Source organism: Micromonospora sp. NPDC049101 (assembly GCF_040648675.1).
In the GTDB taxonomy this organism is placed as follows: Bacteria; Actinomycetota; Actinomycetes; order Mycobacteriales; family Micromonosporaceae; genus Micromonospora.
In genome coordinates, this window is record NZ_JBEZED010000019.1 from 1 (window position 1) to 113,681 (window position 113,681).

Here is a 113,681-nt window from a genome sequence, read left to right on the forward strand (position 1 = left end):
GCATCACCCTCGACGCCGGCCTCGCCGACACCGTCACCTGGTACCGCGACAACCGCACCTGGTGGGAACCCCTCAAGACCACACCCACCGCATGACCCGACTACTCGTCACCGGCGCCGGCGGGATGCTCGGCCGGGACCTGGTCTCCGTGCTGCACACCCGGTCCGACCTCAAGGTGACCGCGGCCGGCCGCGCCGACCTGGACATCACCGATCCCGCCGCCGTCCGCGAGGCGGTCGTCGAGCACGACATCGTGATCAACACGGCGGCGTGGACCAACGTTGACGGCGCCGAAGCCAACGAGGCGGCAGCCACCGCCGTCAACGGCAACGGCGTGGCGAATCTCGCGTCGGCGTGTGCCGCCAGCGGCGCGCGGCTGATCCAGGTTTCCACCGACTACGTCTTCTCCGGCGACGCGAAGACCCCCTACCCGGAGGACGCCCCCACCGCGCCGATCAACGCCTACGGCCGGGGCAAGCTGGTCGGCGAGCAGGCCGTCGCCCGGCTGCTGCCCGACACCGGGTACGTGGTCCGCACCGCCTGGCTGTACGGCGCGCACGGGCCGAACTTCGTGGCCACCATGCTCCGGCTCGCCGCCCAGCGGGAGCACATCACCGTCGTCGACGACCAGCACGGCCAGCCCACCTGGTCCTACCCGCTCGCCGAGCGGCTCGTCGCACTCGCCGACGCAGCCCTGGAGGGCCGGGCGGCTCCCGGTGTCTACCACAGCACCTGCGCCGGCCAGACAACCAAGTACGGTCTGGCCCGCGCCACGTTCACGTTGGCCGGTCTGGACCCGGACCGGATCCGACCCACCACCAGCGACCGGTATCCTCTTCCTGCTCTCCGTCCGGCGTACAGTGTGCTAGCGCACAGCCGCTGGGCGGCCGCAGGTCTGCCGTCGCTCCCCGACTGGCATGCCACCCTCGTCGACGCGTTCGACTCCCCCGCTCCGCCCGCTCCGTGGAAGGTCGCATGAAGCTCACCCTCGTCACCGGCTTGACCGGCCTGATACTGCTGGCCACGATCGTCGAGCTGCTGCGCCGCCGGCAGCTCCGCGAAAAATACGGCATGCTCTGGCTCGGCGTCCTGGTGATCGTCATCCCCCTGTCGCTCTTCCCCCGCCTGCTGGACAACGTCGCCGAGCTGCTCGGCGTCGCCTCCGGCGTGAGCCTCGTGCTCTTCCTCGGCATCGTCTTCCTGCTGCTGGTGTGCGTGCACCTCAGTTGGGAGGTCAGCGCCCTGGAAGAAGAGACCCGCACGTTGGCAGAAGACTTCGCTCTGCTCCGCACCGAGATCGACGCGGACCGGGCGGCCCGAGACGAACTGGTGCGCACCGATGGTTAACGGCAAGCGGGTTCTGATCATCATCCCGGCGCTCAACGAGTCCGGCTCGATCGCCGACGTGGTCGGCGAGGTCCGCGGTGAGCTGCCCGGCGTGGACGTGATCGTCATCGACGACGGCTCCACCGACCGCACCGCGGCGGTCGCCGCCGCCGCCGGCGCCCTCGTCGCGAAACTGCCCTACAACCTCGGCGTCGGCGGCGCCATGCGGGTGGGCTACCGGTACGCGCGCGACCACGACTACGACGTCGCCATCCAGATCGACGCGGACGGCCAGCACGACCCCCGGTACGTGCCGAAACTCGTCGACCTGCTCGACGAGACCGACCTGGTGATCGGCGCCCGGTTCGCCGGCGAGGGTGACTACAACGTCCGCGGCCCCCGCCGCTGGGCCATGGTCATGCTCTCCGGCGTGCTGTCCCGCGTCGCCCGCACGAAGCTCACCGACACCACCTCCGGGTTCCGGGCGGCCAACCGTCGGGTGATCGAGATGTTCGCCGCCTGGTACCCGGTGGAATACCTGGGTGACACCGTGGAGACGCTCGTGCACACCGCCCGACGCGGCTACACCATCCGCCAGGTGCCGGTGGCCATGCGCAAGCGGATGGCGGGCACCCCCAGCCACTCCCCCGCCAAGGCCATGATCTACCTCGGCCGCGCGTTCGCCGTCCTCACGTTGGCGCTCATTCGCCGGTGATCCGCCGGCTCCTGAGTCTGGTCCCACCGGGCACCGTCGCTGTTGGCGCCGGGCTGGCCCTGCTGGGGCTCGCCTCCTACGTCCACCTGGCGGTCGCCGGGCACAGCCTCAGCGGAGCGGACTACACCTCTCTCTCCGTACTCTGGTCGATCGTCTTCACCCTCGGCATCGGCCTGTTCATGCCGGTCGAGCAGGAGATCGCCCGACTCGTCGCCGCCCGGCACAGCCAGGGCCTTCCCCCCGGGCCGGTACTGGCCCGGGGGGCGGCCCTGGCCGCCGGCCTACTCGCCGCCGTCGTCGCCCTGATCATCGCCGCCCGGGAGACCCTCGCCGACCGGCTCTTCGCCGGCGACAGCGCCATGGTCACCGTCCTGATCGGCTCGCTGGCCGGGCTCGCCGTCGCGCACACCACCCGCGGCGTCCTCTCCGGCCTGCAACTGTTCCCCTGGTACGGCGCCCAACTCGGCATCGACGGCGGCCTGCGCATCGCACTCGTCGCCGTCCTCGGCCTCAACGGCGTCACCAACCCCGTCTGGTACGGCGCGGTGCTGGTCATCGCGCCCGTCGCCGGTGCCATCCTCACCGCGCCACCGGTCCTGCGGACCATCGGCGGCGGCGCCCCCGTGGCCTGGGCGGCCCTCCTGCGCGGCCTCGGCCTCCTCACCGCCTCCAGCCTGCTCGCCCAGGTCGTGGTCAACATCGGCGTGATCAACGTGAAGGTGCTCGACCCGTCCGACGTGGCAACCGCCGGCGCGCTGCTCTCCGCGCTGGTGCTGGTCCGGATCCCCCTGTTCGTCTTCGCCTCGCTGCAGGCATCGCTGCTACCCGGCCTCGCCACCTCGGCCAGCACCGGCGACCTCAGCGGCTTCCACAACCTGCTCCGCCGCGCCCTGGGCATCGTCAGCACCCTCGGCCTCAGCGGCGCCATCCTCGCCGTGCTCCTCGGCCCCTGGCTGGTGCAGACCCTCTTCGACGCGCCCGGCGTCCTCGGCCACGCCGACTTCGCCTGGCTCGCCGTCGCCACCCTCGCCTACCTCTGGGCGATGGTCCTCGGCCAGGCACTGCTCGCCCTCAACCGGCACCGGGCCCAGGCCCTCGCCTGGGCCATCGGCGTGGCCGCACTCGTCGTCGCGACGCTCGCCCCGGTCTCCACCGCGCTGCGCGTCGAGCTCGGCTACGCCATCGGCTCCGTCGTGGTCGCCGCCGTCATGGCCGTGCTGCTGCGCAGCCGCGCCACCACCCCGGCACCCACCCACACCCCGGCCTTCGAGGCCGCCACGCCTGGCGGGGTCTGATCGGTCTCACACTCCGAGCACCCAGGTCACGCTGACCTGCGGCGCTCGGGGTGCCGCGGCCGCAGCCCGGTGCTGGACATGCCGCGGCGGGCGGCCATGACACCCAGCCGCCCGCCGCGTCGACCGCTGCTACTTGCCGTCCGCCGGCTTGTCCTCCAGGTCGGCGGACGCCGCCGACGTCGTCGGCTTGTGCGACTCCGTGGTGGGCTGCGCCGGAGTGTCCGGCCCACCCGCCTCCGCCGGCTGCTCGCCGGCGGACACATCGCCGTCCAACAACGCGGTCAGCGCCGCACCGGTGATCCGGCGGAATGTACGCCCCACGCGGTGGCGGTCCAACACCGCCACCTCCAACTGGTTGGCGGCGATCGTCCGGGCGGCACCGCCCTCACCGCCAACCGTGCTCAACGCCTGCACCGCAACCCGGGCCGCCTCGCCGAGAGACATGTCCGCGCGGTGCTGCGACTTCAGCACCCCGGTGATCGCCTCGGCCTGGCCACCCATGGCCATCCGCCCCGGCTCGTCGTTGACCGAGCCGTCGTACGTCAGCCGGTACAACTCGTCGTCCTCCGCGGTCGCCCCGACCTCCGCCACGCAGATCTCCACCTCGAACGGCTTCGACTGCTCGGTGAAGATCGCACCCAGTGTCTGCGCGAACGCGTTGGCCAGGGCCCGCCCGGTGACGTCACGCCGGTCGTAGCTGAGCCCGTTCAGGTCGGCCATCCGCACACCGGCACGGCGCAGATTCTCGAACTCGTTGTACCGACCGACCGCGGCGAACCCGATCCGGTCGTAGATCTCGCTGACCTTGTGCAGGGCGCTGGAGAGGTTCTCCGCGACGAAGAGCACCCCGCCGGAATAGCTGAGGACCACCGCGCTGCGACCCCGAGCGATGCCCTTGCGGGCCAACTCGGAGCGGTCGCGCATGATCTGTTCGGGCGAGGCGTAGAACTGCATGGCCACGGCGGCGGTTCTCCTTACGGCGCGGTGCTGACGACAGCTGACTGGTGGGGGTGGACGGGGCTCACCCGCCCGGGTTCTCCATCCGACCGGCGACCACGCCCTCGGCGATCGCCGCCGTCTCGGCGTCGGTCAACCGGCGGGTGCCCTCGGCGGTAGCGGTCATCACCACCGGATAGATCCGACGGGTCAGGTCCGGGCCGCCGGTCGCGGTGTCATCGTCCGCCGCGTCGTAGAGCGCCTCGACCGCGAGGCGGGTGGCGTCGTCGACCGACACACCGCTGCGGAAACGCTTCTTCAGCGCCGACTTCGCGAAGAGCGAGCCGGAACCGATGGCGTCGTAGCCGGTCTCCTCGTACGGACCGCCGGTCACGTCGAAACTGAAGATCCGACCGGCCCTCGCCGGGTCGGCGGCCGCCAGGTCGAACCCGGCGAACAACGGCACCACGGCCAGGCCCTGCATGGCCGCACCCAGGTTGCCCCGGATCATCGACGCCAACCGGTTGGCCTTGCCGTCGAGCGAGAGCATCGCGCCCTCGATCTTCTCGTAGTGCTCCAGCTCCACCTGGAACAGTCGCATCAGCTCGATGCCGATGCCCGCCGTGCCCGCGATCCCCACCAGGGAGTACGCATCGGCCGGGTGCACCTTCTCGATGTCGCGCTGGGCGATCAGGTTGCCCATGGTGGCCCGCCGGTCGCCGGCCATCACCACGCCACCGGCGGCCGAGATGGCCACGATGGTGGTCGCGTGCGGCGCCAGGTCCGCTGCCATGCCCGGCGGCAGCGGCCGCCGACCGGGCAGCATCTCGGGGGCCGCCCGACTCAGGAACGTCGTGAAGGAGGACGTCCCCGCGTTGGTGAACACATCTGGTAGACGCCCGGATGGATCAAAGCCCGCTGCCACGTGGTTCCTCTCAGATACGTGATTGCCCTGGCCAGCCTCATGGGACTGTCACGGAACTGGCCAAGACCACCGTTGCAGTTGAAGCAGAGTATCCCGCGCACCCAACCGGTGCGATGATCGTGGTCCAGATGTTGCGGGTCCGTGCCGCCACAGATCGCACAGACCCCGCCCTGCTCGGCCAGGAGCTCCTGAAACTCCTTCTCCCCGACGCCGTACCGCCGCCGCAGGTGGTATTCGCGGTTACCTCCGTACAGCCGCTCTTTCGTCTCTCTGGTCCTGGTGTTGTGGCAGGGCTTGCAGTAGGTGCCATAACCGGAGGTGTCCGCCCGGTTACGGGGGAAGGCATCGAACGGCTTGACCGCATCGCAGGTCGGGCAGAACTTGTGACCCTCGGGCACGACGCGACCTTCGCGCACCTCGCGGTCGAACTTTGCCTTCACCCGACGCGCGTAACTTGCCTTGGACCGCTCGTTGAAGCAGGGCTTGCAGTAGCTGCCCCGCCCACCCGGCCGCTTGGAGCTCGCACAGAACTGATCGAGCGTCTTCCATTCGCTGCAATCTCGGCAGCGACGAAGTCCGTCTCGATCGTCGTTCGCTCTAGGCATGTCCGAATTGACCCTATATGCTCACTGACCTCCTTTTTGCACGTAGCCCCTCACGAACTCCTCTGCATTTTCTTCGAGAACGGAGTCGATCTCGTCGAGGAGGTCGTCGACGTCCTCGGTGATCTCGGCGTGCCGCTCGGCCACCTCGGGGTTGGCCTCGGTGGTGACGTCCTCGATTTCCTCGCCCTGACGGGACTTGCCGGACTGCGACTGGCCGCCGCTGTCATGAGTGGCCACTGCTGCCTCCTCCACGATCGTCTGCGATGAACTTACCTCGCGCGGGCGACGAAAAGCCCGCCGCGCGCCGGCTTACGGCACGCGACGGGCATAAGGACGTGCGTTCAGCCGCCGGTCAACGTCTCCAGCAGATCCTTGGCGCTGGCGCAACGGTCGAACAGCGCCCCCACATGCGCGCGCGTGCCGCGCTCCGGCTCCATCATCGGCACCCGGACCAGCGACTCGCGGCCCACGTCGAAGATCACCGAGTCCCAGCTCGCGGCGACGACCTCGGAGGCGTACTGGGCCAGACAGCGGCCCCGGAAGTAGGCCCGGGTGTCCTCCGGCGGCTCGGTCATCGCGGTGCGTGTCTCGTCGTCGGTGAGCAGCGTCTTCATCGCCTTCCGGGTGACCAGGCGGTGGTAGAGGCCCTTCTCCGGCCGGACGTCGGAATACTGTAGGTCGACGAGCTGGAGCTTGTGCGAGCCCCAGCCGAGCTTCTCCCGCTCGCGGTAACCCTCGAGCAGCCGCAGCTTGGCCACCCAGTCCAGCTCGTCGACGCAGAGCATCGGGTCGCGGCCGAGCCGGTCAAGGACGCTCTCCCAGCGGTCGAGCACGTCGACGGTCTGCTCGTCGGCGTCGGTGCCGTAGCGGTCGTCGACAAAGGACCGGGCCCGTTCCAGGTACGCCCATTGCAGGTCCAGTGCGGTGAGCCGGCGACCGTCGCGCAGTCGCATGAGGTGCGACAGGCCGGGGTCGTGGCTGACCGCGCGCAACTCGCTGACCGGGTCGGCGATGCCGAGGTCGGGACCGAGCGCCTTCTCCTCGATCATGTTGAGGATCAGCGCGGTGGTGCCGACCTTGAGGTAGGTGGAGATTTCGGAGAGGTTGGCGTCGCCGATGATGACGTGCAGCCGGCGGTATTTGTCGGCGTCGGCGTGTGGCTCGTCGCGGGTGTTGATGATCGGCCGCTTGAGTGTGGTCTCCAGTCCCACCTCGACCTCGAAGAAGTCGGCGCGCTGGGAGATCTGGAAGCCGCTCTGCCCACCGTCCTGGCCGATGCCGACCCGGCCGGCGCCGCAGACGATCTGGCGGGTGACGAAGAACGGCGTCAGGTACGCCACGATGTCGGCGAACGGGGTCTGCCGACGCATCAGGTAGTTTTCGTGGGCGCCGTAGCTGGCGCCCTTGTTGTCGGTGTTGTTCTTGTAGAGGTGGATCGGCTGGCTGCCCGGGATGGTGGCGGCGCGGCGGGACGCCTCGGCCATCACCCGCTCGCCGGCCTTGTCCCACCGCACGATGTCGCGTGGGGTGGTGACCTCCGGGGTGGAGTATTCGGGGTGGGCGTGGTCGACGTAGAGACGTGCACCGTTGGTGAGTATCACGTTGGCCAGGCCGAGATCCTCGTCGGCCAGTGCCTCGGCGGGGTCGTAGGCGGCCCCGGAGTAGGTGAAACCGCGGGCGTCGCGCAGCGGCGACTCTTCCTCGTAGTCCCAGCGGGCTCGACCGCCCCGGTTGAGCTCGGGGCGTGCCCCGTAGGCGTTGACCACCTGTGATGAGGTGACCATCGGGTTGGCTCCGGCCTGTCCGGGCACGGAGATACCGTACTCGACCTCGGTGCCCATGATCCGTCTTACGCTCATCGATCTACCCGCTTCGCTCGCCCGACCCGGTCCCCCGTCATGTCGAGCGTAGTCCGACTGTTCGGGGACGGGGGCACGCCGGTGCGAGCGGGTTACGGGTGTCGTCGCGGTGGCGGCGCGCTCAGTACTTGATGATCATCGGCACGGTGGTGACGCGTGACCGCAGTTCGGGGTATCTGGTGAGCAGACTGTCGACACGTCCCTGCGCGGCCGGGTCGCTGACCAGCAGTCGGATCGGACCGGACGTTTCGCGCATTATCTTGCGGGTGCGCTCGGGTTCCTCGAACACGGGCAGGTAGATGGCCTGTTCGGTCTGCGCGGTGCTGGCCTGCAGCGCGGACAGGCAGATCGATTCGGCGTAACCGCGGTAGGCGGTGCGGTCCAGCACGACGGTGACGGTGCCCTGCTGGACGGGGTGACGGCGGTATGCGGCCGCGCAGACCCGAGCCACCCTCGACGGCTTGTCGACGTTGTGCTGGACCAGGAGCCAGGTCCAGCTCTGCTTGTCGACCACGAGCAGGCTGCCGCGCCAACCGGTCAGCCCACAGAGCGTCACGACGGTGAGCACGGCCAGGGCGGCGGCGAGCACGGCTGGGGCGGCGGCGCGGATCCGGTCGCGGCGGTCGGCGCCGGACGGCACGGGCAGCAGCCGGACCAGGGCGGCGGTGCCGACGATGAGCAGGCCGGTGGCGAGGTGGGTGCCCTTCATGAAGTAGTAGGCGGGCTGGACGCCGGTGAGGACGTTGGCCAAGGCGATGGCGAGGGCGAACCCGACCGCCACCAGCACGGCGGCGAGGTGGCGGCGCCAGGCCCGGTCGGCGCGGCGGGCCTGGATCACGAGGGCGATCAGCACGATCGGGGTGAGGCCGAGCAGCGCGCGCCACGCCTCGGCGAGTTCGGGGCCGGCCTTGGCGTCGAGCGCTTCGGTCTGGCTGTCGCCGAGGACGCCGACCAGCAGGGGCAGCGGGGCGAGCAGTGCGGTGACCAGGCCGACGGCGAGCAGCGTCCGGCGGATCTGGGACAGCTCGCGGCGGTGGGCGATGAGCCAGCCGAGGACGAGCAGCCCGGCCGGTGGGAGGAAGAGGTAGTAGGTGAAGCCGATGCCGATGAGCAGGGCGGCCAGCAGCACGAGTTGTTCGCGGTTGCCGGCCAGGGGGCGGACGACCAGGGCGGCCAGCGCGACGGCCAGGGCGAGGCCGAGCACCTCGCTGGGGTAGCCGGCGATCAGCAGGCGGGGCATCTGACTGCCGAGGACGAGCGCCCCGACGACGATGGTCAGGACGCCGCGGTGCAACGGGTGCAGGGGGCCGGGCAGTCGCTGGGCGGCCCAGAAGAGGGTGAGCGTGAGCAGGCCGAAGGTGGCGAGGCACCACCACCCGTAGTGGGTGAGGCTGCTGACCCCACTGGGCGTGCCGGTGGCCGAGCGCAGCTGCGTGTCGAGGAGCGCGGTGGTGAGGTGCCATCCCTGCGGATAGCGGGCGAGCAACGAGACGATGTGGTCGCGGGAGCCGGCCGGGTCGAGGAAGGCGTACCCGCCGAGCCGGCCGATGGCGTCGACGAGGGCGACGTGGCGAAAGTTGTCCTCGCCGAGGGCGAGCAGGCTGAGACGCCCGGCGAGGGTGCCGGCGCGCAGCCAGGGCTGGGCGAGATAGCCGACGGTGGCGGCGGCGGCGATGATCGGCAGCAGGTCGGTCCAGCCCGGACGCGGCAGGGTGGGACGTCGGCCGGTGGCCGCCGCGATGAGGGTGAGCGCCGTCAGCGCGGCGCCGTTGACCGCGACCGGGTGCAGCCCCCATGGCCAGACCGTGAAGAGCAGGCCGGCGACGGTGGTGGTGCCGACGAGCAGCAGAGCGCCGAGCAGCAGGCGGTCGAGCAGGGTCCGGCCACCGCGCAGCAGGCTGGCCGTGGCCAGCAGCACGAGCGGGGGCAGCAGCCAGGTCAGGTGCAGGGGGTACGCCGCGGCGGGGATCAGCCAGGCTGCCGCGAGTGCGATGAGCAGCGAACGGTGGGTGCGGGCGGGCGGCGGGGTGCCCGGGTCGACCGCGGCGCGTGCCGGCGGGACGGTGACGGTGAGCTCGGACGGCACGCGGATCCTCGACGGGTCGATTGAGGGGGGCGCAACAGCGTATCCGGTGCGGTCGAGCGTGTGTGGGGGGCCGGTGTGATCGGCGGGCCCGGGACGCGTCGCGTCCCGGGCCCGCCGGTGTCACCGTTTACTCAGAGGTACTGGCCGGTGTTGCTGGCGGTCTCGATGGACCGCCCGGCCTCGGCGCCCTTGCCGCCGGAGACGAGCGTGCGAATGTAGACGATCCGCTCGCCCTTCTTGCCGGAGATGCGGGCCCAGTCGTCGGGGTTGGTGGTGTTGGGGAGGTCCTCGTTCTCGCGGAACTCGTCGACGCAGGAGTCGAGCAGGTGCTGCAGGCGCAGACCCTTGCGACCGGAGGTGAGGAACTCCTTGATGGCCATCTTCTTGGCCCGGTCGACGATGTTCTGGATCATCGCGCCGGAGTTGAAGTCCTTGAAGTAGAGGACTTCCTTGTCACCGTTGGCGTAGGTGACCTCGAGGAAGCGGTTCTCCTCGGTTTCGGAGTACATCCGCAGCACCACGGCGTCGATCATCGCCGCGACGGTGGCCTGGGGGTCGGCCGCGTGCTCGGCCAGGTCATCCGGGTGCAGGGGCAGCCCGGCGAGGATGTACTTGGAGAAGATGTCCTTGGCCGCTTCGGCGTCCGGTCGCTCGATCTTGATTTTCACGTCGAGCCGACCGGGGCGCAGGATGGCCGGGTCGATCATGTCTTCCCGGTTGGAGGCGCCGATGACGATGACGTTCTCCAGCCCCTCCACGCCGTCGATCTCGCTGAGCAGCTGCGGGACGATGGTGTTCTCCACGTCGGAGGAGACACCGGAGCCGCGGGTCCGGAAGATCGAGTCCATCTCGTCGAAGAACACGATCACCGGGGTGCCCTCGCCGGCCTTCTCCCGTGCACGCTGGAAGATCAGCCGGATGTGCCGCTCGGTCTCGCCGACGTACTTGTTGAGCAGCTCGGGGCCCTTGATGTTGAGGAAGAAGCTGGTGTGCTTCTCCTTGCCCTGCCGTTCGGCGATCTTCTTGGCCAGCGAGTTGGCCACCGCCTTGGCGATGAGCGTCTTGCCACAGCCGGGCGGGCCGTAGAGCAGGATGCCCTTGGGCGGGCGGAGCTGGTGCTCACGGAACAGGTCCGCGTGCAGGAACGGCAGCTCCACCGCGTCGCGGATCTGCTCGATCTGCGACTGGAGGCCACCGATGTCGCCGTAGTCGACGTCGGGCACCTCCTCCAGGACCAGCTCCTCGACCTCGCTCTTCGGGATCCGCTCGTACGCGTACGCCGAGCGGGGCTCGATCATGAGCGAGTCGCCGGCTCGGATCGCCGAGCCGATGAGGGTCTCGGCGAGGTGCACGATGCGTTCCTCGTCGGAGTGCGAGACCACGAGCGCCCGGTCACCCGGCCCGCCGCCTGGTCCCTCCAGGATCTCCTTGAGCATCACGACCTCACCGACCCGCTCGTAGCCGAACGCGTCGACGATGTTGAGCGCGTCGTTGAGCAGGACCTCCTGGCCACGGCGCAGGTCACCCACGTCGAGCGAGGGTGAGACCGCGACCCGTAGTTTGCGACCGCCGGTGAAGACGTCCACCGAGCCGTCGTCGTGCTTGGCCAGGAAGACACCGTAGCCACTCGGCGGTTGCGCGAGCCGGTCGATCTCTTCCTTGAGCGTCACGATCTGCGTGCGAGCCTCCTTGAGGGTGCTCACCAGCCGGTCGTTGTTCTCGGTCAGCCGCGCCAACTGTGCCTGGGTGGCCGCCAGCCGCTCTTCGAGCTGCCGGACGTGTCGGGGGCTCTCGGTCAACTTACGCCGCACCAGAGCGAGTTCCTCCTGCAGGAACGCGACCTGCGTGGAGAGATCGTGGGCTTCCTTCTCCCACCGTGCGGCGCGCGAGTCCGCGTCGTCGCTGCGTGCTGCCACGTCCCACCTCCCCGGGGGGCTTGAACGTTCTGCCCTAACACTAGCCGCTATGAGGCCGATTCGGTCCCACGCAACACCCTCGTCACCGAACCTTGATCGCCAAGGGTGGCCTGACGGGCCGTTACTGGCGTTCGGGTACCGTCGAAGCGTAGGACGGGAGAACATGGGGGGTGCGCCGGTGACCGAGGTCGCGACCGATCAGCTGCAGGTCTGGGTGGACCAGGATCTGTGCACGGGCGATGGGCTCTGCGTGCAGTACGCGCCGGAGGTTTTCGAGTTCGACATCGACGGCCTGGCGTATGTCAAGGGTGCCGACGGTGAGCTGCGGACGACGCCGGGCAGCCGCGTCGACGTGCCCGAGCACCTGCGGCTCGAGGTGATCGACTCCGCGAAGGAGTGCCCGGGCGACTGCATCCACGTGGTGCGCGGCGACGGTGTCGAGGTCGCCGGTCCGGACGCCGAGGACGGCTGAGCCACCCACCGGCCGGGCCGCGCGGCCCGGCCGGGTCCGGATGGGGTACGCCTCAGAGCATCGGTCGGCCGACCACCGAGGCGACCAGCCGCGCGAATTCCTCCAACCGGGCGATCTGCCCGGCCCCGCCGTCGTCGAGGGTTTTACCGAAGCGCAGCGCGTCGTGTCGTGGTGTGCCGACCATCTCCTCGCTCGGCGGCGCCTCGTCCAGTGAGGTGAGTAGCAGGTAGACGTCGATGCTGTCGACCCGGATCTCGCCGTTCTCGGAACGGTTGAGCCGCCGCCGGCAGCCGACCTCGGTGACGGTGGAGACCGGCACGACCCGCAGCGACGACGTCATCGAGCCCGGTGGGCCCTCCTCCGGCGGCACGTCCTCGCCGTGCCACAGGATCAGCCGGCTGCCGTCGCAGACGACGACCTCCTGCCACACGCCGTTGACCTCGTTGACGAAGCGTTCCAGGGTGAAGCCGAGCACCGATGCGCCGCGCAGCACGCCGCCCAGAGCCTCCAGTGCGACGTCGGGGTCGCGCAGGTAGGCCCGTGCCGCCGATTCCAGATCCTGGTAGGGCGACCAGTCGGGAAAGACCGCGGGGAGGTCACCGCCGCCGTAGCCCGGTCGGCTCATGCCAGCGCCTCCCCCTGCTCGACGGTGCCGGCAGCCAGCTCGATGGTCACGGCCTGCCCATCTCCCCCGTACCGTCGGACTGGGCGTCTGCCGCCACGGCGGCGGCCTGTCGGGCCGCCTCCGCCGCGCGCAGGTCCTGGCGGCGCTGCGCGTACGCCTCGGTGCCCTTGCTGGGCTTGCGGCGGCGCGGCGGCGCGGTGACCCCGGGGGCCAGTTTGCGCGCGGACACCAGGAACGCGGTGTGCGCGATCATCCGGTGGTCCGGCCGGACGGCGAGGCCCTCGGCGTGCCAGTCGCGCACCAGCGACTCCCAGGCGCGCGGCTCGGTCCAGCCGCCGCGCTCGCGCAGCGCCTCCACCAGCTCGGACAGCTGCGGTGTGGTGGCGACGTAGCCGATGAACACCCCGCCGGGGACCAGCGCCCGCTCGACCATGTCGAGAGTTTCCCAGGGGGTCAGCATGTCCAGGATGATCCGGTCGAAGCCGGTCTCCTGACACTGGGCGACGTCACCGACGTGCAGGTGCCACGACGGGTGCGGCCCGTTGAAGAACGCCTCGACGTTGCGCTTGGCGATCTGGGCGAAGTCGTCGCGCAGCTCGAAGGAGTGCAGCTCACCCTCGGTGCCGACGGCCCGCAGCAGGGAGCAGCTCAGCGCGCCGGAGCCGGCGCCGGCCTCGAGGACCTTCGCGCCGGGGAAGATGTCACCCATGGCGACGATCTGCGCCGAGTCCTTCGGGTAGATCACCTGGGCGCCGCGGGGCATGGACAGCACGTAGTCCGACAGGAGCGGCCGCAGGGCGAGGAACGCGGTGCCGCCACCGGCGGTGGTCACCACGCTGCCGTCGGGGAGCCCGATCAGCGTGTCGTGCGCCAGGATGCCGCGGTGGGTGTGGAACTCCTTGCCGGGCTCCAGCGTCACGGTGTGCATCCGCCCCTTGGGGTCGGTCAGCTGGACCCGGTCGCCGGGCCGGAACGGCCCACGGTGCACGGGTGTCAGCGCCGGGGTGGTGGGGTCGGCTCCGACGGTGGAGGGAGTTGCGGTCACGGTGTCATCTTCCGGTTGGGTTCGAGGAGCTGTGCCAGGTCCGCGATGTGCAGAATGCCGACGACATCTTCGCCTGACGTCACCACGTACTGCGCGCCCGGGTGGGCCTGTACGGCCTCCATCACCCGCTCGCCGTCCAGGCCGACCGGCAGCGCGGGAAGTGAGCCCAGCGCGTGGGCGACGGAGTCCACCGCCAACCACGGTCGGCGGTCGACGGGCACCGCGTCGGCGGCGGCCGGGTCGACGAGCGCCACCGGCCGGCCGGTGGAGTCGGTGACCAGCAGGGCCGAGGCGGGCTGCCCACCTTCGGCGCGTCGGCGCTGGGCCTCGGCCAGGGGCGTACCGGTGGCCACCGGCCAGACCGGGCGGGCCAGCCGGGACAGGTCGATCAGCGGGAACCGGCGGCTGACCCGGGCGGCCCGGATGGACTGCCCGGCGCCGCGCCAGAGAGTGATGGCGACCAGCAGCATCAGCGGCAGCGCGAGCGGCGCCAGGTAGTCGGTCACGGTGAGCAGCCCGACCAGGGCGGCGGTGCCGACCGCGACGACCCGGCCGGCCCACCCGGCGACCTCGGTGCCGAGGTGCCGGTCGTGGGTCAGCCCCCACACCGCGGCGCGCAGCGCCCGGCCGCCGTCGAGGGGCAGCCCGGGCAGGCTGTTGAACAGGGCGACGATGACGTTGCTGACGGCGAGTTGGAAGGCGAGTTGGTGCGCCACCGTCCGTTCGGGCAGGGCGAGGGTGGCGGCGACCGCGAGGACGCCGAGCACCGCGGAGACCGCCGGGCCGGCCAGCGAGACCAGCAGGTCGACGCGGGGCGACGGGGCGTCCCGGTCCATCTCGGTGTAGCCGCCGAGCAGTTCCAGGGTGATTCCGCGCACACCGATGCCGTAGCGCCGGGCGGTGAGGGCGTGGCCCAGCTCGTGCAGGAGCACCGAGCCGAGCAGCGACACGACGAACCCGAAGCCGATCAGGTAGCCGCTGATCTGCGGCAGGTCCAGCTGTCGGCGGGCGAACTCGGCGTACAGCACGGCGATGAACACCGCGAGCAGGACCATGGAGCCGTTGAGGTGCAGCGGCACCCCGAACACGCGGCCGACGTTCAGGCCGAGACGCCGATCGGGTCGGCGCGGCGGCCGGGGTGTCTGCTCCATCGCCCAGATGCTACGGACCGTCGCCGTGCGGGGCGGGCGGCGGTCGGTGTCACACCGGTGCCCTAACCTTTGCCGACATGACGGCGGAACCGGTCACCACCTCCCAGCCCTCCTCTCCGGCGCAGGCGCCGCCGACGGTGCGGGCCTCGCTGTCGCCGTCGCGGGCGGCGGATTTCAAGACCTGCCCACTGCTCTACCGGTTCCGTAGCATCGACCGGCTGCCCGAGCGCACCACGATCGAGCAGGCCCGGGGCACGCTTGTGCACGCGGTGCTGGAGCGCCTGTTCGACCTGCCCGCGCAGGGCCGCACACCAGCGGCGGCCGGCGATCTGGTGGCCCCCCAGTGGGACCGGCTGGTCACCGAGCAGCCGGAACTGGCCGCGATCTTCGACGGGGCGGAGCCGGCCGGTCCGGTGGAGTTCCTCCGCTCGGCCGCGGGGCTGTTGGAGGGCTACTTCGCGGTGGAGGACCCGACCCGGCTGGAGCCGGCCGAACGGGAGAGCCTGATCTCGGCGGTGGTCGACGAGGAGTTGCTGATCCGGGGCTATCTCGACCGGCTCGATGTCGCTCCGGACGGCGCGCTGCGGGTGGTCGACTACAAGACCGGGGGCGCGCCACGGGAGGCGTTCGAGGCGCGGGCGCTGTTCCAGCTGAAGTTCTACGCGCTGGTGTTGTGGCGCACCCGGGGGGTGGTGCCCCGGGTGCTGCGGCTGCTCTACCTGCGCGACGCGGAGGTGTTGGACTACACGCCGGACGCCGACGAGTTGCTCCGCTTCGAGCGCACGGTGGTGGCGTTGTGGCGGGCGATCGAGCAGGCCACCGCCCGGCAGGATTTCCGCCCCCGGCCGAGCCGGCTCTGCGACTGGTGCAGCCACCAGGCGCTGTGCCCGAGTTTCGGCGGCACCCCGCCGCCGTTTCCGGTCGCCGCGGCGACCGCCGATCCGCTGCGCGACGCCCGCTCCGCCCCGGTGGTGCCCGGCGCCGACGAGTGAGCGCCTCGCGGCGGGCCGCCCGTGCCCCCGCCGCAAGGTGGGCGGCCGGCCGCCGACCGCGCCCTCGCCGCGAGGCACCGCGGCCCGGCCGACGGGCCCGATCGAAGCGGTGCCGCGTCGGTGGGGACACCGCGGCGGGGTGGCCTCTACCGTGGTCCGCGACGCACCGTCCGGGGTACGCGAGGATGAGCGGTGCGGGCACGGCGTCGGCGGAACGGGAGACGAGATGACGGATCGGGGGGCCTCGGCGCGGCCGGTACGGATCCTGCTCGCCGACGACCAACCGCTGCTGCGCACCGGCTTCCGGATGGTCCTGGGGGCCGAGGGTGACCTGGACGTGGTCGCCGAGGCCGGCGACGGTGTGGAGGCGGTGGAGCTGTCCCGGCGGCTGCTGCCCGACGTCGTGCTGATGGACATCCGGATGCCCCGCATGGACGGGGTGGCCGCGACCCGGGCGATCGTCGACGCCCGGTTGCCGGTGCGGGTGCTGGTGCTCACCACGTTCGACCTGGACGAGTACGTGGTGGGGGCGCTGCGCGCGGGTGCCAGCGGGTTCCTGGCCAAGGACGTGCCCGCCGAGGAGTTGATCGCGGCGATCCGCACGGTGGCCGGCGGGGACGCGGTGGTCGCGCCGCGGATCCTGCGGCGGCTGCTGGAGCGCTTCGCCGACCTGCTGCCCGACCCGGCGGCGACACCCTCGCCGGTGCTCAGCGCGCTGACCGACCGGGAACGCGAGGTGCTGGTGCAGGTGGCGCGGGGGTTGTCCAACGCCGAGATCGCGGCGGTGCTGTCGGTCAGCGAGACCACCGTGAAGACCCACGTCGGGCGCCTGCTGACGAAGCTACGACTGCGGGACCGGGTGCAGGCCGTGGTGCTGGCGTACGAGTCGGGTCTGATCCGCCCACGGGCGTAGCCGGCGTTCGGCGACTACCCCACCGGGCGTACTCGGGAATCCCTCCGTGGGGGGACGGCCTCGTTGCCGTCGTCACCTACCGTGACCGGAGACGGCGCGGCGCTGTTGACCCTCCTGTGACGTGAGGGACCAGAGTCGGGTTCGGCGGCGGCGCCGGTCGTGGGAAAGAGGTCGACCGGCCGTCGGGTCAGGGGCAACCCTGAGCCGGCATCGGGGGCCACCCGCAGCGGGAAATCCGCGCCGGGTCCCCCCGTGGGCGGACGGAACGGGCGTGATCAGCGCCGATGATGGAACAGTCACGCCGGACCATCGGGGGGCGGCGTGAACATACGGACAGACGGAAGAGGTAGATGACGTGACCGCGACGGTAGGCCAGCAGGCGCAGGCCGCGGCCCGGGCGAACGACGTGTGGAAGGTGTACGGCAGCGGCGAGGCTCAGGTCATCGCGCTACGGGGGGTCAGCGCCGAGTTCGAACGTGGCCGGTTCACCGCGATCATGGGGCCGTCCGGTTCGGGTAAGTCGACGCTGATGCACTGCCTCGCCGGCCTGGACTCGGTGACCCGGGGGACGGTGGCGATCGGTGAGACGACAGTCACCGGGCTGGGTGACGCGGGGCTGACGAAGCTGCGCCGCGACAAGGTGGGCTTCATCTTCCAGCAGTTCAACCTGCTGCCCACGCTGACCGCCAAGGAGAACATCCTGCTGCCGCTCTCGATCGCCGGGCGCAAGCCGGACCCGACCTGGTACGACACGGTGATCACCACGGTCGGTCTGAAGGACCGGCTGGACCACCGGCCGGCTCAGCTCTCCGGCGGGCAGCAACAGCGTGTGGCCTGCGCGCGGGCGCTCGTCTCCCGCCCCGAGGTGATCTTCGCGGACGAGCCGACCGGTAACCTGGACTCGCGCTCCGGCGCGGAGGTGCTCAACTTCCTGCGCAACTCGGTCCGCGAGCACGGTCAGACGATCGTGATGGTCACCCACGACCCGACCGCCGCGGCGTACGCCGACCGGGTGGTCTTCCTCGCCGACGGGCAGATCGTCTCGGAGCTGATCGAGCCGACCGCCGAGACGGTGTTGGACACCATGAAGAAGCTGGACACTCCGGCCGAGGTGGGCAACTGATGTTCCGGGCGACAATGAAGAGTCTGCTGGCCCGCAAGGTCCGGCTGATCCTGTCCGGTCTGGCGGTGGTGCTCGGGGTGATGTTCGTCTCCGGTGCCTTCGTGTTGACCGACACGCTGGGTCGCTCGTTCGACTCGGTCTTCGCCGACGGCTACTCCGAGATCGACGTGAACGTCGCGGCGAAGCCGAAGGTGGAGCTCAGCGAGATGGAGGGCGAGCAGACCAACGCCCCGCTGCCCGCCGCCGTGGTGGAACGGGTCAAGCAGGCGCCGGGGGTGGCGTCGGCGACCGGCATCGTCAACGCCGACGGCGCCCGCGTGATCGGCAGCAACGGCAAGGTGGTCACCTCGTTCGGCCCGCCGCAGTTGGGCGAGAACTGGATCGGCGAGACCGAGCTGATGCAGTTGCGGGAGGGCCGCGCGCCGCAGGCCGAGGACGAGATCGTGCTCAACAAGGCGTTGGCCACGACGGCGAAGGTGCAGGTGGGCCAGAAGGTCGGCGTGCTCACCGCGTTCGAGTCGAAGAAGCGCGACTTCACCCTGGTCGGCATCATGGGTTACAGCGGCGACCGGGACTCGATCGGCGGGGTCAACGAGGTCTTCTTCACCACGCCGGTGGCGCAGCGGCTGATGCTCGGCCAGCCGGACACGTTCAGCAGCATCACCGTCAACGCCGCCAGTGGGGTCTCCGACAAGACGCTGCGCGACGACGTGGCCCGCACCCTGGGCCCGGACTTCGAGGTGAAGACCGGTGAGCAGCTGGCCGCGGACGCGGCGGCCAGCTTGAAGGAGGGGCTGTCCTTCTTCAACAAGATCCTGCTCGGCTTCGCCGCGGTGGCGTTGCTGGTCGGCACGTTCCTGATCCTCAACACCTTCTCGATCATCGTCGCGCAGCGCACCCGGGAGTTGGCGCTGATGCGCGCCATCGGGGCCAGCGGCCGGCAGATCATCGGCTCGGTGGTGTTGGAGGCCATCGCGGTGGGCCTGATCGCCTCGGTGCTCGGCCTCGCCGCCGGCATTGGGGTGGGGGCGCTGCTGGCGTTCCTGTTCGGCAAGCTGGCCGGTGGGCTCACCCTGGCCGGGATCGGTGTGCCAGCGGCCGCGGTGATCGGCTCGTTCGCGGTCGGTCTGGTCATCACCGTGGTGGCGGCCCTGCTGCCGGCGCTGCGGGCATCCCGGATCCCGCCGATCGCGGCCATGCAGGACGTGGCCACCCCGGACCGGCCGTTGACCAAGATCACCGTGGCCGGGTCGGTGGTCACCGCCATCGGCGCGGTGCTGCTCTTCCTGGGGCTCAGCGGCAACGCCCGCGGCAGCACGCTGCCCACCATCCTGGGTGGGGTGCTGTTCGCCTTCATCGGTGTGGCGCTGCTGACCCCGTTGATCAGCCGGCCGGTGGTGGGCCTGCTCGGTGCGATCTTCTCCTGGTCGGTGCCGGGCAAGCTGGGCCGGCTCAACTCCGGGCGCAACCCGCGCCGCACGGCGATCACCGCCGCCGCGCTGATGGTCGGCATCGCGCTGGTCACCGGCGTCACGGTGATCCTCGACTCGGCCAAGGGCAGCATCAGCGCCCTCGCCCAGGACACCATCAAGGCCGAGTTGGTGATCTCCGGTCAGCAGGGTGGTCCGCGTCCGCCGAGCTTCGACCCGGGTGTGCTGGACAAGGCCAAGACCCTGCCCGGTGTGCAGTTGGTCGACGGCGAGTACGGCGACATGGCGAAGCTCGACGGCAAGAGCACCTGGGTCGCGGCCAGCAGTGACATCACGTCGCTGCGGCAGATCTTCGGGGCGAAGGCCACCGCCGGTGACATCGACCGGCTCGGGCCGACGCAGATGCTGGCCAGTTCCGACACGGCCACCTCGCGTGGCTGGTCGGTGGGCTCGACGGTCAAGGTGCAGCTGACCCGCGGTGAGGCCCGCACGTACACCGTCAGCGGCATCTACGAGTCGTCCCAGTTGACCAACCCGGTGACGTTGCCGGTGCAGGCCGCGACGGACTTCACCATCCCGCAGCCGATCCAGGGCTTCATCCAGCTCGCCCCCGGTGCCCGGGTCGCCGACGTGCAGCCCCAGGTGGAGACGCTGCTGGCGGACAGCCCCGAGGTGTCGGTGGCCGACCGGGACGCGTTCATCAAGCAGCAGACCGGTCAGCTCGACGGGCTGCTCACGATGATCCAGATCCTGCTGGCCCTGGCCATCGTGATCGCCGTACTCGGCATCATCAACACCCTGGCGCTCTCGGTGCTGGAGCGGACCCGGGAGTTGGGTCTGTTGCGGGCGATCGGCCTGCGCCGGTCGCAGACCATGGGCATGATCACCGTGGAGGCGGTGGTGATCTCCGTGTTCGGCGCGCTGCTGGGCGTGGCGGTCGGCACCGGCCTCGGCGCCGCCGTGGTCGAGGCACTCAAGGACGAGGGGATCACCGACCTGATCCTGCCCTGGGGGCAGATGGGTGTCTTCCTCGGCCTGGCCGCGATCATCGGGGTGGTGGCCGCGGTGCTCCCGGCCATCCGGGCGGCTCGGATCAACGTCCTGGGCGCGATCGCCCACGACTGAGCAGGAAGGAAAAGGGGGCCTCGGCGGACGCCGGGGCCCCCTTTTCCTCGCTAGGCCGCGGCCCGGTCGGCCAGCAGCGCCGCGAGCAGCGCCAGGTCCACGCCGGTCAGGCTCTGCACCTGGTGTACGCCGGCAGTGGGCGCGAGCGCCACCTCCGCCGGTACGGCCAGCACCGCCGCACCCGAGGCGCGTGCGCTGGCCACCCCGGTCGGCGAGTCCTCGATCGCCACGCACCGCTCGATCGGCACACCCAGCAGGCGGGCCGCGGTCAGGTAGGGCTCGGGGTGCGGTTTGGCCGCCACGACCTCGTCGCCCGCGACCACCACGTCGAAGTTGTCCCGGCCCAGGGTGTCCAGGGCGATCTCGACGAGCGCCCGGGGGCTGGAGGTGACAAGCGCGGTGGGGATCCGCGCCGCGCGGACGGCACGCAGCAGCTCGAACGCGCCGGGCTGCCAGGGCAGGCCGCCGCGGAACAACTCCAGGATCCGGGCGTAGATCCACGCTCCGCTGATCTCCGGGTCCCGTTCGGGCTGCCCCAGGTCGTCGTGCAGGAGCCGCATCGACTCCGCCATGCTGGTGCCGATGATCGCCCGGCGGGCGTCCTCGGACAGCTCCCCGCCGTACTCCCGGGCGAGTTCCTCCAACGCGACGTCCCACAGCTTCTCGCTGTCGACAAGCGTGCCGTCCATGTCGAAGAGCACGGCGGCAAGGTGGTGGCTGCTCAGCGGATCCTCCAGGGTCGTGGGCGACACCGGCGATCCTGCCAGGCCCGGGCACCGCCGGTGACCGTGCTGGGCACCGACGTGATCCGGGCAACCCGCTCAGCCCAGGTCGCAGGCCTCCAGGGAACGCTCGTAGCCACGGAAGAACGAGTCGGTGCGCTGCTGCGCGGTGCCGTGCGAGCCCTCCGCGAACCACGGCTGGTCCGGGTCGTCGCCCACGGCCGCCAGCCCCTCTCGGAACTCGTCCAGGTCACCGTCGGCCAGGGTCAGGGCCTTGGCGCGCACCGAGTCGCCGAGGTACGCGCCGGCCATGCAGTCGGCCTGCAACTCCTGCTGGATGGTGAAGCTGTAGTTGATGCCGAGCCGCACCTGGATGCCGTGGGCGTACTCGTGGCCGAGCAGGTAGAACACGAACGCGTCACCGACCTGGCGGAACGCCGCCACCGACCAGGCGACGTCGTACGCGATGAAGTCGCCCCGCGAGCAGTAGACGGCGTTGTTGCGGGGCAGCGGCTCGCCCCCGCAGGACACCTCGCCCGCCCGCTGGTACGGGGTGATCCGCCGGATCGGTTGGAACCGCTGCCCGGACTCCTTGAACTGGGCCGCCCAGTACCGTTCGGCGATCGTCTGCGCGTCGGCGACGTCCTGCTTGAACTCGGCGACGCTCGTGGTGCCGTCGGCCCGGGTGGTGGTCGGCCCCGGGGAGCCCGGCGAACCGGCCGGTGCGGGGCGCTCGCCCTCCGGCTCGGCCAACCCGCCGCCCGCGCAGGCGAGCGACAGCAGGGCCGCGGTCAGCAGGGCCGCCACCGGGCCCCGGGCATCGCGTCCGGACCGTGTGCCCACTGTGCCTCCCCAGACATCCGTGCTCGCGTTGCGCAGTACCCCGACGATACGACCGCCACGCCCACGCACCGGATTCACGCGCGCCGGCTGCGGATGGTTCACCTTGCCGTACAACCATAAGGAGACGGGGCGGGTGAGGAGGATCGTCATGCACGAGCTGGGCAGCCGCCTTCGCCGTCAGCCGGCCCCTCCACACGTCGTGTGGCGTTCGCTGCGCGACCCGTACGAGGTCGCTAGCCGGCCCTGGCTGGAGCTACGTGACGACGAGGTGCCGCCGCGGGTGCTGGCCGGCTACGCCCCCGTACTGCTGATCTGGTCGTCGCTGTGGCCGCACCGGCCGCTGGACCGGGTCCGTTTCGACCTGGCCGCCCACCCGCCCGGCCCGGAGTGCGCGCTGCGGTGGACGCTCACCACCGACGGGGAGGTGCCGAGCGAGAGCACCCTCGGGTACCTGCGGCACCGGCTCAACTACCTGATCAATGACCGGCTCCGCCGTTCCTACGGCCAGTGACTCGTCAGCCGCCGGGCTCCCGGCCGCGCTGCCAGGTGTCGCCCTGGTCGCCGTGCCGCCCACCCCTCCCCCGTTGATCATGGAGTTATAGCCTTCGATGTCGGCGTGTCGGAGCTATAACCTCATGATCAACGCACCGAATCGGGGGTGGGTGGGGTGGGTGGGGTGGGTGGGTGGGTGGGTGGGTGGGGTGGGGGTGGGGTGGTGTCTGGGTGGGGGGTTGGGCTTCGACGTTTCTGGTGAGCGGTGCCGCGGCGGCACCAGAGACAGGAGGGAACACCCGTGAAGTACATGATTTTGCTGTACGGCTCCCAGCAGGACTACGACGTGTTGTCGGGGCGGGCTTCCGACCGGCCGGCGATGTCGGCCGAGCAGGTCGCGGCGATGCACAAGCACATGGAGACGTTCCACCAGGCGCTGGCCGAGTCCGGGGAGTTGGTGGACGCCCAGGGCTTGACCGAGCCCGTGCACGCGCGCCGGGTGCAGGTACGCGAGGGCGCACCCGTGGTCACCGACGGCCCGTACCCGGAGACGCAGGAGGTCCTGGCGGGTTACACGATCGTGGAGTGCGCCAGCTTCGACCGGGCCACCGAGATCGCCGCCGGACTTGTCGACCCCACCGCCCCCGACGGGTACGTGGACGTGCGGCCGGTACTGGAGGGCATCGAGGACCTGGCCGGCTGACCGATGCCGCAGACACGCGTCGAGGACCTGCTGCGCGAGCTGGCGCCGCAGGTCCTCGGCGCGCTGGTACGTCGCTACGGGCACTTCGACACCGCTGAGGACGCGGTGCAGGAGGCGCTGATCGCGGCGGTGCGCGGGTGGCCGCGCGACGGCGTACCGGACAACCCGCGCGGCTGGTTGATCACCGTCGCGTCCCGCCGGCTGACCGACCTGCTGCGCTCCGAACAGGCCCGGATGCGGCGGGAGGACACGGTGGCGCGGTGGGTGTTGCCGGAGCAGTGGCGCGCTCCGGCGGCTGACCATTCGCCGGCGGACGCGGACGACACGCTCATCCTGCTCTTCCTGTGCTGCCACCCGGCGCTGTCGCCGGCGTCGCAGATCGCGCTCACGCTGCGCGCCGTGGGCGGGCTGAGCACCGCCGAGGTGGCGCGTGCGTTCCTGGTGCCGGAGGCGACGATGACCCGGCGGATCAGCCGGGGCAAGCAACGGATCCGGGACAGTGGACTGCGGTTCGCGCCGCCGACCGGCCCGGAGCGCGCCGACCGGCTCGCCGCCGTGCTGCACGTGCTCTACCTGATCTTCACCGAGGGGTATGCCCGCACGGCCGGTCCCGGGTTGCTGCGCGCCGACCTGACCACCGAGGCGATCCGGCTGACCCGCCTGGTGCACCGGCTGCTGCCCGAGGATCCCGAGGTCACCGGGCTGCTCGCGTTGATGCTGCTCACCGATGCGCGGGCTCCGGCGCGGCTCGGCCCGCACGGCGAGTTGGTGCCGATGGCCGAGCAGGACCGGGGCAGGTGGCGGGCCGACCAGATCGCCGAGGGGGTCGAGCTGATCACCGGGGCGCTGCCGCGCGGGGTCGTCGGGGCGTACCAGGTGCAGGCGGCCATCGCGGCACTGCACGACGAGGCGCCCAGCGCGCGGGAGACCGACTGGGCGCAGATCACCGCCCTGTACGAGGTGCTGCTGGGCATCTCCGACAACCCGGTGGTGGCGCTCAACCACGCGGTGGCGGTGGCGATGAGTCGGGGCACGTCGGCAGGGTTGGCGCTGCTCGCCGACCTGGCCGACGACGCGCGGCTGGCCGACGACCCCCGACTGCCGGCCGCCCGCGCGCACCTGTGGGAGCTGGAAGGTGAGCGGGGCGCGGCGCGTGAGGCGTACCGGAGGGCGGCGGCGCGCTCGACGAACCTGGCGCAGCAGCGCTACCTGAACGCCCGCGCGGACCGCCTCGCGGGCGACCCGCCGCCTGCCGGCTGAGCCGGCGGCGGACGGTCAGGGACTCGCGGCCAGGAAGACGAACGCGGCCAGCAACACCAGGTGTACGCCACCCTGCAGCACGTTGGCCCGGCCCGGCACGACGGTCAGCACCGCGGTGACGGCGGTCAGCGCGAGCAGGGCGAGTTGGGTGCCGCCGAGGCCGAGCAGGAGGGGGCCGTCCAGCCAGATCGAGGCGATCGCGATGGCCGGGATGGTCAGGCCGATGCTGGCCATCGCGGAGCCAAGGGCGAGGTTCAGGCTGATCTGGACGCGGTCGCGGCGCGCGGCGCGGGCGGCGGCGAGGGTCTCCGGCAGCAGCACCAGCAGGGCGATGATCACACCGACGAACGCGTGCGGCAGGTTCGCGGCCGCGACACCCGCCTCGATGGTCGGTGAGACGGTCTTGGCGTCACCCACCACCGCGATCAACGCCACCAGCAGCAGCCCCAGGCTGATCAGCGCGGCGCGGGTCGTCGGCGGTTTGGCGTGCTCCTCGGCGTCGATCACCCGGCCCTGGCTGTCGACCGGCAGGAAGTAGTCGCGGTGCCGGCCGGTCTGCACCAGCACGAACAGCCCGTACAGGGCCAGCGAGGCGACGGCGGCGAAGGTGAGTTGGGCCGGGCTGAACTCCGGGCCGGGCCGGGCCGTGGTGAAGGTCGGGATGACCAGACTCAGCGTGGCCAGGGTGATCACGGTGGCCAGCGCGCCACCGGTGCCCTCCGGGTTGAACACGGCGACGCGTCGGCGGAGCGCCCCGAGCAGCAGGGACAGGCCGAGGATGCCATTGCAGGTGATCATGACGGCGGCGAAGACGGTGTCGCGGGCGAGCGACTGGGTCTTCTCCGGCCCGCTGATCATCAGCGTGACGATGAGGGCCACCTCGATCACGGTGACCGCGACGGCGAGCACCAGCGATCCGTACGGCTCCCCCACCCGGTGGGCGACCACCTCCGCGTGGTGCACGGCCGCCAGCACCGCACCTCCCAGCAGCACCGCGACCACCACGATGATCGGCCCGGGCAGGTCCCGCCCCCAGGTGGCGAGCAGCACCAGCACGGCGAGCACGGGTACGGCAACTGTCCAGTCGGTCATCCGGGAGCGAAGCAGGGTGGCCATGCCGTACAGCGTGCCAGGCCAGCTGATCATGTGCCCACCATCGACGCAGCCGCCTCCCCGAACCCGTAACCCATGGGTTACGCTTCCGGAGTGGACGAGGTGGCCACCGCAATCGCGGACCCGGTGCGACGGCACATCCTGACCATGCTGCGCGACGAACCCCTCTCCGCCGGCGACATCGCCCAACGCTTCGTGATCAGCCGACCCGCGATCAGCCGCCACCTGCGGGTGCTGCGCGAGAGTGGGCTGGTCCGCGACGAGCTGGTCGGCCGACAGCGGATCTACCGCCTCGACCCCGGCCCACTCGCCCCGCTTGCCGACTGGCTCGCCGGGCTCGCCGGCGCCGACCGGTGGGAGCGGCACCTCGACGCGCTGGAGACCGAGATCTATCGCACCCGCCGAGAGCGCCGCAGCAGCGGCCCGGCGGAGCATCGAAGGGAGCACACCGCATGACCCGTACGCCCGCCGGACGCCTGTTCCGCACCGCCACCGGCCACGATCTCGTCCTCACCCGGACCTTCCGCGCCCCGGCGGCGGACGTCTGGGCCAGCCTGACCGAGTCGGAACGCACAGCCCGCTGGTACGGGCCCTGGGAGGGCGACGCCGCGCCCGGACGGACCGTCCGGATCCAGATGGCGTACGAGGAGGAGCAGCCCTGGAGTGAGGTCCACATCGACGCGTGCGAGCCACAGCGACGCCTCGCCGTGTCGCTGATCGACAGCTACGGCACCTGGCGGCTGGAGCTGGCGCTGACCGAAACCGACGGCGTCACCGAGCTGCGGTTCGTCCAGCACCTGACGAGCCTGGAGGGCATCGCCGAGGTCGGCGCCGGCTGGGAGTACTACCTGGACCTGCTCGTCGCCTCCCGGGACGGCTCACCCCGGCCCGAGTTCGACGAGTACCACCCCGCCATGCAGCCCTACTACCAGGGGCTCGCCGGGCTGCTGGTGGACAAGGGGTGAACGCGACGCACACCGACCGTTGCGCCGAGTGCGGAGGGGCGTTGCCGGCCAGCGGCGACTGCTGGACGCGGCTGCACGAGCTGCTCGAGATCGAGACCCGCGTGCTGCCCACTCTCGAACCGCAGGTGGGAATGCGGGCGCACTTCTTCGCCGTGGCCACGTACCAGCTCCAGCATCCGTCCCGGCTCACCCGTGCGACGCTCGACCGCCTGCACGCCGCGGTCGACGAGATGACCGGTCCCGCAGCACCTCCGCTCGCGCGCCTGCGCCGCGACATGGGCCGTTTCGCGGCCGGCTCGCGCAAGGTCACCCGATCGGCGCCGCCAACCGATCGTTCACACATCGACAGGCGCTGGCCGGTGTCGTGGTCGGTCACGGCCCACGACGTGACGGAGGGACAGGAGTCGGAGTACCCGGACGCCGTCGGCCGCTGGGCGGTCGCGACGCTCGCCGACCTCCGTGCCGCGCTGGCCGCCACACCACGCTACGGGGGCTAGGGGTCGAGCTCGCGCCGCAGCTTGGCGAACTCGGCGGCCAGCGCCGGCAGCGGAAAGTGCGCGTTCAGGCCGCTGGGGTTGGGCAGCACCCAGACCCGGGCCGGGCCCAGCCGATCCGGCTGCGGCCCCAGCCCGGCCCGGGGCCGGACAAAGGCGATCCGGTACGCGGTCACCCCGAGGATGGCCACCCACCGCGGCCGGTACCGCTCGGCCTTCACCGCCAACCCCGTCACCCCGGCCACCAGCTCCTCCGACGTCAGCTCGGCGGCGCGGGCGGTGGCCCGGTTGCTCAGGCTGGTGATGCCCAGGCCCTGACGCAGCAACTCGTCAGATTCCCACGGGTGCAACTCCCGGTCGGTGAAACCGCCGCGGTGCAGGGCCGGCCAGAACCGGCTGCCCCTGCGGGCGAAGGGCAACCCCACGGCGGCGGAGTAGAGACCCGGGTTGAAGCCGCAGAACAGCACCCGCAGGCCGGGCCCGATCACGTCGGCCAGGCCCCGCCCGGCCGCCGCCGCCACCTCCTGCGGGGTCGGCCGCCGAAACGGCCCCGACCGCTGCGCGTCCACCAGACCGATCCTGCCGTACGCGCGGGCACCGGACACGGCGCACGCCGATGATCACGACGTGGCACCCTCAGCGGATGCAGTCAGCCGACCACCTCGCCGCCAGCCGTTACGCGCGGATGCGCTGGAACACGCCGCTCTCGCCGGAGCACGCCGCCCTGCTGCTGCAACGACTCGACGTCCGCCCCGGCGCGCGCGTCCTCGATCTCGGTTGCGGTTGGGGTGAGCTGCTGCTGCGCGCGGTCGCCGCCGGGGGCGTGTCCGGCCCGGTGGCGACGCGGGGCGTCGGCGTCGACACCGATGGCGACGCCCTGGATCGGGGACGGCGGCTGGCCGCGGACCGGTCGCTGCACCGACACGTCACCTTCGTCATGGGCGAGGTGGCGGCCTGGCAGGAGCCGGCCGACCGGGTCCTGTGCATCGGGTCGGCACACGCCTTCGGCGGCACCGGGGCCGCCCTCGACGCCCTCGCCGACCTGGTCCGCCCCGGCGGGCGGCTGCTGTTCGGTGACGCGTACTGGGAAGTGTCACCCACGGCGGAGATCGCCGAGGTCTTCGGCCCGGAGGTCGCACCCCTGCCCGGGTTGGTCGAGGCCGCCCGCGAGCGCGGTTGGCGGGTGCTGCACCTGAGCACCGCCGACCAACGGGAGTGGGACGACTTCGAGTCCACCTGGCTCGCGGGCCGCCAGGAGTGGCTACTGACGTACCCGGAGGATCCCCGCGCGGCCGACGTCCGCGCGGAACTCGACGAGCGGTTGCGCGAGTACGTCGGTGGCTACCGAGGCGTCCTCGGCCTCGCCTACCTCGTCCTCGGTCGCTGAGCGGCCCACGTTGACGCCGCTGGCTACGCTGCCGGCGGTGAGCGCCAGACGTCGCGTCGCCCTGCCCGCGCGGATCCTCGTGGTCTGCACGGGCGCCGTGCTGGTGTGGCTGGCGCTGGAGGCTCTTCTCGACCGCGACTACGACCGCCCGACCCATGCCGTCGGGGCAGTCCTCACGACGGCGCTCGTCGTACCCCTGGTCGTGGTTGCCCGCCGAGGGCTGGACCGACGTCCCTGGGCCGGTCTCGGCCTGCCCTCGCTGCGGGCCGGTTGGCGACGCCTGCTGCTCGGCATGGCCTGCTGGCTCCTCCCCGCCGCCCTCGGGTTCGCGCTCTGCCTCGGTCTCGACTGGGTCGAGATCAGTGTTCGGACGTCCGCCGGGGACGCCCTGCGGGTGGCGGCGTTGCTGGTCGTGCTCGTCGCGCTGAAGGAGGCGCTGCCGGAGGAGCTGGTCTTCCGTGGCTACCTGCAGCACAACCTCGCCACCCGGTTGCCGGCGTGGCAGGCCGTCATCGGGCAGGCGGTGGTGTTCACCCTGTTCGGGTTTCTCATCGGGGCCGCCCGGTCCGTCGACCGGCTCGCCCTGTTCTTCGTCTTCGCGCTTCTCCTGGGTGCCTTCCGTGCCGCCACCGGCGACATCTGGGCGGGCATCGGCTTCCACCTCGCCTTCCAGACGGTCGCCCAGCTGTTCGGTGACGTCGGAGCGGTCTTCGACGTGACCGGGTCCGCCGTCCTGGGAGTCGTGGCCATGGGCGCCGTCCCGTTCTCGGTCGGCTGGCTGGTCGTGCGCCGCCTCTATTGGGACCGCCTCGACTGGCGGGCGCGCGAACCGGACCCGTGCGCCGGGGCACCGCTCGACCGGCACGGGAGCGGTGCCCCGCCGAGCGGGTGAACGCGGCGAATCGTCGCATCTTGCCATGATCAACTGGCTGGTGCCGATCGCCGCCCTGATCCGCGTGACGGGCCGCGGCAGGCGCGGTCTCGCGACCGTCGCGCACCGGGCGTGGCGGGTCAGAACGGCAGCGCCACGAGGTGCCCGGCGAGAAGTTCCCCATCTTAGTCGGTGCACCCGCAGCCGGCCACACGTCGCGCGCGGCACCGGCGCCAGCCGCGCCAGCAGGGAGCCGGGCCGGTGAACGTGGGCTTGACGGGGCGCAGACATCGGAGGTTTACTGCGTCAGCGATGTCAGTCGATACAATTCGACCGTCCACAAGTGTCGGTCGGCGTGATCTGCTGGTCGCGCGCCCCATCCCCCCACCACCCCGCACCACCTCAGCCGAGCATCGGCGGCCCGGCTTCCGCACCACCGCCACTGTGGCCTCCGGCCTGCCCGCGTGCACAGCCTGAGGTCGCCGCTCAGCAGAGGAGCAAGACCATGCGTTCCCGTCCCCGCCTGTTGGCCCTCGTCACCGGCCTGGCCGTGTTGATGGCCGGCCTGGTAGCCCTGCCCACGCAGGCCTCGGCCGCACCGCTGACCAAGGTCCTGGTGTTCAGCAAGACCGCCGGCTTCCGCCACTCGGCCATCCCCAACGGCATCGCCGCGATCCAGCAGCTCGGCTCGGCCAACGGCTTCACCGTGACCGCGACCGAGGATGCCGGCCAGTTCACCACCTCCAACCTGGCCCAGTACCAGGCGGTGGTCTTCATGTCGACGACCGGCGACGTCCTCAACGCCAGCCAGCAGACGGCCTTCGAGTCGTACATCGCCGCCGGCGGCGGGTACGTCGGCGTGCACGCCGCCGCCGACACCGAGTACAGCTGGCCGTGGTACGGCGCGCTGGTCGGGGCGTACTTCGACTCGCACCCGGCGATCCAGACGGCGACCGTGAAGATCGAGGACCAGACCAACCCGTCGACGGCGCACCTGCCCGCCACCTGGTCCCGCTCCGACGAGTGGTACAACTACCGCACCAACCCCCGGTCCACCGCGCGGGTCCTGGCCAGCCTCGACGAGTCGTCGTACAGCGGCGGCAACATGAGCGGCGACCACCCGATCACCTGGTGCAAGGCGTACGGCGGCGGCCGGGCCTGGTACACGGGCCTCGGGCACACCGAGGCGTCGTACACCGACCCGAACTTCACCAAGATGCTGCTCGGCGGTCTCCAGGTCGCCGCGGGTTCGGTGAGCGCCGACTGCTCGCCGCGCACGACGACTCCGCCGACGACCCCGCCGCCCACCGCCGCCGGCTCGACCCTGAAGGCCCGTGCCAACGGCAAGTTCGTGAGCGCGCCGAACGCCACCACCGCGCTGATCGCCAACAAGACCTCCGTCGGGACCACCGAGCGGTTCGACCTGGTCAACCTCGCCAACGGCAACGTGGGGGTGCGCGCCAAGGGCAACGGGCAGTTCGTCGCCGCGGAGAACTCCGGTAACTCCCCGCTGATCGCCAACCGGGCCACCGCCGGCTCCTGGGAGACGTTCCAGCTCGTGCGCAACTCCGACGGCACGGTGAGCCTGCGGGCCACGGTGAACAACCGTTACGTCTCCGCTGACAACGGGGGCAACTCCCCGCTGATCGCCAACCGGACCTCCATCGGTCAGTGGGAGAAGTTCGACCTCGTCACCACCAACTGACCTGGTCCCCAGCTCGTTCTCCACCACACCCCCACCTGGTCGTGGCGCGCCCCCGCGCGCCCGTCCCCCGGTCGTCGAGAAAGGACGATCATGTTCTCGTACCCCCGGCGCTGGCCCCGGGTCCTCGTCGCGGCGGTCACCACCGTCGCGAGCGTGACCCTGGCCGTGGCCGCCGCACCGTCCACCGCGCAGGCGGTGGTCATCCCCGCCAGCGACTACCAGCAGGTCAAACTCGCCACCGGCTCGGCCGAGCTGGGTGAGGCCATGTCCCTGGCGGTGCTGCCCAACCGCTCGGTGCTGCACACCGCCCGCAACGGCGTCCTGCGGGTCACCGACGTGAACGGCAACACCAAGACCTCCGGCACCCTGTCGGTCTACACGCACGACGAGGAGGGGTTGCAGGGCGTCGCCGTCGACCCCAACTTCGCCACCAACCGGTGGATCTACCTGTACTACTCGCCGACGTTGAGCACCCCGTCCGGGGACGCCCCGACGACCGGCTCGCAGTCGGACTGGGACCGGTGGAAGGGGCACCTGCGGCTGTCCCGGTTCACCCTCAACAGCGACGACACGCTCAACCTGGGCAGCGAGAAGATCGTGCTCCAGGTCGCCAACGACCGTGGGCAGTGCTGCCACGTCGGCGGTGACCTGGACTTCGACGCCGCCGGCAACCTGTACCTGACCACCGGCGACGACACCAACCCGTTCGAGTCGTCCGGCTACGCGCCGCTGGACGAGCGGACCAACCGCAACCCGCAGTTCGACGCGCAGCGCTCGGCGGGCAACACCAACGACCTGCGGGGCAAGGTGCTGCGGATCAAGCCGCAGGCCGACGGCACGTACACCATTCCGTCGGGCAACCTGTTCGCACCCGGCACGGCCAACACCCGTCCGGAGATCTACGCGATGGGTCTGCGCAACCCGTTCCGGATGAGCGTCGACAAGGCCACCGGCGTCGTCTACGTCGGCGACTACGGGCCCGACTCGGGAAGCACCAACTCCAGCCGGGGCCCGTCGGGTCAGGTCGAGTTCAACCGGATCACGGCGCCCGGCAACTTCGGCTGGCCGTACTGCACCGGCAGCAACAGCAGCACCGAAACGTACAACGAGTACACCTTCCCGTCCGGGCCGTCGCAGTCCAAGTACAACTGCACGGGCGGGCCGACGAACAACTCGTTCCGCAACACCGGCCTCGGCACGCTGCCCGCGGCGAAGCCGGCCTGGATCAAGTACGCCGGCGACTCCGGTTCGCCGTCGGAGTTCGGCAGCGGCTCGGAGTCGCCGATGGCCGGGCCGGTGTACCGGTACGACGCCTCGCTCAACTCCAGCGTCAAGTTCCCGCAGTCGCTCAACGGCCTGTTCTTCGCCGGCGAGTACGGCCGCCGCTGGATCAAGCCCATCGCGATCAACGCCGACGGCTCGCGCGGGGAGATCTCCAACTTCCCCTGGTCCGGCACGCAGGTCATGGACATGGCCTTCGGCCCGGACGGCGCCCTCTACGTGCTGGACTACGGCACGGGCTCGAACAACCAGGCGCTGTTCCGGGTCGAGTACATCGGCGCCGGCAACCGCAACCCGATCGCGGTCGCCGCGGCGAACCCGACGTCGGGGGCCAACCCGCTGACCGTGAACTTCTCGTCGGCCGGCAGCTCCGACCCCGAGGGTGGCGCGCTGAGCTACCTGTGGACGTTCGGGGACGGCACCACGTCGACGGCGGCCAACCCGACGAAGACGTACACCACCAACGGCACGTACTCCCCGACGTTGAAGGTCACCGACCCGACCGGCCTGTCCGGCACGGCGAGCCTGGTCATCACCGTGGGCAACACGGCACCGACGGTGACGCTGACCTCGCCCGCCGACGGGCAGCTGTTCAACTTCGGTGACACCATCTCGTACCAGATCTCGGTGAGCGACCCGCAGGACGGCACGATCGACTGCACCAAGGTGAGCCTGACCTACGCGCTGGGCCACGACAGCCACGCGCACCAGATCACCTCGAAGACCGGGTGCAGCGGCTCGATCACCGTCCCGACCGACGGTGAGCACGACTCGGCGGCCAACATCTATGGCGTGTTCGACGCCGCCTACACCGACAACGGTGGGCTCACCACGCACAGCATCAGGACCCTGCAACCGAAGCACCGCCAGGGTGAGCACTTCGGTGCCACCTCCGGTGTCCAGGCGACCGATCACACCAACGCCGAGGGTGGTCGCACGGCCGGGTTCATCGAGAACAACGATTGGATCTCGTACCAGCCGTACAACCTGGCCAACGCCAACCGCATCACCGTGCGGGCGTCGTCGGCCGGCGCCGGTGGCACCATCGAGGTCCGGGCCGGGTCGGCCACCGGCACCCTGCTGGGCACCGTCACGGTGCCGGTGACCGGCAACTGGGAGACCTTCGTCGAGTCGTCCGGCACGATCAGCAACCCGCCGAGCGCGTCGACCACGCTGTACCTGGTGTTCAAGGGCGGGTCCGGCTACCTGTTCGATGTCGACGCGTTCACCTTCACCACCGGCACAGGTGGTAGCACGCCGGTGAGCACCCTACGGGCGCAGGTCAACAACCAGTACGTGTCGGCGGTCGGCACCACCGCGTTGATCGCCAACAAGGCCAGCGTCAGCAGCACCGAGCAGTTCGACCGGGTGGACGCCGGCAACGGCAACATCGCGCTGCGGTCGCGCGCCAACGGGCTCTACGTCTCGGCCGCGAACGCGGGCGCCAACCCGTTGGTCGCCAACGCCACAGCGATCGGTTCGTGGGAGACGTTCCAGCTCATCACCAACTCGGATGGGACGGTGAGCCTGCGCGCCACGGTCAACAACCAGATCGTGTGCGCCGAGAACGCCGGGGCCGGATCCCTGATCGCCAACCGTACGTCGGTTGGCGCCTGGGAGAGGTTCATCCTGACCACCGGCTAAGCAGCGGTGCCCGGCCTGGTCGGCGGCCGGGCCGGCGAACGTCGGGAGAGTCCGGGGCGGGCGGTGAACACACCGTCCGCCCCGGTGCTCGTTGTCGTGGCCGTCGACCCGGGCTCCTAGGAGCCCGCGGGCACCCCGGCGTCGAGCTGGCCGATCATCGGGGCGAGTAGGTCGTTGAGCTCCCGGGCCAGCACCACCATGGCGCGGCGCGCCGTGGTGGCGACGTCGTCGTCCGGACCGTCCGGAGCCGGTGGCAGTTGGTCCAGCGGCACCGGCGCCTCGACCTGGAGCATCGCCCGCAGGTGCGGGCTGCGGGTCTGGTCCTGCTCCGTCGGGGTCGTGTACTGGCCGAACAGCTGGGGCCAGTCCCGCCAGCCGCGGTCGCGCTGCCACTGCTTGGTCCAGGTGAGCTCGGCCGGCCAGCGGGACACCACCGTCACGGCGCAGACCATACTGCCGTCCCACGGGCTTCTCGCGCAGGTCGCCGAGACGATCCGCCGGTGCCAGCGGACGAAGCCGGGCGACAGGGCGGTGGCGACTCGCCAGGCTGTCGCCGCGAACTCGACGGGCGAGATGTCGCCCCAGGTGTCGGCGAAGTCGTCGATCCGCCGCCGCACCTCGGCCTCGTAGCGGCCACCGGTGTCGGTGCCGTGCTCGCGGTCGAACTGCTCGTCCAGCCAGAAGGCGCGCGGCTCGGACATCCCCACCCCCGGATTCGTGAAGGTTTCTCAGACACGACGCGGTGCGTTCCGCAGTCAGGCAACCGTCACCGACCGTACATGACAGGACCACTGTGGATCGCCCGTCCGACCCTAGCGTGGGCGATGCGACGTCGGAGCGTGCTGACTCCGACCGTCAACCTCAGGGGGTCTCGTGCGCAGGAAACTCGGATTCGTCGCGGTGGGCATCATGCTGCTGACCACACTCACCGTCGCCCAGACGCCGGCCCAGGCGGGTGCCGCTACGGCGGGCACGCCCAGCGCCTCCGCGACCGTGGCCGAGGCGCGCGCCACCATCCACGGGCGGGTGCCCACCGACGCGGACAGCGCGGCGGCGGCGGGACACGCCTACTGGACGCCGGAACGCATGCGGGCGGCCCGCCCCGCTACCCCGCCGGACGGGGTCGACACCTTCGACGGGGAGGCCACCGACCGTCCCGGCCGCATCGGTGCCGCACGAGACGTGGCGACACCGGCGGCACCACGTTCCTCGGCGGCCGGCGTGCGCGCGGCCGTGGGGGGCGGCAGCCAGGCAACCCAGGCGGTGAACGCCTCACCCGGGGTCGGTCGCGTCTTCTACACCCACAACGACGAGGACTTCTTCTGCTCCGGCGGGACCATCAACAACCCGCAGGCGAACATGGTCTCCACCGCCGGGCACTGCGTACACCCCGGTAACGGCGGATCCGTCTGGTACGACAACTGGGCGTACGCGCCGGAGTACACCGACGGTGTCGCACTGCACGGCCTCTGGTTCGCCAAGGAGTTCACCTCCGTCGAGGGTTGGGTCGACTGGGGTTACCTCTGGTGGGACTTCGCCTTCGTCACCATGCACCCGCTCAACGGCGACCGGCTCGTGCACGTCACCGGCGGGCAGGGGCTCAGCGTCAACAAGTCCAAGACGCTCACGGCGATGCTGCTCGGCTATCCGGGCGAAGCCCCGTACGACGGCCTGTCGCAGTACTACGCGCAGGGTGCCCTCAAGGCCGCCGGGGCGCAGCGGATCAAGCTGAAGAACTGCCCGCTCAACCATGGCTCCAGCGGCGGCCCGTTCCTGCGGGCCTGGGACAACGACCTCCGATTCGGGTACGTCAACTCGGTGATGTCGTACAAGTACTCCGACAACATGTACGGCCCCTACTTCGACGACGACGTCCTGGACATCTACAACGTCGCGAAGAACAAGCAGTAACCGGCACCGGTCCGGCGGCTTGACAAGCACCCCGGTCCAGAGTGGACCATGCACCGTGCGAATTCTCGTGGTGGGTGGCAGTGGCCTGATCGGCGCTCATGTCGTGGACGTGCTGCGCGAGCGCGGCCACGCCACCACCACTGTGGCACGGACCGCCCAGCCGGGGGTCGACCATCTGCTCGACCTGGGGTCCGCCTCGATCGAGGACCTGCGGCCGCTGCTCGCCGGTCACGACGGCGTCGTGTACGCCACCCGCACCGACGAGCAGCGGCCGCTGCCCAAGCCGATCTACCCGCAGTTCCGCCGCGACAACGTCGACCCGGTGGTGCGCCTGTGCACCGCCGCCCGCCTGGAGGGTCTCACCCGCGGTGCCGTGATGGGCTCGTACTACACCTATTTCGACCGGCTGCATCCGCAGTGGCGGCTCGCCGAGCGGCACACGTACATCCGGTGTCGGGTCGAGCAGGCCCGCGAGGGACGGGCGGCGGCCGGCCCGGATCTGCCCGTCGCCGTCCTCGAACTGCCCTTCGTGTTCGGTCGGGTCGGTGACCGGCTGCCGAACTGGGCCGGGCCGCTGGACCGGTGGGCGCGTTCCCGTACCCCCCTTGCCGTGCCGACCGGCGGAAGCGCCGCGGTGTCGGCGCGCAGCGTCGCCGAGATCACGGCGGACGCCCTGGAACAGGCCAGCGGCGCGGACATCCCGGTCGCCGACGAGAACCTGACCTGGGGCGACATGATCGGACGGATCGCCGAGGCGGTCGGCCGCCGCCGCCGGGTCGGCCGGCTGCCGGCCGGCGCGGCGAAGGCCGCGTTCCGCCTCGGCGGCGCGTTACAGGGCCTCGGCGGCAAGGAGTCGGGCATCAACGTGACCCACCTCGCGGACCTCCTGCTCGTCGAGCTGTTCGTCGAGCCGACGACCGGCCGGTCACTGGACTCCGCGCTCCGCGAGACCTTCCCGACGACGGCGCCGACCGGTGCCGCGACGGCGGGGTAGCCGTTTGTCGATCGAGACGCGTGGCGGGGATGCCTGGCCGCGCCTTCGTGTCAGGAGGCGGCAGGCGACGGGTCGCCCGCGCTCGACGGGGGTGCGGCTGGTCGTGCGAGGTACGCGGTCTTGACGTCCGCCGAGAACCCGCAGGCTCGGTAGAAGGCGTGGGTCGCGGGGTTACGCGAGCCCGTCATCAGCATCGCCTTGTAACAGCCGGCGTCCCACGCCGCCCGGAGCGTGCCCGCCATGATCTGCCTGCCGAGGCCCGTACCGCGCCGCGACTCGTCGACGACGACGTTCTCGATGACCGCGTAGGGCGCAGCCGACCGGCTGAGGTTGGGGATCACGTTGAGGTACGTCGTGGCGACGACGGTCCCGTCCAGTTCGAGGACGAACAGGTGCAGCCCCGGTGAGCTGACGATCTGCTGGAAGGCCGCCTCGTCGGAGCCATCCTCCAGCACCGGATCGTCCGCGTTCAGTTGCCGATAGAGTCGGATGATCTGCTCGAAGTCGTCAGGCCGCGCCGCACGGAACATGCCCCGAAGCGTAGCCAGGACCCCGGCGCCGCCTCGTGCCGCGCCGCTTCCGGTGCTTGTTCTCTCCCACGCACGGAACTGGTCCTGTGGCAAAGTGTGGCGGTGCAGAACGTCGACATCCGTGCGGCCACCCCGACCGATCGCGAGTTTCTGGTCGACATGCTGGTGGAGGCGGTGAACTGGCTGCCGGAGCGCAACTGGTCACGCGAGCAGATCCTGGCGAATCCCGCGTTCGCGCACTACGTCACCGGGTGGATGCGGCCCGACGACGTCGGGGTGGTCGCGACGCAGCCGGCTGTCCGGCCGGTCGGCGCGGCCTGGTTGCGGCACCTGACCGCCGCCGATCCGGGATACGGGTACGTGAGTGACGACGTGCCGGAGCTGACCATCGGCGTGCGGCAGTCGTGGCGGGGCCGAGGTGTGGGTCGGGTGTTGCTGCGCGCCGTCCTGGACGTCGCGCGTGCACGCGGCACCGGCCGGGTGTCGCTGAGCGTGGAGCGGGCAAACTTCGCCGCCGGGTTGTACGCCGCCGAGGGGTTCCGCACGGTCGAGTCGTTCGAGAACGCGGACACCATGGTCGCCGACATTCGGGCGTGACCCTTCGGCGGCCCTCAGCCGAGCTGTTCGGCCAGTCCGACGATGATGCCCTCGGGGCCGCGGACGTAGCAGAGCCGGTAGCTGTCCTCGTACTGGGCCAGCTCACCGACGAGCTCGGCCCCGTGCGTACGGAGGCGGGCGATGACGTCCTCGACGTCGTCGACGGCGAACATGATGCGACGAATGCCCAGCGTGTTCGTGGGGGCGTCGGTCGGCTCGGCACGGATCGCCTTCGGCGTGTGGAACATCGCCAGCTCGACCTTGCCGTGGCCGTCCGGGGTCCGCAGCATCGCGACCTCCTGCCGGGCGTCGTCGATCCCGATCACACGCTCCACCCAACGTCCCTCGACCGGCCCTCTGCCCTCCACCTCCATGCCGAGTTCGACGAAGAACGCGATGACCGCGTCGAGGTCGTCGACGACGATGAGGACGTTGTCCATCCGTTGGATCGCCATGGCGGGTCTGCCTTTCGTCGTGCGGCCACACCGGCCGCTCACCACTGAGAGACGGAACCGCCCGGCCGTTCTCGACACTCCTGGACGGGCGGGCTATCCGGGCTTCCGCGCATTCGCTGACCGGTGCGCGTGTGCCAGCGGCAGGAGCACCGCGTCCACGATGGACTCGATCTGCTGGTCGGTGCTCCGGTCCTGCCCGTTGACGCAGTTGTACGTCAGCATCGCGGGCCCGACCGTGGCGAACGCCCTCTGGTGCGCCTCGTCGGTCGTCGACGCCCCGCCCGCCGGCACGTCCCGGCGCAGCAGCGCCAGGATCCGTTCCTGGCAGGGATCGGTCACCCGGGCCTGGAAGAGGGCACGCAGCATCGTCACGTCGTTGCCGCTCCCGGCGGCGACCGCCTGGAAAGCGGCGCCCCTGGACCCGAACAGTGCCGAGTCGAAGTAGTGGAGCAGGATCAGCAGACCCGCACGCAGGGGGGTCGCCTCCGGCACGTCCGGTGGCCCCGGCAGCAGGGTGCCCAGGGCGTCGCGGACGAGGTCGTCCCTGTTGTCCCATCGGCGGTAGAGGGCGGCCTTGCCGGTGCGGGCCGCCGCCGCCACACCCTCCATGGTGAGTTTGGCGTAGCCGACGGTGCCGAGCTGGTCGATCACCGCTTCGAAGATCGCGCGCTCGAGATCCGCACCCCGTCGCCGCCCCTGGACCCGGACCGCCTGGTCCGCCCCTCCGGTCGGAGTCGTCATCGGTCACCTCTCTGCCCCAGCGCGCGGGGAGCAGCTTGTCACGGTCACACCGCGGCCCATATAGTAGACGGGCGCGTTCACTATTTGCTCACTCGTCTCCACGCTATTCAAGCAGGAGGATCCGTGTCGAGTTCGCCGCCCCGCACTGCGCAAACCACCCAGACACCGGCCCCGAGGACCGGTCGGGCGGCCGCGCTGACCCTGACGATCCTGGTGTCCTGCGAGGTCATGCTGATGCTCGACGGCACCGTCATCAACGTGGCGCTGCCGGTGATCAGAGACGGCCTGGGCTTCTCCACCGCCGGCCTCTCCTGGGTGGTCAACGCCTTCCTCCTCGCGTTCGGCGGCATGTTGCTGCTCGGTGGTCGAGCCGGCGACATCCTCGGCCGACGGCGCGTGTTCCTGGCCGGCATCGCGCTGTTCACCGTGGCGTCCCTGCTCGGCGGCCTGGCCCAGAACGCGGAGTGGCTTGTCGCCATGCGGGCGCTGCAGGGCGTCGGCGCGGCACTCGCCGGGCCGAGCACCCTCGCCCTGCTGGTCATCAGCTTCCAGGGCGACGCACAGACCAGAGCGCTCGGCATCTACTCCTCGATGACCGCGTCGGCGATGACCCTCGGCCTGATCCTCGGCGGCGTCATCGTCACCCTGGCCTCCTGGCGCTGGGTGCTGTTCGTCAACGTCCCGGTCGGCCTGCTCGTGCTGCTCTTCGCGCGCCGATTCGTCGACGAGTCACCACGGACGGTCGGCCGCTTCGACCTGCCCGGGGCGGCGACCTCCCTGGTCGGCATGGTCGGCGTCGTGTTCGGGCTGGTGCGCACCGCCGAACAGGGCTGGAACGACCCGCTCACCCTGGTCGGACTGAGCGTCGGCGTCCTGTCGCTGATCGCGTTCGTCCTGCTCGAACGGACGGCACCGCAGCCGATCATGCCGCTCGGCGTGTTCGCCGACCGTTCCCGGGCGGGGGCCTACCTGGGCCTGCTGCTGGTGCCCATGGTGACCTTGAGCATGCAGTTCCTCCTCATCCTCTTCGTGCAGGAGGTGTCCGGCTTCAACCCGCTGCAGGCCGGCCTCGCCTTCCTGCCGATGGCGGCCGGGCTGCTGGTCACCGCCCAGAACGCGGCCAGACCACTGGGCAGGTACGGCGCGAAGGCGACGGCCGCCACCGGTGTCGTCGTACTCCTGATCGCCACCGCCTGGCTGACCCAGATCTCCGCCACCACCGGTTACCTCGCCGGCCTGTTCGGGCCGCTGCTGCTCGCCGGCGCGGGCCTCGGCCTCGTGGCCGTTCCGCTCAACGTCACCATCATGTCGACGGTGGACCCCGAGGACGCCGGAGCCGCGTCCGGGCTGCTTCAAGCGATCATGATGTCCGGTGCGACACTCGGGGTGGCCGTCCTGTCCACGGTGTACACCTCGGTCGTCGGTGACGCCCCGCAGGTCGAGGGCACCGCACCCACCGCCGCGCTCATCGCCGACGGTATGCGCAGCGGATTCCAGGTCAGCACCGGCCTCGCGGCCCTGGCCCTACTCACCGTGCTGTTCCTGATCAGGTCGCCGGCCTCCCGCCGGCCCCGGTGATGGTGAGCCGACCCCATCGACACCGACGCGGGCGGGGGCGGCAGGCTGTCGTGGTCGAGCTGCCCGGTCTGCGAGAATCGGATCCGTGCGGGACGCCGAACCCACCGCCGACGAGACCGCCTTCTTCACCGAACTCGCGAAGCTCGTCCCGGATGTTCAGGACTGGTACCACCAGGACGATGACGGCACGCTCTGGATGATCGCGTCGTACGACTTCCTCCGGGGAAACTGGATCTACCAGACCCTGCGGCTCGACTATGACGGCAAGAACCTGCGTGGCGGCTGGAGCCCGGCGTGTCTCAACTGGGACGACGGCGTACGCGCCGCTGACGCCCTCATCAACACCGCGGGCCCCGCCGGGCTGCGGCTCGACTGTGTCGATCCGACGACAGATGCCGACGCGGCGGCGGCATGGTTCCACGGCCACCTCAACCGCGGGCAGGCGCATCGGCGCTGAGACTCTGCCGGCGACGCTGTCGGGTTGGGTAACGGCGGGCGGGCGTACCATCCCGACCAGCCGGTGCTGGTCCATTACCGACGACGAAGCCCGGCACCATTCCCGGTGGCCGGGCACCGGGTTGGACCGACAGTGCCTGCGCGGCCCGGCCGGGCAGGGAACAATGGACGTCGCTGCCGGTGGTGCGCGGCTGTTCGGCGGGCACCCGATGCTCGCCGGCCGCTGTGGGAGGAGGACGCGATGCAGGCGATCCGGAAGGTCCGCCATCGACAGGCCGACGTCGACGGCCTGGAGGTGTTCTTCCGCGAGGCGGGGCGCGCCGGTCAGCCGACCGTACTGCTGCTGCACGGCTTTCCGAGCTCGTCGCACACCTTCCGCGAGGTCATGCCCACGCTGGCCGACGTCGCGCACGTGATCGCGCCCGATCTTCCCGGCTTCGGCATGTCGTCGTCACCGACCATCGACGCGTACGACTACACCTTCGAGAACCTGTCCCGAACGATCGAGCACCTGCTCGACCGGCTCGGGGTGCGACGCTTCTTCGTCTACCTGCACGACTTCGGCGCACCCGTGGGCTACCACCTGGCCACCCGCGACCCCCATCGCATCCAGGGTCTCATCGTCCAGAGCGGCAACGCGCACTCCGACGGCCTCGGCGAGCAGTGGGACGACGCCAAGGCGTACTGGGCCGACCCGACCGACCAGCAGCGCGCCAAACTGCCGGACTGGTTGACCTTCGCCGGCACCCGGGACCAGTACCTCGCCGGGCTGCCCGAGGGCGTGCGCGCCCTGCAACCTCCCGAGTCGTGGCACCTCGACTGGGAGCGCATGCGTCGACCCGGCAACATCGACGCCCAGTTCGCGCTGTTCACCGACTACGCCAACCACGTCGCCCGCTTCGCCGAGCTGGCCGAGTACCACCGGGCCCACCAGCCGCCGGCGCTGGTGCTGTGGGGACGGCACGACCCGTTCTTCGACGTCGACGAGGTCCTCGCCTACCACCGCGCTCTCGAGCGCATGGACGCGCACATCTACGACGGCGGGCACTTCCTGTTGGAGACGCACGCGGCCGAATGCGCCGACCTCATGCGAACGTTCGTGCTCGACAACACCTGAGCCGCCTCGGTGTCGTTCAGCCGCATCCCGCGCCTCGTTCGGGCCGCCGGGAACGGGTGGCTGAGCGACCCGGGATCGCGGCGTAGGGTGGCGCGGTGTTCTCCGTGGGCGCGCGTGACTCGATCCGGGAGCGGTTGCTCGCCGCAGCCGAAAGTGACCCCGCCGTCGTCGGGGCCGCGGTCACCGGATCCCATGCCGTCGAGGGCGCAGACCGATGGTCCGACATCGACCTGGTCCTCGGTATCGAAGGCGCACTGGATTCGGCGCTGCGCCACTGGAGTGAACTGCTCTACCGCGACTTCGCCGCCGTCCACCACTGGGACCTGCCGTCCGGCTCGTCGGTGTACCGGGTGTTCCTGCTTCCCGGCATGCTCGAAGTGGACATCGGGTTCACCCCGGCCGCTCAGTTCGGGCCGCGCGGTCCGACCTGGCGTACCGTCTTCGGGCATCCCGCACCGGCGCAGGAAGATCCGTCCCCCGGCCGGCGGACCCTGGTCGGGTTGGGTTGGCACCACGCCCTGCACGCGTGGATCTGCATCCAACGGCACCGCTGGTGGCAGGCCGAGCAGTGGATCAGCGCCCTACGCGGCCAGGTTCTCGCCCTGGCCTGCCTGCGCCTCGGTCATCCCACCAGCTACGCGAAAGGCGCCCACCTGCTTCCTCCGGACGTGACCGCGCCGCTGAACGCCACCCTGGTCCGTGCGCTCGACGAAGCCGAACTCACCCGCGCTCTCCGGGCGGCGGCGGCCGCGCTGATCGCGGAACTCGCGCTCGCCGATGCGTCGCTCGCGGCCCGCCTCGCCTGCACACTGAACGATCTGCGCGTCGATGGCCAGCCGTCCGGCTCGTCCATTGCGCGCCGCTAGCGGCTCTGGCTCATCGGCAACCCGGCGGTCGCGCTCCGCGGCGGCCACCGGAGGTACGCGTCATCCGTACGATCCTGGACATGCCTGATCCTGCCGCGCGGTTCGCGCAGCTCGCCGACGAACACGAGGCCCGCAAGCGGGCGGCGACCGCGCTCGTCGAGGGCTGGGACTGGTACACGTGGCCGGGGCTCGATCTGCGTCCGTTGCACTTCGAACGGGACCTGCGCAAGCCTGGGCGTCGTCTGGACACCCGTCCCCCGCTGGATCGGGACGTGCTGCGTATCGGGTTCGATGCCCAGGGCCGCGTGGTCGTGGTCGAGGAGTACAGCGGCTTCCTCAACGGCACCCGGTACTACGAGACGTTCTTCCGCCACGGCGACGAGGTCGTCGAGGTGGCGCACTTCGACCTGGACGGCCCGATCTACCTGCACGAGTACCGTTTCGAAGACGGGCTGATGCACACGGCCACCATGGTCGCGCGACGCGGCTCGGGGCGGGAGTCGTACGCGTACACCGACGGGCGGATCAGCCGCGTCGAGATCGAGCACAGCGGCGGCCCGCCTGCCGTACTCGTGGCCGAGCACGACGACCACGGCCTGCACCGGCTCGTCGAGGTCAGGGGCAACCAGTCGCGAACGCGGTACGCCCGCCCACCCGCAGGCTTCGATCTTGCGGCGGCGTGCCGCGCCATCGAGGACAGTCTTGTCGCGTTGGTCCCGGACGCCGCCGCGGGGCTGGCGGTCGACGACCCCATCGCCTGCCTCGCCCTCAGCTATGACCGGCCGACACAGCTGGTGATCGACATCAGCGCGGCCACCGCTGACGAGCGCGCCGAGCTGGCCTCGATCGATGCCCGGGCCGCCTGGGCACCGGCGGACTTCGAGGCCAGCACCGGCATCGACCTCGGCGACACCGAACCGTCTCGGCTCGTCCAGCAGGAACTCGCGCTGCTCGACGCGGACGACGATGACGTGGCGGCCGGATCCGAGATCGGCCGACGACTGTGGTGCGCGGTGGCGGCTCGGCTGAACCTGCGCGACTGGTCGGCCACGCTGCCGGTCACCGACGATTTCGTGGTGTACGCGGTCGACCTCGAACTGGTCGACCTGGAACGGAACCTGGCCAGCTGCCTGCCACCGGAGCGACTCGCCGCGTTCCACGAGCGGGGCCTGTTCGCAGCATTCGTGGGGAGGGGCTAGCTGTGCTGTCCGGCGGCGCCACCCTCGAATGCCTCGTACCGCCGCGCCACCTGGTGGAAGGCTTCCTTCGGCTCCCACCGGGACGGGTCCGCGGAGGGCACCCGCACCACGCCGAAGCCAGCCATGTCCAGGTCGTACCGCGGGTCCGCGTGGTGCGGGAAGTCCGGCATGACAAAGGTGAAGACGAAGCAGCCGTGTACGTCGTGTGCGGCGTAGAGGTCGATCAGTTCCGCCAGGTACGCCGCCTGGGTGGCCTCGTCGCGTACGTGCCCGTCCCTGACCCGGGGTGGTCGGGTGAACCAGTTCACGATCCGAAACGAGCCGGGACCACGGCGCTCGGCCCCGAGGTGGGCGCCGCACCCGAACTCGGTGATGACCACCGGCCGGTCCGCCTCCTCCAGCAGGGCAATCAGCCGTTGCTGGTAGACGGCCGGGTTGGGGCCGAGACGGTAGAGGTTGACGCCGATGACGTCGAAGCCGGACCAGTCGACCTTCTCCCAGAAGCCCGCGGCGTAGGTGACCGGCCCGTGGAACGCGGCGCGGGCAACAGGCAGGGCGGCGCCGAGCAGGGCGTTGAGCTTGCGGGTGATCCGGCGGTCGAAGAAGCGTCGCCACCGCACCAGCACCTGGAGTCGGATGAAGACACGCGGTCCCGGGAGCATCCCCGGGGAGGTGAGGGAGAATTCGCTGCCGAGCAGCAGCGTGACCCGACCCGGGTACCGCACGCGCAGTTCCTCGGCCGCGGCGGCCGTCGCCGTGAGATGGGCCAGGATCTCGCGGTGCGGGCGGTCGGCGAGGTACGGCCGGATGTAGACATCGAGCCCGACGTCCAGGGCGTGCCGCGCGGCGTCCAGCTGCGTCCGGGTATCGGTGCCGATCACCATCACCGTCGTGCAGTGCAGGCTTTCGCGGATGGCGTGCATGTCCCGGCGCACGGCCTCGCCGGAGGTATCGCCGACGATGTACGAGATACCTCTGATGTCCAGGCTCACGCTCCCACTATGCGGGCCGGATGCGGTGCCGGCGAGGCCCGAGGAGCGAACATAGACCTTGGTTCCCGTCTCTATACTTTCGACGCCGCTGCCCGCCGCACCGCGCGACAGCCGCGGGCTCGAAGCTGGCGACGTGACGTCTGGCCACCGATCTTGGCCTCTGCCAAGCGGCGCAGCAACTCATCGCGAGCGCTGACCGCTGGCGTCTGAGTTGTAGTGTCCGCCGAGTGCCTCGCATCGTCCGCCACGCCGTCAGTCTGCTTCTCCTTCTCACTGGTGCGCTGGTGGGCACCTATGGCGGACACGCGTTCGCGACTGCCGTGGGCCTGGCCGGTACCGGCGGCACTCTCACCGTCGCTTCCTGCCGGGTGGACGTCTCGTACAGCGACCGGGACCGCGACGCCGAGGACCGCCGGGAGACCCGGCGGTGCCGGGGCGAGTTCACAGCCGACGACGGTTCGGCCACGGATCCTCGACGAGAGATCGTCAGCGACACGGCGCAACCGGGCGACCGAATTGCGGTCCGTGACAGCGGCACCGTCTATCAGGAGGTGGGGGCAGAATGGGCGATCACGGGGGCCAGCATGGTCCTTCTCGCCCTCGCTCTGGCGGTGGGGGGAGTTCTGGGACTCGTGACCGGCCAATTCCCTCTGCTCTGGTACGAGCACCACCGTTTCTACACCGCCGTCCACGCCCTTCCCTACGGCCGCGTCTACGTCTGGGCGTTCATCGGCGTCATGGCGGCGAGTCTGATCGGCTTCGCGCTCGCTGAAATGCTCTGACGACTGCCGGCAGGACCGCCGGCTTGTTGACTCCTGCCGGGCGTCGTGCCTGTCTCCCGGCAGCGGACGTTGCTTGACTCAGCGGCATGACATCAATACGGAAAGCGATCACCAGTACGGTGATCGCCGGGGTACTGGTCGGCGCGACAGCGCTCGCCGGTCCCACCTCCGCGTACGCGGAGTCCGGCCAGCCCGAGGCGGCCGGAGCCGCCGCCTCCATCCTCGACATCATCCCGGCACCCACCGTGGACCGGATGGTCGCCCAGGCCCCGCTTGTCGACGCGGCCAATGTCATCCGCACCGCGGTGGACCGCGCACCGGCACGCGGCTACGCCGGCATCGGCCTGGTCGACGACCACGTCACCCTGTGGTGGAAGGGTGCACTACCCACCGACATCACCGCAGCCGTCACCGCCGCCCGCCGCACCGCGCCGGTCCAGGTGGCCAAGGCCACCTACTCCCGCGCCGAACTCCACAAGGCGGCCGCCGCCCTCACCCCGGTGGTGAAGGCCAACCCGGCCGACGCCAGCCACTCGGTGCGGCTGCGCACCGACGGCACCGGCATCGACATCGGCGTGGACTACACCGCGGGCGCCAAGCTGCCGAAGCTGCCGGCCACCGGCGTGCGTACCAGCATCGTCGAACGCGACCGGATGGTCGAACGGTCACGGGCCAACGACGCCGCGCCGTTCGACGGCGGGGCGAGCATCGGGGTCACCGTACCCTGGTGCACCGCCGGCTTCGGCGTCCGCAACGTGGACACCGACGCCGGTTACCTCCTCACCGCCGAACACTGCGGTGCCATCGGCTCGCCCTGGCACGTCGGCTTGTCCACCGGCACCGGCACGCTGGTCGGCTACGCGGTCGACAGCAACGACGACCACGACACGATGATCATTTCGACGTCGACACCCGGCGACCACCTCTACGTCGGCGGTCAGCAGGACGAGGTCCGCGCCAAGGTGCTCCGCTGGACCGAGGTCTTCCCCGGCCAACTGCTGTGCCAGTCCGGGCACACCTCCGCGGGCGCTATCGGCGGTCCGGTCTGCAACCTGCGGGTCGACTTCCACTACGACGACATCGAGGACCTCGTCGAGGCCACCCAGCTCGACGGCGACGAGGCCGCACGGGGCGGCGACAGTGGCGGCCCGGTCTACTCCGTCAACGCCAACGGCACCGTGCTCGCCGCCGGCACCACCACCCGGTCACTGGGCGTGGGCTTCGGCTTCCAGGACTTCGCCACCGCCCGCGACGACTACGGCAACATCGTGCCGGCGACCACGATCGCCAGCACCTGCCGGGTCTCCTTCGTCGTCACCAACTCGTGGGGCACCGGCTACAGCGCCAGCGTCACCGTCTACAACGACGGCCCGGCCGCCAACGGCTGGTCGCTGGGCTTCGCCTTCCCGGGTGGACAACTCGTCCAGGGCCACTGGAACGGCATCTTCCAGCAGACCGGCGCGGCGGTGACCGTCACCAACGAGAACCACAACGCCAGCATCCCGACCGGCGGCGCCGTCAACTTCGGCTTCACCGCGAACGGCTCCCCCGCCGTCCCGGCCCCGTTCACCCTCAACGGCACCACCTGCAACTGACCCCTGTCCCTGCACATCGGGCCCCGCCGCATCGTCGGCGGGGCCCGGTTCGTGCTCAGGATCAGGACTCGGCCAGTTCGCGCCGCAGACTGGCGCGCAGCGTCCGCACCTCCGGTGCGTCCAGTTCGCCGCAGCGGTCGAGCGCCCGCTCACGCAACCGGCGGGCGTGAGCGGCCTCGCCGGCCAGCGCCGCGAGCGCGGACAGGGTCTGCGCCTCCCACCACGGGCAGCACAGCGCGGCATACAGCGCCAACGCCGACCGCAGCGCCCCGGCCGCCGCGTCGACCTCACCCAACGCCTGGAGCGCGAGCCCGTACCGGTGGATGGCGTTGGCCTCGCTGAACGTCGCGCCGCACCGGTGGAACACCCGCCGGGCACGGGCGTACTCATCGGCGGCGGCCCGCCACCGGCCCATCCCGGCCAGGTCCGCCCCGAGACTCATCATCGTCCCGGCCCTGGCCACCGCCGCGCCGGTACGGCTGAGACCGCTACTGCCACGGGCGTAGAACGCCAACACGTCGCGGTGCAGGTCGGCCGCCTCGGCGAACCGGCCGAGCGCGGCCAGCGCCCCGCCCTGCACACCCGCCGCGCTGTGCTCGCCGAGGGCGTACCCGATCTCGCGGAACAGGCCCACGGCCCGGCGGCAGTGGTCGACGGCCGCCCCGCCGCTGCCGATCCGAATGAAGATCGCGGCGCTGTACGTCAGCGCCCACGCCTCCTCCCGGCGGTCCCCGATCCGCTGGGCCAACTCCAGTGCCCGGTCCAGGGCGGCCAGCCCGTCGGTGTTGCGGTCCCGGCAGAAGTACCGGGCCCAGCCCAGGAAGTTCAGCAGGACGGCCTCGTCACGGGGGCTACCGGCGGCCCGGGCCGCGGCCACTCCCAGCGAGAAGATCTCGTCCCAGGAGTGCCGGTGACTGTTGGCGTCGGAGTACCAGTGCAGAGCCCTGGTGACCGCGACCACGTCGGCGTGCCGACCGCGCCGGGCCGCGTCGCGCAGCGCCGCCAGCCAGTTGCCGGACTCCCGATCCAACCAGTACGCCGCCGCCCGATCGTCGTCGAACGGGGAGTCGACCCGAGCGGCGACCGGTTCGAACATCGAGCCCGCCTGCCGGGTACGCCGCAGCAGCCAGCCGACCATCTGATCGTGCGCCTCGACCCGGCAGGCCTGTTGTTCCTCGGCGTCGAGGCGTTCCTGGGCGTAGAGCCGGACCAGGTCGTGGAACTGGTACCGGTCCCCCAGGGTCAGGAGGACACCGGCTTCGACCAGCTCCTCCAGGGCCGCCGCCGCGGTCTCCTCGCCGGTGCCGGCCACGGCGGCGACCAGCGCGGGTGCGAAGTCGGTGCCGGGAATCAGCGAGGCCCGCCGGAACACTCGCGCGGCCATCGGGTCCAGTTGCCGGTAGGAGACCTCGAACGCGGAGCGGACGCCCAGGTCGCCGGCGGTCAGCTCGGTCAGCCGCCGACGCTGGTCGCGGAGCAGGTCCACCAGCCAACCGACCGACCACTGTGGTCGGCTGGCGAGACGGTTGCCGGCGATCCGGACGGCCAGCGGCAGCCGGCCGCAGAGTTTGACGAGTTGGTCCGCCGCGGCCGGCTCGGCGGCGAGCCGGTCGGCGCCGACGATCGCCGCGAGCAGCAGTCGACCGGCTGCCGGGTCGAGCAGGTCGAGCGGCAGGCGGACCGCACCGGCAAGACCCGTCAGTGGACGCCGGCAGGTGACCAGCGCGAGGCATCCCCGCCCGGCCGGCAACAGTGGGCGCACCTGTGCCTCACTCGCGGCGTTGTCCAGGACCACCAGCAGCGGCCGGTCCCGGGTGAGGGTACGGAACAAACCACCCCGCTCGGCCGGCGACACCGGCACCCGATTGTCCGGCACCCCGAGCGACCGCAGCAGCCCGGCCAGCGCCTCGCCCGGGTCGACCGGGCCGTCCGGCGAGGCGCCCTGCAGGTCGACGAAGAGCTGCCCGCCCGCGAACGCCGGGCTGAGCCGATGCCCGGCGGCGACGGCGAGGCTGGTCTTGCCGATCCCCGGCGGCCCGTGCAGCACCACCACCGAGGCGGTGTCCGGCTGCCCCGCGGTGACGTCGGCGGCCAGCGCCGAGAGCCGTTGCAGGATCTCCGCCCGGCCGGCCAGGTCCGGAACGGCGGCGGGCAGTTCCCCGGGTACGACCACCGCGGGGCGGTCGTACGGCGCCGGCACCCGATCGTGCGGCAGCTCCGCGCGGTCGCCCGGCACCGCGACGCGGTCGTCCGGCACCGGCGCTCGGTCGTGCGGCTGCCGCTCGACCCGGGCCAGGGCCACGAAGCGGTCGCGGTCGGCCCCGTCCAGCCGCAGGGCATCGGCGAGCAGCGCCACCGTCCGTCGTTGCGGGCTGCGGACCCGGCCGCGCTCCATCTCCCGGATCCCGCGGACACTGGCGCCGGCCGCCTCGGCAAGCTCCTCCTGGGTCAGCCGCCGCTCCAAGCGGAGGGTCCTGAGGACGCCTCCGAACTGGTCACGTCGCACCTGACTCTTGGGCATGCTCCCCCCACCACCGAGCGCCCGCAGTTACGTAACGTGCCTTGATGCTCGCATGAGCGTGACGAATTTCGGGCCACTGTGGACCGAGTGTGAGTATCACCATGGCGATTCCTCGACACGTCAGACGCGGCACGGTGCCGGCCATCGACGAGACCGGCCACCACGGACGACCCGGAAGCCGTCGACGGCCTGTGCTCGCGGTCCGGCGGCCCGCCGGACGCCATCAGGTGCGGGGCGGACCGTGATCCACAAGCCTGGCCGCTGGGAACGCCAGGCAGTCTCGTCCAGATCAAGAGCACGGGCGAGTGCGTCTGGCGCCCGGCGGTGCACGTCCGTGGGGTGCGGTGCGGACGCGCTGGGCACCTGGATCGGCCCACCGGCCCGAGCGCCGCATTAACGGTCGTCTCAGATTCGCTCGGTACGAAGTCGGCATCAGATGAGCGATGTAACCCGCATGTAGGAGGCTAGTGATGGCAGTCAACGCAGCGCCGTCCGGGGAAGCGCCGGCCGGTCGGTTGGCAGGCCGATGGGTGCCGTGGTTGGTGATTGGCTTGTGGGTGGCGCTGGCAGCGGTCATGGTGCCGCTGAGCGGAAAGTTGAGCTCGGTCACCACCGACAGCGCCGTGGACACCCTGCCGGCAAGTGCCGAGTCCACCAAGGTGGCGGTGCTGGAGGACAGTCTCCCCGGCGGGGACGACAACACGTTCGTCTTCGTGTACCACCGCGCCGGCGGCATGACCGACGCCGACCGCGCGACGGTCGAGCGCCACTACAACACCCTTGCCAAGCGGCACCCGCCGAAAGTGGCAGCGGCCGGCGAGGACGACGAGGGCCCACTGACGAGACTCTCCACCGACGGCAAGGCGATGATGTTCACCCTCGACGTGAGCACGACCTACGGCGCACCGGAGGCCATCGTCGGCCCGTTGCGGGACGCCGCGAAGGACCGCCCCGCCGGCCTGGAACTCGACGTGACCGGCCCGGCCGCGATCGACGGCGACATGGACGCCGTCTTCGACGGCATCGACCTGCAGGTCTTCCTCACCACCGTTGTCGTCGTCACGCTCCTGCTCATCCTCACCTACCGCAGCCCGGTGTTGTGGTTCATCCCGCTGGTGGCCGTGGGCGCGGCCGCACTGACCGCGATGGCGACCGTCTACCTGCTCGTCAAGGGCTTCGGCATCGTGGTCAACGACCAGAACTCGGCGCTGCTGACGATCCTGGTATTCGGCGTCGGCACGGACTACGCGCTGTTGCTCATCGCTCGATATCGGGAGACACTGCGCCACCACGAGAACGTCCGGGTTGCGATGGTCCACGCGCTACGCGGCGCGGCACCGGCCATCCTCGCGTCCGCGGCCACCGTGGTCGCCGGCCTGCTCTGCCTGCTCGTCGCGGACCTGAACAGCACCAGCGGGTTGGGCCCGATCGGTGCGGCCGGCATCCTGTGCGCGCTGGTGGCCATGCTGACGCTGTTCCCGGCGGTACTCGTGGTGCTCGGCCGGCGGATCTTCTGGCCGGCCATCCCGCGGTTCAGCACGGCCGTGGAGGAGAAGCCGGGGCTGTGGGGACGGCTTGGCACCGCCATCAACCGCCGCCGGTGGGTGGCGACGCTCGGCTCGCTCGGAGTCCTCGGCGTTCTCGCCATCGGCCTGGCGGGCAACACCGGCGCCCTGCGGGAGCAGGACCAGTTCCTGTCCGCGCCGGAGTCGGTCACCGGCTTCACCGTTCTCCGCCAGCACTTCCCGGAGCTCGGCGGCCAGCCGATGACGATCTTCACGCGGCCGGCCTACCAGGAGCGGGTGCTCGACATCGTCACGGGCACCCACGGTGTGGCCCTGGCCATCCCGGGTCAGACCAGCGGTGGCTGGGCCGACATCTCCGTGTTTCCGACGGACGCGCCGGACACCGTCGCAGAGTACGACACGATCAAGCGGGTGCGCACCGCCGTGCACGCGGTGAGCGGGGCGGAGGCGATCGTCGGCGGGCCGAGTGCGGAGAACCTCGACACCGAGGTGACCACCAGCCGCGACGAGAAGCTGGTGATCCCGCTGGTGCTCGCCGTCGTCCTGATCATCCTCGGGCTGCTGCTGCGCGCGATCGTGGCCCCGCTGGTCCTGATGGCCACCGTGATCGTCTCATTCGCCGCGGCCTTCGGCGGCAGCGTGTTCGTCTTCGACACGATCCTCGGGTTCACAGGTGTCGACTATTCGGTGCCGCTGCTGGCATTCCTGTTCCTGGTGGCGCTCGGCGTCGACTACAACATCTTCCTGGCCAGCCGAGCCCGGGAGGAGACCGTGCGTCTCGGCACCAGAGCGGGCATGCGCAAAGCCCTCTCCGCCACCGGCGGCGTCATCACCTCGGCAGGCGTGGTCCTGGCGGCCACGTTCGCGGTCCTCGCCACACTTCCGCTGGTGATGCTGATCGAGGTCGGCTTCCTGGTCGCCTTCGGCGTGCTGCTCGACGCCCTGCTGGTGCGGTCGGTCCTGGTGCCCGCCCTCACCCTGCTGATCGGCCGGCGGATCTGGTGGCCGAGCCGGCTGTCCCGACCGACGGTGGAGCCGCCGGACGGTCAACAGTCGCTCGCCGAGGAGGAGGAACCCGCGCGGTAACGGTGGGCGCGGCGGCACGGACGAGATCCGGGACGGGGACCCAGGCCCCTCCCGGATCTTGTCATGGGCCCGACGGTCGCCGCCCTCTGGTCCTGCGCCGGGCGACCGGGGCTGGGTCGGCGCACCGCGGTGTCCTGCCCCGAACGGTGAGCCGCGCGGGGCCATGCCTGAGGCCGCCGTCCCTTGTCCTGCGCCGCCGGGGCGGTTCAGCGCACCGCGGTGTCCTCCCCGGCGGTGAGCCGCGCGATCGGGGCGGGCGGGGCCGCGGCCGGAAGGTCGACCCGAAGCAGCGCCCCACCGCGGACGGAGCGGGCGACGGTGGCCCGGCCGCCGTGGGCGTCGACGACCCGCTGCACGATCGACAGCCCCAGACCGGATCCCGGCAACCCCCGGGCGCTGTCGGCACGGTAGAACCGGTCGAACACCCGCGGTACGTCGGCAGCGTCGATGCCCGGCCCGGCGTCGTCGACCACGAGCACCGCCGACGCGCCCTCGGCACGGAGCCGGACCTGGACCGGCTGGTCCGGGGGAGACCACTTGCCGGCGTTGTCGATGAGGTTGAGCACCGCCCGTTGGAGCGCAGCGGGACGCCCGCTCACCCACACGGAGGTCACGTCGAGCGCGACCAGGATGTCGGGCACGCGGGAACGCGCCCGGGTCGCGGCGGCCACCACCACGTCGGCGAGGTCGAGCAGCTCGGTGCTCTCGTCGCTGACGTCACCGCGCGCCAGGTCGGTCAGCTCGGCGGCAAGGGTGCTCAACTCGGCCACCTGGGCGCCGAGATCGTTGAGCAACCGAGTCCGACTCTCCGCCGGCAGTGCGTTGTCCAGGGTGCCGCGCCGATCGAGCCGGATCAGCAGCTCGACGTTGAGGCGCAGGCTGGTGAGCGGGGTCTTGAGCTCGTGGGCGGCGTCCTCAGCGAGCAGCCGCTGGGCCCGCCGGGAGTCCCGGAGCGCGGTGAGCATGTCGTTGATCGACTGGATCAGCCGCCGTATCTCCCCACCGCCCTCATCCGGGATGTCGGCGTCGAGATCCTGGGTGTGCGCGACACGTACCGCGGCGGCGGTCAGCCGATCGATCGGTGCCAGCCCGGTCCGCGCCACGGTCCGCCCGACAAGGGCGCCGCCGACCACGCAGAGCAGCCCGATCAGCAGCATGCCGAACCCGAACTGGTTGATTGGGGTGTCGTCGGCGAGGTCGGCCACCTGGACCCCGCCGTCGCCCGCCCGCAGCGTGTAGATGCGGTAGCCGTCGTTCCAGTCGGTCGACTCCAGCAGGTCGTTCGACGCGCCCTGCGCCACGCGCCTTGCAGGCTCGCTGACCGGGGGCAGCGCGGGTTGGCCGGCCGGCGTCCGGGTCGAGCCGTCGGACAGGATGACCCGCACCAGCCGACCGGATCCGGGATACGGCGGTAGCTGGACCTGCGCCAGACCGGCGTGCTGCGCGTTCGTCGCCAGGACGAGGGAGTCGGCGCGCAGCTGTTCCTCGGCGGTGTCCCGCAGCTTCCCGTCCATCAGCTCGCTGGCCACTTGGAAGGCCACGAACACGCTGACCGCGATGGCTGTCGCCGAGATCACCGTCAGCCTGGTCCGCAGGGACCGCCGGCGCCACCACCGGGTCAGCCGGCGCGGTTCCCGGCCGGCGGGCCTGCTCACGGAGGAGTCTCCCGCAACGTGTATCCCAGGCCGCGCAGCGTGTAGATCAATCGCGGCTCACCCTCGGCCTCCATCTTGCGGCGCAGGTAGCTCACGTACACCTGGAGGTTGTTGGCGGTGGCGCTCATGTCGAAGCCCCAGATCGCCTCGAACAGCGCGTCGCGGGTCAACACCCGGGTCGCGTTGCTCACCAGGACCTGCAGCAGGGAGAACTCGGTCCTGGTCAGGCGCAGCGGCCGCCCGCCACGCCACGCCTCGAACCTGTCGGGATCGACCCGGACGTCGGCGTACGACAGGATCTGCGACTCCCCGTCGCCCGGCGTGCGCCGGCGCAGCAGGGCCCGCACCCGGGCCAGCAACTCCTCGGTGGCGAACGGCTTGGGCAGATAGTCGTCAGCGCCAGCGTCCAGCCCCGCGACCCGGTCGGAGACCTGGTCACGGGCGGTCAGCATCAACACCGGCAGATCCCGACCCGCCGCCCGCAACCGCCGGCAGGTCTCCAACCCGCCGAGGCGGGGCATCATCACGTCGAGGATCAGCAGATCCAGCGTGTCACCGCCGGCCCCACCGACCCCGTCGAGCACGGCGAGACCGTTGGCGACGGTGCTGGTGTCGTAACCCTCGACCTGGAGCACCCGCTCCAGCGACTCACGGATGGCCGCGTCATCATCCGCGATCATGATCCGCACGCCGGAGCGCCCCCTTCCAGTCGATGCTTTTGCCGCTCACTGTCCCCGATCAACCTGAGGCCAGGATTAGAGCGTCGCTGGGGGCCAGACACGGTCACGGGCGCTCGGCGTCCCCAGGTGGCTCCCACGCCCAACCCTGACGGCCTGGAGACGGCACGATCATGGTCCAGTGGCCTTCCGGACCACCTCAGGTGCAGGTCAGGCCACCTGCGGTCCCTACTTGGCGTTGAAGTAGCTCGCCTCCGGGTGGTGGACCACAATCGCGTCGGTGGCCTGCTCCGGCATCAACTGGAACTCCTCGGACAACTCCACGCCGATCCGCTCCGACCCGAGCAGGTCCACGATCTTCGCCCGGTCCTCCAGGTCGGGGCAGGCCGGATAGCCGAACGCGTACCGGCAGCCCCGGTAGTCGTTGCGCAGGATCCCCGCCAGGTCCGTCGGGTCGTCGTGGCCCAGCGGACGGCCGTCGGGCAGCGTCATCTCGGCCCGGATGCGCCGGTGCCAGTACTCGGCAAGAGCCTCGGTGAGCTGCACGGACAGCCCGTGCACCTCCAGGTAGTCGCGGTACTCGTTGCGGGCGAACAGCTTCGCCGCGTACTCACTGACGGGTTGACCGACGGTGACCAGTTGCAGCGCGACCACATCGAGCTGGTCGCCCTTGGGCCTGAAGAAGTCCGCCAGGCAGAGCCGCCGCTCCTGCCGCTGGCGGGGGAAGGAGAACCGGGCGCGCTCCGCGTGCCTGTTCTCGTCGAGCACCACCAGGTCATTGCCTTCGGAGTACGCGGGGAAGTAGCCGTACACCACGGCTGCCTCCAGCACCTGGTCGGCGATCAGCCGGTCCAACCAGTACCGCAGACGCGGCCGACCCTCGGTCTCCACCAGCTCCTCGTAGGACGGACCGTTGCCGCCGCGGGCGCCGTTGAGCCCCCACTGCCCGCGGAAGGTGGCCCGCTCGTCGAGCAACGCCGCGTAGTCGGCCATCGGCACGCCCTTGACCACCCGGGTGCCGAAGAACGGCGGGGTGGGCACCGCCACGTCCGCGGCCACGTTGGAGCGGATCGAGGAATCGTGCAGCTCCGGCAGGGACTCGGTGACCATGGACCGCTGCCGTTCCCGGCGGGCCCGCCGCGCCGCCAGGGCCGCCTCGCGCTCCGGGTCGATCACCGGCGCGCCGCCGCGCTTGGCGGTCATCACCTTGTCCATCAGGGACAACCCCTCGAAGGCGTCCCGCGCGTAGTGCACCTGCCCGGGGAACATCGACCGCAGGTCGTCCTCGACGTACGCGCGGGTCAGCGCCGCCCCACCCAGCAGGACCGGCCAGCGCTCCGCGACCCCGCGGGTGGCCATCTCGGCCAGATTCTCCTTCATGATGACCGTGCTCTTCACCAGCAGCCCGGACATGCCGATCGCGTCGGCGCGGTGCTGCTCGGCGGCCTCCAGGATGGCGCTGATCGGCTGCTTGATGCCGATGTTCACCACCTCGTAGCCGTTGTTCGACAGGATGATGTCGACCAGGTTCTTGCCGATGTCGTGCACGTCGCCGCGCACGGTTGCCAGCACGATGCGGCCCTTGCCGCCGTCCTCGGTGGCCTCCATGTGCGGCTCCAGGTAGGCCACCGCGGTCTTCATCACCTCGGCGGACTGGAGCACGAACGGCAACTGCATCTGACCCGAGCCGAACAGCTCACCGACCACCTTCATGCCGTCCAGCAGGATGTCGTTGATGATCGACAGCGGGGACCGACCGCCGGCCATCGCCTCGTCCAGGTCGGCCTCCAGGCCGGTACGCTCCCCGTCGATGATCCGCCGCTTGAGCCGCTCGTCCAGCGGCAACCCGGCCAACTCCTGCGCACGGGTGGCCCGGGCGCTGGTCACGTCGACGCCCTCGAAGAGCTCCAGGAACCGCTGCACCGGGTCGTACCCCGGGCGGCGCCGGTCGTAGACCAGGTCCAGTGCGACCTCGCGCTGCTCCTCGGGGATCTTCGACATCGGCAGGATCTTGCTGGCGTGCACGATCGCGGAGGTCAGGCCGGCCTGCACGCACTCGTGCAGGAACACCGAGTTGAGGACCTGCCGGGCAGCCGGATTGAGCCCGAACGAGACGTTCGAGATGCCGAGGGTGAAGTTGACCCCTGGGTAGAGCCGGGCGATCTCCCGGATCGCCTCGATGGTCTCCAATCCGTCGCGGCGGGTCTCCTCCTGGCCGGTGGCGACCGGGAAGGTCAGCGCGTCGATCATGACGTCGGACAGGTCCATCCCCCACCGGCCGGTGAGGTCGTCGATGGTGCGCGAGGCGATGCGGACCTTGTCCGCCGCGGTGCGCGCCTGCCCTTCCTCGTCGATGCACATCACCACCACGGCGGCACCGTGCTCCCGGATCACCGGCATCACCCGCCCGTAGCGGGACTCCGGGCCGTCGCCGTCCTCGAAGTTCACCGAGTTGACCACGCACCGCCCGCCGAGCATCTCCAGCCCCGCCTCGATCACCGCCGGCTCGGTGGAGTCCAACATGATCGGCAGGGTGGAGGCGGTGGCGAACCGGCTGGCCAGCTCCCGCATGTCCTGCGTACCGTCGCGGCCGACGTAGTCCACGCACAGATCGAGCAGGTGTGAACCGTCGCGCGCCTGGCTGCGGGCGATCTCCACGCAGGCCCGCCAGTCGGCGGCGAGCATCGCATCCCGGAATGCCTTGGACCCGTTGGCGTTGGTCCGCTCCCCCACCATCAGCACGGACGCGTCCTGGGCGAACGGCACCGGGTGGTAGACCGAGGAGACGCCCGCCTCGTGCCGCGGCTCACGGGCCGGGGCGGTGACGCCGTGCAGCCGCTCGGACAGCACCCGGATGTGCTCCGGGGTGGTGCCGCAGCAGCCGCCGACGAGCCCCACGCCGTACTCGGTGATGAACCGCTCCAGGGCCTCGGCCAGCTCCACGGGAGTCAGCGGGAAGTACGCCCCGTCGGCGGTCAGCACCGGCAGGCCGGCGTTCGGCATCACCGACAGCGGGATGCGGGAGTGCTGCGACAGATACCGCAGGTGCTCGCTCATCTCGGCCGGGCCGGTCGAGCAGTTGAGCCCGATCAGGTCCACGCCGAGCGGCTCGATGGCGGCCAGGGCCGCACCGATCTCGCTGCCCACCAGCATGGTGCCGGTGGTCTCCACCGCCACGTGACAGATGATCGGCACCGACTGACCCAGCTCGGCCATCGCCCGCTTCGACCCGACCACTGCCGCCTTGACCTGGAGCAGGTCCTGACAGGTCTCGATGATCAACGCGTCCGCGCCACCGACGATCAGACCGGCGGCGTTCTCCTGGTACGCGTCGCGCAGGGTCGCGTACGGGGCGTGCCCGAGGGTAGGAAGTTTGGTGCCCGGCCCGATCGAGCCGAGCACGAACCGGGGCCGCTGCGGGGTGCTGGCCGCGTCGGCGGCCTCCCGGGCGATGCGCGCGCCCGCCTCGGACAACTCCCGGATGCGCTGCGGGATGTCGTACTCGGCGAGGTTGGCGAGGTTGGCGCCGAACGTGTTGGTCTCCACGCAGTCCGCGCCGGCGGCGAGGTAGGCGTCGTGCACCCCACGCACCACGTCCGGCCGGGTGACGTTGAGGATCTCGTTGCACCCTTCGAGGCCGTCGAAGTCGTCCAGCGTGAGGTCCGCGGCCTGCAGCATCGTGCCCATCGCACCGTCGGCGATGAGAATCCGGTCGGCCAGCACATCCATCAACGAAGTCCGCACCCGTTCAGGTTAGTGCGGCATCCCCTCCGCCCAGCACCCCTCGGCGCCCGATCCCAAATTGTGTCAGCGGGATCACCCTGTCCGGTTCATTCGTGTATGACCGGGCCTCCGGGCGGCCGACCGGCGCGGCCGACAGGCCGTACCCTCGGCTGGCACGTAGGCTGACGGACGTGAAGGACAACAGGGACGCCGCCGTGCCCCACGGTATGACGACCGGGCGCCATCCCGGCGCCGGCCGCGACGAGCAGGGTGAGGTGACGGCGTGACCGAGTTCGACGGACTGCCGGTGCTGCGGTCCCCGGTGGCCATCGCCGCGTTCGAGGGCTGGAACGACGCCGCCGACGCGTCCACCGCCGCGGTCGAGCACCTCGAGCAGGTCTGGAACGCCCGGCAGATCGCCGAGTTGGACCCGGAGGACTTCTACGACTTCCAGGTCAGCCGGCCCACCATCACCATGGCCGACGGGGAGACCCGTCGGGTGGAATGGCCGACGACCCGGTTCATGGTGGCCAGCCCGGAGGGCACCGAGCGCGACGTGGTGCTGATCCGCGGCATCGAGCCGAGCATGCGCTGGCGGACGTTCTGCGAGCAGGTGCTGGAGATCTGCCACAGTCTCGAGGTGGAACGGGTGGTGCTGCTCGGCGCGTTGCTGGCCGACGTTCCCTACACCCGGCCGCTGCCGATCAGCGGCAGCGCCTCCGACGCGCAGGCCGCCGAGCGCTACCAGCTCACCCCCACCCGCTACGACGGGCCGACCGGCATCGTCGGCGTGCTGCACGACGCCTGCACCCGCGCCGAGGTGGACGCCGTGTCGTTCTGGGTGCACGTGCCGCACTACGCCAACAACCCGCCCTGCCCGAAGGCCACCCTCGCCCTGCTGCACCGGGTGGAGGAGGTCGTCGACCTGCCGGTGCCGATGGCCGACCTGGCCGAGGAGTCCGCCGAGTGGGAGCAGCGGGTGCGCAGCGCCGCCGAGCAGGACGCCGAGCTGGGCGAATACGTCCGCGAGCTGGAGGAACGGGTCGGCGACGAGGGAATCACCCCGCTGACCGGTGACGAGATCGCTCAGGAGTTCGAGAAGTACCTGCGGCGCCGGGGCGGTTCGGCCGGCCCCACCGCCGGCTCCTGGTAGCACCGCCTCCCTGCGGGCCCTCGGTTTTCTGCGGCTCTCGGTCTTCTGCGGGCCCTCGGACCTTTCGTGGTTCGAGGGCCCGTTTTCGCGTGTCCGGGGTGGCGCCGTCACACCCTCTACGGCATCCTAGGAACCTAGATGTGATCAAGGAGGTGGGTGTGCAGATCAACCCCGGGGCCGCCGAGTTCCCGCACCGACAGATCGCCGCGCAGCTCAAGGCCCAGGTCCGCCGCGGCGACTGGGGGCCCGGCGAGCGCCTGCCGTCCATCCCGGCCATCGCCGAGATGTTCGGCGTCGCCAAACAGACCGTGCAACGCGCCGTCGACCAGCTGCGGGTCGAGGGCATCCTGATCACCAAACCCGGCTCCGGTACGTTCGTCCGGGGCACCCGCCGCCGACTCAACCGCCTCTCCCGAGGCCGGTACGGCGGCTTCCGCGGCTACCACACCGACCTCGCCGCCCGATACCGCCAGCAACTCGTCTCGGTCGGTCGCGCCCCCGCCCCCGCCGAGGTCGCCGACGCGTTCGGGGTGCCCGACGGCACCGACCTGCTCTGCCGCCGACACCTCGTCCGCACCGACGACTCCCCCGTGGAGGTCGGCGCCTCCTGGTTCCTGCCCCGCGACACGACAGGCACCTCGCTGGAGCGCGCCGAGGCGTTCGGCCGGCCCCTCTACCAGGAGGCCGAGGAGGCCACCGGGCGGCGCTACATCTCGGCCACCGACACGATCAGCGCCCGCCAACCCAGCCGGGAGGAGGCCGAGACCCTCCAGATCCGGCCGGACACCCCCGTGCTGCACCTGCTGCACGTCGCCTACGACGCGCACCGCAAGCCGATCGAGGTGGCTCAGGCCACCTGGCCCGGCCCCATGACCACCCTCACCGAGGAATACAAGATCCCCGGCCCGGCCCCCGACCCAGAGCCCGACCCCGGCCTGGTCCTGGGCTAACCCGACCCGCCCGGCCTGCCCCACCCGGCCTGCCCCGCCGATCTTGCCCCGCCCCGCCCTGGCCCGCCGTTCTTGCACATACTGTCGCCGCCATGCCCCGTTCTGCCCCCTTCCGGGGGACAGAAACCGCAAGATCCGCACGGAGACGGCGGGCTACGGGATGCGAGGGCTCGTCCTCCCTCGACCGCCGCGTCGATCATGGAGTTGTGGTGCCTCACGAAAGGTGCCTAGCACCACGTACCAGGCACCACAACTCCATGATCGACGGGTAGAGGTGGGCTAGGTGGGCTGGGGGTGAGGCCGTTTGGTTGAGCTGAGCGGGCTGGCATCGTTGCGTCTATACCCTCGGTGTATATACTGCGGGTGTATTGATCGATGGTCGGGCATTCCGGTCCCGGCGTCGAAGGACCTCAGGAGGTAGATCGATGTCAGCCGTGAAGCCTGTCGGTGGACGGGGAATGACGCGCCGTGGCCTGGTCGGAGCCGCACTGGTGGCCGGGGTCGGCGTGCCTCTGGGCATTGCCGGCCACGCCACGGCGGCCACGGCCAACCCCGGCCCGGACCGGCTCACTCTGCCCCTGCCGACCGGGCCGTACCGGGTGGGAACGGTGCCGCTGCACCTGGTCGACAGGTCACGGCCGGATCCGCTGGCCGGTCCGGGGCGACACCGGGAGCTGATGGTCAGCGTGTGGTATCCCGCCCGGGACGTGCGCCGGTACCCGCGTGCCCCCTGGATGACCCCCGCGTCGATGCGCATGCTGCTGGACTCCGCCGGGTTCGCACCCGACGCCGTGCTGTCGCCGCTGACGGCTGGGCGCGAGGGCGCCCCGGTGCGGCACGCGGGCCAGCGGCTGCCGGTGGTGCTGTACTCGCACGGTGCCGGCAGCCACCGCTCGGACACCACCATCGTGGTGCAGGAACTCGCCAGCCACGGGTACGTGGTGGTCACTGTGGACCACACCTACGACGGGTTCGGCGAGTTCCCCGACGGTCGAGTCACCGTCCGGGAGGACGACTTTGATTCCACCCCGTGGACATACACCCGCGACGCCCGATTCGTCCTCGACCAGATCGCCGAACTCGCCGCCGGGCGCAACCCCGACGTCGACCACGCGCCGCTACCGGCGGGGCTGGGCGCCGCCCTCGACCTGAGCCGGATCGGCATGTTCGGTTGGTCGAAGGGCGGCACCGCGACGGCCCTGACCATGGGCACCGACCGGCGGGTCCGGGCAGGGCTGAGCATCGACGGCCCGATGGTGTCGCAGCCAATGCCCACCACCGACCTGTACCGGCCGTTCATGCTGATGACGGCGGGGTACACCCGGGCCACGGAGCCCGCCGTCGCCGATTTCTTCACGCACCTGCGCGGATGGCGGCTCAACGTCCACGCCACGGGGGCGATCCACTCGTCGTACGGCGACAACCAGTGGCTGATGCCGCAACTGGCACGGGTCGTCGGGATGAGCGACGAGGAGCTGATCGGCTGGATCGGCACTCTGGACCCCTCCCGCGCGGTCCGCATCGGGCAGGCGTACCCGCTGGCGTTCTTCGACAGGCACCTGCGGCACCGGGGCGGCCATCTGCTGCGCGGCCCGAGCCGGTCCTTCCCCGAGGTGACGTTCATTCCGTGACGGCCCCGGAGTGATCGACTCGGCTTCCTGGGAATCGGCGGGTCGCGCCGTGCAGGACACCGCGACTTCCTGAAAACCGGGTCGATCACTTCCGGGGGCGGCGAGGGGTGGGGTGTTAGAGGCGGACTCCCAGGAGGGCGTCCACGGTGTCCGCGAAGAGGGCCGGGGCGTCGGTGTCGTCGGCGGTGCCGGCGAGGGTCGCGTCGGCCCAGCGGTCGGCCGCCGCCAGTGCTCCGGGAGTGTCCAGGTCGTCGGCGAGGCGTGCGCGTACCTCGGCCAGCAGCTCAACCCCGGACGGCCCGGCGGGCGCGGCGGCGGCTTGCCGCCAACGGGCCAGGCGCTCCTGCGCGGTGGTGAGCACCTCGTCGGTCCAGGTGCGGTCGCTGCGGTAGTGCCCGGAGATCAGTGCCAGCCGGATCGCCATCGGGTCGACCTTGTCGGCGCGCAGCCGGGACACGAAGACCAGGTTGCCGCGGGACTTGGACATCTTCTCGCCGTTGAGGCCGATCATCCCGGCGTGCACGTAGTGCTCGGCGAACGGCGCCTGGCCGGTGAGCCGCTCGGCGTGTGCGGCGGAGGCCTCGTGGTGCGGGAACAGCAGGTCGTTGCCGCCGCCCTGCACGTCGATCCGGTCACCGAGCAGGTTCAGTGCGATCACCGCGCACTCGATGTGCCAACCCGGGCGACCCGCGCCCAACTCCCCGCCCGGCCAGGACGGCTCGCCCTCGCGGGCGCCGCGCCACAGCAGCGGGTCCAGGGGGTCACGCTTGCCGGCCCGGTCCGGGTCGCCGCCGCGCTCCGGGAAGATCTCCAGCATCTGCGCACGGGTCAGGTTGGACTCGTAGCCGAAGCGGGGCGTGGCGGAGATGTCGAAGTAGACGTCGCCGGTGCCGTCGTCGAGGCGGTACGCGGCGCCGTCCTTGACCAGCACCTCGACCTTGTCGGCGATGTCCGGGATCGACTCGACCGCGCCCACGTAGTGCGCCGGCGGGATGATCCGCAGCGCCTCCATGTCCTCCCGGAACAGCGCCGTCTCGCGCATCGCCAGGACCACCCAGTCCTCGCCGTCGCGGGCGGCCCGCTCCAGCAGCGGGTCGTCGATGTCTGTGACGTTCTGCACGTAGCGCACCGGACGGCCGGCGTCGCGCCACATCCGCTGCACCAGGTCGAACGTGATCATGGTGGCGGCGTGGCCGAGGTGGGTGGCGTCGTACGGGGTGATGCCGCAGACGTACATGTTTCCCGCGTCGGCCGGCTCACTCGGGTGGACACCCTGCCGCGCCGAGTCGTACAACGCCAGCGGCTCGCCCCTGCCCGGCAGCCGTGGCACCTCGTGTCCCGCCCAAGACTCCATGGGATCAGCCTAGCCAGCCCACCCACGACGCCGGAGCGTCCCACGGGTGATCAAGATGACAGCGGGTCACATGGGCGGCCAGGGCACCGCGGGCCAGTCCTCCGGTGGCTGCGGGAAGCGGCAGGTCTCCCGCAACCTGTCGATCCGGGACGCCAACTCGGTCACCTCGCTGATCGTCAGGTGGTCGGCCAGCTCCGCGCCGAGCGACCCGGCGACCTGCCCGGCGAGCCCGTCGAGCATCTCCACGGCGTCCGGGGGCAACTGCTTGCCGGCCCAACCCCACAGCACCGTACGCAGCTTGTCCTCCACGTGGAAACTCACCCCGTGGTCGACCCCGTAGATCCGGTCGTCGGCACCGACCAGCACGTGACCGCCCTTGCGGTCGGCGTTGTTGATCACCGCGTCGAGCACGGCGAGACGGGCCAGCCGTGGGTCGTCGGAGTGGGCGAGGGCATACGCGGTGCCGTCGTCGTCGCGGGCCGCGGCGATCGGGAACCAGCGCGGCGGCAGCTCGTCGGCCGGCACGAAACCGACAAGCGGCTCGGTGTCCTCCGGCTCGTCGATCCAGAGCTGGCAGGAGCCGGGGCCGAACGGGCCGTCACGCAGCACGGTGGGCGGCACCAGGCCCCAGCCGGTGGCCCGGGAGACCAGGTACGCCGAGACCTCCCGGCCGGCGAGGGTGCCGTCGGGGAAGTCCCAGAGCGGGCGCTCACCGCGGACCGGCTTGTAGACGCAGCGGGCGGTGGCCCCGTCCAGGGTCAGGATGCCGCGCAGCGTCGTGTTCGACGCGTCGACCAGCCGACCCTCCAGGTCGAGGGTGCCGTCACGCAGCAACCGCAGCGCGGCGTCGCCGTCCTGGCGAGGCTGGAGGCCGGACGAGGTCACCGGTGATAACCGTTGTGCCGCGGGCAGAGGTGCCCGGCGGGGTCCAACGGTTGGCCGCAGAGCGGGCACGGAGGCCGACCCGCGTTGACCACTCGCCGGGCCCGCTCGATGAACTGACGGGTCGCCTGCGGGGTGAGCCGGACCCGGAGCCGGTCGAGGTCCTCGTCCGGCTCGTCGTCCTCGACATCGTCGTCGTCGGCGTCCTCGTCATCCTCGTCGCCCAACTCGACCTCGGGCTCCACCTCGCCCGCGGCGATCGCCTCGATCACCACGGTCGCGGTGTCCACGTCGAAGGCCAGCCCGAGGGTCCCGACCCGGAACTCCTCGTCGACGGGCGTGTCCAGTGGCTCGTTGTCGCCGATCACCGGGGCCAGCTCGGGCAGGTCCACCCCGAAGCGACGTTGCGCCTCGGTGAGCAGCTCCTCCAGCTTCTCGGCGAGCAGGGACACCTGAACCTTCTCCAGCGCGACGCTGACCAGCCTGCCGCCGCCGCGGGCCTGCAGGAAGAACGCGCGCTCCCCCGGCGGCCCGACAGTCCCGGCGACGAACCGCTCCGGCGGTTCGAAGGCGTGCACCTGGTGGGTCATACCCACGACCCTATCCGGCCCGCCACGGCACCGCGCACCCCACCGACCCGTTTCGCCCGGAGGGCGGCGCGCCCGGCGTACCAGCGGCAATAACCGGGCGTGGCGACCCCGCCGTCGGCCGGCCCACGATCAGGCGGGGGTGTCGCGGCGGGGTGGCCGCCCGGCGGCGGCGTCACGAGGACGCACCGGCGCCACCGCCGACCGCGGCGTCCGAGTCGGCCGCGCGGGGAGCCCGCCGACGCCGCTTGCGCGGCGGCGGCACCAGGGCGGACAGGTCGCCGCCGGTGTCGTTGAGCCGGACCAGGAACGGCCGCAGCGGCGTGAACCGGATCGCGGTCACCGACGCCGGGTCGGCCACGATCCGCTGAAAAAGATCCAGGTGTACGCCGAGCGCGTCCGCCACGATGGCCTTGATCACATCGCCGTGGCTGCAGGCCAGCCACACCGCCTCGGGCCCGTGTTCGGCGCTCACCCGGGCGTCCCACGAGCGCACCGACGCGACCGCCCGCGCGGCCATCTCCGCCATCGCCTCCCCACCGGGGAACACCGCCGCACTGGGGCGCTGCTGGACCACCGGCCAGAGCGGCTCCTTCGCGAGCTTCTTCAGCGGCTGCCCCTCCCAGCTGCCGTAGTCACACTCGATCAACCCGTCCTCGACGACCGGGGTGGCCTGCGGAAGCGCCAACTCCAGGGTCTGCCGGCAGCGGATCAGCGGGCTGGTCACCACGGCGGCCAGCGGCACCGCCCGCAACCGCTCACCCGCCGCGGCGGCCTGGGCGCGCCCGGTGTCGTCCAGCTCGACCGGTTGCCGGCCGGCCAGGCCGCCGTCGGCGTTCGCCGTGGTCCGGCCGTGTCGCAGAAGCAGAAGGGTCGCCACGGAGACCACCCTATGACCTGCGTCCCACCCGGGACGGCCGCGGGCTCCGAGCCACCACCTGAGGTACGCGCCGCCGGGGGTCGGTGCCGCCGGCCCGCGCTTCATGATCGACTCGGTTTTCAGGAAGTCGGGCTGTCCGACCGTCCCGGACAGCGCGATGTCAAGAAAGTCGAGTCGATCATGCCTGGCGGGCGGCGGGCGGCGGCGGGCGGGGATGACGACCGCGGCCCCCGGTCCCACCCGGAGGCAGGGCCGAGGGCCGTCGACGGGTCGGTCAGGTGGCGTCGATCGAACCGGTCAGCAGCAGCGCCAGGACCAACGTGCCCAGCGCGACCCGGTACAGCACGAAGACGTACAGGGTGTGGTGGGCGACATAGCGCAGCAGCCAGGCGATGGCCGCGTACCCGATGCCGAAGGCGATGAGGGTGGCCACGATCGTCTGGGCCACCGTGGGCACGGAGGTGCCCGGGGCGGAGGGCTCGAAGACATCCCCCAGGCTGAACACGCCGGACATCACCACCGCCGGGATGGCCAGCAGGAACGAGTACCGTGCCGCCGCCTCCCGGGTGAGGTTGAGCAGCAGGCCGGCGGTGAGCGTGCCACCGGAGCGGGACACCCCGGGGACCAGCGCCATGGCCTGGGCGAAGCCCATCACGATGCCGTCCTTCATCCGGAAGTTTTCCAGGGTGCGGGTCTGCCGCCCCCAGTACTCCGCGAACGCCAGCACGAAGGCGAACACGATGAGCGTGGTCGCCACGACCCACAGGTTGCGCCCGGCGGTCTTGATCTGGTCCTTGAACAGGAAACCGAACAACCCGATCGGAATCGAGCCGACGATCACGTACCAGCCCATCCGGTAGTCGAGGCTGGAGCGCACCGAGGTGTCCCGGATGCCCACCAACCAGGTCCGGGTGATCCGCCAGATGTCCTTGGCGAAGTAGATCAGCACGGCCGCCTCGGTGCCGAGCTGGGTGACCGCGGTGAACGACGCGCCGGCGTCCCGGTCGAAGAAGATCGCCGAGGTGATCCGCAGATGCCCCGACGAGCTGACCGGAAGGAACTCGGTCAGTCCCTGGACGATGCCCAGGACGATGGCCTCAACCCAGGTCACTCGCCGACTCCCGAGAGCTCAAATGCCTCCGCGACGGTACGCAGGGTCTGCACGCCGCTGTCCCGGTCGGCCACGAACAGGGTCACCGACAGCGTGGTGACGCCCGCGGCAGCGTACTCCCGCATCCGCTCGGCGACGCGCTCCTTCGGGCCGAGCAGGGAGGTGCGGTCGATGAACTCCATGGGTACGGCCGCGGCGGCGTCACGCTGCCGCTTGGCCAGGTACAGGTCCTGCACGTCGCGGGCGGCGTCGCCGTAACCCATCCGGGTGGCGAGCTGGTTGTAGAAGTTCTGCTCGCGGCTGCCCATGCCGCCCACGTACAGCGCGGCGTACCAGCGGACGAGCTCGGCGCAGGAGGCCACGTCGTCGCCGATCACCACGGGCACCGAGGGCACCACGTCGAACCCGGCCAGTTCCTTGCCGACCTTGGCCCGGCCGGCGCGGACCGACGCGAGCTGCTCATCGGCGAACTCCGGGGCGTAGAACACCGCCAGCCAGCCGTCGGCGATCTCACCGGCCAGCTCCAGGTTCTTCGGGCCGACCGCGGCCAGGTAGATCGGTATGTGCTCGCGGGGTGGATGGAAGCCCAACCGCAGGGCCTTGCCGGGGCCGTCCGGCAGCGGCAGCGTGTAGTGCTGCCCGTCGTAGGCCACCTCCTTGCGGGCGATGGCCAGCTTGACGATGTCGACGAACTCGCGGGTCCGGGCGAGGGGCTTGGCGAAGCGCACGCCGTGCCAGCCCTCGGAGACCTGCGGACCGGAGACACCCAGGCCGAGCCGGAACCGGCCACCGGAGAGCGCGTCGATGGTGGCGGCGGTCATGGCGGTGGCCGCCGGCGTACGGGCGGGGATCTGCATCACCGCGGCGCCGACGTCGATCCGTTCGGTCTGGCCGGCCATCCAGGCGAGCATGCTGGGCGAGTCGGAGCCGTACGCCTCCGCCGCCCACACCACCGAATAGCCCAGCCGGTCCGCCTCCTGGGCCAGGGCCAGATGGTCGGCCGGCGTGCTCCACGCTGTCTGGTATCCGAGACTGAGCCCGAGTCGCACTGGTCCTCCCCCATCCGTGGCACAGGTCGCACCAGGTTACGCAATGCCGAAAACGGACTCGATCACCGGCTCTCCACGAATGCTCCCCCCTCCATCGGGGCAGCCCAGAGCGGCGGAACCGGCAGAACCGGCGAAGATACGGGAGCGAGGATATCCGTAGCGCCAGGTTCGAAATAAGGTTCACCCATGCAACAGCGACCGCTCGGCCGAAGCGGGCTGGCGGTTTCCCGGCTCGCGCTCGGCACCATGACCTGGGGCCGGGACACCGACGCCGACGACGCGGCCGCCCAGCTGAAGAGTTACCTCGACGCCGGGGGCAACCTGATCGACACCGCCGACGTGTACGGCGACGGCGACGCCGAGTCGGTGATCGGCTCGTTGCTGGGCTCCCTCGTGCCCCGCGACGAGCTGCTGATCGCCACGAAGGCGGGGTTGCGTCCGGGCAGCGGCCGACGCCGCGACGGCTCCCGGGGGCACCTGCTGCGGACGTTGGACGCGTCGCTGCGTCGGCTCGGCACCGACCACGTCGACCTGTTCCAGGTGCACGGGTACGACCCGGACACCCCGCTCGAGGAAACCCTGGCCGCACTGGACCACGCGGTGGCCAGCGGCAAGGTCCGCTACGTCGGCGTGTCGAACTTCTCCGGCTGGCAGACCGCGCGGGCCGCCGCCTGGCAGACCGCCTGGCCGGGCCGTGCGCCGGTGGTCGCCACCCAGGTGGAGTACTCGCTGCTGGAGCGGGGCGTCGAGCGGGAGGTGCTGCCCGCGTGCGACGCGCTCGGCCTCGGCCTGCTGCCCTGGTCACCGTTGGGTCGGGGCGTCCTCACCGGCAAGTACCGGCACGGCCGTCCGGCGGATTCCCGAGCCGCGTCGCCGCACTTCGAGCGGTTCGTCTCGACGTACCTGGAGCCGCGCTGCTCCAGCATCGTCGAGGCGGTGGCGACGGCGGCCGGTGGGCTGGGGGTGTCGCCGCTGGAGGTGGCGTTGGCCTGGATCCGGGACCGGCCGGGGGTGACCGCGCCGATCCTCGGCGCACGGACGGTCGGGCAGCTGCTCGGCGCGCTCGGAGTGGAACGGATCACCCTGCCCGAGGAGATCACCACCGCGCTGGACGACGTCTCGGCGGTGCCGCTCGGCTACCCCGAACGCGACGGCTGACCGACGCGACCAGGTCACGGCGGCAGCCGTGCCGATCCGGCCCCGCCCCAAGCCCCACGCCGCGCCCCGTTCCGAAATCCGCGCAACTACCCCGATGTTGCGCGGATCTTCCTCGCCCGGGGGCGCGGCTTCAGGGTGTTGGGCGCTGTCCGGGGAGGTCGTGGATCGCGGTCAGGAAGCGCGACTGGTCGTCGCGCAGTGCGGGCTGGGTGAGCCGGATCCACGAGCCGTCGTCGAAGACGATTGTGGACGTCAGCTGCACGAGCCCGGTCGCGCCGCGCTCCGAGTCGATGCGGGCCACCCGGTCGCGTGGCACACTCCACAGCACCCGCGGTTGCCGCCGGTCGGGACGGTCGGCGTCGGGACGGGGCCCCATCCGCAGCAGGTGCAGGTGGGTGTCGGTCACCGCCAGCGGGGTGCCCGTGTAGCGCTCCAGGAAGAGCAGCAGGCTGCCGGCGAGGGTGGCGAGGTCGCCGCTGAAGACGTACCGGCGACGGTAGGCGATCTCGGCGAGCTGGTCGGCCAGCGGGCGGTACAGGCTGAGCCGGAACAGGGCGCGGAACGCCTCCTGCTCCTCGGTGAGCGCAATCGGCTCCCGCCGCACCCGCTGGTGTGGCGGGCCCGGCGCCGGCTCGGTCGCCTCCGGGACACCGGCGGCGAGGGCACCGACCTTGCCGGGCAGCAGCAGCACGCCCGCCGCCAGCCGGACCGGCGCCAGCACCGCGTCCACCCAGACCACCGGGTTGACGATGTTGAGCAGCCCGAACAGCACCTTCGGGTCGAGCGAGTCGACGAACTCGTCGGCCATCACGTCGGCGAGCTGCCGGCCGGCCTTGTGGGTGTCCGGGGCGCGGACCGGGCCGAGCCCCACGTAGCGCAGCTCCTGCCCGGGCAGCAGGGGCGCGACCAGGGCACGTTCGGGTTCGTCGCTGGTGCGGAACTCGTCGCGCAGCTCACGGGCCCGGTCCCGGGCGGCCCGCGCGCCGCCGAGCACCGCCTCGGTGAACCGACCGAGCCGACCCCGCTCCCCTGACATCACGCGTTCCTCCCTGGCGGCCCGCCGACGGCTGCCCGAACACATTCTGTCCGATCGACGCGAGGCCGCCGCGTACCGCCTGGTCGACGATCTGCTCCCCGCCGGGCACGGAGAGGCGGCTCGGGCGCCGCTTCCGGCCAGGAGACAACACGCGGGCGCGGACTCCGGGGCACGAACCGCCCAGGGCAGCGGCGTCGATCACCCCCGAGGGGGTGGCGAACAGCCGCTGGGCTGGGCAGCATGGGTGGCATGGACTACGAGTACGCGCCACTGCGGCTGCCGCCGAACGTCGACCGGTTGACGGCCGCGGCGCAGTTGGCGATCCAGGCGGAGTTCTCCGGATGGGAGTTGGCCCGGGTGCGGTTGTACCGGGACGGCACCCGGCAGGTCGTGCTGCGACGGCGACGGGTCAACCAGCCCCAGCCGGGCCTGTCGTACTGAGAGGACGGGCGGGAACGCCCGGGGCCTCAGCGGGCCCCGGGCGTGACCCGACCTAGTGCTGGTGCCCGGCGTGGTCGTGGTCGTCGTCGAGCTCCAGGAACGGGTGCTCGTCGAGCCGGCCGACCAGCCGGTCGTCGGCCGCCGGCTGGAACGGGCCGACCGCGTCGTCATCGTCGAACGACTCCAGGTCGACGGGGGTGCCCACCTCGCTGACCATGACCACCCCGTCGAGGGGCTCCAGCTCGGGGACGTCCAGCGCGCCGAGCGAGCCGTCGCCGCTCTGCAGCAGCTCCAGCACCGCCTCGCCGACGCCCTCCACCGGTGCCGGCTCGTCGTCCTCCGGGGTGCCCTCGCGGCGGGCCGCCTCGGCCACCCGCAGCAGCGCGGCGACGCTCGGCACCCGGTAGTCGCGCCGCTGCCGCACCGAGATCACCCGGGGGTGCGGGTCGCTGGCCTCGGAGCCCTCGGGGCCGCCGAAGCGCTCGTCGGCCTCGTCCGGGTCGATCGAGTCGACATCCCACGGCGTCACCTCGCCGAAGGCGTCGAGCAACCGCTCGTCGTACGCGAAGGAGGCGTTGTTCAACGCCACGTACGCCTGCCAGACGTCGTCGTCGTCGACGCGGCCCTGAGCGGCGCGTACGGCGGCCAGGTGGTGGCGGGCCGCTTCGATCACCCGCTCGAGTGCGGCGTCCAGCTCACCGTGCTGGTCGGTCATGTGGGGCAGTCCCTTCACGTTAAGGAGGTCGCGCGCCGGGCGCGGCTAGCAGGTGCGGAGGAACCGGTCGAGAACCCGCACGCCGAACTGTAGTCCGTCGACCGGAACGCGCTCGTCGATGCCGTGGAACAACGCCGAGAAGTTCAGGTCGGCGGGCAGCCGCAGTGGCGCGAAACCGAAGCAGCGGATGCCGAGCTGCGAGAACGCCTTGGCGTCGGTGCCTCCGGAGAGCATGTACGGAACGGGGCGCGCGCCCGGGTCCTCGGCGCGCAGCGCCGCTGACATGGCCTCGACCAGGTCGCCGTCGAAGGTGGTCTCCAGCGCCGGCTGCCGCTGGATGTACTCGATCGCGATGTCCGGGCCGATCAGCTCGCGCAGCTGCCGTTCCAGCAGCTCGGACTGGCCGGGCAGGCTGCGGCAGTCGATGGTGGCGGTGGCCCGGCCGGGGATGACGTTGTCCTTGTAGCCGGCGCCCAGGCGCGTCGGGTTGGCGGTGTTGCGGATGGTCGCGCCGATGATGTTGGCGATCGGGCCGAGCTTGGCGATGGCCGTCTCCGGGTCCTCCGGGTCCAGTTCAACGCCGAGCAGGTCGGAGACCTCCTCCAGGAAGGCGCGCACGGTGTCGGTGACCACCACCGGGAAGCGGTGCCGGCCGATCCGGGCGACCGCCTCGGCGAGGGCGGTGACCGCGTTGTCGTCGTGCACCATCGAGCCGTGCCCGGGGCGGCCCTTGGCGTGCAGCCGCAACCAGTCGATGCCCTTCTCGGCGGTCTCGATGAGGTAGAGCCGCTGGCTGTCGTTGACCGAGTAGGAGAAACCGCCGACCTCGCCGATCGCCTCGGTGCAGCCGTCGAAGAGGTCACTGTGGTTGTCCACCAGGAAGCGCGCGCCGTAGTCGCTGCCCGCTTCCTCGTCGGCGGTGTACGCGAGCACGATGTCGCGCGGTGGTCGCACGCCGGTGCGCTGCCAGTGCCGCACCACGGCGAGCACCATCGCGTCGAAGTCCTTCATGTCGATCGCGCCGCGGCCCCAGAGGTAGCCGTCGCGCAGCTCGCCGGAGAACGGGTGCACCGACCACTCGTCGGCGTCGGCGGGCACCACGTCCAGGTGGCCGTGCACCAGCAGCGCGCCCCGGCTCGGGTCGGCGCCCGGGATGCGGGCCACCACGTTCGCCCGTCCCGGTGCGGACTCGTGCAGGACGGACTCCACGCCCACCTCGGCGAGCTTCTCCGCCACGTACTCGGCGGCGCGGCGTTCGCCGACGCTCGTGTCGTTGTCCCCCGTGTTGGTGGTGTCGATGCGCAGCAGGTCGCGGCAGAGGTCCACGACCTCTGCGGTGGGGTCGGGTCGGGCGGAGGCCGCATCGCTCGTCATCGCCTCTTCATACCAGTCGGCGCCGGCCGACCGTCCGGCGCACCGGTGCGGACGACCCCGACCCGCCGGCGCACCGGTGCTGACGACCTCGACCCGCCGGCCTTCCCGGACCGGCGCATCGACGGGCCCGGTTTCGCCGACCCCGGGTTCGGGTACCGCCGCCCACGACCGTACGTCCCCTGCCGGAGCTTCCGCCCGCCAGTCGAGGAGGGCACCATGTCCGCCGTTCCCCTGCCGCCGCTGCCGCCCGCACCCGCGCCCGAGGAGGGCTACCGACCCGGTGGCCGCAATGTCGCCGACATCGTCGACCGGGAGCACCGTCAACTGCTGGCGCTGCTGGACCAGCTGAGCGGCCCGGACGCCACCGGGCAGGAGGGACTGGCGGTGCTCACCGCCGCGCTGTCGCGGCACCTGTCCGCCGAGGAGCAGTATCTGCTGCCGGCGGTACGCGCCGCGCTGCCGGACGCCGCCGAGCGGGTGGACGCCGAGATCAGCGCCGACGCCAGCCTGCTCGGCGCCCTGAAGGGCCTGACCGACGAGGCGTTGACCGAGGTCGCCGAGCGGGTCCGCCACCACGTCGACGGGGTGGGCGCGCTCGTCAGCGAGCTGCGCGCGGTCGCGACCGAGGAGGAGCTGATCCGGCTCGGCAATCGGCTGGAGATCGCCGAGGAGGCGGCACCGACCCGACCGCACCCGGGCACTCCGGCCACCCCTCCGTGGAACCGGATCGTCGAGCCGGCGGTCGGGGTGGTGGACAAGGTGCTCGACGCGGTGACCCGCCGGCCGACGTACCTGGCGGACCTGCCGCAGGCGCCTCGGGAGTGAGGGGCGACGGCGATCCCTAAGTGCATTCATTATCACCGATCCACTCGGGCTATTCCGCCGACTGACGCGTAGTCCTACCGTCACGGTATGAACCTGGAGCTGCGTCACCTGCGGGTGGTCTGCGCGATCGCGGAGACGGGGAGTGTGACGAAGGCGGCGTCGGCGCTCGGCCTGGCCCAGCCGGCGCTGACCGCCCAGCTCCAGCGCATCGAGCGGACACTGGGCGGCCCGCTGTTCGACCGGGACCGGCGGGGTGCCCGGCCCACCGCGCTCGGTGAGCTGGTGCTGGCCCGGGCCCGGGTGCTGCTGCCCGCCATGAAGGGTTTGCAGGACGAGGCCGCCCGCCTGGCCGGGGCTGGCGACGCCCCGCCGTGTTACCGCTTCGGTGGGGTGAACAGCCCGATCCTGGGCCGGATGGTGCACCGGTTGGCCGCCGCGCAGCCGCCCGCCCAGATCACCACGTTCGCCTCCTGGTCGGTGGACGAGTTGGCGCAGTTGGTGGCCGGCGGCCGACTGGACTTCGCGCTCACCGGGGTGTGCGGCGACGCCAGCCCGTCGGGCGGGTTCGGGTTGAGCTGGCAGGAGGTGGCCATCGACCCGGTGTTGGTGCTGCTGCCCGAGACGCATCCCCTCGCGGCACACGACGAGGTGCGTCTGGCGGACCTGCGCCACGAACAGTGGGTGGCCGCCCCGGGCGACGGCTGCTTCGGCGACTGCTTCGCCGCCGCCTGCGCCCGCGCCGGCTTCACCCCCCGCAAGGTGTACGAGACCGACATCCGCGGCTGTGTCGACCTGGTGGACGCCGGGGTGGGGGTGGCGCTGTGCCAGGCGACGTTCCGTCCGGTGGCCGGGCTGGTGACCCGCCGGATCGCCGGCACACCGCTGCGCTGGCGGCTCCTGCTCGGCTGGCACCCGGACTCCCCCGCCGCCCAGGGCGCCGATCTGGTGTTGGAGACGGCCAAGGCGGCGTACGTCGACTCGCTGGCCCCGCATCCGGAATACCTGTCCTGGCTGCTGAGCAATCCCGGGTTCGGTGTGCGGCAACCCAGCGGGATCCGACCGGTCTGAGCGGGTATTCCCGGCCGGTGGCGGTGCGAACCGCCGTTGGCCGGGTATCTGGCGGACATGACCGACCTCTACCCGCCCGCCGACGACCGCGAACTGCTCCGCGAGGCGGCTGCCGCGCACACCGCCGCCACCCGTGCGGTGGAGGCGTTCCTGCGCCGCCTGCCGGAGGTGCCCGACCCGGCGGCCGTCACCGAGTACGCCAACCTGCTCACCCGGGAGGACCAGACCCGCTCCGAACGGGACGCCGCCGCCGACGCGGCGGGGCTGACCATCGCCAGCCTGGAACCGGACCAGGGTCAGTAGCCGGCGCGACGGTGCCGTCCCCCGCGCGGGGGACGGCACCGTCGTACGGCTCGATCAGCGTTCGACGAGCGGGTCGTGCCCCAGGTCGAGCAGCGAGTGCCGCCAGGTGTCGTCGGCGTTGCCGCGCGACGGTTTGGCGTCCATCAGCTCGCGGATCCGTTCGACCGCCTCCCGCATCACCTCGATGTCCTCCGGGGTGAGGTCGACCTTGCGCTTGTTCAGCACCTTGAGGATCTCCCGGCCCGGCTGGGGCAGGTCGAGGGTCGGGTTCGGGCCGAACGACTCCTCCCCGGAGCCGCGGGTCAGCAACCACGTCCGCAGCTGCTCCGACGGGACGTTGACCTCGGCGTGGAAGTCTTCCCAGAGCACTTCCACCTCGGGGTCGAGCCGCGCTTCGCGTACCATCGGGTCTCCTCTCGCAGGCGGTGGTTCGTCCTGGTCGGTCTTCGGATGCAGGCCCTCCGCGGGCACCCGCGTCCGGCGGGGGTTCGCGGTGGGCGGCGCCAGGATCGGGTCGGGGTGGTCGTCCTCGTCCCGGTGTCCCGCGGGCTCGTGCGGGTCCTCGGTTTCCCCTCGTCGCGCCGGCCCGCTCATCGCGGGTGCGTCGTGGTGGCGGCGGTGTACCCCCGCTCACCCGCGGTCACGTCGAAGGTGAGCGCGCCGTCGCGGACGTCCACGGTGACCTTCTGTCCCGGTGAGATCGCCGATTCCAGCAGCATGCGGGACAGGTGGTTGTCCACCTCCCGCTGGATGACCCGACGCAGCGGACGGGCACCGAACTCCGGTTGGTAGCCGTGCTCGGCGAGCCAGTCGATGCCGGCGGTGGTGAACTCCACCTGCAGGTCCTGGGCGTGCATGCGGCGGCGGGTGTCCTCCAGCAGCAGCGCGGTGATGTCGCGCAACTGCTCGGCCTCCAGCCGGCGGAAGATGATGACCTCGTCGATGCGGTTGAGGAACTCCGGGCGGAAGTTCTCCTGTAGCCGGCGCATCAACCGTTCACGCAGTTCGTCGTTCTCCTGCTCGCTGCCCACGGCCCCGCTGCCGAAGCCGACCGAGCGCTGGGCGCCGGTGATCAGCTCCGAGCCGAGGTTGCTCGTCATGATCAGTACGGTGTTCTTGAAGTTCACCGTGCGGCCCTGGCTGTCGGTCAGCCGCCCGTCGTCGAGCACCTGGAGCAGGATGTTGAACACGTCCGGGTGGGCCTTCTCGATCTCGTCGAGCAGCACCACCGCGTACGGGCGGCGACGCACCGCCTCGGTGAGCTGGCCGGCCTCCTCGTAGCCGACGTACCCGGGCGGGGCGCCGACCAGCCGGCTGACCGTGTGCCGTTCCTGGAACTCGCTCATGTCCACCCGGACCATCCGGTCCGCCTCGCCGAACAGCGCCTCGGCCAGGGCACGGGCCAACTCGGTCTTGCCGACGCCGGTCGGGCCGAGGAACAGGAAACTGCCCATCGGCCGCTCCGGGTCGGCCAGTCCGGCCCGGGAGCGACGGACGGCCTCGGCGACCGCGGAGACCGCGTCGTCCTGGCCGACCACCTTCTGGTGCAGTTGCCCCTCCAGGCGCAGCAGCCGGTCCCGTTCCTCCTCGGTGAGCTGGCTGACCGGGATGCCGGTGGACCGGGAGACCACCTCGGCGATCTCCTGCGGGCCCACCTCGGGCACCTGGGATCCGGACGAGCCGTCCTCGCCGTTCGCGCGGCGGACGTTCTCCTCCAGCTCGGAGATCCGGTCGCGCAGGGCGGACGCGCGCTCGTACTGCTCGTCGGTGACGGCCTGTTCCTTGTCCCGGCGTACCTCGTCGAGCTCCTGCTCCAACTCCCGCACGTCCGCGGCGGGCGTGCGGGTCCGCAACCGCACCCGCGCGCCGGCCTGGTCGATGAGGTCGATGGCCTTGTCCGGCAGGAACCGGTCGGTGACGTACCGGTCGGACAGTTCGGCGGCGGCGACCAACGCCTCGTCGGTGAAGCGCACCTGGTGGTGGGCCTCGTACCTGTCGCGCAGCCCGCGCAGGATGGCGATGGTGTCGTCGACGCTGGGCTCGGGCACCAGCACCGGTTGGAATCGCCGGGCCAGCGCGGCGTCCTTCTCGATGCTCTTGCGGTACTCGTCGAGCGTCGTCGCGCCGATAACCCGCAGCTCGCCGCGAGCGAGGGCGGGTTTGAGCATGTTGGACGCGTCCATTCCGCCCTCACTGCCGGCGCCACCCGCCCCGACCAGGGTGTGGATCTCGTCCATGAAGATGATCAGCTCGTCCCGGTGCGCCCGGATCTCGTCGATCACCTTCTTCAGCCGTTCCTCGAAGTCGCCCCGGTAGCGGGTACCGGCGACCAGGCCGGCCAGGTCGAGTTGGACGACCCGTTTGCCGAGCAGGGTCTGCGGCACGTCGCCGTCGCAGATCCGTTCGGCCAACCCCTCGACGATGGCGGTCTTGCCGACGCCGGCCTCGCCGATCAGCACCGGGTTGTTCTTGGTACGCCGGGACAGGATCTCCACGGCCTGCTCGATCTCGTCGGCCCGCCCGATCACCGGGTCGATCTGGTCCATCCGCGCCAACTCGGTGAGGTCCTGGCCGTACTGGTCCAGGGTGGGCGTGCCGCGATCCGGCTTGGGCCCGGTCATCGGCCCGCGCTCGGCGTTGGCGGCCTGCAACGACTCGGGTTGGATCCGACCGGCGGCCAGCATCCGACCGGCCGGCGACTCCGGGTTGAGCGGCAACGCCATCAGGATGTGCTCGGGGCCGATGTAGTTGGCGCCCATCGCCCGGGACAGCTGGTGGGCGTCGAGCAGCGCCCGCTTGGCGGCCGGGGTCAACGACAGGTTGGGCGGCACCTCGCCGCGCGGTGCGCCGTCGCCCTTCCCGCCGAGGGCGTTGAGCAGGGTGTCCGGGTCGGCTCCGGCCCGGCGTACCAGGTCACGGAGCTGTTCGCGTTGCAGCGCCGCCCAGAGCAGGTGGTCGGTGTCCAGGTCGCTGCTGTGGCGTTGCGCGGCCCGCCGGGCCGCGTCGGCCAGCATCTCCCGGGCGTCGGCGGTCATCAGTCGGGTGATGTCGACCCGGTGCGGCGGTCGGCGTCCTCCCTCGCCCCGACCGAAGTATCTGGCCAGGAATTCGTCCCACGGGTCGGAGCCGGTGTCACCGGGTCCCATCATGTCTGTCCTCCGCAGTAGGGCGCGGCACGGTCGGCAGGGGCTACCCGGCGCGCGCCCCGACAAACGCCGCGGGAGGCGGAGCACCGGCATTCCGGGAGTGGCGTCGGGCTGGGGCCGGCCGTTGGTGGCAGGCTGACGGGATGGATGAGACCCCGCTGCTGATCGTGGATGGCGCCAACGTGGTGGGCTCCCGCCCGAACGGGTGGTGGCGTGACCGTGCCGGGGCGGCGGCCCGTCTGCGCGACTCGCTCGCCCCGGTGGCGACCATCGGGCTGCCGGAACGACTGCCCGCGCCGGTGGAGGTGGTGCTCGTGGTCGAGGGGGCCGCGCGGGACGTGCCGGGCACCGACGGTGTCCGGGTGGTCTCCGCACCGGGTTCCGGCGACGACAGCGTGGTCGACCTGGTCGCGGGCGCCCCGCGGCGGCGCCGGCTGGTGGTCACCGCGGACCGGGAGCTGCGCGAGCGGGTCACCGCCCTGGGCGCGGAGGTGTACGGGCCCCGCTGGCTGCGCGATAATTGAGAAGTTCTCGCACCGGGAGTCCCACAGAACGGACTCCCGGCACTTCAGGGCCCCTACCGGACAGGTGGGCAGGAACACCGACAGGGCGGATGTTCTTTCGGCGCGGCCGATAGGCTCTAATGGAGATCTCCCCGCCCCCAGGAGGTTCCGCCGTGGCGAGCGTCGCCGAGCTGAAGGCTGCCATCGATGTCGCCCTCCAACAGATCGGTGACGGGCAGACAGCCGTGCAGGCCGCCGGCGAGAAACTGGCCGAGGCGCAGCAGACCCTCGCCGGTGCGCTGGAGGGCAGCGGGCACGAGACCGTGGAGGCGGCCCAGGCGTCGCTGACGCAGGCCAGCCAGGAGCTGGAGGAGTGTCTCGCCGCGACACTTGTCGCGGTCGAGCAGGCGCAGCTCTACGTCGCGACCCTGTAGGCCGTCGTGTCCATCATCGAGGACGTGGGTGGGCAGGTCCGCGCCGCCAGCGAGGAGTTCCCGGTCGCGCTGCTCGGGCAGGCGCTGGAGAAGTTCGGCCTCGCGGCGGAGCGTCTCCGCTGGGTCCGCCAGGAGTCGGCCAACCCGATGGGGGTGCCGGAGTTGTCCGCCGCCACCGAACATGCCGAGAGCGCCGGCTACGCGCTGCGCGTCGCCCAGGAACAGCTCTCGGCGTACCTGGCGGCGATCGGGCTCGGCGCGGACGGGTCCCCGGCGCCCCGCCCTGAGCAACGCGCTCCCCGACACGACACCCCACCGGCGGCCGGGCCCACCGCGGTCGCGCCGGAGTCGACCGAGCAGGTTCGGATGCGCCGCTGGTGGTCGGTGCGGGTGGCGGAGCTGACCGGCGGGCGCGAGGGCTCCGACGACGAACCCGACGAGCGGGTGGGCGACTCCCAGGAGTTGCTGCGCCGGGTGGTGGGTGGTGTCCGCTCCGGCGACCGGGACCGGCTGCGCAAGGAGCTGCGGCGGGCCCCGGCCGACGTGGGGCTGGGCATGGCGGCGCTGGCGCCACCACTGCTGCGCGAGCTCGCCGGTGAGCTGCTGGGGCACCCGCCCCGCGCCGCCGACCTCCCTCGGCTGCGTGGCGAGTTGGACGGGCGCGTACGCGACCTGCTGCCCGGGCTGCCGCCGCCGGTGCTGGAGACGCTGCTGACCCGGGTGTGCCGGATGCCGCCGCCACGCGCCTCCGGGGAGCCGACGCACGCCGCCGACTCCGCGGTGACCGCCGGCGTGGCGACCGGGCTGCTGCTCGCCCGCCTCGGCCGGGACCTCCCCTCGGGCCCGAAAGAGCCGGCGGGCGCGGGGCAACCGGGCGCCGGAGAACGACCAGGCGGGGCGGAGCAACGAGGCGGGGCGCAGCAACCGGCGCGGGCCGCTCGACCGGCGGGTACCGGGCAGTCGGGCGGGGCTGGGCGGGCGGGAGGCGTGGGTTCGCGTGCCGGCGGTGCGGCGCAACGACCGGGCGCTGCCGGTGGGCAACGCTCCGGTGGTCTGCCGCCGCGCTCGGAGGAGCTGCCGCCGCGCCCCGATGAGCTGCCGCCGCGTCCCGACGGGCTGCCGCCGCGTCCCGGTGGCCTGGCGCCGCGCTCGGGCAGCCCGTGGCGCGACGCGCCGACCCGTCGGGGCTCCGATGGCTGATCGGCGCGGTCAGCTGGCCAGGCGCGTCCGGGACACCCTGGCCGAGGCGTTGGGTGCCACCCGTACCCGGCTGTCCGCCGCGCAGGCGGAGCTGACCGCCGGGCGGGAACGGTTGGCCCGGGTCCAGCGGGCGGCGGCCGTCGTACCGGAACGGGTGGGCGCCCAGCGGGACCGCCGCATCGCCGACATCGACGCCCGCTACTCCGCCCGGATCGCCGAGCTGGCCCGGCGCGCCGCCGACGCCGCCCGCCAGGAGGCGCCCGGCTGCGCGGGGGCCGACTGGGCGGGGTGGGCACCGACGCCGACCCGGCGGGCGGAGCCGCCCGGCGCGCTGCGGGTCGGCACGGTCCGGATCGACGGCGTCGACCCGGTGCCCGCGCTGGTGCCGCTCCTCGACGCCGGCCACGTGCACCTCTCCGGAAACGACCGGGCCGGCTGCGACGCGGTGGTGTCCGCGTTGCTGCTGCGGGCCGCCGGCCGCGCCACCCCCGGCGCGGTCCGGCTGACCGGGTACGACCCGGAGCAACTCGGTGGGGGCCTGGCCGGGTTCGCACCGCTGGGCACGGCGGGGCTGCTCACCTTCGTCGGCCCCGGCGGGCTGGGTCCACTGCTGGACGACCTGGTGGAGCAGATCCGCCGGATCAACGAGACGGTCCTCGCCGGCGAGTACGCCTCGCTGCGGGAACTGGCCGCGGCGACCGGCCGACGACCCGAACCGTGGCGGGTGGCGGTGCTACTCGGCGGTGACGAGCTGAACCGGCACGAGCGCGGCCAGCTGGACCGGGTCGTACGGGCCGGCCCGGCGTGCGGGGTGCACCTGGTGGTGCACGGTGTGCCGGTGCCGGACGATCCGACGGTCACCCGGGTGGTGGCCGGTGCCTCCGGTGCGCGCATCGGCGGGTCGGCCGGGCTGCCGATCCGGCTGGACCCGCCGCCACCGGCGACGCTCGTCACCGAGACCTGCCGGGAGATCGCCGCACAGGTCAACGCGGGCCCACCACCGACCCCGTTCGCCGACCTGCTGCCCCCGCCCGAGCTGATGTGGCGGGAGGACTCCGCCGACGGGTTGACCGCCCCGATCGGTGAGGGGCCGCAGGGCCGGCCGGTGCGGCTGACATTGGGTGACTACCCGCCGCACGCGCTGATCGGCGGGCCGTCCGGCACCGGCAAGACCAACCTGATCTTCGCGTGGATCGGCGCCCTCGCGTCCCGCTACTCCCCCGCCGAGCTGGAGTTCTACCTGCTGGACTTCAAGGAGGGGGTGTCCTTCGCGCGGTTCGCGCAGGGCCGGCGCGACCCGAGCTGGCTACCGCACATGCGCCTGGTCGGCATCAACGTCAACACCGACCGGGAGTTCGGGTTGGCGCTGCTGCGGTTCCTCGCCGAGGAGCTGCGCCGGCGGGCCGACGCGGCCAAGAAGCACGAGGTGACCAAGCTGGCCGAGCTGCGGGCCGTCGACCCGAACGGGCACTGGCCACGGATCGTCGCGGTGGTCGACGAGTTCCAGATGCTGCTGGCCGGTCGGGACGTGGTCGCCCGGGAGGCGGCCGACCTGCTGGAGGACCTGGCCCGGCGCGGCCGGTCGCAGGGCATCCACCTGGTGCTCGCCTCGCAGGACGTGCGGGGCATCGAGGCGCTGTGGGGCCGCCCGGCGTTGGTCGCCCAGTTCACGCTGCGCATCGCGTTGCCCAAGGCGCTGCGGATCCTCGCCGAGCGCAACGACGCGGCGCAGTCGCTGCCCCGCTGGCACGCGGTGGTCAACGCCGAGTCGGGCATGGTGGAGGGCAACGAGGTCGCCCGGATCCCGTCGGCCAGCGACTGGGAGACGTGGAGCGGGTTGCAGCACCGGCTGTGGCGGATGCGCCCGCCCGACGCGGCGCCGGCCCGACTCTTTGACGGCGACGCGATCCCCCGGCTGGCCGACGCGCCGGACTTCCGGGCGCTCACCGCACCCCCGGACGGGAGCGTGCCGCGCAGCCCGGTGGCCCTGCTCGGCGAGATCATCGACGTGCAGTCCCGTTCGGCGGCGCTGCGGCTGCCGCGCGCACCGGGGCGCAACCTCGCGGTGCTGGGCACCCGGGTGGACGAGGCGTGCGCGGTGCTCGACGCGGCGGCCCGGTCGCTGGCCCGCCAACACCCGCCGGGCACCGCCCGGTTCTCCATCGCCTGCCTCGACGCGGACGCCGACCCGATGGCCCGTGCCCTCTACGACGACCTGGCCGACGACGCCGCCTGGTACGACGAGGAGACCGTGGGCGAGCTGATGGCCGAGACGGCCGACGGGCTGACCGGGCCGGGCAGTCCGCACTATCTGCTGCTGTTCGCGGTCGACGCGGCGGCCGGCACACTGGCCGCCCGCGCGGGCCGACGCACCGGCCTGGAACACCTACGCCGGATCCTGCACGACGGGCCGGAACGGCGCACGCACGTGCTGGCCTGGTGGCGTGGGGTGGCCCGGATGCGCGCCGACCTCGGCGGGCCGGCCGCCCGCACCGACCAGATCGGGGCCTGGGTGGCGCTGGACGCGCACGGTGGCGAGCTGGGTTCGTCGCTCTACCCGGGCACCGGCGGCCCCGACTGGTATCCCCGCCCCTGGCGAGGGCTCTTCTTCGACCGGGCGGTCCACCGCACCGGCCAGGTGATCATCCCCTATGGACCGTCGCGGTGAACGAACCAGTGGCCAGTGAGACGTACGCGGCGCAGTTGCGGCGACTGGCCGAGCTGACCGCACGGGTGCAGGAGCAGCGTGCCGAGGCGCACACCTGGTACGAGCGGCAGTGCGCCGCCGCCGAACAGGCCGTCGCCGACGCCGCCGAGCAGGTCCAGGACGCCGAGGTGGAGCTCGTCGAGGCGCGCGAGCAGCAGGAACGGGTCGACGCCGAGGTGGCACACCTGTGGCAGCAGGTGCGGACCCGCCTCGGTGCCCGTCGCCTCGGCGGCCCGCCCGCTCCCGCCAACGGCGGCGAGGCCACCGACGCGGTGCTGCTGCTCACCCGCGCCCGGGACCTGCTCGACCGGGCCGGGCAGCCGGGTGAGCTGCCGGGCTCCGTCAACCCCCTGCTGGCGCTCTGCGGGGTGGCCGGCGCGGTGCTCGCGTACGCGCTGGGGGCCGGGGCACGGGCGCTGGGCGTCGGGTACGGCGGCGACCTGGCGGTCGGGATGCCGGTGTTGGCGCTGGTGGTGACCCTGCTCGGGCCGCTCGTCGGGCTGGCGCCGGCCCGGGTGCTGGCCGACCGGAGACACGCGGTGCTCGGCCCCCGGCCGATCACCGTGGTCCTCGGCGCGGGCCTGCTGACCACCGCGCTGCTGCTGGCGCTCGGCCGCTGACCGCTCGGGGCGTCCACAAGGGGTTGTCGAGAAGCCGACGGCCGGTGCGGCGAAGATCAGCGCGCGATCTTCGATACGGTACGTCAAATGGTCAGCTTCCACCTCAGTTACCGCGCCGCCGGGGACAACACCGTCGCGCGCCTGCTCGACGGCGCGCTGACCGCCCGATTCGGCAGCGACGGCGTCGTTCGCGACGATCCCGGCGCGGTTCTGACCCCCGCCAAGCTTCGGCGCCTGTCAGACTCGGCGGCACTCATCGTCGTGATCGAACCTCGCTTGCCCGGCGAGTCGGCAGTCTTACCGGGCATCAGCCGACGGACGGTCGTAGCCGCCCTCACCCAGCAGGTTCCGGTCCTTCCGGTGCTGGTGGACAATGCCGAACTGCAACGTGGGACGCGCCTGCCCGAGGCGCTCAGACCGCTTGGCCAGCAGCACTACCGGCGGGTCCACAGGACCAGCGCTCCGGCGGACATCGCCTACCTGGTCGACGACCTGGCGACGAGTTTCGCCCCGGAGGCCGCACCGGCCGGGCCCGCGATCCCCCTGATCCTCAGCGTGGAGCCGGTGCGATTGTTCATGCCGCCCCCCAGCCACGGGCCGTCGGCGGCGATCGTCTACTCGACCCGTCAGGGTGATCTGGAGGTCGCCGACGGTGGCCGGCCGATGGCGTGGCGGCACCCGGGGTTGGTAGCCCGGTACGCGACGCGCTACGAGGTGGACACCCGCGCCCACTCGGTCGTCGTCGACCTCCGGCTGCCCTCCGAGGGCGGCGCGTACCACTTCGAGGCGTCGATCGCCGTCGGTTTCCGGGTGACCGACCCGGCGCGGATCGTCCGACGCGCGATCACGGACGCCGCGGTACTGGTCCGCGAGTTCCTGCTGGACACCTGCCGGCCGATCACGTCGCGGTACGGCGTCGACGACGTGGTCCGAGCCGAGGCCGCCATCCGCCGACGGCTCGGTCACGACCCGTCCGCTCTCGACGGCATCACCCTCGACCTGAGAAGCGTGCGGCTGTCCCTCGACGAACGAGTCGGTCGCTATGTGCGGGAGCGCGAGGTGAAGCGGGCGCAGGACGACAGGCGCGAGCAAGCGGAGTTGCGGCCGGAGCGGGCCCGGAGGGCCCATTTCCGGGAGGAGGCAGACACTGTCACGTCCGCCGATCCGCAGTTCTACCTCGATGTGCTCGCAAGGGGCAACCCTGTCCCCCCCATGCTCATCGACGAGGCCAACGTCAGCGAGGACCGTGCGATACCAACGTTCACCGGACCGCCGACCTCGTCATTTCCGGGCGTCACCCCGGCACCGGAGCGGCTGTTGGTGGCGCGCGCGCCCACCCAGGTCCCGGCGGGGCAGGATCTGAGCGTGGAGGTTCGGCTCGTCACCGAGGGACGATCCGTCCATCCGGACGCCGTGACGGCACCGATGCGGCACTTCTTCGTCGCCGACGCCGGCACACCGGTCACCGTGACCGTCCACGCGCCCGCCGGCCTGCACTCCGAGGGCCCGCTCCAGCAGACCGTGCTGGTCACACCCGACGACGATCCGGATCCGATCCGGTTCGGTTTCGGGGCGCGTACCCCGGGTCTGCATCGCATCGACGTGACGGCCTGGGCCGGCGGCACGTTCCTCACCGAGGTCTCCGTCGAGGTCTCCGTCGCCGACGGTGGGCCGTTCCGCGACGGCCAGCCGAAGACGGCGCCGATGGGTGCCCCGCGGGCACGGCCCGGCGAGGTCACCATGGAGGTCCGGTTCGACGGCAGCCAATACACCTTCCAGTTGCGGTCGGACGCGGCGCTGTTCGCCCCGGTCGTCGAGTCGGTCACGAACACGCCGAACGCGGCGGTGGAGCACGCCATCCGGGAGTTGCAGCAGTTGGCCGGGGGTGGTTCCCGCTACAGCGCGACGATGGCCCGCGAGGTCATCAGGTCGGCGGGGATCCAGCTGTGGTCGGAGCTGGTGCCGGCCGACGTGCGGGACCAGTTCTGGCAGGTCGGCGGCGACATGAGCGCCTTCACGATCGCCACCGACCACGACGTGGTCCCGTGGGAGCTGCTCTATCCGCTCAGCGCCCAGCGTGATGCCGGTTTCCTCGTCGAGCAGGTCCCCGTGGTCCGCCGCACCTACGGGCAGCACCGGAACGCGACGGTCGGCCTGCGCAACCCGCGGTTCGTGGTGCCGACGAAGGCCCCAACCGGCGCGCACGAGGAGATCGCCGCCATCCGCGCGATCCTCGGCGCGGCCGACAGCGAGCCCATCACCAGGGCCGACGACCTCCTCGCCCTGATCAATTCGGGGGCGTTGGGGGCGACCCACTTCGCCTGCCACAACACCTTCTCGGCGGACGGCTCGTTCATCGACATGGACGGCGGCCGGTTCAAACCGACCCTGCTCGCCGAGGCCAGCATCCGGAAACTGCTGGCGGAGACCGGCCCTCTCGTGTTCATCAACGCGTGCCGGAGCGCGGGCGTGGCCCCGACGTACACCACGATGCTCGGCTGGGCGCAGCAGTTCATGTCGTCCGGGGCGGGGGCTTTCGTCGGCACGCTCTGGGCGGTGCGCTCGGACAGCTCGGCGCGCTTCGCGACCGCGTTCTACCGCTCCCTCGCCGACGGCGCCACGCTCGGCGCGGCGGCCCTCGCCGCACGCGTCGAGCAGCAGGACGACCCGCTCGACCCGACCTGGCTGGCCTACACGGTGTACGGCGACCCGTTCGCCACCGCCGCCGTCTGACCTGTCGACAACTAACTCGTACGGAAAGGGTGGCGCGGCATGGAGGTGACCGACTACAGCGTGCCGGTCGAGGAACTGGTGTCGGCGGTGAAGTACGCGGTGGAGCAGGCCGGCATCTCCACGACCGACGAGGGCCGGGACCTGCGGGTCGCCTCCGTTCAGCTCATCCTGAGCGCGGTCGTCACCACGAAGGGCGGCGGTGGCGTGGACTTCCGGGTGCCGGTGATCGGCTGGAAGGTCAAGGTGGCCGGCAGCCGATCCCACCAGAAGACCCACACGATCGACATCACGCTCGTCGCCGAGGATCTCCAGGACCGGCACGAGCTGCGGCACAGCGCCGTCGCGGTGACCCTCGTGGACGCGATCACCACGATCCGCGCGGTGGTCGCCGCCGGCAGCGGCGGTGACGACCCGCTGGTGCTGAAGGCCGGCACTGTGGAACTCGTCTTCGGCGTCACCGACCAGGGCACGATCTCGGTCGGCGCGGAGGGCGAGCTGACCGACGAGATCACGCACACGCTCCGGATCGAGCTGGTCGCGGCCACCGCCGGGTAGCTCAGGCCGGGACCAGGACGGCCTCACGAAGCAGTCGCCGGGTCAGGGTGACCCGGTCGGCGTCGTCGGGCAACCCGGGCAGATCACCGACCCGGGTGACCGCGCCGCTGAGCAGGACACGAGCGGCCGCCTCGCAGTCGACGGGCAGGGTGATGGTGCGGTCGAACAACCGCAACGCCACCGTGTCCGGCCCGTGCGGCACCAGCTGCCAGCGTAGGCCCGGCCGCAGGGTGACCCGTGTGTCGGCGTCCAGTGCGGCCAACGCGTCGGCCTGGGCGAGTGGTCGGATGGGCGCCGGGCGGGCAGCCGGCCAGGCTCGTTGGCGCAGCCGCGCGGCGACCGCGCCCGGGTCGGCGCGCAGCAGCCAGTCGCGCAGCGCCTCCACCGTCTCGGTCAGCTCCGGCTCGATGGCGTCCGGGTCGGCGACGTCGGTGCCGAACGGCAGGGTGGCCCGCAGCCGCTGGTCCTCGGCTGCCAGCGCCAGCAACTCCTCGACCAGGGCGTAGCGGGTGAGCGCCCGGATGCCCACGGTCAGGTGCAGCGAGCTGGCGTCCTGCGCCTGCGCGCTGTGCAGCCAGCCCCGGGGGAGGTAGAGGGCGTCGCCGGGGGCGAGCACCACGTCCAGCGCGGCGGGACCCTGCGCGGTCGCGCCGACCTCGTCGGCACGGCCACCCCACTGCTGCTTCTCCAGCGGGTCGAGCAGCACCGGCGGGTGGATCCGCCAGTGTTTGCGGCCGTCGACCTGTAGGACGAACACGTCGTGCGTGTCGTAGTGGGTGGCGAAGCCCTGGCTGCCGGCCGGGGTGAGGTAGGCGTTGATCTGTAGCGGCTGGTTGAGCGCGAGGCCCAGGTCACGGGCGAAGTCGACGAGGGGTGGCCAGATCCGGTGCAGACCCTGCAACACCAGTGTGGCGCCGGAGGCGTACTGCTCCAGGACTCGCTCGTCGAGCACCTGGTCGCCGATCTCGGCGCCGGCACCACCGCCGCCGGTCCAGCGCGCCGCGGGCACCAACTGGCCGTCCTTGGCGATCCGCAGGAACGGGGTACGCAGACCACGTCGGCTCAGCAACTCGTCGGCGTCGGCGGGGCTGAGCAGGTCGGTGAAGCCGGCCGGGTCGGGCAGCTCGGCGGCGCGGGACAGTAGCGGGGTGTGGCCCCAGTGCGCGGCGGCGAACTTGGCCGGTTCGACCGAGACGCAGCGGGCCAGCGCGGCGGTGGCGGTTGCGGACGAAACCGCCGGGCGGCCGTGGCCGCCCGGCGGGTCGAGGTGCGTCATGGTGTGCCGCTACCGGGCGCTGCCGTCGGCGCCACCGTCCTGCTGACCCGGCGTCGCACCGCCGTCGGCCGGGCCCTCCGCGCCACCGTCAGCGCCACCGTCGTGCTGACCGGGGGTCGCACCGCCGTCGGCCGGGCCCTCCGCGCCACCGTCAGCGCCACCGTCCTGGTGACCGGGGGTCGCGCCACCGTCGGCCGGGCCCTCCGCGCCACCGTCAGCGCCACCGTCCTGGTGACCGGGGGTCGCGCCACCGTCGGCCGGGCCTTCCAGGCCGCCGCCGCCCGTGGTCTGCATGTCGTCGTCGTTGAGTGCCATCGGTACTCCCTCGGGTGTGCCGCCCCGCCGTACGCCGGGGTCCGTCGTGCTGCGGGTGGTACCCCACGCGCGATCTTCTCTAACCCTCACCGTAGACGTCGAAGCGGGGCGACACGGGCGGTTCGCGGGCGGCGGCGCAGAGTGTCAGGATGAGACGGTGATCCTGGTGGGTACGTCCGGCTGGCAGTATCGGGACTGGCGGGGCCGCTTCTATCCGCGGCAGCTGCCACAGCGGCGGTGGCTGGAGCACTTCGCCGACGGGTTCGCCACCGTGGAGGTCAACAACGCCTTCTACCGGCTGCCCGAGCGGGACACCTTCGCCGCCTGGCGGGCACGCACCCCGGCGGATTTCTGCGTCGCGGTGAAGATGAGCCGCTATCTCACCCACATCAAGCGGTTACGGGACCCGGCCGAGCCGGTGGCGCGGTTCCTTGGGCGTGCCACCGCGCTCGGTGACCGGCTCGGCCCGGTGTTGGTGCAGCTGCCACCGAACCTGCGGGTGGACGTCGAGGCGCTCGACGCCACACTGCGGCTGTTTCCCGCCGAGGTGCGGGTCGCGGTGGAGCCTCGGCACCCGTCCTGGTGGACCGACGCCACCCGGGCGGTGCTGGAACGGCGTCGGGCGGCCCTGGTCTGGGCGGACCGGCTCGGACGGCCGGTGGCCCCGCGCTGGCGCACCACCGACTTCGGCTACCTGCGGCTGCACGAGGGCCGGGCCCGCCCCTGGCCCCGGTACGGCCGTGCCGCGCTGCGGTCCTGGGCGCACCGGCTGGCCGACGCGTTCGGCGCCGACGAGCCGGCGTACGTGTACTTCAACAACGACCCGGGCGGCGCCGCCATCGTGGACGCCGTGGCGTTCGCCGCGCTCGCCCGTCGGACGGGGCATCCGGTGTCCCGGGTGCCGACCGCCGCCGAGGCGGACACCTCCGGCGACTGAGCCCACCCAACGACGGCGACTGAGCCCGCCCAACGACAGTCGGGCGGGCTCGGACGCGTCAGGTCGTCAGGGCATCATCGTGGCCAGGTCGGCGGGCATGGTGTCCTTCACGTCCTGCCACTCGCCCTGGGTGACGTGTCGGCGCAGGGTGTCGAGCACCACCTGCGTCACCCGCTCCGGGCCGCCCTCCGCGTCGTACGGGAAGCCCTGGCGGACCTCGTAGAGGAAGTCGTCCCGGTTGAGTTTGATCGGCACGTCCGACGGGACCCACCCGTCGAAGTAGATGCCCCGCACCAGCACCGGCAACTGCTGGGCGAACTCCACGCTCTCGTCCACCGGCAGCCGGTCGCGCAGCAGGTGCAGCACCGTGCGCAGCGCCGCGTACGACTGGTTGCGCCGGTCCTTCGGCCAGCCGTAGGCGTTCTCGATGTCCTTCAGAATGAGGTTCGTCTTGTCCAACGACGATTCGAACGCTGAGATCATCGCGTCAGCCATCGGTCGACCCCCGTTCCGTGCTGTCCCACCGTCGGTCGTCGCTGCGACGTGGCGGCCCCACCGGGCCACGGCGGGCCCGCACCGGGCTGCCCTGCGGGGCGCGCCGGGCGTTGTCGGGTGTGCCGACCACGTGCAGGACGGCTCCACGCCGTCGATCCGTCACCACTCGAACCGTCATCCCCCGTCACCTCCGTGTCGTCTCCGGCGGCGGCCACCCTCCCAGGCGGCCGCACCCACCGTGTCCACCCTGCCGGCGGACGGGGTGAGCCGGCCCCACCCCGATCGGGTGAGCCGACGGTCAGTCCGCGCCGAGCAGCCCGGCCAGGGTCGTCGCGTTGGTCTGCGCGTAGTCCCGGTAGCAGTTGTTCATCAGCACGTGGGTCTGGCCGGCCTGGTCGGCCAGCTCGCGCAGCTTCGGCGCCCAGTCGGCCAGCTCCCGCTTGGAGTAGTGGTAGCCGAACTTCTCGTGGATGTCCTTGCTTGTCCACTTGTCGCTGTGGCCGTGGAACCGCACGACCGCGAGGTCCGCCGTGGCGGCCAGCACCGGGGGCAGCGACGAGCGGTGGCCCTGCGGCATGTCCACGCAGACGTACGGCAGGTCGTGCTCGCGCAGGAAGGTCAGCGTTTCGTCGGCGTTGTCGCCGTCGAACCAGGAGGCGTGCCGGAACTCGTAGACAGCGCGTAGCGGCGCGCAGCGCTTCGCCACCTCCAGCAGGTACTGCTTGTTGGCCCGCTTGATGGTGAACCATGGCGGGAACTGGAACAGCAGCGCGCCCAACTTTCCCGCCTCGACGAGTGGGTCCAGGGCGGACAGGAACCGCGTCCAGACCTCCTCGTACGCCTGCGCGGGCAGGTCGTCGGGGTAGACGTTCTTCTTGTCGGTCTCCGGTCGCAGGTCCTTGTAGAGGGCGCTGACCCGGGTCGGATGCCCGGTCAACAGGCTGAACGCCTTGATGTTGAAGGTGAAACCCTCGGGGGTGCGCTCGGCCCACAGCCTCGCGGTCGCCTCGGCGGGCGGGGAGTAGTAGGTCGCGTCCACCTCGACGAGCGGGAACTTGCGGGCGTAGTAGGCCAGTCGCTTCTCCGGGGTGTCCGCGGTCTGCGGATACCACCCCGAGTCCAGCAAGGTGCGGTCGGTCCAGGACGCGGTGCCCACCAGGATGTCACCCATGGGTGAAGTCCATCGCGTTGTGGACCGACCGGCAACCGCTGGTGTCGCTCAGGCCGCTCGCCGTTCGCGGGTCTGCTTGCAGGACACGCAGGTGGTGGCGGCCGGGAAGATCTCCAGCCGCTCCACCGGGATCGCCGCCGAGCACCCCTCGCACCAGCCGTAGGTGCCCTCGGCGAGCCGGCCGAGGGCGTGCTCGTACTGGGCGCGGCGGTCGAGGATGGTACGCAACAGCGACTGCGCGGTGTCCCGCTCGGCCGTCTTGGTGCCGCTGTCGGCCTGGTCGTCGCCGGCGGTGTCGCCGACCTCCACCAGCCGCAGCACCTGGCTCTGGAGCACGGCCTGGTCGTACTCGGCGGTCAGCTCGTCGTAGCGCGCCTGCAGGGAGAGCCGAATCTGGTCGATCTCCGCCTGGGGACGGGTGGTACCGACCGTGTCGTGGACGAGCATCGCTGCCTGCCTTTCCTGGGCCTGTGGCTCACGGGAACCGGGTGCCGGCGGCGTCGTGCCCCGGTCACGGTCGCGTTCGGTACGCGGGCGGTCACCCGCGCCCTGTGAGCCGGGCGAGTACCCGCCGGACGAGCCGAACAAACCGACGGTTTCCCGACTGTTGTCAGGCGTCGCCGTCGGCCTCCACGAGCGCCGGGTGGCGGGGGTCGTCGGCCCGGACCACCACGTCGGCGAAGCTCGCCGGAACGACCTCCTCGGCGTACCTGTCGAAGGCGGGTAGCGCCCACTCCTGGGCCGGGTCGGTACGGCGGCGCAGTGCCGCCGGGGACAACTGCAGGTGGACGGTGACGTCGAAGGGCAGGCCACCGCCGAGCAGCAGTGGGCCGCTGACCAGGACGACACCCCCGGGTGGCAGCTGTACGTAGCGGGCGCGGCTGGCCCGGTCGGCGTCGGCGTCCCAGAGGGACGGGAGTAGCCGCCCGGTGCCGCCCGGACCGGCCGGGTCGAGCACCTCCCGACGCAGCCCGGCCTCGTCGACCCAGTTCTCGTAGAAGGAGTCGGGGTTGGTGCGGCCCAACTCGAAACGCAGGGACGCGGGGCGGAGGAAGTCGGTGGCGCGTACGTGCAGCACCGGACGACCCCGGGCGCGTAGGGGGTCGACGAGCGCGGCGGCCAGGTCGTCGGCGCCGGCGGCGGGAGCGCCGTCCACCGCCACCCGCAGCCGGGCCGCCCCGGCGGCACCGGTCGCGGCGCGACTCGCGGCGTCCGTCGCGGCGCGACTCGCGGCGTCGGCAAGCCGGCTGGCCAGCTCGTCGACGAGCAGGTCGGGCGAGATGGGGCGGATGCGCACCGGACCATCCTGCCCCGTGCCGGGCGGGTCGGTGACGCCGGTCAGCCCGTGCGGTCGATGGTGACCCGGGCGTCGTCGGCCAGCCGGTAGCCCACGCCGTAGACGGTGGTGACCAGCGGTACGTCCACACCGACCTTGCCGCGCAACCGACGCACGTGCACGTCGACGGTGCGGACGCCGGCGTGCTCGTAGCCCCAGACGGCGTTGAGCAGTTGCAGCCGGGTGAACACCCGGCGCGGGTGGGCGACCAGGTGCAGCAGCAGGTCGAACTCCAGCCGGGTCAGCGGCAGCGGCTCGTCGTCGCGCAGCACCGAGCGGGACGAGGCGAGGATGTGCAGGGCCGGAATGGTCGGGCTGAGCGCCAGGGCCGGCGACCGGTTGGTGGGTGCCTGGTCGGGTCGGCGTTCGGCCGGGACGGCCCCGACGATCACACCTTCGCCCCGCTCCAGCATTTCGCGGGCGGCTTCGAGCAGCCGGCGTGCCGCCGGAGTCAGCGACTCCTCAGAGGCCAGCGGAATGGACAGCGTCACGGTGAGCACGGGCGCGGCGGTGTTCGCCGGGCGACGTTGGCCGCCGGGAGGTCGACCGGGCACCGAGGGTTGGGACGTATGCCATCCGGCGCGCGACGAGGCAGGGCTGACCGACATGGTCCTCCTTGGGCTGATCCGGGTATCTCCCCACGGCCCGGGACGCCGCTTCATCGATGGTTCCCGGCGCTCGGGCGAGGGTCAAGGGGCGGCCGCGTTGCATGACTGTGACAATTGACTTACACATCGGAGCCAGGTGCTCGCTCTGCGTGTGAGGTCAGATGATTACAGCAGAGCCCACACGATGGGCCGATACGGGGGTCCCCGTCCGGTTCACCTGGGCGTTCACACGACCGCCGGCCCGGCGCTCAGCGCCTGTGGTCCACGCTGATCCGCGCCTCGTCGGCCAGCCGGTAGCCGACCCCGTAGACGGTGGTGACCAACTCCGTGCCGGCCAGCTTGGCGCGCAGCCGGCGCACGTGCACGTCCACGGTCCGGGCCACCGCGTGCTCGTAACCCCAGACGCTGGACAGCAGCTGGAGGCGGGTGAAGACCCGGCGTGGCCGCTCGGCCAGGAACAGCAGCAACTCGTACTCGATGCGGGTCAGCGGGACGACCCGGCCGCCGCGGCGGACCAGCCGCGAGCCGGCCAGGATGTCGACGTGGTCCGGGTCGGCGGGCGGCTCGGCGCTGGCCGGGATCGGGACCGGTCGCGGCCCCGGCGCGACGTTCTCGACGGTACGCAGCTCACCCTCCCCCGACTCGGCAAGCTCACCGAGCAGTTGCACGAGCCGGGCCAGCCGCGGGCTCAGCGGCCCGGGGACGAGGTCGAGGGTGATGGTCAGGGTCGGTGCGGTGCGCGGCCGCGCCGGGCGCAGCCCGTGGTGACGGCGAGCGGGGATGGCGACGACGGACATGGTGCCTCCTGAGTGGCGGTACGCCTGCCACGCCCGGTGGGGCGTGACAGTCAGTGGCGCGCCCACCCGGCGTTGACCGGGGGCGCGAGAGGGGTGGTGCGGTGCAGCGGGGTCGGGCCGAGGGCCGGCAGACCGGCGATCCGCCAGGCGGCGAACCCACCCGCCACGTCGGTGGCCCGGTGCAGGCCGATGTCCTGCAGGGCGGCGGCGGCCAGCGACGAGGTGTAGCCCTCCTGGCAGAGGATCATCACCGGCACGTCGTAGTCGACCGCCTGCGGCAGCCGGGCCGGACAGCGCGGGTCGAAGCGCCACTCCAGCACGTTGCGCTCGACCACGAGCGAGCCCGGCACCATGCCGTGCGCGGCCCGCTGCGCGGCCGGCCGGATGTCGACAAGCAGCGCTCCGGCCCGGTACGCCAGGTGTGCCCGCTCCGGGTCCAGCCGGTTGAGGCGGGCGCGCGCGGCGCCCAGAATCTCGTCGATGCCCCGAGAGCCCGGCGGCGGCACGGGGGCCGGACAGTGCTCGGCGGTTAGCTGCATCATGGGTTCCTTCCAGTGACAGGAGTGGATCGTGCGTGGCCGGCGTTCACCAGGACCGGCCGGCCTCGGCGACCTCGGCGACCCGCAGTCGTCCGTCGACGAGGTGATAGCGGGTCATCCGCAGCAGCGCCGGCCGGTAGACGTGCACGCTGACCGCCGGCATCGACCCCTGGTTGGTCACCTGGTGCACGTGTCGGGGGCCGAAGCGACGACCGACGCCGGCGGCCAGCAGCCGTGGGCGCAGCCGACCGGCGCCGACCGTCTCCTCGGTGAGCGCGCCGTGGACGACGCGGAACGCTCCGGCGGAGCCACCGTGGTCATGCAGGTCGGTGCCCTGCCCGGGCAGCCAACTCAGCGCCCACACCTCGTGGTCGTCGCCGACGTCGAGGCGCGCGTACCACCGCTGGGCAGGGTCGAAGCGCAGGGCGACCGGCCAGCCAGCCGGGTCGGCCCACCGGGCGGCGACGGTGAGCAGGTCGGGCTCCGGGCGGCGGTGCGTCATGGCTGTTCCTCGCGGGTCGTTCGGCGGGGTGCCCTCGTACTCTAGACGGCAAAGCCTATAGGTTTAGTAGGTAATACCGCCTGGTGGGACGCCGACTCACCCCCGACGATCAGCGCAGGACCGGCGGGTCCACCCGGTAGCCGGGCACGGAGGGCCACCGCACGGTCAGCACCACCGACGCGCGTTCGGCGTACCAGGAGTGGTCCACGCCCCGACCCCACACCACGTAGTCGCCGGGCGCCGCCAGCCGTACCGTCCGGTCCGGCAACTCCACCCGGAAACACCCCTCGACCAGGACGAGCAGGGTGGTACGCCGTTCCCCGGTCGCCCACCGCGAGCGGGCCTGCCCGGGCGGGTGCACGCCCCACTTCACCTCGACGTCGGTGCTGTGCCGGATCTCCCCCGGCGGGGCGAAGTGCCCGAGCAGCCAGCCGGCGTTGGTGGCACCGTCGACGCCCGCGTTGCCCACGTACACCGTCTCAGCCATCGGACCCTCTCCCCGCGCGCCGGCCGAGCAACTAGGCGCCGGCCGAGCAACCTATCAGGACCGCGGCGACTAACCTGGACCGGTGACCGACCACCTCGACGCCGAGACGCTGGCGTTCGCGCACCGGATGTTCGACCTGGCCCGGGCCGGCTCCACCGAGGAGTTGGCCGCGCAGCTCGACGCCGGCCTGCCCGTCAACCTCACCAACGACAAGGGCGACACGCTGCTGATCCTGGCGGCGTACCATGCTTACCCGGACACGGTGGCCGCCCTGCTCGATCGCGGCGCCGACCACTCCCGGGCCAACGACCGCGGCCAGACCGCGCTGGCCGCCGCGGTCTTCCGCAGCAGCACCGAGGCGGTCCGCGCGCTGCTCGCCGCCGGCGCCGACCCGGCACACGGCAACCCGTCGGCCCTGGAGACCGCGACGTTCTTCGACCTGCCGGAGATGGTGACGCTGCTGCACGCCGGCTGACACCGACGCCGACATGCCGGTATACAGGGTCGGTGGAAGATCCGCTGCCCGAGCAGATGCGCGCCGCCAGCACCTCACTGCTGGCCGCGCTCGACCCCGCCGCCCGCGAGAGCGCCGTGCACCCGTTCGACGACGAGCCGGCCCGACGCTGGTTGGAATACCGGCCCCGACCCCGACCCGGTGTCTGCCTCGCCGAGCTCGACATCGCCGGCCGCAAGGCCGCGCACCGGCTGCTGGCCACCGCGCTCAGCCCCTCGGCGTACGCGCAGGCGATGGCGATCATCTCGCTGGAGGAGGTGCTGGACCGGGCCGAGGACTGGCAACGTGGGCGGCACAGCGGTGACTACTGGGTGGCCGTCTTCGGCGATCCGGCGCGCGACGACCGCTGGGCGTGGCGGTTGGAGGGACACCACCTGTCGGTGAACATGACAGTGGTGGACGACCAGGTCTCCCCCGCGCCGATCTTCTTCGGCGCCAACCCGGCCGCGGTCCGGTACGCGGGCCGCCCGGTCTCCCGCCCACTCGGCGTCGAGGAGGACCTCGCCCGGGCACTGCTCGACGCGCTGGGGCCGGCCGAGCGGGGCGCCGCGATCATCGCCGACGAGGCTCCGGCGGACATCATCAGCGCCACCCGTGGGCAGGTCGACGGGCCGCTGGAACCCCTCGGCGTGTCGGCCGCCCGGCTGGGGCCGACCGGCCGCGCGTTGCTCGACCAGGTGGTCGCGGTCTACCTGGACCGACTGCCGCCCGAGCTGGCCGTGCGGGAGGCGGCGCGCCTCGGTGCCGGCCAGTTGCACTTCGCCTGGGCCGGCCCGACGACGCCCGGCCAGCGGCACTACTACCGGGTGCAGGGCGACGACCTGCTCATCGAGTACGACAACACGAGCGCCGACGGCAACCACGCACACACCGTGCTGCGCCGCCCCGCCAGCGACTTCGGCGCCGACATCCTGGCCAGCCACCACCAAACCCACAAACACTGACCCCACCCCACCCCCGCCCCCACCTGGCGTCGATCATGGAGTTGTGGTGGGTGACTTGCCCCGGTGCGCGGCTTCTGTTCGGCACCACAACTCCATGATCGACGGCGCTTGGGGGTCAGGGGCGGGTGGCTTCGACGAGGAAGCGCTGGGCGTGCGCCACGAAGGGGCCCTCGCTGGCTATGCGGTCGTGCAGGGCGCGTAGTTGGTCGCGGTAGCGGTCGACGGTGAAACCGGGCACCGTCCAGATCACCTTGCGCAGAAACCACACCACCGCCCCGACGTCGGCGAAGGTCGCACGCAGGGTGGCCCGACGCAGGTCGACCACCCGCAGGCCAGCGGCCTCGGCAGCGGCAACCGCGTGCTCGGGGTGCCGCTGGGTCGGCGGCGGCAGCGGACCGAGGATCGCCTCACTCAACTCCCGCATGGTGCCCGCCCCGATCTGCTGCGACAGGAACGTGCCGCCGGGTCGCAGCACCCGCGCCGTCTGCGCCCAGTCGGTACGCACCGGGTGCCGACTGACCACCAGATCGAAGGAGGCGTCGCGAAACGGCAACGGCCCGTCCTGTGCGACCGCCACCACTGTGGCACCCACCCGGCGCAGGGTCCGCCGGGCGACCTGCACGTTCGGCGGCCAGCCCTCGGTCGCCGCCAGCAGCCTCGGTGGACGCGGCACCTCGGCGAGCACCTCCCCACCGCCGGTGTCCACGTCCAGTGCCGCGTCGGCGCGAGCCATCCGGTCCGCGACCAGCCGGGCGTACCCCCACGGTGGACGCTCCTCGGTGGCCCGGCCGGCAAGCCAACCGAAACCCCAACCGTCGACCGGCGCGGCAGCACCCTGCGCGATCAACTCCTCGCCCTCATCCTTGGCGTTCACGGCGATCAGCCTCGCCGGCCGGCAACGCGGCCGGCAACTCAATTGCCCACTGCCCGGCCGAGCGGGCCCGGCAGACCGGGAAAGTCAGCGGCCCGAGCACGCCCACCGGGCCGGGCCGGGTCAGACCGGGCCGGGTCAGGCCGGGCCGGGCCAGGCCGGGCCAGGCGGGGTCAGGTCAGGCGGGGTCAGGTCAGACCGGGCCGGCAGGCCCGGCGGCTGAGCGGAAGAAGACCCGACCGTCGTGGGCTACGTCTCCCGGTCGCGGCGAGCGGGCGGGCGGCGACGCGAGAGGCGGTACGGGTGTTGGCTGGCGGTGACAGACCTCAGCCCAGCCCCAGGTTGTGCTCTTCGAGGACGGCCTGGAGGATGCCGAGCGCCTTGGGCCCCATGCCGTGCAGATTGGCCAGCTCCGACCGGGGGACGCCGGCGAGTTGGCGCAGCGTGGTGTAGCCGGCGGCGTGCAGGGCACGCGTCGCGGGCGCGCCGATCTTCGGAAGTGTGTCCAGCGGCGAGGTCATGCGCGGATGGTAGTGACCAACTCCGACACGGTCGGCTCCGCGCGGCGGACCCCGGCTCCGCATCAGGGGCGTGGGCGGGACATCTCCACCGTGGAGCCGGCGAGCGTGTCCAGGCCGCCGGCCTCGGCGCGGCCGGTGTCGAACTGGCGCATCAGCCGGGCGCCCAGGTGCACGCCGACCCCGCCGACGGCCAGTGCGACCAGCTCGGTGATCAGGATCGCGGCGGACGCGCCGCGCTGCGGGGAGTGCGACCGGACCAGGCAGGTGAGCAGGAACATGGCCGCCATCACGGTGTTCACCAGATTGAAGGCGACCGCTGTGCGGCGGGTGTGATCACCCGGCACGTCCCACAGGTCGACCATCCCGGCCACCGCGGTCAGGGCGGCGGCGACAAGGGCGGCGACGGCCGTCCAGTAGCCGACCTCTCCCAGGAAGGCTGGCCCGCCGAGGACGTCGGTGAGGTCGAAGACGGCCGTGCTGACGAAGAGCCCGAGCGGGAACGTCACGAGCATCGGTTGGATGGGGTGGCCCTGCACGCGCAGCCGGCTCTGCATGGGTCCTCCCCCGGGTCGGCGCACCTCACCTGACCCAGAGTGCTACCCCAGCCCGGTCACCGGGAAACGACGCCGCCCGACTCCTCACCAGCGGGGAGAACGGGCACCAGGCGGGCGTGATCGACTCGGTTTTCAGAAAGCCGGGTCATCCACGAGCCCCGGACACCCCGACTTCAGGAAACCCGAGTCGATCAACGGCCGGCCACCGCGCCGACCGGCCGAGCGGACCGACCGGCCAAGCGGACCGACCGGCCGAGCGGTCAGGTGTCGCGCTGGCGGGAGACCGTCCGGACGAGCCGCTCGGCCACCTCCCGGAGCGGGATGTCCAGCGACGACGCGGCGGTACGCAGCACCTCGAGGGCCTCGGCGGGCGGGCAGCCGCGCTGGGTCATGATCACGCCGACGGCCTGGCCCACCACACCGTCGTTCAGCAGCGAGGCGTCCCGCTCGCCGGCGAGCACGAATTGCCGGTTGCGGTCCCGGACGGCGGCCAGCAGCAGGCCGGCGTGTTCGGCGAGCAGCATCGCGGTCAGCTGGTGCTGTGGGGTCAGGACGTCCGGGGAACCGGCGTAGAGGTTGATCGCCCCGATCACCTGGTCGTCGATGTCGACCGGCGCGGAGATCACCCCGCGTACGCCGAGGTCGCGGGCGCGTGCCGTCCAGACCGGCCAACGGGGCTCACCGGCCAGGTCGGCGGCGAGGATCATCTCGCGGCGATGGATGGCGCTCATCGCCGGCGAGTCCGGCCCGTGTCGCAGGTCGTCCAGGCCAGCCAGCCGCTCGTCGGAGGCGGCCACGCCGGCCGGTTCGCCGGCGCGCAGGGCGGTGAACCCGCACCAGCGCACCCCGGCCACCGCGTCCCGAGTGACCCGGACCAGCGCCAGCAGGGCCTCATCAAAATCGGTCAGCGCGATCAGGCCGGCGGTCAACTCCCGCAACAGTGCGGCGGTTTCCAGGACGCCGAGACTCTGCACCGCCGGTTCCCGCGTGTCGAGGTTCACCGGTCCGCAGCCTCCGTGCACCCTCGCGCCTGCCCAGCGGGCATCGTCACCTGTGTCATCGTCTGCTCTCTCCCGACGTAACCGACCAGCCCTACTACCCTGCGTGACCCGGGTCGAAACGGCGCAAGCAGGGCCCCTGCCGCCGTGGACGCACGGTGGCAGGGGCCCTGATCTTGCCAGAGTCAGCGCGAGGCGCCGCTGAGTCGTCGACCGATCGACGCGATCAACCGATCGAGCTCGGAACCGAACGGGTTGTCGTGCACCAGGTACGTCCAGGTGGCGGTGGGCCGGACCAGGGTGCCGTCGTCGGGCTGCCAGTCCTCATCGAATTCGGTCTCGTTGAAGGTGGCGAGGGTGCGGGCCTCGATCTCCGGGATCAGGTCGTTGAACGCCGGTACGGCGGCCCGGTGGAACTCGTCCAGCGGGTCGAGCCGGCCCAGCGCGCGCAGGTGCACGCCCTCCCGGACCTCCGACAGCTCGGCCAGGTGCTCGGCCCAGAGCCGGTCCAGGTGGAAGAGCGCGATCGAGCGGGCCACGCGGGCGAGTAGGTCCTCGTCCATCTCGCTGGCCTTCTCCGGTGCCTTCTCCAGCAGCATTACCGCGGCCACGTCGCTGGTCAGCAGCCGCTCCCGGCGGGCGGCGAGCGCCTTGCGCTGCTGCTCGATCACCACGCTGTAGCGCCAGGTGTTGCGGTGGATCTCGTGGTTGACGCCCTCGGCGACCCGCTGGGCGTGCTCCACCGCGTAGTCCACCTGCTCGTCGGTGACCAGGCCGTCGGCGTTCATCCGTGGCGACGGCGGCACCGAGTCGGCGGCGTGCCGGACGACCAGGTCGTCCTCCAGGCTGACGAGGAAGACTGAGCCACCCGGATCGCCCTGCCGGCCGGCCCGGCCGCGCAGTTGGTCGTCCACCCGACGGCTGTCGTGCCGGCCGCTGCCGATCACGTAGAGCCCGCCCAGCTCGGCGACGCGCTCCTGGTCGCTCTGGTCGCTGCCGCCGAGCCGGATGTCGACGCCCCGGCCGGCCATCTGGGTGGAGACGGTCACCGCGCCGTACGCGCCGGCCTCGGCGATGATCGCCGCTTCCTCGTCGTCGTTCTTGGCGTTGAGCACCACGCAGGGCACCCCGGCGGCGTTGAGCCCGGCGGCCAGCCCCTCGGACTCCTTGACGTCCAGCGTGCCGATCAGCATCGGCCGCCCCTTGGCGTGCCAGCGCTGGATCTCGTCGATCAGCGCCTCGTCCCGCTCCGCCCGGGTGGCGTAGATCCGGTCCGGCTCGTCCTCACGGATGCACGGGGTGTTCGGTGGGATCACCGCGACCTCGAGGCCGAAGAACTCCCGCAGCTGGTCACCGACCAAGACCGCGGTGGCGGTCATCCCGCAGACCTTCGGGTAGAGCGCAATGTACGCCTGCACGGCGATCGTGCCGAGCACCTCACCCTCGGCGGTGGCGTCCAGGCCCTCCTTGGCCTCGACCGCCGCCTGGAGCCCGTCCGGCCAGCGGCGGCGCTGGGCCACCCGGCCGCGCATCTCGTCGACCAGCTCGACCGAGCCGTCCCGGACGATGTAATCCACGTCACGGTTGAGCAGGGCGTGCGCGTGCAGCGCCACGTGCACCGCGGAGAGCTGCGTGACGTGCTCCTCGTCGTACAGGTCGATGCCGAGCTTGGCCTCGACGGCGGCCAGGCCGGCGGACGTGAACGCCACGCTGCGCCCGTCCTCGGCGACCGTGTAGTGCTTGCCCTTGCGCAGGCCGCGGACGAGCGCGGCGGCGGCGTGCACCGGATCCTGCTCGCCCGGCACGGCGCCGGCGAGGACCATCGGCACCCGAGCCTCGTCGATCATGATCGAGTCGGCCTCGTCGACGATTGCGGTGGCCAGCGCGGGCTGCACCCGGTCTGCCACGTCGGTGACCAGCTGGTCGCGCAGGTAGTCGAAGCCCGCCTCGCTCACCGAGACGTAGGTGACGTCGCAGGCGTACGCCTCGCGCCGCTCCTGCGGGGTGGAGGCCTCGTTGACCCAGCCGACGGTCAGGCCGAGCAGGGTGTAGACCGGCTCCATCCACTGGGCGTCGCGGCGGGCCAGGTAGTCGTTGATGGTGAGCACGTGCACCGGCCCGTTGCCGAGCCGAACGTGCCCGTACGCGGCGATGGTGGCGGTCAGCGTCTTGCCCTCACCGGTGGCCATCTCGGCGACCTTGCCGGAGAGCAGCGACATCGCGCCGATCAGCTGCACGTCGTACGGCCGCTGGTCGAGGCCACGGCGGGCGGCCTCGCGGCCGACGGCGCAGATCTCCTCATAACCGACGGCGGCACCCGCGGCCTCGGTCAACTCGGCGTCGTCGAGCGCGGCGAGATCATCCGCACGCGCCTCGATCGCCGGCAGCAGCTTCTCCAGCGGAGCAAGATCCACGGTCGAGCCGGGGCGCTGGAGGAAGCGCCGGAACTTGCTCTTGAACCGTTGCGACACACCCATGAGCGGCAACGGTACGCGATTCCGGCCGGCTTGCGCGGCCCGGCCGCCGGCAAGTCGACACCGAGCGGACTGAGCAGGCCGACCCCCGCCGGAGGGAACGCGTCGAGTCCGAAGGGAGACGGTCAGCCGACCAGCAGCTGGTGGCTGGCGAGCTCCCGGTAGAGCGGGTCGGTGGCGGTCAACTCGGTGTGGGTGCCCACGGCCACCACCCGACCGCCGTCGAGGACGACGATCTGATCGGCGTCGACAACCGTGGCCAGCCGGTGCGCCACGATCAACAGGGTGCGGCGGACGGCCACCGCGTCGATGGCGCGGCGCAGCGCGGCCTCGTTGCGCGAGTCGAGGTTGCTGGTCGGCTCGTCCAGCAGCAGCACCGGCGGGCCGGCCAGCAGTGCGCGGGCGATGGCCAGCCGCTGCCGCTCACCCCCGGAGAGCAGCACCCCACCCTCGCCCACCTGCACGTCCAGGCCCTGCGGGGTGCGCTGAACGAGGTGGCCCAGGTTGACCTCGTCGAGGACCTCGCGCAGCCGGTCGTCGGTGGCGTCCGGCGTGGTGATCAGCAGGTTCTCCCGCAGCGTGCCGGCCAGCACCGGGGCCTCCTGCTCGACGTAGCCGAGCCGGGCCCGCAGCACGTCGCGAGGCACGGCCCGCACGTCGTTGCCGTCGATGCGGATCGCCCCGGCGCTCACCTCGTAGAAGCGCTCGACCAGGGCGAGCAGCGTCGACTTGCCGGCGCCGGAGGGGCCGACCAACGCGGTACGCGTACCGGCGGGCACGGCGAAGCTGACCTCGTGCAGCACCGGCTCACCGCCGGGGTAGCCGAAGCTCACCCGGTCGAACTCGATCATCGGAGCGGGCCGGCGCGGGGTCGTCGGCGCGGCGGCGGTCGCCGGCGGGTCGCCCGCGCCCTCGGCGGGCACGGCGAGGATCTCCTCGATCCGCTGGAGGGCACCCAGACCGGACTGCAACTGGGTGTACGCCCGCAGCACCTGACCCAGCGGCAGCGCCAGGAGGAACAGGTACATGACGAAGGCGACCAGGTCACCGACGGAGATCGCCCCGGCGGCGACCCGCGCCCCGCCGATGCCCAGCACCAGCAGGAACGCGCCCTGCACGGTGATCGAACCGATCGGGCCGACGAGTGACTGCACCCGGGCCACCCGCAGCCCCGCCTCGTACGCCTCGCGCGCGCTGCCGGTGACGGCCTGCGTCTCCCGGGTCTCGGCCCGGCTGGCCCGGATGGTCCGGGCCGCCGAGATGGCCCGTTCCACCGCCGAGGTCATCTCGCCGATCCGCTCCTGGGCGGCTCGGGCCAGCGCCCGGACCCGGCGGGCGAAGGTGGCGGCGAAGCCCAGCCCCAGCGCCACCCCGAGCAGGGTGACGCCGAACAGCAGCGGGTCGAGCAGCACCATGGCGGTGCCGGCGCCGACCACCGTCACCGCCCCGGTGACCGTCTCGAAGAGCCCGGAGGTGACGACCGCCCGCAACAGGGTGGTGTCCGAGCCGACCCGGGAGAGCAGATCACCGGTACGTCGGCGGTCGTACTCGGCGATGGGCAGCCGCAGCAGGTGCCCGGCGAGCCGGCGCCGGGTGCCCAGCACCAACCCTTCGGCGGTGCGTTGCAGCAGGTAGTCGCGGAGCCCACCGATCGCCGCGCCGAGCACCACGAGGGCCACCAGCACCGCCACCAGGTCGGCCACCGGGTCATCGGCGCCGATCCGGTCGAGCACCGACCGGGTGAGCAGCGGCTGCGCCAGTGACGCCGCCGCGCCGACCAGCGACAACACGCCCACCACGACCAGGGTGCCGGTGTGCTCCCGCAGGTACGGCAGCAGCGCACCGAGACCGACCGGCCGATCCGCGGCGGTGCCGCCGGCCGGCCGGTCCGTCGAGGTGCCGCCGGCCGATCCGGCCGCCGAGGTGCCGCCGGCCGACCCGCGCGTCGAGGTGCTCATGCCGGGAACGGTAGTCCGCCCCGTCACCCCGGCGGGCGCGCTCCGGTGCGGCGGGTCAGGCGGACAGCACCACCTGTTGCTCCTGGCGGCGACGCTCGGCCAGGTCGGTGAGCAGGGTGGGCGCCTCGTCGAACGGCACCACCGCCGAGACGACGTGCTTGCGGATCACGTCCCCGTAGGTCCGGAGCAGGTCGACGGTTTCCGCGGAGAGCCGCTCGCGGTCCCAGGTGGGGGCGAGCCCGCGCGGCACCCGGCCGATCTGCGCGCAGCGCAGCGACAGGCCGTTGTGGTGGAACTCCTCACCGAGCCGGACCGCGTCCGCGCCGCCCTGGTAGAAGGCGAGGTCGATGACGGTGCCCTGGGGCCGCAGCAGCCGCAGCGCGAGCTGCAACGCCCACGCCTGCCCCCGGCACTGGAACACCACGTCGGCGCCCCGATCACCGGCGGTGTGCGCCCAGCGGGTCTTGAGCACGACGGCCGGATCGTCCCCGTCCGGGTCGAGGGTTTCCAGGCCGAGCGCCTCGGCGACGTGGCGGCGCTGCGGGGTGGGGTCGAGCACCACCACCGAGGCAGCGCCGTTGCGCTGGGCGAACAGCGCCGTCAGCAGCGCCACCACGCCCGCGCCGACCACGGCGACCCGTCGGCCACGTACGCCGTCGCCGAGCGTGCGGACGTCGACGCCGTGCAGGTCGGCGGCGGCGTGCAGCAGACCGTTGGCACAGATCGGGCCCATGTGCGCCACGTAGACGCCGAGCAGCGGATCCAGGTCGTCGGGCAGCGGCACGAACCGCTCGGCGACCGGGTCGGCCAGCCAGCCGGTGCGGTGCCCGTACGTCATCGCGCCGACCGTGCCCACCGCGACGGCCGGGGTCTCGCTCTCCACGACCCGGCCGACCTGCATGTAACCCAGTCGGGTCACCGGGTACGGGGTGCTCGCCGCGCCCGGCTGGAACAGCCCCAGGTCGGCGTTCCAGGTGACGTTGAGGTAGGGGTTGGTGCCCTTGACGTAGCTCAGCTCGGTGCCGGCCGAGACGCCGCTGAACAGCGTCTCGACCCGGAACGTGCCGGGGCGCAGCGGGGCGGCGTCCTGCTCCTCCAGCTCCACCCGGCCGGGACCGGTGACCACCACGACCTTGTCACGCATCGACGGTCACCCCCGCGCTGAGCGCCGCCGGCGCGGTGGGGGTGGCGAGCCGCACGGTCGCGCCGGTGCGGGCCGAGTCGGCCACCGCGAGGGCCAGTCGTTGGGTCGCGAGGGCCTCGGCGTACGGGACGCGGACGTCGTCGCCGATGCCGCGTACGGCGTCGACGAAGGCGCGGTCCACCGCCACCCGGGCGGCTTCCGGGTCGGCGGGGATGTGTCGTTCACCGTCGGCGTCGCGGATCGTCAGGCCGTCCTCGGTGAGGGCGAGGGCCAGCCCGTCGGCGAGGATCTCCACACCGGCGCGGTGCTTCCAGCCGAGCACGCAGGCGGCACTGAGCGTGCCGACCGCGCCGTCGGCGAAGCGCAGGGCGGCGGTGGTCACCGAGTCGATGTCGGCGCCGTCGACCGGCGGCGGTGTGCCGTTGCCGTATGCGGTGACCTCGGTGACCTCCCCGGCCAGCACCCGGATCAGGTCCAGCACGTGGGCGGCCTGCTCGACCACCGGGCCGCCGGAGCGGTCCCGCCGCGACCACCACGCCACCGGGGGCACCTTGTCCAGCCAGGCGCCGCTGACCATCCGCACCGGACGGTCGGCGAGCAACTCGCGGGCCTCGTCGAGCACCGTCAGGTAACGCCAGTGGTGGCCGACGGCGGTGCGCAGCCCGCTGCGGGCGACCAGGTCGGCGATCCGTTCGGCGGTGTCGAGGTCGACCGCGACGGGCTTCTCCACGAACATCGGCACGCCGGCGGCGAGCACGGCCTCCTCGGCCGGGCCGTGCGCGAACGGCGGCACGCAGACGTAGACCGCGTCCGGGCCGGTGGCCAGCAGCTCGGCGACGTCGGCGCAGGAGCGCCCGCCGTGCTGGGCGGCGAGCGCGGACGCCGCCTCCGGTGTGACGTCGGTGACGGCGACCACCTCGACGTCGTCGAAGGCGGCCAGCACCCGCGCGTGGCGTTGTGCCACCCCACCCGCTCCGACCAGACCGACCCGGCATACACGCATCCGACACCCCTTTACCGACGTTTCTCTTGCGATGGGAGCAGTCCCCTGGGGTGTGCGCAATCAAACGTTCATCCCCCGGGAACGCGTGAGCGTCACCCTTGTGATCAAGCTGTTGCCAAGAAAGCGGTTAGAGCGTGCTGGCGGATGGGAACAACCAAATTCGGTTTTTCCACGCACGAACGGAGGGGTGCCCGTGCGGGATATGACAACGAGCGTGTCACCGGTGGTGGAGGCGTGGGCCACGTACCGGACGACGTCGGCCGGTGACTGGCCGGCACGTCGACTGTTGCGGGCCAAGGGATCGACCCGGGTCAGTGTGGTGCTGCCGGCCCGGAACGAGGAGGCCACCGTCGGCGCGATCGTGTCGACCATCCGGGAGCACCTGATGGATCGGGTCGCCCTGGTCGACGAGCTGATCGTGGTGGATTCCCGGTCGACCGACCGCACCGCCCAGGTGGCAGCCGCCGCCGGGGCGGAGGTGGTCAGCCAGGACGCGATGACCCGTGGGCTGCCCCGGCTGACCGGTAAGGGCGACGCGCTCTGGGCCGGGTTGGCCGCCGCCGAGGGTGACGTGGTGGCGTTCATCGACGCCGACCTGCGGGAGTTCCGCCCACACTTCGTGAGTGGGCTGCTCGGTCCGCTGTTGACCGACCCCTCGGTCGACTTCGTCAAGGGCTTCTACCATCGGCCCCTGGTGGGCGCCGCCAGCGTGGAGCAGGACGGCGGGGGCCGGGTGACCGAGCTGATGGCCCGACCCCTGCTCAACCTGTTCTGGCCCGAGCTGGCCGGCTTCGTGCAGCCGCTGGCCGGCGAGTACGCGGGCCGCCGGGACGTGCTGGCCCAGGTGCCGTTCGTCTCCGGGTACGGGGTGGAGACGGCCATGATGATCGATCTGCTCGACCTGGTCGGCCTGGACGCGATGGCGCAGGTCGACCTCGGTGAGCGCAAGCACCGCCACCAGGACACGGCGGCTCTCGGCCGGATGTCCGCCCAGATCATGTTGACCGCCTGGTCCCGGTTGCAGCGGCGCGGGTGGGCGGCCCCCGGGCTGGCGCCGGAGGCGTTGCTGACCCAGTTCCGTCGGGGCGGTTCCGACACGCTGCCCAACCTCGACCGCGAGATCGTGGTCAGCGACGTGTCCATCGAGGAACGCCCCCCGCTGGCCGAGCTGCGCCACCGGATGCCCCGCCGCCGGGTGGCCGCCGCGTGAGCGCGAGGAGTGCGGGGCGGGCCCGATGAGCCTCACCGTGCTGATGAACGCCGGCCCGTGGCTGTCCGTGCCGCCGCCCGGCTACGGCGGTATCGAGAACGTGATCGCCACGCTGGTGCCGGAGTTGCGGCGACTCGGTGTGCGAGTGGTGCTCGCCTCGGTGGGCAGCAGCACCCTGCCGGTGGACGAACAGGTGTCGGTCTTCGCCGACGGGCAGTTCGCCGCCCTGCAGCGGCCGTACAACCAGGTCTGCGGGATCGCCCAGGCGCACCTGGCCGGGGTGGTCCGTGAGCTGCACGCCCGCGACGACATCGACCTGGTGCACGACCACGTGGAGGCGGTCGGGCTGGCCACTCTCGCCGCGATGGGCCCGGCCGGTCCGCCGACCCTGCACACCCTGCACTGGGACCTGGCCAAGCACCCGGCGCTCTACGGCGGACTGGACGGCGGCGACCGGGTCCGGGTCAACGGCGTCTCCGCGTCGCAGCTGGCCCGAGCCCCACTGGCGTTGCGGGAGCACTCGGTGGGGCACGTGCACCTGTCCACCCCGCTCGCCGTCGACGCCGACCGCAGGCCGATGCCGGCCAAGGGCAAGTACCTGCTGATCCTGGGCCGGATCAACCCGGGCAAGGGGCAGGACGTGGGCGCCCGTCTCGCGCATCGCGTCGGCTTTCCGCTGGTGCTGGCGGGCCCGGTCGGTCCGTATCATCGGCCGGCCGATCTCGCCGCGGCCGGCGACGAGGCCCGCCAGAACCCGGACGTGCGGTTCTTCCTCGACGAGGTGGCGCCGCACATCGATGGCGACCTGGTCCGCTGGATCGGCACCGTGGCCGGTCAGGAGCGCGACGACCTGCTCGCCAACGCCCGCGCGTCGCTGTTCCCGCTGCGCTGGGAGGAGCCGGGCGGGACGGCGGTCGTGGAGTCACTGGCCCTGGGCACGCCGGTGGTGGCCACCGCCCGGGGCTGCCTACCGGAGCTGATCGAGCACGGCCGTACCGGCCTGCTCACCACCGACGAGGAGGAGCTGGCTGACCTCGTACTCGGAGCCGAGTTGCTCGACCCCGACGAGTGCCGGCGGGTGGCCGCGCAGCGGTTCACCCCGGCGGTGATGGCGCAGCGCTACCTGGAGCTGTACGAGCGGGTCCGCCACCTGGCCAGCGAGCCGAGGCTGCTCCCGGCCTGACCGGCGGCACGGCCGAGACCGGCGGCACGGCGGCACGGCACGGCGGCACGGCCCCGGCGCGGCGGTTTGGGGGTGGCGGCAGCGGGTAGCCCCGCAGCCTCATGCCCGCCGCGCAGCGAGGAGCCGGTGATGGTCGGACCGATGGCGCACTCCCGGGCGCGCCCCAACCCGGCCGACGGCAAGCCGCCGGTACGCCGTGCGGCGGCCTCGGTGGGGGTGCTGTTCCTGCTGATCGGCGCGCTCGGCTTCGTGCCGGGGATCACCAGCGGCACGGACGCCCTGCGGTTCGCCGGGCACGGTTCGGGCGCGTACCTGTTCGGTGTCTTCCAGGTGTCGGTGCTGCACAACCTGGTGCACCTGGCGTTCGGGGTGGCCGGTCTGGTGCTGGCTCGGACGGTCCGGGGCGCCCGGACGTTCCTGATCGGCGGCGGTGCCGTCTACCTGGTGTTGTGGCTCTACGGGCTGGCGGCGGACCACGACACCGGGGCGAACGTCCTGCCGGTCAACGACGCGGACGGCTGGCTGCACCTGGGCCTCGGCCTGGGCATGATCGCCCTGGGTGTCCTGACCGGGCGCACCCGTCGGTGACGCTGCCGTCGCGGGCCGTGACCTGCGTCGCCTCGCCGCCGGCCCCGGTTTGGCGCGGCAGGGGCTCGGGTAGTTGGCAGATCCCGACCCAGTAGCGAATCGAGGGCCCGAGATGTCCAGCCGGATCACCTGCGACGTGCGCTCCACGGCACCGGTGGCGGTCGTCCGGCTCCGCGGCGCACTGGACCTGGGCACCATGCGGTCGGTGCACAAGGCGCTCAACGACGCTCTCGTCGAACAGACCGAGGCGCTGGTGGTCGATCTGACCGAGGTCGACGTCCGGGACCGGCTGGCGCTGTCGGTGTTCGCCGCGACCGCCCGCCGGGCCGAGGAGTGGCCGGCCGTACCGGTGGTGCTGTGTTCCCCGTCGCCGGTCGTCGAACGGTGGCTGGCCGAGACGGCCACCTGCCGGGTGGTCCCGGTGTCCCCGGACTGCGCCGAAGCGACCCGGGTGGCCGGCGCGATGTCCACGTTGCGGATGCGGGCCCGGCTGGAGCCGGTGGCCGGGGCCTGCCGGCGCGCCCGGGAGCTGGTCACCGACGCGTGCGCGCGGTGGAATCTGCCCGACGCGTCCGGCCCGGCCGCGCTGGTGCTCAGCGAACTGGTCGGCAACGTGGTCCGGCACGCCGGCACACCGATGCAGGTGACGGTGACCCTGCGCCGGCCCTACCTGCACCTGGCGGTGGTGGACGGCAGCCGCGCCCAGGCCCGGCCCGGCGAAACGGACCTGCGCGCCGAGGGTGGGCGGGGTCTGCTGCTGGTACGCGAGCTGACCCAGCGCTGGGGCAGCGTGCCGGCCGGTCAGGGTAAGGCCGTCTGGGCGATGCTGCCGGCAACGTGAGCGTTCGGGGTGCCTGCGCCGGTACTGGCGATCTGACCGAAATTACCGCTCTGGCCTGGTTACATGGTGGGAAGGTCGGGTAGGCACGCCCGTCCTTTCTGCCGTCACGACGGGGTGAGCAGCCATGCCCAAGCGGGTAACCACGGAACCCGGTCGCGATCGGGGCCCGGCGATCCTGGCACCGGCCCGTTTCGGGGGGTTCCCCGGAGCGGTACGAGCACCGGTCCCCGGCAGCTCGTTGATCAAGTTTCTCGCGACGACCGACCACAAACAGATCGGCCTGCTGTACCTGCTGACCTCCTTCGGGTTCTTCCTGCTGGCGGGGTTGCAGGCGATGCTGATGCGCGCCGAGCTGGCCCGCCCGGGGTTGCAGTTCCTCTCCTCGGAGCAGTACAACCAGCTCTTCACCTCGCACGGCGCGGTGATGCTGCTGCTGTTCGCCACGCCTGCGGCGTTCGGGTTCGCCAACTTCATCGTGCCGATCCAGATCGGCGCACCGGACGTGTCGTTCCCCCGGCTCAACGCGCTGGCCTACTGGCTCTACCTGTTCGGCGGGCTGATGGTGGTCGCCGGCTTCCTCACCCCGCAGGGGTCGGCCGACTTCGGCTGGACCGCCTACACCCCACTGAGCAGCGTCGAGAACTCCCCCGGGGTGGGCGCGAACATGTGGGTGCTCGGCCTGGTGCTCTCCGGGCTCGGCACCATCCTCGGCGCGGTCAACCTGATCACCACGATCCTCACCCTGCGCGCGCCCGGCATGACCATGTTCCGGATGCCGATCTTCACCTGGAACATGCTGTTCACCAGCGTGCTGGTGATCCTGGTCTTCCCGCTGCTGGCCGCCGCGCTGCTGGCGCTGTCCGCCGACCGTCTGCTCAACGCGCACGTGTACGACGCGGTCACCGGCGGGCCGATGCTCTGGCAACACCTGTTCTGGTTCTTCGGTCACCCCGAGGTGTACATCATCGCGTTGCCGTTCTTCGGCATCATCACCGAGATCATCCCGGTCTTCTCCCGCAAGCCGTTGTTCGGCTACACCGGGATCGTGCTGGCCACCGTCGCGATCACCGTGCTGTCCATGACGGTCTGGGCGCACCACATGTTCGCCACCGGCCAGGTGCTGCTGCCGTTCTTCAGCATCCTGAGTTACCTGATCGCCGTGCCCACCGGCGTGAAGTTCTTCAACTGGATCGGCACCATGTGGAAGGGCCAGCTCACCTTCGAGACGCCGATGCTGTTCGCCATCGGTTTCCTGGTCACGTTCCTGCTCGGTGGCCTCACCGGGGTGCTGCTGGCCAGCCCGCCGGTCGACTGGCACACCCATGACAGCTACTTCGTGGTGGCGCACTTCCACTACGTGGTGTTCGGCACGGTGGTCTTCGCCCTCTTCGGCGGCTACTACTTCTGGTGGCCCAAGATGACCGGGCGACTGCTCGACGAGCGGCTCGGCAAGGCGCACTTCTGGACCATGTTCATCGGCTTCCACGGCACCTTCCTGGTGCACCACTGGCTGGGCGCCGAGGGCATGCCCCGGCGGTACGCCGACTACCTGCCCAGCGACGGATTCACCACGCTCAACACCGTCTCCAGCATCTTCGCGTTCATCCTCGGTCTGTCCACGCTGTTCTTCATCTACAACGCCTGGAAGTCCTGGCGGTACGGCGCGGTGGTGACGGTGGACGACCCGTGGGGCTTCGGCAACTCCCTCGAATGGGCCACCAGCTGCCCGCCGCCACTGCGCAACTTCGACCGGATGCCCCGGATCCGCTCCGAGCGCCCCGCCTTCGACCTGAAGTACGGCCCGCTCGTCGCCGATCTGGGCCGGGACCTGCCGCAGCGCACCACCAAGCCGCCGCAGCACTTCGCCGAGGAGTTGCGGATGGAGCACCACACTCCGGAGTCGCCGGCCGCCGAGGGCGCGCACGGCGCCCGGGACGCGACCGACTACCAGCCGGCGCCACGCTCGGGTGCCCGGCCGGTGGATGTGCCGGAGCCCGAGGGCGTCCGCCGGCCGAGCTTCGAGCAGAGCGACGCGCCCAAGGACGCCGAGGACGCGCCGAAGCCGCACGAACGCTGGCGGCACCCGCACAGCGACGGCAACCCCGAGGAACACTGATCGGCGTACGCCGAGAGGGCCGACACCCGGTGGTGTCGGCCCTCGTCGTGTGCTCAGCCCTGGGCGGCGGTGGCTCAGTCCCGGGCGGGTGCCAGGCCGGCGGCGGTGAGCGAGCGGCGTACCGCGGGCTGGACCCGGGTCAGCCGCAGCGGCACGCCGGTCCGCTCGGCCGCGTCCCGCCCCGCCATCAGCGCGGCGATCCCACCGGCGTCGAACCCACCCGCGCCGACCAGGTCGACGACCACCTCGCTGGGCTGGCCGGTGACCGCCTCCAGCATGGCCCGGCGCAACTGGTCCGCGCCGTCGCGGTCGATCTCGCCGCCGACCTCGACCACCACCCGGTCGCCGTTCTGCTTCACCGAGATCCGGGTCTTGCCCGGGTCGGGTTCGGCGGCACCGTTCTGCCAGGGTGGCGGCGCGTCGGCGAGCATCGCCTGACGCAGCCAGGTCAGCGCCCGCGACAGCAGCCGGGACACGTGCATCTGCGAGATGCCGAACCGCGCGGCGATCTCGGCCTGGGTCTGGTTGCCGTAGAAGCGCATCGCCAGGATGCGCCGCTCGCGCCAGGGCAGTCGGTGCAGCAGACCGCTCACCGTGACCCGGTCGTCGACCGACTCCAGGGCGTTGTCCGACTCGCCGACCAGGTCACCGAACTCCGCGGAGCTCTCACCGCCCACCGGGGCGTTGAGGGAGGCCGGGCTGTAGCCGGCCGCCGACTCCAGCGCGGCGAGGATCTCCGCCTCCGGCGTCTCCAGACGGGCCGACAGTTCGGCCACCGACGGCGCCCGGGACAGTTCGCTGGTCAGTGCGGCGGTGGCCTGCCCGACCTCGAGGATCAGGTCCCGCAGCCGGCGGGGCACGTGG

General features: G+C 71.8%; 107 protein-coding genes and 1 pseudogene (1 of these 108 running past the window's edge). 53 read left to right on the forward strand and 55 right to left on the reverse strand.

The annotated features are described in order from the left end of the window. Positions 1-91 precede the first annotated feature (91 nt). Genes rfbD through AB0B57_RS24210 form a run of 4 tightly spaced genes read left to right on the forward strand, consistent with a single transcriptional unit; the run spans position 92 to position 3,336 of the window. Complete coding sequence (gene rfbD / locus AB0B57_RS24195; protein ID WP_357073971.1) at positions 92-979, forward strand: dTDP-4-dehydrorhamnose reductase; 888 nt, start codon at positions 92-94, stop codon at positions 977-979. Further along, positions 976-1,347 carry a DUF2304 domain-containing protein gene (locus AB0B57_RS24200; protein ID WP_357073974.1) on the forward strand — a complete coding sequence of 124 codons (372 nt, stop codon included), beginning with the start codon at positions 976-978 and terminating at the stop codon, positions 1,345-1,347. The genes rfbD and AB0B57_RS24200 overlap by 4 nt, the downstream gene beginning before the upstream one ends. After that, positions 1,340-2,041 carry a glycosyltransferase family 2 protein gene (locus AB0B57_RS24205; protein ID WP_357073977.1) on the forward strand — a complete coding sequence of 234 codons (702 nt, stop codon included), beginning with the start codon at positions 1,340-1,342 and terminating at the stop codon, positions 2,039-2,041. Before AB0B57_RS24200 ends, AB0B57_RS24205 begins: the two co-directional genes overlap by 8 nt. Then, complete coding sequence (locus AB0B57_RS24210) at positions 2,038-3,336, forward strand: polysaccharide biosynthesis protein (protein ID WP_357073980.1); 1,299 nt, start codon at positions 2,038-2,040, stop codon at positions 3,334-3,336. The genes AB0B57_RS24205 and AB0B57_RS24210 overlap by 4 nt, the downstream gene beginning before the upstream one ends. A 129-nt stretch (positions 3,337-3,465) precedes the next feature. Here AB0B57_RS24210 and prcA read toward each other — a convergent pair whose 3' ends face one another. From prcA to arc, 7 genes are all read right to left on the reverse strand, one after another. Continuing rightward, a complete protein-coding gene (gene prcA, locus AB0B57_RS24215) occupies positions 3,466-4,296 on the reverse strand; it encodes a proteasome subunit alpha (RefSeq protein WP_357073983.1) in 831 nt (276 codons plus the stop codon). Between the two features lie 61 nt (positions 4,297-4,357). Next, the gene (gene prcB, locus AB0B57_RS24220) at positions 4,358-5,197 is read right to left on the reverse strand and encodes a proteasome subunit beta (protein ID WP_357073986.1); all 840 of its coding nucleotides are present in this window, start codon (positions 5,195-5,197) and stop codon (positions 4,358-4,360) included. Continuing rightward, positions 5,116-5,637 carry an endonuclease VII domain-containing protein gene (locus AB0B57_RS24225; RefSeq protein ID WP_357073989.1) on the reverse strand — a complete coding sequence of 174 codons (522 nt, stop codon included), beginning with the start codon at positions 5,635-5,637 and terminating at the stop codon, positions 5,116-5,118. Before AB0B57_RS24225 ends, prcB begins: the two co-directional genes overlap by 82 nt. Before the next feature lie 186 nt (positions 5,638-5,823). Then, positions 5,824-6,039 carry a ubiquitin-like protein Pup gene (locus tag AB0B57_RS24230; RefSeq protein WP_030332902.1) on the reverse strand — a complete coding sequence of 72 codons (216 nt, stop codon included), beginning with the start codon at positions 6,037-6,039 and terminating at the stop codon, positions 5,824-5,826. Between the two features lie 104 nt (positions 6,040-6,143). Further along, the gene (gene dop, locus AB0B57_RS24235) at positions 6,144-7,661 is read right to left on the reverse strand and encodes a depupylase/deamidase Dop (RefSeq protein ID WP_357073992.1); all 1,518 of its coding nucleotides are present in this window, start codon (positions 7,659-7,661) and stop codon (positions 6,144-6,146) included. A 121-nt stretch (positions 7,662-7,782) separates the two neighbouring features. Then, positions 7,783-9,747 (reverse strand): hypothetical protein, encoded by a 1,965-nt coding sequence (locus AB0B57_RS24240; protein WP_357073994.1) that lies wholly within the window; start codon positions 9,745-9,747, stop codon positions 7,783-7,785. Between the two features lie 131 nt (positions 9,748-9,878). After that, a complete protein-coding gene (arc, locus tag AB0B57_RS24245) occupies positions 9,879-11,663 on the reverse strand; it encodes a proteasome ATPase (RefSeq protein WP_357073997.1) in 1,785 nt (594 codons plus the stop codon). A 178-nt stretch (positions 11,664-11,841) separates the two neighbouring features. Between arc and AB0B57_RS24250 the strand changes: the two genes are divergently transcribed. Then, positions 11,842-12,135 (forward strand): ferredoxin, encoded by a 294-nt coding sequence (locus AB0B57_RS24250; protein ID WP_357074000.1) that lies wholly within the window; start codon positions 11,842-11,844, stop codon positions 12,133-12,135. A gap of 52 nt (positions 12,136-12,187) precedes the next feature. Here AB0B57_RS24250 and AB0B57_RS24255 read toward each other — a convergent pair whose 3' ends face one another. The 3 genes from AB0B57_RS24255 to AB0B57_RS24265 are packed head-to-tail and all read right to left on the reverse strand — an operon-like array spanning position 12,188 to position 14,956. Then, positions 12,188-12,760, reverse strand: coding sequence for a hypothetical protein (locus tag AB0B57_RS24255; RefSeq protein ID WP_357074003.1), 573 nt, complete (start codon positions 12,758-12,760; stop codon positions 12,188-12,190). A 46-nt stretch (positions 12,761-12,806) separates the two neighbouring features. Beyond that, positions 12,807-13,757 carry a tRNA (adenine-N1)-methyltransferase gene (locus AB0B57_RS24260; RefSeq protein ID WP_357074374.1) on the reverse strand — a complete coding sequence of 317 codons (951 nt, stop codon included), beginning with the start codon at positions 13,755-13,757 and terminating at the stop codon, positions 12,807-12,809. A 44-nt stretch (positions 13,758-13,801) separates the two neighbouring features. Further along, entirely contained in the window at positions 13,802-14,956 is a 1,155-nt protein-coding gene (locus AB0B57_RS24265; RefSeq protein WP_357074006.1) for a site-2 protease family protein, read from the reverse strand. A gap of 77 nt (positions 14,957-15,033) precedes the next feature. On the opposite strand from AB0B57_RS24265, the gene AB0B57_RS24270 reads away from it, so the two are divergent. The 4 genes from AB0B57_RS24270 to AB0B57_RS24285 all read left to right on the forward strand — a co-directional run bounded on the left by AB0B57_RS24270 (position 15,034) and on the right by AB0B57_RS24285 (position 20,539). Continuing rightward, positions 15,034-15,948 carry a PD-(D/E)XK nuclease family protein gene (locus tag AB0B57_RS24270; RefSeq protein ID WP_357074009.1) on the forward strand — a complete coding sequence of 305 codons (915 nt, stop codon included), beginning with the start codon at positions 15,034-15,036 and terminating at the stop codon, positions 15,946-15,948. A gap of 226 nt (positions 15,949-16,174) precedes the next feature. Then, entirely contained in the window at positions 16,175-16,861 is a 687-nt protein-coding gene (locus AB0B57_RS24275; protein WP_357074013.1) for a response regulator transcription factor, read from the forward strand. A 355-nt stretch (positions 16,862-17,216) separates the two neighbouring features. Next, positions 17,217-17,984 carry an ABC transporter ATP-binding protein gene (locus tag AB0B57_RS24280; RefSeq protein WP_357074016.1) on the forward strand — a complete coding sequence of 256 codons (768 nt, stop codon included), beginning with the start codon at positions 17,217-17,219 and terminating at the stop codon, positions 17,982-17,984. Beyond that, positions 17,984-20,539 carry an ABC transporter permease gene (locus tag AB0B57_RS24285; RefSeq protein WP_357074019.1) on the forward strand — a complete coding sequence of 852 codons (2,556 nt, stop codon included), beginning with the start codon at positions 17,984-17,986 and terminating at the stop codon, positions 20,537-20,539. Before AB0B57_RS24280 ends, AB0B57_RS24285 begins: the two co-directional genes overlap by 1 nt. 50 nt (positions 20,540-20,589) lie before the next feature. Here AB0B57_RS24285 and AB0B57_RS24290 read toward each other — a convergent pair whose 3' ends face one another. Further along, positions 20,590-21,240 (reverse strand): HAD family phosphatase, encoded by a 651-nt coding sequence (locus AB0B57_RS24290; RefSeq protein ID WP_357074377.1) that lies wholly within the window; start codon positions 21,238-21,240, stop codon positions 20,590-20,592. 120 nt (positions 21,241-21,360) lie between these two features. Then, a complete protein-coding gene (locus AB0B57_RS24295) occupies positions 21,361-22,104 on the reverse strand; it encodes a neutral zinc metallopeptidase (protein ID WP_357074022.1) in 744 nt (247 codons plus the stop codon). Positions 22,105-22,237: 133 nt separating this feature from the next. Between AB0B57_RS24295 and AB0B57_RS24300 the strand changes: the two genes are divergently transcribed. The 3 genes from AB0B57_RS24300 (at position 22,238) to AB0B57_RS24310 (ending at position 24,559) form a co-directional block, all read left to right on the forward strand. Then, positions 22,238-22,615 carry a hypothetical protein gene (locus AB0B57_RS24300; protein ID WP_357074025.1) on the forward strand — a complete coding sequence of 126 codons (378 nt, stop codon included), beginning with the start codon at positions 22,238-22,240 and terminating at the stop codon, positions 22,613-22,615. A 291-nt stretch (positions 22,616-22,906) separates the two neighbouring features. Continuing rightward, positions 22,907-23,299, forward strand: coding sequence for a YciI family protein (locus AB0B57_RS24305; RefSeq protein ID WP_357074380.1), 393 nt, complete (start codon positions 22,907-22,909; stop codon positions 23,297-23,299). A 3-nt stretch (positions 23,300-23,302) separates the two neighbouring features. Then, positions 23,303-24,559 carry a sigma-70 family RNA polymerase sigma factor gene (locus AB0B57_RS24310; RefSeq protein WP_357074028.1) on the forward strand — a complete coding sequence of 419 codons (1,257 nt, stop codon included), beginning with the start codon at positions 23,303-23,305 and terminating at the stop codon, positions 24,557-24,559. A gap of 15 nt (positions 24,560-24,574) precedes the next feature. Here the strand turns inward: AB0B57_RS24310 and AB0B57_RS24315 are convergent, their stop codons facing one another. Next, positions 24,575-25,675, reverse strand: a complete 1,101-nt coding sequence (locus AB0B57_RS24315; RefSeq protein ID WP_357074382.1) for an ionic transporter y4hA — start codon at positions 25,673-25,675, stop codon at positions 24,575-24,577. 90 nt (positions 25,676-25,765) lie between these two features. Between AB0B57_RS24315 and AB0B57_RS24320 the strand changes: the two genes are divergently transcribed. From AB0B57_RS24320 to AB0B57_RS24330, 3 genes are read left to right on the forward strand one after another with little or no spacing between them, the layout of a single operon-like run. Beyond that, positions 25,766-26,128, forward strand: coding sequence for a metalloregulator ArsR/SmtB family transcription factor (locus AB0B57_RS24320; RefSeq protein ID WP_357074030.1), 363 nt, complete (start codon positions 25,766-25,768; stop codon positions 26,126-26,128). Continuing rightward, positions 26,125-26,637, forward strand: coding sequence for an SRPBCC family protein (locus AB0B57_RS24325; protein ID WP_357074033.1), 513 nt, complete (start codon positions 26,125-26,127; stop codon positions 26,635-26,637). Before AB0B57_RS24320 ends, AB0B57_RS24325 begins: the two co-directional genes overlap by 4 nt. Continuing rightward, entirely contained in the window at positions 26,634-27,134 is a 501-nt protein-coding gene (locus AB0B57_RS24330) for a DUF5946 family protein (RefSeq protein ID WP_357074036.1), read from the forward strand. The genes AB0B57_RS24325 and AB0B57_RS24330 overlap by 4 nt, the downstream gene beginning before the upstream one ends. On the opposite strand, the gene mug is transcribed toward AB0B57_RS24330, so the two are convergent. Continuing rightward, a complete protein-coding gene (gene mug, locus AB0B57_RS24335) occupies positions 27,131-27,700 on the reverse strand; it encodes a G/U mismatch-specific DNA glycosylase (RefSeq protein WP_357074039.1) in 570 nt (189 codons plus the stop codon). The two genes, AB0B57_RS24330 and mug, sit on opposite strands and share 4 nt — an antisense overlap. A 74-nt stretch (positions 27,701-27,774) precedes the next feature. Here mug and AB0B57_RS24340 point away from each other — a divergent pair, with 74 nt between their 5' ends. The 4 genes and pseudogenes from AB0B57_RS24340 (at position 27,775) to AB0B57_RS24355 (ending at position 34,019) form a co-directional block, all read left to right on the forward strand. Further along, positions 27,775-28,518 carry a methyltransferase domain-containing protein gene (locus AB0B57_RS24340; protein WP_357074042.1) on the forward strand — a complete coding sequence of 248 codons (744 nt, stop codon included), beginning with the start codon at positions 27,775-27,777 and terminating at the stop codon, positions 28,516-28,518. A gap of 37 nt (positions 28,519-28,555) precedes the next feature. Continuing rightward, positions 28,556-29,410, forward strand: coding sequence for a CPBP family intramembrane glutamic endopeptidase (locus AB0B57_RS24345; protein WP_357074045.1), 855 nt, complete (start codon positions 28,556-28,558; stop codon positions 29,408-29,410). 535 nt (positions 29,411-29,945) lie between these two features. Continuing rightward, positions 29,946-30,668 (forward strand): annotated as a pseudogene (locus tag AB0B57_RS24350) (ThuA domain-containing protein); the annotation flags it as partial. A gap of 516 nt (positions 30,669-31,184) precedes the next feature. Beyond that, entirely contained in the window at positions 31,185-34,019 is a 2,835-nt protein-coding gene (locus AB0B57_RS24355; RefSeq protein ID WP_357074047.1) for a PQQ-dependent sugar dehydrogenase, read from the forward strand. Positions 34,020-34,135: 116 nt separating this feature from the next. Here the strand turns inward: AB0B57_RS24355 and AB0B57_RS24360 are convergent, their stop codons facing one another. Further along, positions 34,136-34,720, reverse strand: a complete 585-nt coding sequence (locus tag AB0B57_RS24360; RefSeq protein ID WP_357074050.1) for a hypothetical protein — start codon at positions 34,718-34,720, stop codon at positions 34,136-34,138. A 172-nt stretch (positions 34,721-34,892) separates the two neighbouring features. On the opposite strand from AB0B57_RS24360, the gene AB0B57_RS24365 reads away from it, so the two are divergent. Beyond that, a complete protein-coding gene (locus tag AB0B57_RS24365; RefSeq protein WP_357074053.1) occupies positions 34,893-35,930 on the forward strand; it encodes a hypothetical protein in 1,038 nt (345 codons plus the stop codon). Positions 35,931-35,985: 55 nt separating this feature from the next. Next, entirely contained in the window at positions 35,986-36,924 is a 939-nt protein-coding gene (locus AB0B57_RS24370) for an NAD(P)H-binding protein (RefSeq protein WP_357074056.1), read from the forward strand. 50 nt (positions 36,925-36,974) lie between these two features. On the opposite strand, the gene AB0B57_RS24375 is transcribed toward AB0B57_RS24370, so the two are convergent. Then, positions 36,975-37,454 carry a GNAT family N-acetyltransferase gene (locus AB0B57_RS24375; protein ID WP_357074059.1) on the reverse strand — a complete coding sequence of 160 codons (480 nt, stop codon included), beginning with the start codon at positions 37,452-37,454 and terminating at the stop codon, positions 36,975-36,977. A gap of 102 nt (positions 37,455-37,556) precedes the next feature. Here AB0B57_RS24375 and AB0B57_RS24380 point away from each other — a divergent pair, with 102 nt between their 5' ends. Then, positions 37,557-38,051, forward strand: coding sequence for a GNAT family N-acetyltransferase (locus AB0B57_RS24380; protein ID WP_357074062.1), 495 nt, complete (start codon positions 37,557-37,559; stop codon positions 38,049-38,051). A 14-nt stretch (positions 38,052-38,065) separates the two neighbouring features. Here AB0B57_RS24380 and AB0B57_RS24385 read toward each other — a convergent pair whose 3' ends face one another. Continuing rightward, a complete protein-coding gene (locus tag AB0B57_RS24385; RefSeq protein ID WP_357074065.1) occupies positions 38,066-38,506 on the reverse strand; it encodes a VOC family protein in 441 nt (146 codons plus the stop codon). Between the two features lie 93 nt (positions 38,507-38,599). Then, positions 38,600-39,247 carry a TetR family transcriptional regulator gene (locus AB0B57_RS24390; protein WP_357074068.1) on the reverse strand — a complete coding sequence of 216 codons (648 nt, stop codon included), beginning with the start codon at positions 39,245-39,247 and terminating at the stop codon, positions 38,600-38,602. 123 nt (positions 39,248-39,370) lie between these two features. Between AB0B57_RS24390 and AB0B57_RS24395 the strand changes: the two genes are divergently transcribed. The 5 genes from AB0B57_RS24395 (at position 39,371) to AB0B57_RS24415 (ending at position 44,463) form a co-directional block, all read left to right on the forward strand. Next, a complete protein-coding gene (locus AB0B57_RS24395; protein ID WP_357074071.1) occupies positions 39,371-40,825 on the forward strand; it encodes an MFS transporter in 1,455 nt (484 codons plus the stop codon). An 85-nt stretch (positions 40,826-40,910) separates the two neighbouring features. Further along, positions 40,911-41,282, forward strand: a complete 372-nt coding sequence (locus AB0B57_RS24400) for a hypothetical protein (RefSeq protein ID WP_357074074.1) — start codon at positions 40,911-40,913, stop codon at positions 41,280-41,282. Positions 41,283-41,522: 240 nt separating this feature from the next. Continuing rightward, a complete protein-coding gene (locus AB0B57_RS24405) occupies positions 41,523-42,398 on the forward strand; it encodes an alpha/beta hydrolase (protein WP_357074076.1) in 876 nt (291 codons plus the stop codon). A gap of 95 nt (positions 42,399-42,493) precedes the next feature. Continuing rightward, positions 42,494-43,264, forward strand: a complete 771-nt coding sequence (locus AB0B57_RS24410) for a hypothetical protein (RefSeq protein WP_357074079.1) — start codon at positions 42,494-42,496, stop codon at positions 43,262-43,264. Positions 43,265-43,344: 80 nt separating this feature from the next. Continuing rightward, positions 43,345-44,463 (forward strand): hypothetical protein, encoded by a 1,119-nt coding sequence (locus AB0B57_RS24415; protein WP_357074082.1) that lies wholly within the window; start codon positions 43,345-43,347, stop codon positions 44,461-44,463. Here the strand turns inward: AB0B57_RS24415 and AB0B57_RS24420 are convergent. Then, complete coding sequence (locus tag AB0B57_RS24420) at positions 44,460-45,455, reverse strand: hypothetical protein (RefSeq protein WP_357074085.1); 996 nt, start codon at positions 45,453-45,455, stop codon at positions 44,460-44,462. The two genes, AB0B57_RS24415 and AB0B57_RS24420, sit on opposite strands and share 4 nt — an antisense overlap. 227 nt (positions 45,456-45,682) lie before the next feature. On the opposite strand from AB0B57_RS24420, the gene AB0B57_RS24425 reads away from it, so the two are divergent. Further along, entirely contained in the window at positions 45,683-46,237 is a 555-nt protein-coding gene (locus AB0B57_RS24425; protein WP_357074088.1) for a hypothetical protein, read from the forward strand. Between the two features lie 86 nt (positions 46,238-46,323). Next, complete coding sequence (locus tag AB0B57_RS24430) at positions 46,324-47,832, forward strand: cellulose binding domain-containing protein (protein ID WP_357074091.1); 1,509 nt, start codon at positions 46,324-46,326, stop codon at positions 47,830-47,832. A 61-nt stretch (positions 47,833-47,893) separates the two neighbouring features. Here the strand turns inward: AB0B57_RS24430 and AB0B57_RS24435 are convergent, their stop codons facing one another. Next, entirely contained in the window at positions 47,894-50,353 is a 2,460-nt protein-coding gene (locus AB0B57_RS24435) for a helix-turn-helix domain-containing protein (protein ID WP_357074094.1), read from the reverse strand. Between the two features lie 542 nt (positions 50,354-50,895). Here AB0B57_RS24435 and AB0B57_RS24440 point away from each other — a divergent pair. Next, positions 50,896-52,965, forward strand: coding sequence for an MMPL family transporter (locus AB0B57_RS24440; protein WP_357074385.1), 2,070 nt, complete (start codon positions 50,896-50,898; stop codon positions 52,963-52,965). Positions 52,966-53,171: 206 nt separating this feature from the next. Here AB0B57_RS24440 and AB0B57_RS24445 read toward each other — a convergent pair whose 3' ends face one another. The 3 genes from AB0B57_RS24445 to metH all read right to left on the reverse strand — a co-directional run bounded on the left by AB0B57_RS24445 (position 53,172) and on the right by metH (position 59,041). Next, on the reverse strand, positions 53,172-54,620 hold the full coding sequence (locus AB0B57_RS24445) for a HAMP domain-containing sensor histidine kinase (protein WP_357074097.1): 1,449 nt from the start codon (positions 54,618-54,620) through the stop codon (positions 53,172-53,174). Further along, the gene (locus tag AB0B57_RS24450; protein WP_357074099.1) at positions 54,617-55,309 is read right to left on the reverse strand and encodes a response regulator transcription factor; all 693 of its coding nucleotides are present in this window, start codon (positions 55,307-55,309) and stop codon (positions 54,617-54,619) included. Before AB0B57_RS24450 ends, AB0B57_RS24445 begins: the two co-directional genes overlap by 4 nt. A gap of 216 nt (positions 55,310-55,525) precedes the next feature. Next, entirely contained in the window at positions 55,526-59,041 is a 3,516-nt protein-coding gene (gene metH / locus AB0B57_RS24455) for a methionine synthase (protein ID WP_357074102.1), read from the reverse strand. Between the two features lie 262 nt (positions 59,042-59,303). Here metH and AB0B57_RS24460 point away from each other — a divergent pair, with 262 nt between their 5' ends. From AB0B57_RS24460 to AB0B57_RS24470, 3 genes are all read left to right on the forward strand, one after another. Further along, a complete protein-coding gene (locus AB0B57_RS24460; protein ID WP_357074105.1) occupies positions 59,304-60,173 on the forward strand; it encodes a PAC2 family protein in 870 nt (289 codons plus the stop codon). Positions 60,174-60,331: 158 nt separating this feature from the next. Then, on the forward strand, positions 60,332-61,123 hold the full coding sequence (locus tag AB0B57_RS24465) for a GntR family transcriptional regulator (protein WP_357074388.1): 792 nt from the start codon (positions 60,332-60,334) through the stop codon (positions 61,121-61,123). A gap of 458 nt (positions 61,124-61,581) precedes the next feature. Then, complete coding sequence (locus AB0B57_RS24470; protein WP_357074108.1) at positions 61,582-62,754, forward strand: acetylhydrolase; 1,173 nt, start codon at positions 61,582-61,584, stop codon at positions 62,752-62,754. A gap of 115 nt (positions 62,755-62,869) precedes the next feature. On the opposite strand, the gene mshC is transcribed toward AB0B57_RS24470, so the two are convergent. The 6 genes from mshC to AB0B57_RS24500 all read right to left on the reverse strand — a co-directional run bounded on the left by mshC (position 62,870) and on the right by AB0B57_RS24500 (position 68,617). Beyond that, positions 62,870-64,108 carry a cysteine--1-D-myo-inosityl 2-amino-2-deoxy-alpha-D-glucopyranoside ligase gene (gene mshC, locus AB0B57_RS24475; RefSeq protein WP_357074111.1) on the reverse strand — a complete coding sequence of 413 codons (1,239 nt, stop codon included), beginning with the start codon at positions 64,106-64,108 and terminating at the stop codon, positions 62,870-62,872. Positions 64,109-64,174: 66 nt separating this feature from the next. Next, positions 64,175-64,993 carry an SCO1664 family protein gene (locus AB0B57_RS24480; protein WP_357074113.1) on the reverse strand — a complete coding sequence of 273 codons (819 nt, stop codon included), beginning with the start codon at positions 64,991-64,993 and terminating at the stop codon, positions 64,175-64,177. Then, positions 64,990-65,580 carry a DUF3090 domain-containing protein gene (locus AB0B57_RS24485; protein WP_357074116.1) on the reverse strand — a complete coding sequence of 197 codons (591 nt, stop codon included), beginning with the start codon at positions 65,578-65,580 and terminating at the stop codon, positions 64,990-64,992. The genes AB0B57_RS24480 and AB0B57_RS24485 overlap by 4 nt, the downstream gene beginning before the upstream one ends. A 172-nt stretch (positions 65,581-65,752) precedes the next feature. After that, positions 65,753-66,466 (reverse strand): histidine phosphatase family protein, encoded by a 714-nt coding sequence (locus AB0B57_RS24490; RefSeq protein ID WP_357074119.1) that lies wholly within the window; start codon positions 66,464-66,466, stop codon positions 65,753-65,755. 265 nt (positions 66,467-66,731) lie between these two features. Beyond that, positions 66,732-67,568, reverse strand: a complete 837-nt coding sequence (locus AB0B57_RS24495; protein WP_357074122.1) for an undecaprenyl-diphosphate phosphatase — start codon at positions 67,566-67,568, stop codon at positions 66,732-66,734. Continuing rightward, positions 67,565-68,617: an LLM class F420-dependent oxidoreductase gene (locus AB0B57_RS24500; protein ID WP_357074125.1), complete on the reverse strand. Its 1,053-nt coding sequence runs from the start codon at positions 68,615-68,617 to the stop codon at positions 67,565-67,567. Before AB0B57_RS24500 ends, AB0B57_RS24495 begins: the two co-directional genes overlap by 4 nt. A 186-nt stretch (positions 68,618-68,803) precedes the next feature. Between AB0B57_RS24500 and AB0B57_RS24505 the strand changes: the two genes are divergently transcribed. Next, complete coding sequence (locus AB0B57_RS24505; RefSeq protein ID WP_357074128.1) at positions 68,804-69,775, forward strand: aldo/keto reductase; 972 nt, start codon at positions 68,804-68,806, stop codon at positions 69,773-69,775. Positions 69,776-69,905: 130 nt separating this feature from the next. Here the strand turns inward: AB0B57_RS24505 and AB0B57_RS24510 are convergent, their stop codons facing one another. Next, entirely contained in the window at positions 69,906-70,814 is a 909-nt protein-coding gene (locus AB0B57_RS24510) for a hypothetical protein (RefSeq protein WP_357074131.1), read from the reverse strand. Positions 70,815-71,060: 246 nt separating this feature from the next. On the opposite strand from AB0B57_RS24510, the gene AB0B57_RS24515 reads away from it, so the two are divergent. Beyond that, positions 71,061-71,252: a DUF5703 family protein gene (locus AB0B57_RS24515; protein WP_013734349.1), complete on the forward strand. Its 192-nt coding sequence runs from the start codon at positions 71,061-71,063 to the stop codon at positions 71,250-71,252. A 52-nt stretch (positions 71,253-71,304) separates the two neighbouring features. On the opposite strand, the gene AB0B57_RS24520 is transcribed toward AB0B57_RS24515, so the two are convergent. Together AB0B57_RS24520 and AB0B57_RS24525 are read right to left on the reverse strand one after the other, a co-directional pair. Beyond that, a complete protein-coding gene (locus AB0B57_RS24520; RefSeq protein ID WP_357074134.1) occupies positions 71,305-71,967 on the reverse strand; it encodes a hypothetical protein in 663 nt (220 codons plus the stop codon). Positions 71,968-72,012: 45 nt separating this feature from the next. Beyond that, the gene (locus AB0B57_RS24525) at positions 72,013-73,341 is read right to left on the reverse strand and encodes a M20/M25/M40 family metallo-hydrolase (RefSeq protein WP_357074137.1); all 1,329 of its coding nucleotides are present in this window, start codon (positions 73,339-73,341) and stop codon (positions 72,013-72,015) included. 216 nt (positions 73,342-73,557) lie between these two features. Between AB0B57_RS24525 and AB0B57_RS24530 the strand changes: the two genes are divergently transcribed. The 3 genes from AB0B57_RS24530 (at position 73,558) to AB0B57_RS24540 (ending at position 75,537) form a co-directional block, all read left to right on the forward strand. Next, the gene (locus tag AB0B57_RS24530; RefSeq protein ID WP_357074140.1) at positions 73,558-74,166 is read left to right on the forward strand and encodes a hemerythrin domain-containing protein; all 609 of its coding nucleotides are present in this window, start codon (positions 73,558-73,560) and stop codon (positions 74,164-74,166) included. Between the two features lie 87 nt (positions 74,167-74,253). Beyond that, complete coding sequence (locus AB0B57_RS24535) at positions 74,254-75,234, forward strand: LysR family transcriptional regulator (protein WP_357074143.1); 981 nt, start codon at positions 74,254-74,256, stop codon at positions 75,232-75,234. A 57-nt stretch (positions 75,235-75,291) separates the two neighbouring features. Then, the gene (locus AB0B57_RS24540) at positions 75,292-75,537 is read left to right on the forward strand and encodes a hypothetical protein (protein WP_357074146.1); all 246 of its coding nucleotides are present in this window, start codon (positions 75,292-75,294) and stop codon (positions 75,535-75,537) included. 54 nt (positions 75,538-75,591) lie between these two features. On the opposite strand, the gene AB0B57_RS24545 is transcribed toward AB0B57_RS24540, so the two are convergent. Both AB0B57_RS24545 and AB0B57_RS24550 read right to left on the reverse strand, forming a co-directional pair. Then, positions 75,592-75,942 (reverse strand): DUF3140 domain-containing protein, encoded by a 351-nt coding sequence (locus AB0B57_RS24545; RefSeq protein ID WP_357074149.1) that lies wholly within the window; start codon positions 75,940-75,942, stop codon positions 75,592-75,594. Positions 75,943-76,127: 185 nt separating this feature from the next. Next, entirely contained in the window at positions 76,128-78,686 is a 2,559-nt protein-coding gene (locus AB0B57_RS24550) for an ATP-dependent Clp protease ATP-binding subunit (protein WP_357074153.1), read from the reverse strand. Positions 78,687-78,826: 140 nt separating this feature from the next. On the opposite strand from AB0B57_RS24550, the gene AB0B57_RS24555 reads away from it, so the two are divergent. The 7 genes from AB0B57_RS24555 (at position 78,827) to AB0B57_RS24585 (ending at position 87,435) form a co-directional block, all read left to right on the forward strand. Further along, positions 78,827-79,207, forward strand: a complete 381-nt coding sequence (locus tag AB0B57_RS24555) for a hypothetical protein (protein WP_357074157.1) — start codon at positions 78,827-78,829, stop codon at positions 79,205-79,207. A 152-nt stretch (positions 79,208-79,359) separates the two neighbouring features. Then, entirely contained in the window at positions 79,360-79,620 is a 261-nt protein-coding gene (locus AB0B57_RS24560) for a hypothetical protein (RefSeq protein WP_030504016.1), read from the forward strand. A 6-nt stretch (positions 79,621-79,626) separates the two neighbouring features. Further along, on the forward strand, positions 79,627-80,820 hold the full coding sequence (locus tag AB0B57_RS24565) for a hypothetical protein (protein WP_357074160.1): 1,194 nt from the start codon (positions 79,627-79,629) through the stop codon (positions 80,818-80,820). Further along, the gene (locus tag AB0B57_RS24570; protein ID WP_357074163.1) at positions 80,813-83,488 is read left to right on the forward strand and encodes an FtsK/SpoIIIE domain-containing protein; all 2,676 of its coding nucleotides are present in this window, start codon (positions 80,813-80,815) and stop codon (positions 83,486-83,488) included. Before AB0B57_RS24565 ends, AB0B57_RS24570 begins: the two co-directional genes overlap by 8 nt. Beyond that, entirely contained in the window at positions 83,485-84,147 is a 663-nt protein-coding gene (locus AB0B57_RS24575) for a hypothetical protein (RefSeq protein ID WP_357074166.1), read from the forward strand. The genes AB0B57_RS24570 and AB0B57_RS24575 overlap by 4 nt, the downstream gene beginning before the upstream one ends. Before the next feature lie 87 nt (positions 84,148-84,234). Beyond that, positions 84,235-86,880: a CHAT domain-containing protein gene (locus tag AB0B57_RS24580; protein WP_357074169.1), complete on the forward strand. Its 2,646-nt coding sequence runs from the start codon at positions 84,235-84,237 to the stop codon at positions 86,878-86,880. A 39-nt stretch (positions 86,881-86,919) separates the two neighbouring features. Further along, positions 86,920-87,435 carry a trypco2 family protein gene (locus AB0B57_RS24585; RefSeq protein ID WP_357074171.1) on the forward strand — a complete coding sequence of 172 codons (516 nt, stop codon included), beginning with the start codon at positions 86,920-86,922 and terminating at the stop codon, positions 87,433-87,435. A gap of 1 nt (position 87,436) precedes the next feature. Here the strand turns inward: AB0B57_RS24585 and AB0B57_RS24590 are convergent, their stop codons facing one another. Together AB0B57_RS24590 and AB0B57_RS24595 are read right to left on the reverse strand one after the other, a co-directional pair. Then, positions 87,437-88,711, reverse strand: a complete 1,275-nt coding sequence (locus AB0B57_RS24590; RefSeq protein ID WP_357074174.1) for a cupin domain-containing protein — start codon at positions 88,709-88,711, stop codon at positions 87,437-87,439. A gap of 9 nt (positions 88,712-88,720) precedes the next feature. After that, positions 88,721-89,026, reverse strand: coding sequence for a hypothetical protein (locus tag AB0B57_RS24595; protein ID WP_357074177.1), 306 nt, complete (start codon positions 89,024-89,026; stop codon positions 88,721-88,723). Positions 89,027-89,183: 157 nt separating this feature from the next. Here AB0B57_RS24595 and AB0B57_RS24600 point away from each other — a divergent pair, with 157 nt between their 5' ends. Beyond that, positions 89,184-89,963 (forward strand): DUF72 domain-containing protein, encoded by a 780-nt coding sequence (locus tag AB0B57_RS24600; RefSeq protein WP_357074180.1) that lies wholly within the window; start codon positions 89,184-89,186, stop codon positions 89,961-89,963. 66 nt (positions 89,964-90,029) lie between these two features. Here the strand turns inward: AB0B57_RS24600 and AB0B57_RS24605 are convergent, their stop codons facing one another. The 10 genes from AB0B57_RS24605 to AB0B57_RS24650 all read right to left on the reverse strand — a co-directional run bounded on the left by AB0B57_RS24605 (position 90,030) and on the right by AB0B57_RS24650 (position 95,898). Further along, the gene (locus AB0B57_RS24605) at positions 90,030-90,458 is read right to left on the reverse strand and encodes a DUF2267 domain-containing protein (RefSeq protein ID WP_355029128.1); all 429 of its coding nucleotides are present in this window, start codon (positions 90,456-90,458) and stop codon (positions 90,030-90,032) included. Then, positions 90,451-90,636: a hypothetical protein gene (locus AB0B57_RS24610; RefSeq protein WP_357074184.1), complete on the reverse strand. Its 186-nt coding sequence runs from the start codon at positions 90,634-90,636 to the stop codon at positions 90,451-90,453. Before AB0B57_RS24610 ends, AB0B57_RS24605 begins: the two co-directional genes overlap by 8 nt. Positions 90,637-90,756: 120 nt before the next feature. Beyond that, the gene (locus tag AB0B57_RS24615) at positions 90,757-91,629 is read right to left on the reverse strand and encodes a DUF72 domain-containing protein (protein ID WP_357074187.1); all 873 of its coding nucleotides are present in this window, start codon (positions 91,627-91,629) and stop codon (positions 90,757-90,759) included. A gap of 48 nt (positions 91,630-91,677) precedes the next feature. Beyond that, on the reverse strand, positions 91,678-92,076 hold the full coding sequence (locus AB0B57_RS24620; RefSeq protein ID WP_357074189.1) for a TraR/DksA C4-type zinc finger protein: 399 nt from the start codon (positions 92,074-92,076) through the stop codon (positions 91,678-91,680). Between the two features lie 163 nt (positions 92,077-92,239). Continuing rightward, a complete protein-coding gene (locus AB0B57_RS24625) occupies positions 92,240-92,926 on the reverse strand; it encodes a uridine kinase (RefSeq protein WP_357074192.1) in 687 nt (228 codons plus the stop codon). Positions 92,927-92,967: 41 nt separating this feature from the next. Then, positions 92,968-93,573 carry a winged helix-turn-helix domain-containing protein gene (locus AB0B57_RS24630; RefSeq protein ID WP_357074195.1) on the reverse strand — a complete coding sequence of 202 codons (606 nt, stop codon included), beginning with the start codon at positions 93,571-93,573 and terminating at the stop codon, positions 92,968-92,970. Between the two features lie 248 nt (positions 93,574-93,821). Next, positions 93,822-94,370 carry a winged helix-turn-helix domain-containing protein gene (locus AB0B57_RS24635; RefSeq protein ID WP_357074198.1) on the reverse strand — a complete coding sequence of 183 codons (549 nt, stop codon included), beginning with the start codon at positions 94,368-94,370 and terminating at the stop codon, positions 93,822-93,824. Positions 94,371-94,420: 50 nt separating this feature from the next. Then, on the reverse strand, positions 94,421-94,909 hold the full coding sequence (locus tag AB0B57_RS24640; protein ID WP_357074201.1) for a rhodanese-like domain-containing protein: 489 nt from the start codon (positions 94,907-94,909) through the stop codon (positions 94,421-94,423). A 46-nt stretch (positions 94,910-94,955) separates the two neighbouring features. After that, entirely contained in the window at positions 94,956-95,411 is a 456-nt protein-coding gene (locus AB0B57_RS24645; RefSeq protein WP_357074204.1) for a cysteine dioxygenase family protein, read from the reverse strand. 109 nt (positions 95,412-95,520) lie between these two features. Then, positions 95,521-95,898 (reverse strand): signal peptidase I, encoded by a 378-nt coding sequence (locus AB0B57_RS24650; RefSeq protein ID WP_357074207.1) that lies wholly within the window; start codon positions 95,896-95,898, stop codon positions 95,521-95,523. 82 nt (positions 95,899-95,980) lie between these two features. Here AB0B57_RS24650 and AB0B57_RS24655 point away from each other — a divergent pair, with 82 nt between their 5' ends. Then, complete coding sequence (locus AB0B57_RS24655; RefSeq protein WP_357074210.1) at positions 95,981-96,373, forward strand: ankyrin repeat domain-containing protein; 393 nt, start codon at positions 95,981-95,983, stop codon at positions 96,371-96,373. 32 nt (positions 96,374-96,405) lie between these two features. Then, a complete protein-coding gene (locus tag AB0B57_RS24660; RefSeq protein WP_357074213.1) occupies positions 96,406-97,356 on the forward strand; it encodes a DUF3500 domain-containing protein in 951 nt (316 codons plus the stop codon). A gap of 115 nt (positions 97,357-97,471) precedes the next feature. Here AB0B57_RS24660 and AB0B57_RS24665 read toward each other — a convergent pair whose 3' ends face one another. The 8 genes from AB0B57_RS24665 to AB0B57_RS24700 all read right to left on the reverse strand — a co-directional run bounded on the left by AB0B57_RS24665 (position 97,472) and on the right by AB0B57_RS24700 (position 106,879). Further along, positions 97,472-98,230 (reverse strand): class I SAM-dependent methyltransferase, encoded by a 759-nt coding sequence (locus tag AB0B57_RS24665; protein ID WP_357074216.1) that lies wholly within the window; start codon positions 98,228-98,230, stop codon positions 97,472-97,474. 323 nt (positions 98,231-98,553) lie between these two features. Further along, complete coding sequence (locus tag AB0B57_RS24670) at positions 98,554-98,748, reverse strand: helix-hairpin-helix domain-containing protein (protein WP_357074219.1); 195 nt, start codon at positions 98,746-98,748, stop codon at positions 98,554-98,556. 62 nt (positions 98,749-98,810) lie between these two features. Continuing rightward, positions 98,811-99,302: a DUF2231 domain-containing protein gene (locus AB0B57_RS24675; RefSeq protein ID WP_357074222.1), complete on the reverse strand. Its 492-nt coding sequence runs from the start codon at positions 99,300-99,302 to the stop codon at positions 98,811-98,813. A 260-nt stretch (positions 99,303-99,562) separates the two neighbouring features. Further along, positions 99,563-100,303 (reverse strand): GAF and ANTAR domain-containing protein, encoded by a 741-nt coding sequence (locus AB0B57_RS24680; RefSeq protein WP_357074225.1) that lies wholly within the window; start codon positions 100,301-100,303, stop codon positions 99,563-99,565. Positions 100,304-100,485: 182 nt separating this feature from the next. Further along, complete coding sequence (secA2, locus tag AB0B57_RS24685; RefSeq protein WP_357074228.1) at positions 100,486-102,777, reverse strand: accessory Sec system translocase SecA2; 2,292 nt, start codon at positions 102,775-102,777, stop codon at positions 100,486-100,488. Between the two features lie 122 nt (positions 102,778-102,899). After that, positions 102,900-104,732 (reverse strand): ABC transporter ATP-binding protein, encoded by a 1,833-nt coding sequence (locus AB0B57_RS24690; RefSeq protein WP_357074231.1) that lies wholly within the window; start codon positions 104,730-104,732, stop codon positions 102,900-102,902. Between the two features lie 55 nt (positions 104,733-104,787). Continuing rightward, positions 104,788-105,876: a zinc-binding dehydrogenase gene (locus tag AB0B57_RS24695; RefSeq protein WP_357074235.1), complete on the reverse strand. Its 1,089-nt coding sequence runs from the start codon at positions 105,874-105,876 to the stop codon at positions 104,788-104,790. After that, positions 105,869-106,879, reverse strand: coding sequence for a Gfo/Idh/MocA family oxidoreductase (locus AB0B57_RS24700; protein ID WP_357074238.1), 1,011 nt, complete (start codon positions 106,877-106,879; stop codon positions 105,869-105,871). Before AB0B57_RS24700 ends, AB0B57_RS24695 begins: the two co-directional genes overlap by 8 nt. Positions 106,880-107,072: 193 nt before the next feature. On the opposite strand from AB0B57_RS24700, the gene AB0B57_RS24705 reads away from it, so the two are divergent. The 5 genes from AB0B57_RS24705 (at position 107,073) to ctaD (ending at position 112,817) form a co-directional block, all read left to right on the forward strand. After that, the gene (locus AB0B57_RS24705; protein WP_357074241.1) at positions 107,073-108,089 is read left to right on the forward strand and encodes a glucosyl-3-phosphoglycerate synthase; all 1,017 of its coding nucleotides are present in this window, start codon (positions 107,073-107,075) and stop codon (positions 108,087-108,089) included. A gap of 25 nt (positions 108,090-108,114) precedes the next feature. Then, entirely contained in the window at positions 108,115-109,272 is a 1,158-nt protein-coding gene (locus tag AB0B57_RS24710; RefSeq protein ID WP_357074244.1) for a glycosyltransferase, read from the forward strand. A gap of 141 nt (positions 109,273-109,413) precedes the next feature. Further along, positions 109,414-109,860 (forward strand): DUF4383 domain-containing protein, encoded by a 447-nt coding sequence (locus AB0B57_RS24715; RefSeq protein ID WP_357074391.1) that lies wholly within the window; start codon positions 109,414-109,416, stop codon positions 109,858-109,860. A 112-nt stretch (positions 109,861-109,972) separates the two neighbouring features. Further along, positions 109,973-110,701 (forward strand): STAS domain-containing protein, encoded by a 729-nt coding sequence (locus tag AB0B57_RS24720; protein ID WP_357074247.1) that lies wholly within the window; start codon positions 109,973-109,975, stop codon positions 110,699-110,701. 124 nt (positions 110,702-110,825) lie between these two features. Then, the gene (gene ctaD, locus AB0B57_RS24725) at positions 110,826-112,817 is read left to right on the forward strand and encodes a cytochrome c oxidase subunit I (RefSeq protein ID WP_357074249.1); all 1,992 of its coding nucleotides are present in this window, start codon (positions 110,826-110,828) and stop codon (positions 112,815-112,817) included. Between the two features lie 74 nt (positions 112,818-112,891). On the opposite strand, the gene AB0B57_RS24730 is transcribed toward ctaD, so the two are convergent. Further along, on the reverse strand, positions 112,892-113,681 hold the 3' portion of the coding sequence (locus AB0B57_RS24730) for a SigB/SigF/SigG family RNA polymerase sigma factor (RefSeq protein ID WP_357074252.1). 359 nt of this gene lie beyond the right edge of the window; the window shows 790 of its 1,149 coding nt (coding positions 360-1,149); its start codon lies beyond the right edge, outside the window; its stop codon occupies positions 112,892-112,894.

What these genes read in the sequence shown, in the direction of transcription:
- AB0B57_RS24605 (WP_355029128.1), bottom strand. Translation starts at nt 90,458, where the DNA reads ATGGCTGACGCGATGATCTCAGCGTTCGAATCGTCGTTGGACAAGACG.
- AB0B57_RS24715 (WP_357074391.1), top strand. Translation starts at nt 109,414, where the DNA reads ATGGCGCACTCCCGGGCGCGCCCCAACCCGGCCGACGGCAAGCCGCCG.
- AB0B57_RS24635 (WP_357074198.1), bottom strand. Translation starts at nt 94,370, where the DNA reads ATGTCCGTCGTCGCCATCCCCGCTCGCCGTCACCACGGGCTGCGCCCG.
- AB0B57_RS24525 (WP_357074137.1), bottom strand. Translation starts at nt 73,341, where the DNA reads ATGACGAGCGATGCGGCCTCCGCCCGACCCGACCCCACCGCAGAGGTC.
- AB0B57_RS24340 (WP_357074042.1), top strand. Translation starts at nt 27,775, where the DNA reads ATGCAGTCAGCCGACCACCTCGCCGCCAGCCGTTACGCGCGGATGCGC.
- AB0B57_RS24555 (WP_357074157.1), top strand. Translation starts at nt 78,827, where the DNA reads ATGGATGAGACCCCGCTGCTGATCGTGGATGGCGCCAACGTGGTGGGC.
- rfbD (WP_357073971.1), top strand. Translation starts at nt 92, where the DNA reads ATGACCCGACTACTCGTCACCGGCGCCGGCGGGATGCTCGGCCGGGAC.
- AB0B57_RS24620 (WP_357074189.1), bottom strand. Translation starts at nt 92,076, where the DNA reads ATGCTCGTCCACGACACGGTCGGTACCACCCGTCCCCAGGCGGAGATC.
- AB0B57_RS24595 (WP_357074177.1), bottom strand. Translation starts at nt 89,026, where the DNA reads ATGGCACTCAACGACGACGACATGCAGACCACGGGCGGCGGCGGCCTG.
- AB0B57_RS24415 (WP_357074082.1), top strand. Translation starts at nt 43,345, where the DNA reads ATGCCTGATCCTGCCGCGCGGTTCGCGCAGCTCGCCGACGAACACGAG.
- AB0B57_RS24645 (WP_357074204.1), bottom strand. Translation starts at nt 95,411, where the DNA reads ATGACGCACCGCCGCCCGGAGCCCGACCTGCTCACCGTCGCCGCCCGG.
- AB0B57_RS24650 (WP_357074207.1), bottom strand. Translation starts at nt 95,898, where the DNA reads ATGGCTGAGACGGTGTACGTGGGCAACGCGGGCGTCGACGGTGCCACC.
- AB0B57_RS24695 (WP_357074235.1), bottom strand. Translation starts at nt 105,876, where the DNA reads ATGCGTGACAAGGTCGTGGTGGTCACCGGTCCCGGCCGGGTGGAGCTG.
- AB0B57_RS24570 (WP_357074163.1), top strand. Translation starts at nt 80,813, where the DNA reads ATGGCTGATCGGCGCGGTCAGCTGGCCAGGCGCGTCCGGGACACCCTG.
- AB0B57_RS24360 (WP_357074050.1), bottom strand. Translation starts at nt 34,720, where the DNA reads ATGTCCGAGCCGCGCGCCTTCTGGCTGGACGAGCAGTTCGACCGCGAG.
- AB0B57_RS24255 (WP_357074003.1), bottom strand. Translation starts at nt 12,760, where the DNA reads ATGAGCCGACCGGGCTACGGCGGCGGTGACCTCCCCGCGGTCTTTCCC.
- AB0B57_RS24375 (WP_357074059.1), bottom strand. Translation starts at nt 37,454, where the DNA reads ATGTTCCGTGCGGCGCGGCCTGACGACTTCGAGCAGATCATCCGACTC.
- AB0B57_RS24515 (WP_013734349.1), top strand. Translation starts at nt 71,061, where the DNA reads ATGGACTACGAGTACGCGCCACTGCGGCTGCCGCCGAACGTCGACCGG.
- AB0B57_RS24270 (WP_357074009.1), top strand. Translation starts at nt 15,034, where the DNA reads ATGACGGCGGAACCGGTCACCACCTCCCAGCCCTCCTCTCCGGCGCAG.
- AB0B57_RS24710 (WP_357074244.1), top strand. Translation starts at nt 108,115, where the DNA reads ATGAGCCTCACCGTGCTGATGAACGCCGGCCCGTGGCTGTCCGTGCCG.
- AB0B57_RS24720 (WP_357074247.1), top strand. Translation starts at nt 109,973, where the DNA reads ATGTCCAGCCGGATCACCTGCGACGTGCGCTCCACGGCACCGGTGGCG.
- AB0B57_RS24205 (WP_357073977.1), top strand. Translation starts at nt 1,340, where the DNA reads ATGGTTAACGGCAAGCGGGTTCTGATCATCATCCCGGCGCTCAACGAG.
- AB0B57_RS24550 (WP_357074153.1), bottom strand. Translation starts at nt 78,686, where the DNA reads ATGATGGGACCCGGTGACACCGGCTCCGACCCGTGGGACGAATTCCTG.
- AB0B57_RS24470 (WP_357074108.1), top strand. Translation starts at nt 61,582, where the DNA reads ATGACGCGCCGTGGCCTGGTCGGAGCCGCACTGGTGGCCGGGGTCGGC.
- AB0B57_RS24305 (WP_357074380.1), top strand. Translation starts at nt 22,907, where the DNA reads ATGATTTTGCTGTACGGCTCCCAGCAGGACTACGACGTGTTGTCGGGG.
- AB0B57_RS24690 (WP_357074231.1), bottom strand. Translation starts at nt 104,732, where the DNA reads ATGAGCACCTCGACGCGCGGGTCGGCCGGCGGCACCTCGGCGGCCGGA.
- AB0B57_RS24675 (WP_357074222.1), bottom strand. Translation starts at nt 99,302, where the DNA reads ATGCAGAGCCGGCTGCGCGTGCAGGGCCACCCCATCCAACCGATGCTC.
- AB0B57_RS24310 (WP_357074028.1), top strand. Translation starts at nt 23,303, where the DNA reads ATGCCGCAGACACGCGTCGAGGACCTGCTGCGCGAGCTGGCGCCGCAG.
- AB0B57_RS24535 (WP_357074143.1), top strand. Translation starts at nt 74,254, where the DNA reads ATGAACCTGGAGCTGCGTCACCTGCGGGTGGTCTGCGCGATCGCGGAG.
- AB0B57_RS24435 (WP_357074094.1), bottom strand. Translation starts at nt 50,353, where the DNA reads ATGCCCAAGAGTCAGGTGCGACGTGACCAGTTCGGAGGCGTCCTCAGG.
- AB0B57_RS24485 (WP_357074116.1), bottom strand. Translation starts at nt 65,580, where the DNA reads ATGACCCACCAGGTGCACGCCTTCGAACCGCCGGAGCGGTTCGTCGCC.
- AB0B57_RS24200 (WP_357073974.1), top strand. Translation starts at nt 976, where the DNA reads ATGAAGCTCACCCTCGTCACCGGCTTGACCGGCCTGATACTGCTGGCC.
- AB0B57_RS24615 (WP_357074187.1), bottom strand. Translation starts at nt 91,629, where the DNA reads ATGGGTGACATCCTGGTGGGCACCGCGTCCTGGACCGACCGCACCTTG.
- AB0B57_RS24405 (WP_357074076.1), top strand. Translation starts at nt 41,523, where the DNA reads ATGCAGGCGATCCGGAAGGTCCGCCATCGACAGGCCGACGTCGACGGC.
- AB0B57_RS24285 (WP_357074019.1), top strand. Translation starts at nt 17,984, where the DNA reads ATGTTCCGGGCGACAATGAAGAGTCTGCTGGCCCGCAAGGTCCGGCTG.
- AB0B57_RS24505 (WP_357074128.1), top strand. Translation starts at nt 68,804, where the DNA reads ATGCAACAGCGACCGCTCGGCCGAAGCGGGCTGGCGGTTTCCCGGCTC.
- AB0B57_RS24670 (WP_357074219.1), bottom strand. Translation starts at nt 98,748, where the DNA reads ATGACCTCGCCGCTGGACACACTTCCGAAGATCGGCGCGCCCGCGACG.
- AB0B57_RS24630 (WP_357074195.1), bottom strand. Translation starts at nt 93,573, where the DNA reads ATGTCGGTCAGCCCTGCCTCGTCGCGCGCCGGATGGCATACGTCCCAA.
- AB0B57_RS24580 (WP_357074169.1), top strand. Translation starts at nt 84,235, where the DNA reads ATGGTCAGCTTCCACCTCAGTTACCGCGCCGCCGGGGACAACACCGTC.
- ctaD (WP_357074249.1), top strand. Translation starts at nt 110,826, where the DNA reads ATGCCCAAGCGGGTAACCACGGAACCCGGTCGCGATCGGGGCCCGGCG.
- AB0B57_RS24275 (WP_357074013.1), top strand. Translation starts at nt 16,175, where the DNA reads ATGACGGATCGGGGGGCCTCGGCGCGGCCGGTACGGATCCTGCTCGCC.
- AB0B57_RS24640 (WP_357074201.1), bottom strand. Translation starts at nt 94,909, where the DNA reads ATGCAGCTAACCGCCGAGCACTGTCCGGCCCCCGTGCCGCCGCCGGGC.
- AB0B57_RS24610 (WP_357074184.1), bottom strand. Translation starts at nt 90,636, where the DNA reads ATGACGGTTCGAGTGGTGACGGATCGACGGCGTGGAGCCGTCCTGCAC.
- AB0B57_RS24390 (WP_357074068.1), bottom strand. Translation starts at nt 39,247, where the DNA reads ATGACGACTCCGACCGGAGGGGCGGACCAGGCGGTCCGGGTCCAGGGG.
- AB0B57_RS24265 (WP_357074006.1), bottom strand. Translation starts at nt 14,956, where the DNA reads ATGGAGCAGACACCCCGGCCGCCGCGCCGACCCGATCGGCGTCTCGGC.
- mshC (WP_357074111.1), bottom strand. Translation starts at nt 64,108, where the DNA reads ATGGAGTCTTGGGCGGGACACGAGGTGCCACGGCTGCCGGGCAGGGGC.
- AB0B57_RS24590 (WP_357074174.1), bottom strand. Translation starts at nt 88,711, where the DNA reads ATGACGCACCTCGACCCGCCGGGCGGCCACGGCCGCCCGGCGGTTTCG.
- AB0B57_RS24355 (WP_357074047.1), top strand. Translation starts at nt 31,185, where the DNA reads ATGTTCTCGTACCCCCGGCGCTGGCCCCGGGTCCTCGTCGCGGCGGTC.
- AB0B57_RS24585 (WP_357074171.1), top strand. Translation starts at nt 86,920, where the DNA reads ATGGAGGTGACCGACTACAGCGTGCCGGTCGAGGAACTGGTGTCGGCG.
- AB0B57_RS24325 (WP_357074033.1), top strand. Translation starts at nt 26,125, where the DNA reads ATGACCCGTACGCCCGCCGGACGCCTGTTCCGCACCGCCACCGGCCAC.
- AB0B57_RS24540 (WP_357074146.1), top strand. Translation starts at nt 75,292, where the DNA reads ATGACCGACCTCTACCCGCCCGCCGACGACCGCGAACTGCTCCGCGAG.
- dop (WP_357073992.1), bottom strand. Translation starts at nt 7,661, where the DNA reads ATGAGCGTAAGACGGATCATGGGCACCGAGGTCGAGTACGGTATCTCC.
- AB0B57_RS24315 (WP_357074382.1), bottom strand. Translation starts at nt 25,675, where the DNA reads ATGGCCACCCTGCTTCGCTCCCGGATGACCGACTGGACAGTTGCCGTA.
- AB0B57_RS24520 (WP_357074134.1), bottom strand. Translation starts at nt 71,967, where the DNA reads ATGACCGACCAGCACGGTGAGCTGGACGCCGCACTCGAGCGGGTGATC.
- secA2 (WP_357074228.1), bottom strand. Translation starts at nt 102,777, where the DNA reads ATGGGTGTGTCGCAACGGTTCAAGAGCAAGTTCCGGCGCTTCCTCCAG.
- AB0B57_RS24430 (WP_357074091.1), top strand. Translation starts at nt 46,324, where the DNA reads ATGACATCAATACGGAAAGCGATCACCAGTACGGTGATCGCCGGGGTA.
- AB0B57_RS24700 (WP_357074238.1), bottom strand. Translation starts at nt 106,879, where the DNA reads ATGCGTGTATGCCGGGTCGGTCTGGTCGGAGCGGGTGGGGTGGCACAA.
- AB0B57_RS24385 (WP_357074065.1), bottom strand. Translation starts at nt 38,506, where the DNA reads ATGGCGATCCAACGGATGGACAACGTCCTCATCGTCGTCGACGACCTC.
- AB0B57_RS24530 (WP_357074140.1), top strand. Translation starts at nt 73,558, where the DNA reads ATGTCCGCCGTTCCCCTGCCGCCGCTGCCGCCCGCACCCGCGCCCGAG.
- AB0B57_RS24545 (WP_357074149.1), bottom strand. Translation starts at nt 75,942, where the DNA reads ATGGTACGCGAAGCGCGGCTCGACCCCGAGGTGGAAGTGCTCTGGGAA.